We start from the raw sequence: 114,097 nt of genomic DNA on the forward strand, positions 1-114,097 counted from the left end.
GCAGCAGGTGCAGGACCACTTCGCCCGCGGCGACTGGCCGACCGGGGTGCGGGAGGGCCTGGCCGAACTGGCCAAGGAGGTGGGCACCTTCGGCAAGGAGTTCGGCAAGGACTTCGGCTTCGGCCGGCCGTCGAACGGCACCCAGTACCAGCGCCCCGAGTACTCCCAGACCCCCGAGGACTTCCCCGCCGCCTACGAACCCGCATGGGCGCACGAGGAGTTCACCGGCGACCCGGCCCGCGATCTGGACCGGCTGCTGGACCGCTTCCGGGACGACATCCGCGACGCGGCCCGCGACCACGGCGTCACCGCGGAGCAACTCCGCAAGACCCGGCACCACTTGTCCGAGGCGGCCGCCCGCATCGGGGCGCTGCTGCGCGCTCCGCAGAAGTGACGGCGGGCGCGACCGGGACGGCCGGACACGGACGTCCCGGTCGCCCGGCACCTGGCGGGCCGGGAGCCCGCCAGGTGCCCTGCCGGTCAGCCCACGGTGAAGACGATCTTGCCGAACTGCCCGCCCGACGCCATCCGTTCGAACCCCTCGCGGGCCCGGTCGAGCGGGAGGATCTCGTCGATGACGGGACGCACACCGGTGGTGTCGCAGAAGGAGAGCAGGTCCTCCAGCTCGTCCTTGGTGCCCATCGTGGACCCGACCACCTTCAGCTCCAGGAAGAAGATACGGGTCAGCTCCGCGTGGGAGGGCCGGTCGCCGCTGGTGGCACCGGAGATGACGATCGTGCCGCCGGGGCGGAGCGACTTCACCGAGTGGGACCAGGTGGCCGCGCCCACCGTCTCCAGCACCGCGTCCACCCGCTGCGGCAGCCGGGCGCCCGGCTCGACGGCCTCCACGGCGCCCAGCTCCAGGGCCCGCTTGCGCTTGGCCTCGTCGCGGCTGGTGGCGAACACCTTCAGCCCCGCGGCCTTGCCGAGCACGATCGCTGCCGTGGCGACCCCGCCGCCGGCGCCCTGCACGAGAACGGAGTCGCCGGGACGCACCCCCGCGTTGGTGAAGAGCATCCGGTACGCGGTCAGCCAGGCCGTGGGCAGGCAGGCGGCCTCCTCGAAGGAGAGGCCCTTGGGCTTGGGCAGCAGGTTCCAGGTGGGCACCGCGACCTGCTCGGCGAAGGTGCCCTGGTAACGCTCGGTCAGGATGGACCGCGGCTCCCGGGGGCCGACGCCGTGCCCGCTCTGTCCGATGACGGAGTGCAGCACGACCTCGTTGCCGTCCTCGTCGACGCCGGCGGCGTCGCAGCCGAGGATCATCGGCAGCTTGTCCTCGGACAGGCCGACGCCCTTGAGCGACCACAGGTCGTGGTGGTTCAGGGAGGCGGCCCTGACGTTGACGGTGCTCCAGCCGGGGCGGGCCTCGGGGGCCGGGCGCTCCCCCGTCTCCAGCCCGTTCAGCGGCTGGTCGCGGTCGATTCGGGCGGCGTAGACAGCGAACATGACCTTGACGATAGGGGCGCGGACCGGCCCGCGGTACCTCGCCGCCCTGTGACACACGCCCTCTTGCCAAGCCGTCCCCCGACAGGACGGCGCCGGCCCGGCCCGCCGCGCCCGACGCGCTCCCCGGCCCGCACGACGCCGCCGCAGACCGCACGACGCCCCGTGCACCGCCGACGGCCCCTGACCGTCCGGGGGCCCGTGACCGTCCGGGGGCCCGTGACCGTCCGGCGGTCCATGGGCCGCCCGGCGGTCAGCCGGGCTCGGCGCCCGGCCCCGGTTCCCCGGTCCGCTGTGTCCCGCCCGGGGACACAGCACGACCCGCCCGTGCGGGCGGGGCCGTGCGGGCCGGTCCGACGAGGCCGCGGCAGGGCGGTGAGGCCGACGGGTCGCATCGGACCCGTCGCGCGGGCCGGACGGCGCCCGGTCGCGGCGTCCGGCCCGCGGTATCGGGGTCCGGCCCGCGGCGTCCGGTCCCGTCGGGTCAGCGCCGGGCCACGCCCTCGGCGCGGGCCGCGGCCGCGACCGCCGCCGTCACGGCGGGAGCCACCCGCTCGTCGAACGGCGAGGGGATGACGTAGTCCGCGGCGAGGTCGTCCCCGACGACCCCGGCCAGTGCCTCGGCCGCCGCGAGTTTCATGCCCTCGGTGATCCGGGACGCCCGCACCTGGAGCGCGCCGGCGAAGATGCCGGGGAAGGCCAGAACGTTGTTGATCTGGTTCGGGAAGTCCGACCGCCCGGTGGCGACGACCGCCGCGTACTTGTGCGCGACGTCCGGGTGGACCTCCGGGTCCGGGTTGGCCATGGCGAACACGAAGGCGCCCTTCGCCATCGACGCCACGGCCTCCTCGGGCACCGTGCCGCCGGAGACGCCGATGAACACGTCCGCCCCGGCGAGCGCGTCCTGCAGGGACCCGCTGAGTCGGGCCCGGTTGGTGAAGGAGGCCAGCTCCCGCTTGACCGGGGTGAGGTCCTCCCGGTCCGCCGAGACGATGCCCTTGCGGTCGGCCACCGCGACATCGCCGATGCCGGCCTCGACCAGCATCCGGGCGATGGCGACCCCGGCCGCGCCCGCGCCGGAGATCACCGCCCGCAGGTCGCCGAGGGCGCGTCCGCTCAACCGGGCGGCGTTGCGCAGCGCCGCGAGGGTCACGACCGCCGTGCCGTGCTGGTCGTCGTGGAAGACCGGGATGTCCAGGCGCTCCTGGAGCCTGCGCTCGATCTCGAAGCAGCGCGGCGCGGAGATGTCCTCCAGGTTGATGCCGCCGAACGACGGCGCCAGGCGCACCACGGTGTCGACGATCTCGTCGGTGTCGGTGCAGTCCAGGGCGATCGGCACCGCGTCCACGCCGCCGAACTGCTTGAAGAGGATCGCCTTGCCCTCCATCACGGGAAGGGAGGCCCGGGGACCGATGTCTCCGAGCCCCAGCACGGCCGTGCCGTCGGTGACGACGGCCACGACGGACGACGTCCACGTGTAGTCGTGCACCAGCTCGGGCTGCTCGGCGATGGCGGTGCACACCCGCGCGACGCCGGGTGTGTACGCCAGGGACAGGTCGTCCTTGTTCCGGACCGGCACGGTGGCCTGCACGGCCATCTTGCCGCCGCGGTGCAGCGCGAAGGCCGGGTCGAAGGAATCGAGCGGCTCTGCTCCGCCGTCCTGGTCCGTGCTGTCGCTGCAAGGATTGACGATCTCCGCTGCCACGGTGTCTTTACCCCTTAACGGTCATGGATTGAGGGTGGCCACTCCTGGTGAGGGGTGGGCGGGACCGCGTACGCCCCAGTCAGTGATGCGTGCGGGCGTACGCGACGGGCGCGCCGCACACGCGCCCTGAGCCCCGGATGAGGGGTGTAAAGAACCTTCATACCGGACGGACGGCGCCGACGACAGGTCGATAACGCGAAGGTCACATGATGGCGATACGACACGTGGCCCAATAGGGGGACAAAAGACGAACAATGGCCCGACACGGCCGCAGGGTGGCGGGAAAACTCCGCTCCGACGGCCCACATTCCGAGACCTGCCGGAAATCTTCCTGTCGGAAGGAAATGTTCCCGCACAGCGTCCTGTGCGGTCCGACGGCGGCACGCGGTTGCACGGCCACCTGTTATGCGATTTTGACATCGCGACTGCCCTGTATGGCGCGGACCCGATGGCAAGATGCGTCAATCACACGAGGTCGCGACACCCGAAGGTGTGTGTTGTCGGCGACCGAACGGCAACTCCACCCACCGCCGGAGGAACCCACCATGACCGCAGGCTCCACGCGTCGTCCGACCGCCACACACCCGCGTCTGGCCGTGGTCGGTGCGATCGCGGTCGCAGGCGCCCTGACGCTCACCGGCTGCGGTGACCAGACCAAGAACGCCCAGTCGTCCGACACGGGCGCGTCCGCCTCGGCTCCGCTCGCCCACCTGCTCCCGGCGGACGTCCGCGGCGAGGGTGTCATCGACGTCGGCTCCGACATCGCCTACGCGCCGGTGGAGTTCAAGGACGACTCCGGCAAGGTCGTCGGCCTCGACCCCGACCTCGCGGCCGCTCTGGGCAGGCAGCTCGGCGTGAAGTTCCAGTTCCACAACGGCACCTTCGACGCGCTGCTGACCGGTCTGCGCTCCGGCCGCTACCGGATCGCCATGTCGGCGATGACCGACAACAAGAGCCGTCAGCAGGGTGTGGACCCCGATACCGGCAAGAAGGTCGGCGAGGGCGTGGACTTCGTCGACTACCTCAGCGCCGGCGTCTCCCTCTACACGCGCAAGGGCGACACCCGGGGCATCACGTCCTGGCCGGATCTGTGCGGCAAGAAGCTCGCGGTCGAGCGCGGCACCGTCTCGGAGGACCTCGCCAAGGCCGAGGCGAAGAAGTGTCCGAGCGGCAAGAAGCTCACCATCGAGGCCTTCGACGACAACCAGCAGGCCGAGACCCGGCTGCGCTCGGGCGGGGCGGACGCGGTGTCCGCCGACTTCCCGGTGGCGGCGTACACGGTGAAGACCTCCGGCGGCGGCAAGGACTTCCAGATCGTGGGTGAGCAGGTCCAGGCCGCCCCTTACGGCATCGCCGTCGGCAAGAAGGACACGCAGCTGCGGGACGCGCTGCAGGCCGCCATGAACGCGATCATCGACAGCGGCGAGTACCAGAAGATCCTCGAGAAGTGGGGCGCACAGGACGGCGCCGTGCAGGAATCCGTCATCAACGGCGGCAAGTGACCGGACCGAGCGGCCACCGAGAGGCACATCCGTGACTGCTGACATCGACAAGACGGCGGGTCCCCTGAACTCGCCCCCGGCCCCGCCCCAGCCCATCAAGGCCATCCCGGTCCGCCACTACGGGCGGTACGTCACCGCCCTCGTCGCCCTCGCCGTGCTGGCCGCGATCGTCTACGCGTTCAGCCAGGGCAGGATCAACTGGCAGGCCGTTCCCGACTACTTCTTCGACCACCGGATCATGACCGGCGTCGGCAAGACGCTGATGCTGACGGTGCTGTCGATGCTCATCGGCATCGCCGGCGGCATCGTGCTGGCCGTGATGCGCTTGTCGAAGAACCCGGTGACCTCGGGCATCGCCTGGTTCTACATCTGGTTCTTCCGCGGCACCCCGGTGCTGGTGCAGCTGTTCCTGTGGTTCAACCTCGGCCTGGTCTTCGAGTACATCGACCTGATGCCGATCTACAAGGACTACTGGTCGAACTTCATGACGCCGCTGCTGACGGCGCTGCTCGGCCTGGGTCTGAACGAGGCGGCGTACATGGCGGAGATCTGCCGTGCCGGTCTGCTCGCCGTGGACGAGGGCCAGACCGAGGCCGCCCACGCGCTGGGCATGAGCCACGGCAAGACCCTGCGGCGGATCATCATCCCGCAGGCCATGCGGGTGATCGTGCCGCCGACCGGCAACGAGGTCATCAACATGCTGAAGACGACCTCGCTGGTCGCGGCCGTGCAGTACCCGGAGCTGTTCCGGTACGCACAGGACATCGGCCAGGTCTCCGGTGCCCCCGTGGAGATGTACTTCCTCGCCGCGGCCTGGTACCTGATCCTGACCTCGGTGCTGAGCGTGGGGCAGTACTACCTCGAGCGGTACTACGCCCGCGGCTCCAGCCGTCAGCTGCCGCCGACGCCGTGGCAGAAGGTCAAGGCGAACGTGTTCTCCGTCGGCCGGCCCAAGGGAGGCATGGCGTGACCGGCAAGCTCAGCAAGCAGCAGGCGCCCGCGGGCCGCGGGGACGTGCCGATGGTCAAGGCGGAGGGCGTGCACAAGTCCTTCGGCCAGGTGGAGGTCCTCAAGGGCATCGACCTGGAGGTCAAGGCGGGCGAGGTGTGCTGCCTCATCGGCCCGTCCGGCTCCGGCAAGTCCACCTTCCTGCGCTGCATCAACCACCTGGAGAAGATCAACGCAGGCCGGCTGTGGGTGGACGGCGAACTGGTCGGCTACCGGCAGCAGGGCGACAAGCTCTACGAGCTGCGCGACCGCGAGGTCGCCTTGAAGCGCCGGGACATCGGCATGGTGTTCCAGCGGTTCAACCTGTTCCCGCACATGACGGCCGTGGAGAACGTCATGGAGGCGCCGGTCCAGGTCAAGCGCGCCCGGCGGGCCGACGCGCATCACCGCGCGATGAGCCTGCTGGAGCGCGTGGGTCTGGCCGACCGGGCCGGGCACTACCCGTCGCAGCTGTCCGGCGGGCAGCAGCAGCGGGTGGCGATCGCCCGGGCGCTGGCCATGGACCCCAAGCTCATGCTGTTCGACGAGCCGACCTCGGCGCTCGACCCGGAGCTGGTCGGTGACGTCCTGGACGTCATGCGGGACCTGGCCGAATCGGGCATGACGATGATCGTGGTCACCCACGAGATGGGGTTCGCCCGCGAGGTCGGCGACAGCCTGGTGTTCATGGACGGGGGCGTGGTGGTCGAGACCGGCCACCCGCGGGACGTGCTGACCGACCCGCAGCACAAGCGGACCCAGTCGTTCCTTTCGAAGGTGCTGTAGGCGGGACGCGCACACCGGGGACGAGGGGCGGTGCCGGCGCCGCGACCGCCCCTCGTCCCCGGTGTGCCGGCACCGCTACTTGAGCGCCAGCACCAGGGTGTCGGACGGCGAGCACCACACCGGCCGGACCTCCGCGAAACCCCGGGCGCGCAGCACCTTCGCGTGCCAGGCGACGGAGGGCGTGTCGCCGTCGGCGTGCTCGCCGAAGATGGCGAAACGGCGGGCCGTCGGTTCGGCCAGCACCGGGTCCTTCGCGGCCAGCTGCCACCAGTCGGCCCAGTCGAGGGCGCCCTCCTGCCGGGCCCGTTCCCTCCGTGCGTGCCGCAGGGCGCGTTCGGCCTCGTTGATCCGCGGGGTGGTCTCGTCGGTCATGTGGTCGGCGTTCAGGAAGACACCGCCCTCGCGGACCAGGTCCGCGATCTGCCCGTAGAGGGCGGCGAGGGGGTCGCGGTGCAGCCAGTGCAGGGCCGTGGCGGTCAGGACGGCGTCGTAGGAGTCGTACGGCAGCTGCGCCGGCCAGTCGGGGTCGGTCAGGTCGGCGGTGACGAAGGTGACCCGTGCGTCGCCCTCGAAGGTGCCGCGCGCGATGGTGAGCAGCGCCGGGTCGAGGTCGACGCCCGTGCTGGTGGCCCGCGGGAAACGGTCGAGGAGGCGGGCGGTGATGCTGCCGGTGCCGCAGGCCAGGTCCAGCACCCGCGGCGCGGTGCCGACCAGCGCCTCCACCATGTCGAGCATGATGCGGAAGCGCTCCTCGCGGTCGGGCATGTACCACTCCTGCTGCCGGTCCCAGCTGCGCTGCCAGGCCTGCCAGTCCGCGGCCGCCGCGGTGGTGCCGGAGTCCGTCATCGTGTCCCTCCCGAGCGCGATGCGCGTAATACCCTGTAGGCAGGAACGGCCGTTACAAGACCGCGCTCGCCACCCTAGGGCGAACCCGTAAGGACTACAAGTGGAACTGGCCTATTACTCGGATTACGCCGTGCGGCTCGTCAACAGCGAGGAGCCCGCTCGGGGCAAGGACCGGCTGACGTCGGTGGAGGCGGTCCGGGAACTGTTCGGCGACAACGCCTCGGCGGCCCGGCGCGCCACCGAGGCCGACGTGACCCGTTTCCGTTCGGTGCGCAGCCGGCTCCGCGCCGTCTTCGAGGCCGCCGACCAGGGGGACGAGACCCTGGCCGTGGCGCTGCTGAACTCGCTGCTGCTGGAGTTCCCGGTCAGCCCGCAGATCTCCGGACACGACCAGCGCGACGAGGACGGGCGCCCGCTGTGGCACATGCACCTGGCGGACCATCCCTCCAACGCCACCTCCGGCTATGCGGCGATCGCGGCGATGGGCCTGGCCTTCCACCTCACCGAGTACGGCGTGGACCGCCTCGGCCTGTGCCAGGCCCCGCCCTGCCGCAACGCCTACCTGGACACCTCCACCAACCGCTCCCGCCGCTACTGCTCCGACCGCTGCGCCACCCGTGCCAACGTCGCCGCCTACCGGGCCCGCAAGCGCCTGGAGGCCGACCGGTCGGGGAGCACGAATCTGACCGCCGACAGCGCCCAGCGCACCCGGGCCAGCGGGGAGCGCGCGGCGGACGTGCGCGGCCGGTAGCGGAACCACACCTTCGCCAGCACCAGCTCCTGAGGCACGGTGCCGAAGTCGGTGCTGTCGCTGCCCGCGTACGGGTTGTCCCCCAGCACCCACCAGCCGCTCTCGCGCCGCTCCACGGCGCGCTTGACGATGAGCAGATCCTGCTGGAAGGGGTGCCGCAGCACGACCACGTCTCCCGGCCGGATCCGGGCCCCGTACTGCACCACGAGCCGGTCGCCGTGGTGAAGCGTGGGCACCATGGACGGCCCGCTCACCTCCGCCAGGCCGAAGGGCAGCACGGCCGCCCTGCGCTCGGTCTCCTGCGACAGCTCCGGCATCACCGGCACCTCCCCGGTCCGTTCCTCCACCGCTCCCAGTCTGACCCCGGACTTTTGTCCTAAGCCCTAGGGGGCACCCGCGAAATCACGCCTTGCACGGAGTAATGTCCCACCTGAGAAGACGATCACGAGGAAGGAATGCTCCATGCTTTCCCGCCTGTTTGCCCCCACGGTCAAGGTCAGCGCCCACTGCGACCTTCCCTGCGGCGTGTACGACCCGGCCCAGGCCCGCATCGAGGCGGAGTCGGTGAAGGCCATCCAGGGGAAGATGGCCGGCAACGACGACCCGCACTTCCAGGCCCGTGCCGCGGTCATCAAGGAGCAGCGCGCCGAGCTGGCCAAGCACCACGTCTCGGTTCTGTGGAGCGACTACTTCAAGGCCCCGCACTTCGAGAAGTACCCGGAGCTGCACCAGCTGGTCAACGACACCCTGAAGGCGCTCTCCGCGGCCAAGGCCTCCACCGACCCGGCCACCGGCCAGAAGGCGCTGGACTACATCGCCCAGATCGACAAGATCTTCTGGGAGACCAAGAAGGCCTGACCCGGGCGGCTCGCCCGTGACCTGCGCCGCGCAGGTCGCCGCATCCCTCACCGCACCCGGCCCTGTGTCCGGAACGCCCCGCCGGCGCTCCGGGCGCGGGCCGGGTGCGGTCGTTCACGGCCCGGTCGGGAGCGGCGTCCGTGTCTCGCGCCGGGTCCGTGGGGAGCATGTCCCGGGGCAGCCGGCGGACGAGGTGCCCCCGCACGCCGTGGCACCCGGCGGCCGTACGGCTCGTGCCCCGTACGGCCGCCGGGTGCCGTGCGGCCGGGACGGGCCGGTCGGTGGCCGGCGGTCAGCTGGTGCGGCGGGTGACGAACTCCGCCAGGGCGAGCAGACCGCCCGCCGCCCGGGGGTCCGGGACCGCCCGGGCCAGGTCTCCGACGGCCCGTGCCATCCGGTCACCCGCCTCGGACTGCGCCCAGTCCCGGCCACCAGCGCGCTCCACCACCAGCGCCGTGCTCTCCTCCTCGCCCGGACGGTGCGGCCGGGCGTAGATCGCCGCCAGCTCGGCGGCCTCGGGCGTGCCCGAGGTCAGCGCGGCGACGACCGGCAGGGACTTCTTGCGGGCCACGAGGTCCGCCCCGGCCGGCTTGCCGGTGCGGGCGGGATCGCCCCATATGCCGATCACGTCGTCGATCAGCTGGAACGCGAGCCCGGCCTGCCGGCCGAACGTGTCCAGTGCGTCCACCTCCTCCTCGCCCGCCCCGGCGTACAGCGCGCCGAGAGCACAGGCGCACCCCAGCAGCGCGCCCGTCTTCGCCTCGGCCATGGCCAGCACCTCGGGGAGCGTGACGTCCTCGGGGGCACGTCGCTCCAGGGCCGTGTCGGCGTGCTGGCCCGCGCACAGCTCGACGACACAGGCCGCGAGCCGGGCGGCGGCCGCCGGGGAGGCGGGGTGCGGGTCCTCGGCGAGCACCCGCAGGGCCAGCGCCTGCAGGGCGTCCCCGGCGAGGATGGCGTCGGCGTCGCCGAACACCTTCCACGCGGTCGGTCGGTGACGGCGGGTGGGGTCCCGGTCCATCACGTCGTCGTGCAGCAGCGTGAAGTTGTGCACCAGTTCCACCGCCGCGGCGGCACGGGCCGCCCCGGCCCGGGCTTCGGGCCCGCCGAGCGCGGCGGCCGCGGCGAACACCAGGGCCGGGCGGATCGCCTTGCCCGCGGGGCCCGCCGCAGGGGTGCCGTCGGCCTGTTCCCAGCCGAAGTGGTAGCGCGCGATGCGGCGCATCGGCGCCGGCAACGAATCCACCGCCGCCCGCAGTTCGGGATCGACCGCGGCCCTGGCCCGCTCCATGATCAGCGCGGCGTCGTGCCCGCCGGTGCCGCCGCCGGCCGCGACGGGGGCACCGGCGCCGTCCGCGGACTGCCGGGGGTGCGGCTCGCCCCGGGCCGCGTCAGGGGGCGGTGCACCGTCACCGGCGGGCGGTGCGCCGGGTGGGCGCCGTGTCGACTCCGTCATGAACTCGGCCATCCGCTCCCCCTCGGAGATTCGGCGAACCAGGGTGCGCCGCCGGCCGGGACCGGGCGTGCACCCCGAGGGCCTACCCGGCCCGGCAAATGCGGACACCGTGGTCCGGCCGCGGGCGGTGTCAGCGCCACCGGCCGACCTCGACGTTCTCCAGGACGCCGAGTGCGTCGGGCACCAGGACCGCGGCCGAGTAGTACGCGGTCACCAGGTACTTGATGATCGCCTGCTCGTTGATGCCCATGAACCGCACCGACAGGCTGGGCTCGATCTCGTCCGGGATGCCCTGGGCGCGCAGGCCGATGACGCCCTGGTCCTCCTCGCCCGTGCGCATCGCGATGATCGAGCTGGTGCGGGCCTCGGTCACCGGGATCTTGTTGCACGGGAAGATCGGCACCCCGCGCCAGGTGGGGATGCGGTTGCCGGCGATGTCGAGGGTCTCGGGGACGAGTCCGCGTTTGTTCAGTTCGCGGCCGAACGCGGCGATGGCGCGCGGATGGGCGAGGAACAGCTTGGTGCCGCGGCGGCGGCTGAGCAGCTCGTCCATGTCGTCGGGGCCGGGCACCCCGTCGTGCGGCTGGATCCGCTGGTCGTACTCGCAGTTGTGGAGCAGTCCGAACTCCGGGTTGTTGATCAGTTCGTGCTCCTGGCGCTCCTTCAACGCCTCGATGGTCAGCCGCAGCTGCTGCTCGGTCTGGTTCATCGGGTGGTTGTAGAGGTCGGCCACGCGCGTGTGGATGCGCAGCACGGTCTGAGCGATGCTCAGCTCGTACTCCCGGGGTCCGGGTTCGTAGTCGACGAAGGTGTGCGGGATGTCCGGTTCACCGCTGTGGCCCGCGGACAGCTCGACCGCCTTCTCACCGTAGGGGTTGGTGCGCTGCCCCGGGATGGAGCGCCGCCGTCTCAGGTGCTCGCGCAGCGACTCGGCGCGCTCGGCGATCTGCTCGACGTCCTGCCGGGACAGGACGAGAACGATGCACGCGGTGTCCGCGCGGACCGTGTACTCCCAGATGGCGTCCGGGTCGAGCAGCGCCTGCTCGCCGAAGTGCGCACCGTCGGCGAGGACGCCGAGGACCTGGTCGTCGCCGTAGGGTCCGGTGCCGACCTTCTCGACCCTGCCGTGCGCCAGCAGATACACCTCGTCGCACGGGTTGCCGAAGGAGGCGATCACCCGGCCGGCCCCGATCTCGCGCTGCCGGCAGCGCTGGGCGAGTTCCGAGAGCACGTCGTGGTCCTCGTAGTCCCGCAGCACGGGCAGCTCACCGAGTTCCGCCGGGATCACCTCGACGCGGTCGCCGGTCTTCACGAACGTGATCCGGCCGTCGCCCACGGCGTAGGTCAGACGCCGGTTCACCCGGTACGTGCCGCCCTGGACGTCGACCCACGGCAGCATGCGCAGCAGCCAGCGCGAGCTGATCTCCTGCATCTGAGGCGCGGACTTGGTCGTGGTGGCCAGATTCCGTGCGGCCGCCGTGCCCAGGCTCTGCTGTGGCCGGCTCTGTTCCGTACGGATCTCTTCGCCTACCGACATAGACATGTGCCTTCCGCTCGTACCGGGCGCGTCCAGCGCCGACACCGATGTGCGAGCGCCAGCCTTTCATCACGTTCCGTATCGGTGCTATGACACGAAAGAGCGGGATTGGATCATCGTGACGTCGGGCAGACATGCGGCCCGCAACCGGGACGACCGCCGCCGCACGGCCGCCCGGGAGGCGGTGACAATGGCGGGGTGACCAGCCTCGACGACCCCGCCCTCGCCGCACTCGGCCCCCGGCTCCCCTCCCCCGTCCAGGAGGTGGCCGACGAGCGCTTCACCCGGCGCGGACTGCGTCTGCTGCTCAAACGGGACGACCTGATCCACCCCGAGCTGATCGGCAACAAGTGGCGCAAACTCGCCCCCAATCTGCGGGCGGCGCGCGGTCGGCGGATCGTCACGTTCGGCGGTGCGTACTCCAACCATCTGCGCGCCACCGCTGCCGCGGGCCGCCTGCTCGGCCTGGAGACGATCGGCGTGGTCCGCGGCGAGGAACTGGCCGGCCGCCCGCTCAACCCGTCCCTGGCCCGGTGCGTGGCCGACGGGATGCGCCTGCACTTCGTGGACCGCGCGACCTACCGCCGCAAGGCGGAGCCGGACACCCTGGCGGCCGTGCTGCGCGCGGCGGGTGCCGAGGACGCCCATGTGGTGCCGGAGGGCGGCAGCAACGCACTCGCCGTCCGCGGCTGCCAGGAGCTGGGTGCGGAACTCGGCGAGCAGGCGGACATCGTGGCCGTCGCCTGCGGCACCGGGGGCACCCTGGCCGGGCTGGCCGCCGGACTGCCCGCGGGCCGCCGTGCGCTGGGCATCCCGGTCCTCAAGGGCGGTTTCCTGACCACCGCCGTCGAGGCGCTGCAGAAAGAGGCCTTCGGCGCCCGGCGCGGCGACTGGTGGCTCGACGACCGCTTCCACTTCGGCGGCTACGCCCGCACCACCCCCGCACTGCACACCTTCGCCGAGGACTTCACCGCACGGCACGGGGTGCCCGTCGAGCGTCTGTACGTCGCCAAGCTGCTGTACGCCCTGGTCGCGCTCGCGGAGGAGGGCGCCTTCCCGCGGGGCACGACCGTCGCCGCCGTCGTCACCGGCCGGCCCTTCCCGGACCACACCTGAACCGCTTCCCGGGGGCGCTCGGCGCCGCACCCGAACCGCACCCCGGGGTACTCGGCGCCGCACCCGAACCGCACCCCGGGGTACTCGGCGCCACACCCGAACCGCACCCGCCTGACCACGCCCTGCACGGCGCCGCCCGGCACACACCTGCCGTGCGGACGGCTCCCCCACGCTGCGGCGCCCACCGGTGTCAGGCCGCCTCCCGGTAGGCCGCCGCCTCCTCCAGGTCCAGGCGGCGCAGCAGGATGCGCAGCATCTCGTCGTCGATGAGCCGGCTGTCGCGCAGGCGCACGAACACGGCGCGTTCGGCGCCGATCATCTCCCGCGACAGCCGCCGGTAGGTGTCGTCCACCGACTCGCCGGTGACCGGGTTGGTCTGTCCCAGGCGCTCCCAGACGGAGTTGCGGCGGCGTTCCAGGACCCCGCGCAGCCGGTCGGCGAGCGGCGGCGGCAGGGCGTTGCGCTCGTCGGCGAGGAGTTCCTCCAGCCGCCGTTCGGCGGCCAGGGAGGCCTGTGCCTGGGCGTTGGCCTCGGCGAGGGTGTCGGCCTGCGGGTCGCGGCCGGGGATCCTCAGCGCGCGGATCAGCGGCGGCAGGGTGAGGCCCTGCACCACGAGGGTGCCGATGACCGTGGTGAAGGTGAGAAAAAGGATCATGCTGCGCCCGGGGAAAGGTGTTCCGTCGTGCAGCACCGGCGGGACGGAGAAGGCGATCGCCAGCGACACCACGCCCCGCATCCCGGCCCACGCGGTGACCATGGCACCGCGCCAGGTGGGGTTGTCCTCCCGTTCCCGGACCCGGCGCAGCAGCCGGGGCAGAAAGGTCACCGGGTACACCCAGGCGAAGCGGGTCACGACGATCACGAGGAAGACGACGACGGCGTACCAGACGGCATCGGTGACCCGGTAGGACCCGAGTCCTCGCAGCACGACGGGCAGCTGCAGGCCGATCAGCGCGAACACCGAGGACTCCAGCACGAAGGCGGCCATCCTGCGCACCGCCTCCTCCTGCAGCCGGGTGGCGAAGTCGACCTCCCAGGCGCGGTGCCCGAGGTAGAGGGCGACGGTGACGACCGCGAGCACCCCGGAGGCGTGCACCTGCTCGGCGATGCCGTAGGCGGCGAACGGGATCAGCAGCGAGAGGGTGTTCTGCGTCAGCGCCTCCTTCAGACGGATGCGCAGCCAGTGCAGCGGCGCCATCAGCACCAGGCCGACACCCACCCCGCCGATCGCCGCGACGAGGAACTCCCGCACTCCTCCGGCCCAGGTCGCGCCCTCGCCGACGGCCGCGGCCAGCGCGACCTTGTAGGCGGTGATCGCGGTGGCGTCGTTGAGCAGCGACTCGCCCTGCAGGACGGTGGTGATGCGCGCGGGCAGCCCCACCCGGCGGGCCACCGCGGTCGCCGCGACCGCGTCCGGCGGTGCCACCACGGCACCCAGCACCAGCGCCGCGGTCAGCGGCAGCCCCGGCACGATCAGGTAGGCGACCCAGCCGACCACCAGGGCCGCGAACAGCACGTATCCGACGGACAGCAGGGCCACGGTGCGCACCTGGGCGCGCAGGTCCAGGTAGGAGCTGTCGACGGCCGCGGTGTACAGCAGCGGGGGCAGCAGCAGCGGCAGGACCACGTCGGGGTCGAGGGTGTAGTCGGGGATCCCGGGCACGAAGGACACCGCCAGGGCCGGCGGCGACCAGCAGCAGCGGTGCCGGCACCGGGGTGCGCCGGGCCGCCCCGGCCACCGCGGCGCTTCCCGCCACCAGCAACAGCAGCGGCATCACGTCCATCGCTCTCGCCCGCCCATCGTCGCTTCCGGCCCGGGTCTCCCGGCGCATTCCGCCGGGGGCGCTTCTCCGCGCGCGCGTCGTAACCTGGCCATCATGAGACAGTGCACGCACACCGGCACGCTGCCGCGCCCGGAGCCCGAGCCGCGCAGCCGCACGTGCCCGGAGTGCCTGGCGGAGGGCACCCATCCGGTGCACCTGCGGCTCTGCCTGACCTGTGGCAACGTGGGGTGCTGCGACTCCTCCCCGGGACGGCACGCGACCCGGCATCATGAACGGACCGGGCATCCGGTGATGCGGAGTTACGAACCCGGCGAGGACTGGCGCTGGTGTTTCGTCGACCACGTCCTGGTGTGAGACCCGGACGGTTCGACCCGTTGACGTCCGGGTACGTCAACCCGGCACGCGCCGTTCCCATTTGGGCCCGCCGGGCCCCTAGCCACGCAGCGTGTTCATGTGTTTACCTTGAGTGACAAGGCGGGTTGGGGTCCCGGGACAACAGGGCCGGGAGCGCGGTAGCGTCACCTGAACCACGTATCGCGTGACCCGGGGGGTGACCCTCGGCCCCGAGAATGCTTGTACCACCTTGGAGGTGAGGGTGTCCCAGATCGACGGCGAACCCGCGGCGGACCAGGACTTCGTGGAGGTCCGGCTGCCTGCTGCGGGGGCCTACCTGTCGGTGCTGCGGACGGCCACGGCCGGCCTCGCGGCCCGTTTGGACTTCACCCTCGACGAGATCGAGGACCTGCGCATCGCGGTCGACGAGGCCTGCGCGATCCTGCTGCAGCAGGCCGTGCCCGGCTCGGTGCTCAGTTGTGTCTTCCGGCTGGTCGACGACTCGCTCGAGGTCACCGTCTCGGCTCCGACCACGGACGGTCACGCTCCCTCGCGGGACACCTTCGCGTGGACCGTCCTGTCCGCTCTGGCGGGCAAGGTCTCCTCCGCCGTGGACGACGACAAGACCGTGTCGATCAGCCTCTACAAACAGCGCGGCGCCGGACCCGGTCCGGCGTGAGGAACGGGGACGGGCCGGTGCGGGACGAAGAACACGGCACACGGGAACTGCCGCCGACGGGCGGGATCACGCCCCGTGCGGACGGGGCCGGGAGCCGGGGCCAGGACGGCCCGACCGGTCCGGACGGCACCCGGGGCAGGGGCGCCGCAGCCCGCCGCGGCGGTACGACGAACCACGGTGGCGCGGCCGGCCGCGCCGGTGTCACCGGTGCCGCCGCACCCGGGGGCGCGGGGCGCGGCCGTCAGGGCGGTCCGGCACACCCGGCGGGCGGCATCGAGGGCATTCCCGAGCAGGCCAGGCCGCATCCGGACGACGACCCGCTCAAGCTCGCCCTGCAGGGCGAGGGGCGGCCGGAACGCGACGAGGCCGCGCGGGAGGCGGCACCGCCGGTGCGGGGCGGTGTCCGCAGCGGTCTCGGGGTGCCTCCCCCCGCACAGGGGTCCGGGAAGGAGGCGAGGGCTCGGCGAAGGGCGACGGGCGGGACGATGAGCGAGCACGAGCGACACTCCGAGGACACCGCGCAGAGCGTGCCGAGCGTGCCCGCGGCGCGGCACGACGTGCAGGACCGCAGCGGCGCACGCGCGCTCTTCGTCCGGCTGCGCGCCCTGCCGCAGGGCAGCCCGGAGTACGCCGAGCTGCGCAACCAGCTGGTCCGGATGCACCTGCCGCTCGTCGAGCACCTCGCCCGCCGCTTCCGCAACCGGGGGGAGCCGCTGGACGACCTCACCCAGGTGGCCACCATCGGACTGATCAAGTCCGTGGACCGCTTCGACCCCGATCGCGGCGTGGAGTTCTCCACGTATGCGACACCGACGGTGGTCGGGGAGATCAAGCGGCACTTCCGGGACAAGGGCTGGGCGGTACGGGTGCCGCGCCGGCTGCAGGAGCTGCGGCTGTCGCTCACCACGGCGACGGCGGAGCTGTCCCAGCTGCACGGCCGCTCCCCCACGGTGCACGAGCTGGCGGAGAAGCTGTCGATCTCCGAGGAGGAGGTCCTGGAGGGCCTGGAGTCGGCCAACGCCTACTCCACGCTGTCCCTGGACGTCCCGGACACCGACGACGAGTCCCCGGCGGTCGCCGACACCCTCGGCGCGGAGGACGAGGCGCTGGAGGGCGTCGAGTACCGCGAGTCGCTCAAGCCGCTGCTGGAGGACCTGCCGCCACGGGAGAAGCGCATCCTGCTGCTGCGCTTCTTCGGCAACATGACCCAGTCGCAGATCGCCCAGGAGGTCGGCATCTCGCAGATGCACGTCTCGCGTCTGCTCGCCCGCACGCTGGCCCAGCTGCGGGAGAAGCTGCTGGTGGAGGAGTAGGCGGCCCGACGGCCAGCGGGGTCACGCGGTCGCGGCGCCGGTGCGGGTGCGCCGCGGCCGCCCGGCGCTGCGGCCGCCTTGCGTCCACGGGGAACGGCGGCCGGGTCCGTCAGCGCTGCTCGCCCTCGCTCGCGCGGCCCGGGCCACGGATGCCCAGCGCCCGGGTCGTGGCCGGGTTCACCAGCAGGACCAGGGCGCCCACCGCCACCACCGCGAGCGCGATGCCCGCCGGGACGGCCACGCCGTCCGCGTGCAGCAGGCTGTAGGCCACGGGCAGGGCCATGAGCTGAGTGATCACCGCCGGACCGCGGCTCCAGCTGCGCCGGAGCAGCAGCCCCCGCGTCGCCAGCAGCGGCAGCAGCGCGAGCAGCAGCACGGTGATCCCGCCGGTGACGGCCTGCTGCCGGTCGGCGTCACCGGTGAGACCGAGGACGAGCATCCCCAGGCCGCCGGCGAGCAACGCGAGCGCCTCGAGTGCGCACAGCGCCGCCGCGTACGTCAGCCGCCGGGGCCGCGCGGTGGGGGCGTCCGTGGTCTCGGGGGTCGGGTTCCGCTCACTGCTCACCCCATGAAGGGTAGCCCGGGCGGCCCGGACGGCCGTGTGCAGGCTCAGGCCCGCGCCCTTTGGCCGTTTCCCTACCTCCCGCTGTGCCCTGTACCGCCCGGTAGGTACGCTGCACCTCATGCGTGCACTTCTCGTGGTCAACCCGGCGGCAACCACCACAAGCGCACGTACGCGCGACGTGCTGATCCACGCGTTGGCCAGCGAGATGAAACTGGACGCGGTCACCACCGAGTACCGGGGGCACGCCCGCGACCTGGCACGGCAGGCCGCCCAGGGCCGGGACGTGGATCTGGTGGTGGCACTCGGCGGCGACGGCACCGTCAACGAGGTGGTCAACGGCCTGCTGCACCAGGGCCCCGACCCCGAGCGCCTGCCCCGCCTCGCGGTGGTGCCCGGCGGGTCCACCAACGTCTTCGCCCGCGCCCTGGGCCTGCCCAACGACGCCGTGGAGGCCACCGGTGCCCTGCTGGACGCGCTGCGGGCCGGCAGCGAACGCACGGTCGGGCTGGGCCTGACCTCGGGGACGCCCGGCAGCGCCGACGCCGCGGTCCCCGCGCGCTGGTTCACCTTCAACGCCGGACTCGGCTTCGACGCCGGCGTGGTCGGCCGGGTGGAGCAGCACCGCGAGCGCGGCAAGAAGTCCACGCACGCCCTGTACGTGCGGCAGGTGGTGCGCCAGTTCCTCGGCGAGCCGAGCAAGCGCCGCGGCACGATCACGCTCACCCGGCCCGGTGAGGAGGACGTCACGGACCTGGTGGTGGCGATAGTGTCGAACACCTCGCCGTGGACCTTCCTGGGCAACCGCCCCCTGTACACCTCGCCGAAGGCCTCCTTCGACACCGGGCTCGACGTGCTGGGCCTCAGCCGACTGTCCACGGCCGCGGTCGCCCGGTACGGCACGCAGCTGCTCACGTCGTCCCCCGAGCGCGGCCCCCAGGGCCGGCATGCGGTCTCGCTGCACGATCTGAGCACGTTCACCTTGCAATCGAAGGTGCCGCTGCCCCTGCAGATGGACGGCGACCACCTGGGACTGCGTACCAGTGTGACGTTCACAGGTGTACGTCGTGCACTGCGTGTGATTGTGTGAGTGGAAGCGGCAAAAGTCCTTTCAGTCGAACGTTTAGGCCAGTCTCCACCCCATGGAAGTACGGCTGTGACCTAGTCGACACCGAAGATTCCAAAAAAACTTGCCGGAAGGGGTTGTATCCGCCGCCGAGGTTTGCGAGTCTCTACGTGGCGATCAGGACGGCGCCCGGATCGGGCCCCCGTAGATCACCAGAACCCCTCTTCAATCCACAGGACCACGCCTGGACAGCCTGGCGGTAGGCCCTTCACCTGTTGAGGGATTCGTGAAAGCGTTCACATTCACAAGCAACGAGTACGTAACACCAAGGAGAGGTAGCAGCCATGGACTGGCGTCACCGCGCCGTTTGCCGCGAGGAAGACCCCGAGCTCTTCTTCCCCATCGGCAACACCGGTCCTGCGCTGCTGCAGATCGAGGAAGCCAAGGCCGTCTGCCGTCGCTGCCCGGTTATCGAGCAGTGCCTGCAGTGGGCGCTCGAGTCCGGCCAGGACTCCGGCGTCTGGGGTGGCATGAGCGAGGACGAGCGCCGCGCCATGAAGCGCCGCGCCGCCCGCAACCGGGCCCGTCAGGCCTCCGCCTGACCACAGCCACCCCGCTGACAGCCTGAGCTTGGCGGCGCGTACGGCCAGTACGCATCTCCCGCCCCCGAGCCGCAGCGCGCAGTACCCCCGATGCTCCCCGAGCCTGAGGCAGGGGGTACACCCCATGCAGGTGGGGCAGCACGAGCGACAGCCCCGGACCGTCGAGGTCCGGGGCTCTTTGCTGTGCTCGTCACGAGGCCGAGGCCGTGCTCGTGGCAAACCGGTGCTCACCGAGGCCGTGTCCGCCACGAGCGGGCCGTGACCGAGCCGACCGCCGCCCGCCCCCGGGACGGCGACCCGCCCAGGTGTGTCAGGGGTGCACCCGACGCGTCATGCGTGTGCGCACACATGCGTCATGGGTGCACACACATGTGTCACTGGTGTGTCACTTCGGTGCGCTCACGGGCAGGTCGAGAATCACCCGGGTGCCCCGCCCGGGAGCCGGGACCATGTCGAAGGTTCCTCCCAGCTCGCCCTCGACCAGGGTGCGGACGATCTGCAGGCCGAGGTTGCCGGAGGAGTGCGGGTCGAAGTCCGGCGGCAGTCCCACACCGTCGTCCTGCACGGTGACCAGCAGCCGTGCCTCGCGCGAGGTGCCGCCGCGCACCGCGGACACCTCGACCGTGCCGGTGTCGCCCTGCCGGAAGCCGTGCTCCAGGGCGTTCTGCAGGACCTCGGTGAGCACCATCGACAAGGGGGTGGCGACCTCGGCGTCCAGGATCCCGAACCGCCCCGAGCGCCGGCCGGTCACCTTGCCCGGGGAGATCTCCGCGACCATCGCCAGCACCCGGTCGGCGATGTCGTCGAACTCCACCCGCTCGTCCAGGTTCTGCGACAGCGTCTCGTGGACGATCGCGATGGAGCCCACCCGGCGCACCGCCTCCTCCAGCGCCTCCCGGCCGCGCTGGGACTCGATGCGCCGGGCCTGGAGCCGCAGCAGGGCGGCGACCGTCTGCAGGTTGTTCTTGACCCGGTGGTGGATCTCCCGGATCGTGGCGTCCTTGGTGATCAACTCGCGTTCGCGGCGGCGCAGTTCGGTGACGTCGCGCAGCAGCACCAGCGACCCGATGCGGGTGTCCTTGGGTTTGAGCGGGATCGCCCGGAACTGGATCACCCCGTCGCTGGCCTCGATCTCGAACTCGCGCGGCGCCCAGCCGCTGGCCAGCTTCACCAGCGCCTCGTCCACCGGGGCGCGGGAGGGGGCGAGTTCGGCGGTGACCTCGCCGAGGTGCTGGCCGACCAGGTCGGCGGCCAGACCGAGGCGGTGGTAGGCGGACAGCGCGTTCGGTGAGGCGTACTGGACGATGCCGTCCGCGTCCAGCCGGATCAGCCCGTCGCCGACGCGCGGCAGGGCGTCCATGTCGACCTGCTGGTCCGGGAACGGGAAGGAGCCGGCCGCGATCATCTGCGCCAGGTCGGAGGCGCTCTGCAGATACGTCAGCTCCAGCCGGCTCGGGGTGCGCACGGTCAGCAGGTTGGTGTTGCGTGCGATGACGCCGAGCACCCGGCCCTCGCGTCGCACCGGGATGGACTCGACCCGGACGGGCACCTCCTCGCGCCACTCCGGGTCGCCCTCGCGCACGATCCGGCCCTCGTCCAGCGCGGCGTCCAGCATCGGGCGGCGGCCGCGCGGCACGAGGTGGCCGACCATGTCGTTCTGGTAGGAGGTCGGTCCGGTGTTGGGCCGCATCTGGGCGACGGAGACATAGCGCGTGCCGTCCCGGGTGGGCACCCACAGGACCAGGTCGGCGAAGGACAGGTCGGCCAGCAGCTGCCACTCCGAGACCAGCAGGTGGAGCCACTCGAGGTCGGAGTCGTCGAGCGCGGTGTGCTGGCGCACGAGTTCGTTCATGGAGGGCACGTCTGCGAGCGTACCCGCACGTTTGTACAGCCCGAAATGCCACCCGACATGCCGTGTGCCCGGGCGTGCGCCGACCGCCCGCGGCGGGTGCGCGGACACCCGCGGGCCGCGGCGCCTGGGAGGGACCCTCAACCCTCCCGGCACCGCAGCCCGGAGCATCATCGGCCTGCAGGGTGTGCGGTCCCCCGCAGCCGAGTGTCGAGGAGCCGGAGCAGTCAGGGCAGAGAGCACCGGTTCCCCGGTCCGCCCTCCTGTGCGGGGAGGACGGATGCCATGGGTTCGCCTCGTGCGGACCTCGCCGGCCGCCCCGAGGCGCGCCCCGAAGGGCTGTACCCGATTCTGGACTAGACCACTTGGCCCTGTAAATGAGGGAGACGGTCTTCGTCGAGATTTTTCCGCCGGGACCCCGGCTGTGCCTCCCCGGCCCCCGCCGTCGTCTCTCGGTCCCCGCCGCCGCCTCTCGGTCCCCGCCGTCGTCCGGCCTGTCCACCGCGCGCGGCAGGCCCGGAGGCACGGGGACCGCCCGTGCGGACACCCCTGTCCGGCGGGCGCGGTGGCGGGAACCGTCCCGGGCGCCGGACGCTGGAAGCGGCGGCCGGGCACTTGGGCCGCCGCGGCCTCAGCGTGCCCGCCCTGACGGCGGCCTTCGCGGCACGGGATCCGGGCCTGCGCAACGGGCGCCGGGAGGTCCTCCGGCGGGTCGGTCCGGCGCCGTTCGACCCCGGTGCCACAAGGGGCCGTTCTGCTAGATTGGTCTAAACCACATGGCCCTCGTTACCGGGTCCAGTCCTCTTCTCGGCTCTCCTCAGATCGGCAGGCCCAAGGTGGAAGTTGTCATCGTTCCGGACGCCAGGGCGGGCGGCGAACTCGTCGCCGAGGCCATGGCGCAGCTGCTGCGACGGAAGCCCGACGCCCTCCTGGGGGTCGCCACGGGCTCGACCCCGCTGCCCGTCTACGAGGCGCTGGCGGCCAAGGTGCGCTCCGGGGCCGTGGACACCTCGCGTGCCCGGATCGCCCAGCTCGACGAGTACGTGGGACTGCCCGCGGACCATCCCGAGTCGTACCGCTCGGTGCTGCGCCGGCAGGTGCTCGAACCCCTCGGGATCGGGATGGACGCCTTCCTGGGCCCGGACGGCACCGCCGAGGACGTGCAGGCCGCGTGCGCGGCGTACGACAGGGCGCTGGCGGAGGCCGGCGGGGTCGATCTGCAGCTGCTCGGCATCGGCACGGACGGGCACATCGGGTTCAACGAGCCGTGCTCCTCGCTCGCCTCGCGCACGCGGATCAAGACCCTGACCGAGCAGACCCGGCTGGACAACGCGCGCTTCTTCGGCGGCGACGTCGACCAGGTGCCGTACCACGTCATCACCCAGGGCATCGGGACGATCCTGGAGGCCCGCCACCTGGTGCTGCTGGCCACCGGCGAGGGCAAGGCGGACGCGGTGGCCGCGAGCGTGGAGGGGCCGGTCGCCGCCGTCTGCCCCGCCTCCGCGCTCCAGCTGCACCCGCACGCCACGGTCGTCGTCGACGAGGCGGCCGCCTCCAAGCTGAAGCTCGCCGACTACTTCCGGCACACCTACGCCCACAAGCCGTCGTGGCAGGGGCTGTGAGGGCTGCCTGTCCCACCCGGAGGCGCCGGCCACCCGCGGAGTGACCGGCGCCTTCGTCGTGCATCCGGTTCGGGATGCCGTACGCCGTTCGACACAGCCGGGCCACGGATCACGGCTCCGGCCGCCTGCGCCCGGCTCCGGCCGGCCTCACGTTCCGGCGACGACCTCCGCCGCCGCCCGGCCGCAGACCCAGGCCGCGCCGTGGGTGGCGAGGTGGAGGGCGCCGCGGGGCGGGGCCTGCGGCAGACCCATCTCGACGACGACGGTGTCGGGGCGGGCCGCGAGCAGGGTGTCCAGGGCGGCCGCCATCCACGGATGACGGTGCTCGTCGCGGACGACGGCCACCACCCGGCGCCCGCCGGCCGCCGCCAGGGCCGCACGGCCGGCGTCCTGGCCGGCGAAGCTGCCGGTGCGGGTGCCGGGCAGCAGCCGTGCCAGCTCCGCGCCCACGCCCCACGGGGTCTCGCTGCCGACCGCGATGTTCGCGGCCGGGGTGAACACGGCGACGTACGGCGGCTCGGTCAGCGGGGTGAAGGTGTCGGCGACGGTGACCCGCAGGGCACGGCGGGCCGCGCGGAGTCCGACCTCGGGGTCGGCGGTGCCGTCCGGGCCGCCCCGCGCGGCGGCGGTCCAGCGGGCCAGGGCGCGCACCCGCTCGGCGGCGTCCGCGAGCCGTTCCTCGGGCAGTTCGCCCGAGCGGACCGCGTCGACCAGGGCGTCGCGCAGGGCGCGGACCGTCTCGTCGTCGGCGAGGCCGCCGCCCACGCAGATGGCGTCGGCACCCGCGGCGATGGCGAGCACGCTGCCGCGCCGGATGCCCCAGGTGTCGGCGACGGCCCGCATCTCCATGCCGTCGGTGACGATGAGGCCGTCGTAGCCGAGTTCGCCGCGCAGCAGGTCGGTCAGCACCCGCGGGGACAGGGTGCCCGGACGGTCGGGGTCCAGGGCGGGCACGAGGATGTGCGCGCTCATCACCGCCTTGGTGCCGGCGGCGATCGCCGCCCGGAACGGGGCGAGTTCGCGGGCGTGCAGCACCTCGGCGCCCACGTCGATGCGGGGCAGGGCGTGGTGGGAGTCGACCGCGGTGTCGCCGTGCCCGGGGAAATGCTTGGCGCAGGCGGCCACGCCGGCGGACTGCAGGCCGGTGACGTAGGCGGCGGTGTGCCGGGCGACCAGCTCGGCGGTGGCGCCGAAGGAGCGGACGCCGATGACCGGGTTGTCCGGGTTGGAGTTGACGTCCGCGGAGGGCGCCCAGTTGAGGTTCACCCCGCACTCGGCCAGGCGCCGGCCGAGTTCGCGGGCCACGGCCCGGGTCAGCTCCACGTCGTCCACGGCGCCGAGCGCGTGGTTGCCGGGGAAGCTGGATCCGGTGTGCACCTCCAGGCGGGTGACGTCACCACCCTCCTCGTCGACGGCGACCAGCACGTCCTCGCGTTCGGCGCGCAGCTGGGCGGTCAGCGCCGCGAGCTGTTCGGCGGAGGCGATGTTGCGGCCGAACAGCCCCACCGCGGCCAGCCCCTCCCCCAGGCGCCGGAGCAGCCAGTCGGGGGCGGTGGTGCCGGTGAAACCCGGCTGAAGCACCGTCAGCGCGTCGCGGGTCAGGCTGTCGGTGCCCCGGGCACAGGTGGTCATGGGGTGGTGTCATCCCTTCACGGCGCCCGCGGTCAGACCCGCGGCCATCTTGCGCTGGACGAGCAGGAACAGCACGACGATCGGCACGGCCATCATGGTGGCGCCGGCCATCATCGGGGCGTATTCCGTGCCGTGCTTGGTGGTGAAGTTGCCGAGCCAGACGGTGGCGGTCTGATGCTCCTGGCTCATCAGCATCAGGGCGTACAGGTACTCGTTCCAGGCCTGGATGAAGCCGTACACGGAGGTGGCGACCATGCCGGGGGCGAGGAGCGGGAAGACGACGCGGAGGAAGGCACCGGTGCGGGAACAGCCGTCGACCATGGCGGCCTCCTCCAGTTCGCGGGGGATGTTGACGATGAAGCCGCGCAGCGTCCACACCGTGAACGGGAGGATGAAGGTCAGGTAGGTGACGATGAGGCCGGTGAGCTTGTCGTACTGACCGAGGTCGTTCAGCAGCAGGAAGATCGGGATGATCATGGCGACCAGCGGGATCATCTGCACCGCCAGGATGCCGACGATCACGGTCTTGCGGCCGCGGAAGGCGAACCGGGAGATGGCGAGCGCGGCCAGCAGTCCGATCACCATGCCGACCACCACCACCGACAGCGACACCACGAGGCTGCGCCCGACCGGCCCCCAGAAGTCCGCGACGTCCAGCGCCCGGCGGAAGTTGGCGAGGGTGATGCCGGTCGGCAGCAGGCTGGGGTCCGGATCGATGGCGTCCTTGGCCGGTTTGAACGCGGTGTCGAGCATCCAGTACAGGGGGAAGCCCAGGACGAGGAAGACGATCAGGCCGAGCAGGTTCCAGCCGGCCTTCGTGCTCCGGCGGCGCCCCTTGGGAAGGCTCGCGGCGCCCGCGCTGCTCGTGCTGCTCATGCTGCTCACTCGACGTCCCCGATCTTCAGCATCTGGCGCATGTACACGGCGACCACGCCCAGCAGCAGCACCACGGTGAGCAGGGCGATCGCCGAGCCCTGGGCGTAGTCGTTGACCTGGAAGGCGCGGTCGTAGGAGTAGGTGTTGAGGACCTGGAACTCCGCCTCGGGGTGTCCGCCGCGCATCACGAACACCTGCGGGAAGACACCCATGTCCCAGATCACCGACAGGGTCGTGAGCATCACGAGGACCGGCTTGAGCACGGGCAGGGTGACGTAGCGGAAGACGCCCCAGGCGCCCGCGCCGTCGAGCCGGGCGGCCTCCTCCAGTTCCTTGGGCACCTGGGTCAGGCCCGCGGAGAGCGTGATGACGACGAACGGCACGGCTCCCCACACCACCAGCAGCATGATCACGGCGAGGCCCTCCGGTCCGCTGGCGAACCAGTTGTGGCCGATCAGCCGCACGCCGGGCAGCTTGCTGAGCAGGGCGTTGAGGATGCCGTAGTCGGAGTCGAACAGCCACTTGAAGACGGTGGTGGCGACGATGACCGGCATGCCCCAGCTGGCCACCAGCACCACGTTGACCAGGGTCTTGACCCAGGGCGACACCCGCTGCAGCAGCAGGGCGATCGCCATGCCGAGGACCATGGTGCAGATCACCGAGCCGGCGGCGAAGACGAGGGTGCGCAGCACCACCGCCCAGAACTCGCCGTCGCCGAGCACGGCACGGAAGTTGGCGAAACCGACCCACTCGGCGTCCTGGAACCCCCACAGCTGCGGCTGGCCGAACGTCTGGAAGGACAAGGTGACCAGCCGCACAAGCGGATAGGCCATGACCAGGACCAGCACCAGCAGGCAGGGCGCGAGGAGCAGCCAGGGGGTCGCGGTGCCGCCCGTCCTGCGCGGCCGTCCGGGCTGCCGCGGGGCGGCCGGTGGCGGTGCCTGCCGCGGTGGCGGCACTGCGACAGGGGTGGTCGTGTCTGCGGCACTCATCGCGCGCTCCTCAGCGGTGTGAAGGTCGTGTGGACCCCTCCGCGCGGCCGCGGGAGATCCGGCGCCGCACGGCGCTGTGAGAAGCGGGGCCCCGCGGCGGCGGGACCCCGCACCCGGGTCACTTGGTGTTGATCACCTTGTCGATCGCCGCGTCGGCCTCCTTGGCGGCCGCCTCGACGGACTTCTTGCCGGTGGCGATGGACTGCAGCATCGTCTGCAGCACCTGGGCCTTCTCCACCTGGCCCCAGCCCGGGGCCGTCGGGACGAACCAGCTGGACTCGGCCGCGGTGGCCGGGACCGCGGTCTTCGGGTCCTTCTTCAGCGCCGCGAGGTCGGTGGTGTTGTTGGGCAGGTTGCCCTTGGCCGCCAGGACCTTTTGGCCGGAGGGACCGGTGAAGGCGTCGATCCACTCGGCGGCGAGGTCCTGCGCCGTGGACTTGACCGGGACGGCGAGGTCCGAACCGCCCAGGAACACGGGCATGTTCTTGCCGGACGGCCCCGGCATCACGAAGTTCTCGATCTTGTCGGCGAGCTTTCCGACCTTGTCGTTCTTCGGGTCTGCGGCGGTCGCACCTTCCCAGGCGGCGGCGAAGATCATGCCGGACTTGCCCTGACCGTAGACGATCGGCCGGTCGGCCTCGTCCTTGGTCTTGTCGCCGTGCATGTACCTGTCGAGGATCTCCTTGTACGCCTCGAGGCCCTCGAGGGACTCGGGCGAGGACAGGGTGGCCTTCCACCGGCCGCCCTCCTCCTCCGCGATGGCGCCGCCGGCGTCGTAGACGAAGGACATGGCCGCGTACCAGTCACGGCTGGGCTGGTACCAGGCGCTGAACGTGTCGCCCTTCGCCTTCTGCACCTTGTCCAGGTCGGACAGGAGTTCCTGGTACGTCTTCGGTGTCGTCTTCACCCCGACCGAGGCGAAGACGTCCTTGCGCCAGTTGGCGACACGGCCGCCCGCGTAGTAGGGGACTCCGTAGGTCTTGCCCTCGTAGGTCACCGACTGCTTCAGACCGTCCAGCCAGGCCGAGGAGTTGGCGAACCTCGCCGGGTCCAGGGGGGCGAAGGCGCCCTTGACCATGTAGCCGAGCATCTCGGTGTTGCCCATCTCGACGACGTCGGGGGCCTTGTCGGTGGCGAGGACGGCGTCGAGCTTGGCGTTCTTGTCGGGCCAGCCGTAGTACTCGTGTTTGATGGTCAGCCCCGGGTGCTTGGCCTTCACCGCGTCGTCGGCGGACTTGACCAGCTCGGGCCAGTTGTTCTGGGCGTCCACGGTGAGCCAGACGGTCAGTTCCTCGGCGTCGGCGCCCTTGCCCGAGCCCCCGCCGTCGCTGCCGCACGCCGCGACGGAGAACACCATGCCCGCGATGCCGATCGCGGCAATCAGCTTGCGCTTCACGCCACCCTCCTCAGGGATGCCACAGACCCCCCGCCTCCCTGCGGCCGGCGACGGTCGAGCGTCGGCGCGCACCGCCCTCGGGGCCGGGACCGGCCAAATGGTGTAGACCAGTACCGGGGGAGCTTGGCTTAGACCATATGGGCTGTCAAGAGTGCGAAGACGCGCTCAGACGGTCCGTTACGGGACCGCGATATGCAGGGACCTTTCATTGCTCTTCCGGGCAAACGGACGCCCGCGCCGGCCGGCGTCGGCACCCCCTCGCGCCGCCCCGCCGCGGCCCGTCGGCGCCCCGGTGACACCGTCCGTCCCGGCATGTGGTGGACTAGACCAGCAGAGGTCCCGACGGTATACAGAGAGATCACGCAGCGTGCGGGTGGCGGCCCGGCACGGCGGGCCGTGCCACGATGTGAACGTGGCCGATGGAGACGGGTCGCTTCGGCACCGGAGCCGGGAAGGCAGAACATGAGCACCGACGTCAGCAGTGCGGAGAACGAGGGTGGGGCGAGTGTCCGTACCGCGCGCGTGCCCAAGTACTACCACCTGAAGAAGCATCTGCTGGACATGACCCGCACCCAGGCGCCCGGGACTCCCGTCCCGCCCGAGCGGACGCTGGCGGCGGAGTTCGACACCTCGCGCACCACCGTGCGCCAGGCGCTGCAGGAGCTGGTCGTCGAGGGCCGCCTGGAGCGCATCCAGGGCAAGGGCACCTTCGTCGCCAAGCCGAAGGTCTCCCAGGCGCTGCAGCTGACCTCCTACACCGAGGACATGCGCGCCCAGGGGCTGGAGCCGGCCTCGCAACTGCTCGACATCGGCTACATCACGGCCGACGACCGCCTCGCCGGCCTGCTCGACATCGCCCCCGGCGGCCGGGTGCTGCGCATCGAGCGACTGCGCATGGCCAACGGCGAGCCGATGGCCATCGAGACCACCCATCTGTCGGCCAAGCGGTTCCCGGCGCTGCGCCGCAGCCTGGCGAAGTACACCTCGCTGTACACGGCTCTCGCCGAGGTCTACGACGTCCACCTGGCCGAGGCCGAGGAGACCATCGAGACCTCGCTGGCCACCCCGCGCGAGGCGGGTCTGCTGGGCACCGACGTGGGGCTGCCGATGCTGCTGCTCTCCCGGCACTCCCTGGACCGCACCGGCCGGCCCGTGGAGTGGGTGCGGTCGGTCTACCGCGGTGACCGCTACAAGTTCGTCGCCCGGCTGAAGCGGCCGGCCGACTGACCCGGGCCGCCCGGCCGCCGTCGCCCCGGGCCGGAGCACCCCCTCACAATCGAACACATGGTCGAGCCCGAACCGTTACCGGCTCCGGGAACCGATATGCGGACAAGGGGTTCCGTTACCTCGGCACGTGCCCTACATTGCCTGCGCATTACCCAGGTGATCGCAAGATCACGCTGCTCAGCGAGGGGACGGAGCCACACATGTCAGATGCCCCAGAAGTCCGCCGAGGGGTGGTGACCCCCGTGCGGGTGGTCATCGGCCTCTGTCTCGTCGCGCCGTTCGTGGCGATGCTCTGGGTCGGGTCCTACGCCAAGACCGACCCCACGTTCATCGGCATCCCGTTCTTCTACTGGTACCAGATGGTGTGGGTGCTGATCTCCACGGCACTGACCATGATCGCCTACCGGCTCTGGCAGCGTGACCAGCGCGCTCGCGCGTCCCACGAGGCCGGCGCGGCGGAGAAGGGCGGTGCGGCGCGATGAGAGACGGCGTCAACGGCATCGCACTCGGCGTCTTCATCTTCTTCTTCGTGCTCGTCACCGTCATGGGCTTCCTCGCCGCCCGGTGGCGCAAGGCGGAGAACGAGCACAGCCTGGACGAGTGGGGCCTGGGAGGACGGTCGTTCGGCACCTGGATCACCTGGTTCCTGCTCGGCGGCGACCTGTACACGGCGTACACCTTCGTCGCGGTGCCCGCGGCGATCTACGCGACGGGCGCGGCCGGGTTCTTCGCGGTGCCGTACACGATCCTGGTCTACCCGCTGATCTTCACCTTCCTGCCGCGTCTGTGGTCGGTCTCCCACCGGCACGGCTACGTCACCACCTCCGACTTCGTGCGCGGCCGGTTCGGTTCCAAGGGCCTGTCGCTGGCGGTGGCGCTCACCGGCATCCTCGCCACCATGCCGTACATCGCGCTCCAGCTCGTCGGCATCCAGGCGGTGCTGGACGTGATGGGCGTCGGCGGCGGCGAGAACACCAACTGGTTCATCAAGGACCTGCCGCTGCTCATCGCCTTCGGTGTGCTGGCCGCCTACACCTACTCGTCCGGTCTGCGCGCCCCGGCGCTGATCGCGTTCGTGAAGGACGCGCTCATCTACATCGTCATCGCGGTCGCGATCATCTACATCCCGATCAAACTGGGCGGGTTCGACGACATCTTCGCCAAGGCGAGCGAGAAGTTCACCACAACGGGGGCGGGTTCCATCGCGCCGCCGGAGGGGGCCCGGTGGACGTACGCCACGCTGGCCCTGGGCAGCGCGCTCGCGCTGTTCATGTACCCGCACTCGATCACCGCGACGCTGTCCTCGCGCAGCCGTGAGGTGATCCGCCGCAACACCACGATCCTGCCGCTGTACTCGCTGATGCTGGGCCTGCTGGCACTGCTGGGCTTCATGGCGATCGCGGACGGGATCACCGTGGGCAACGGCCAGCTGGCCATCCCGCAGCTGTTCGAGAACATGTTCCCGGACTGGTTCACGGGCGTGGCCTTCGCGGCCATCGGCATCGGCGCGCTGGTGCCCGCGGCCATCATGTCGATCGCGGCCGCGAACCTGTTCACCCGCAACATCTACAAGGACTTCCTCAAGCCGGACGCCACGGCGGAGCAGGAGACCCGCGTCTCCAAGCTGGTGTCCCTGCTGGTGAAGGTGGGCGCCCTGGTCTTCGTCCTGACCATGGACAAGACGGTCGCCATCAACTTCCAGCTGCTGGGCGGCATCTGGATCCTGCAGACGTTCCCGGCCCTGGTCGGCGGCCTGTTCACGCGCTGGTTCCACCGCTGGGCGCTGCTGGCCGGCTGGGCGGTCGGCATGGTCTACGGCACCGTCGCCGCCTACGGGGTGGCCTCGCCGACGCAGAAGCACTTCGGCGGCTCCTCCGCCGAGATCCCCGGCCTCGGCGAGACCGGCTACATCGGCATGACGGCCTTCGTGCTGAACGTCCTGGTCACGGTGGTCCTCACCGTCGTCCTGCGGGCGTTCAAGGCGCCCGACGGCGTCGACGAGACCCGGCCGGAGGACTACACCAAGGACGCCGGCGACCCGGACGTCCAGGTGGAACTGCCGCCCGCCACGGCGGGTTCCGCCCACTGACGAACACATCCGCACAGTGACGGGCCGCCGGGAGGAACCGGCGGCCCGTCACCGTGTGCGGCGCGGCCGAGGGGCCGCCGTGCCGGCGACACGGCCCGTCACACCGGCCATGGCCCGGGCGGGTGACGCGGCGGTGAGGCGCCGGGCCGCATCGAGGTACTCCGGCTTCGGGTTCAGTGCGGCGGCGATGCGGACGTGCATGGCGCCGCCTCGTGCCCGCCGGACAGGTGCCCGACGAACTCGTCGAGCTGTTCCGGCGCGTGGAGGCGAACGCCGTGCTGTACCGCACGATGTTCGGTCCGGGCGGCACGGCGCGTGTCGTCGACCGGTTGCGTGAGCGGCTCGCTGAAGCGGTCGCCGAGCAACTGCCCGCCTCGGGCGCCGAATCGCGCGCCGCCGCGCCACTGATGGACGTGAACGCGCACTACCTCGCGGGCGCCTTCATCGGCGTCATCACCCACTGGCTCCGCGACGACCAGGAGCGGGCGCCGGCCGAGGACATGGCACGCGCCGTGTGGCGGCTGCTGCGCGGCCCGGCCGGATGAGCCGGGTCACCGAGGAACAACGAGCCGAACGGCGTCACATTGCCGATTACCCGAGATTTTTTGACGCCGCATCAGAACAGCGGGACGGCCCGTTGTCACACCCTCCCGGCACACTCGGGCGCATGGACGTCGTGATCAGGCCGGCCGAGCCCGGCGAGTACGGCACTCTCGGAGAGATCACCGCGCAGGCCTTTCTGCGCGACGGACTGCTGGACTTCAGTGACAGCGACGCGTATCTGGACGAGCTGAGAGACGTGGGCAAGCGGGCGGCCGCCGCGGAGGTGCTGGTGGCCGTGGCGGACGGGACGGTGCTCGGCGGCGTCACCTTCGTGGCGCCGGGCGGTCCCCTGGCCGAGATCGCCGGGCCCGGGGAGGCGGAGATGCGGATGCTCGCGGTCGCCCCCGCGGCACGCCGCCGGGGCGCCGGCGAGGCCCTGGTGCGGGCGTGCGTGGAGCGGGCCCGGGCCGCCGGCTGCCTCCGTCTGGTGCTGTCCACCCAGCGCACCATGCACGCCGCTCATCGCATCTACGAGCGCCTGGGGTTCGTCCGGGTACCGGAACGCGACTGGAACCCCCTGCCGGACGCGGACGACACCGTGCTGCTCGCCTACGCGCTGACGCTCTGACCCGCGTCACCGACCATCCGGCGCCGAACACAACATCTGGGGGTGGCTCCTCGGGTCGGCACAACATGTATGCTCATGCTCGCTGTCGCCGCAGGGGAATCCGGTGCGAATCCGGAACTGTCCCGCAACGGTGTACGCGTTCCCCCGTGCCCGCTGGGCGCCGATTCCGGCTGCCCGCGTGCCGGTGGACGAGCGTCAGTCCGAGGACCTGCCGACAGTGCGCCCGGCCGTCCGGTCCGGGCGCCCGACGTCCGGGCCTCGCGGATTGGGCCGGTGGACGCGGCGCCGTCGCGCGTCCGTGACTGCCCCCTGCCCTCGACGAGGCCCCGAGCCGAGCGAGGGAGAGCACCACGTGACCATCGCGCCCGCCGATCCGGCGTCAGCCGCGGGCCTCGACCTGGACGGTCCCGGTGCCGCACTGCTGCGCACCCTGACCGAGCTGACCGCCGACCTTCCCGGCACCGACCCCGGACGGGTCGCCGCCGCCGCGCTGCGCGGCCGTTCCGCCCACGCCGACGAGGCGGAGCTGCGGGAACTGGCGACCGAGGCGGCGGCCGGGCTGATCGCCGAGGACCCCGCCCACTCGCGGCTGGCCGCCCGGCTGCTGCTGCTCTCCCTGCGGGCCGAGGCGGCCTCGCAGGATGTCACGTCCTTCAGCGAGTCCGTGGCCGTCGGCCACCGCGAGGGGCTGATCGCCGACCGGACCGCCGCGTTCGTACGGCGGCACGCCGCCCGCCTGGACGCGACGGTGGACCCGGCCGCCGACGACCGCTTCGGCTACTTCGGGCTGCGCACCTTGCACAGCCGCTATCTGCTGCGGCACCCGCACACCCGGAAGGTGATCGAGCTGCCGCAGCACTTCCTGCTGCGCGTCGCCGCCGGTCTCGCCGCGGACGACGGCGACCGCGCCGTGGACGAGGTCGCCGCGCTGTACGGACTGATGAGCCGGCTGGAGTATCTGCCGTCCTCCCCCACGCTGTTCAACTCCGGTACGCGGCACCCCCAGATGTCGTCCTGCTACCTGCTGGACTCCCCCAAGGACGAGCTGGACTCCCTCTACGAGCGCTATCACCAGGTCGCCCGTCTGTCGAAGCACGCCGGCGGCATCGGCATCGCCTACTCCCGGGTGCGCGCCCGCGGTTCGCTGATCCGCGGCACCAACGGGCACTCCAACGGCATCGTGCCGTTCCTGAAGACGCTGGACTCCTCGGTGGCGGCGGTGAACCAGGGCGGGCGGCGCAAGGGCGCGGCCGCGGTGTACCTGGAGACCTGGCACGCGGACATCGAGGAGTTCCTGGAGCTGCGCGACAACACCGGCGAGGACGCGCGCCGCACCCACAACCTCAACCTCGCGCACTGGATCCCCGACGAGTTCATGCGCCGGGTGGACGCCGACGGGCCGTGGTCGCTGTTCTGCCCCTCCGACGTGCCCGAGCTGACCGACCTGTGGGGCGAGGAGTTCGACCGGGCCTACCGGGCGGCGGAGGCCAAGGGCCTGGCGCGGAGAACTCTGCCCGCCCGGGAGCTGTACGGCCGCATGATGCGCACGCTCGCGCAGACCGGCAACGGCTGGATGGCCTTCAAGGACACCGCCAACCGCACCGCCAACCAGACCGCCGAGCCGGGCCGTGTGATCCACTCCTCCAACCTGTGCACGGAGATCCTGGAGGTCACCGACGACACCGAGACCGCGGTGTGCAACCTGGGCTCGGTCAACCTCGGCGCGTTCGTGACCGGCGGCGGCATCGACTGGGAGAGGCTGGACGCCACCGTGCGCACCGCCGTGACGTTCCTCGACCGGGTGGTCGACATCAACTACTACCCGACCGAGCAGGCGGCCCGGTCCAACGCGCGGTGGCGGCCGGTCGGCCTGGGCGTGATGGGTCTGCAGGACGTCTTCTTCCGGCTGCGGCTTCCCTTCGACTCCCCCGAGGCCAGGGCGCTGTCCACGAAGATCGCCGAGCGGATCATGCTCGCCGCCTACGAGACGTCCGCCGATCTGGCCGAGCGCAACGGCCCGCTGCCCGCCTGGGAGCACACCCGCACCGCCCGGGGCGTGCTGCACCCCGACCACTACGACGTGACTCTCGCCTGGCCCGAGCGCTGGGCGGCGCTGCGCGAGCGGATCGCCGCCGTGGGCCTGCGCAACGCCCTGCTGCTGGCCGTCGCGCCGACCGCCACCATCGCCTCCATCGCCGGCGTCTACGAGTGCATCGAGCCGCAGGTGTCCAACCTGTTCAAGCGCGAGACGCTGTCGGGCGAGTTCCTCCAGGTCAACTCCTACCTGGTGGAGGATCTGAAGAAGCTGGGCCGGTGGGACGCGCACACCCGCCGGGCGCTGCGCGAGGCCAATGGCTCGGTGCAGGGCCTGACCTGGCTTCCGGAGGACGTACGGCGGCTGTACCGCACGGCGTGGGAGCTGCCGCAGCGCGCCCTGATCGACATGGCCGCCGCCCGCACCCCGTTCCTGGACCAGGGCCAGTCGCTGAACCTGTTCATGGAGACGCCGACCATCGGCAAGCTCTCCTCGATGTACGCCTACGCCTGGAAGGCGGGCCTGAAGACGACGTACTACCTCCGCTCCCGTCCGGCGACCCGGATCGCCCCCGCGGCCCGGGCGGAGCACCCCGACACCGTTCCCGCACCGGCCGCACCGACCGCTCAGGCGGTCGCCTGCTCCCTGGAGAACCCCGAGATCTGCGAGGCCTGCCAGTGACGACGCACCCGACCCCCGCCCGACCCCAGAACCTCCTCGACCCGGGCTTCGAGCTGACCCTGCGCCCCATGCGCTATCCGCGGTTCTACGAGCGCTACCGGGACGCCATCAAGAACACCTGGACCGTGGAGGAGGTGGATCTGCAGGGCGACGTCCCCGACCTGGCCGAGCTCTCCCCGGGCGAGCGGCACCTCATCGGCCGGCTCGTCGCCTTCTTCGCCACCGGCGACTCGATCGTGGCGAACAACCTGGTGCTCACCCTGTACAAGCACATCAACTCGCCCGAGGCGCGTCTGTATCTGAGCAGGCAGCTGTTCGAGGAGGCGGTGCACGTCCAGTTCTATCTGACGCTGCTGGACACGTATCTGCCCGACCCGGACGACCGGGCGGCGGCCTTCGCGGCCGTGGAGAACATCCCGTCCATCCGTCAGAAGGCCGAGTTCTGCTTCCGGTGGATCGACTCGGTGCAGGAGCTCGACCGGCTGCGCACCAAGGACGACCGCCGGCGGTTCCTGCTGAACCTGATCTGCTTCGCCGCCTGCATCGAGGGGCTGTTCTTCTACGGGGCCTTCGCCTACGTGTACTGGTTCCGCAGCCGGGGCCTGCTGCACGGTCTGGCCACCGGCACCAACTGGGTGTTCCGTGACGAGACGATGCACATGTCGTTCGCCTTCGACGTGGTGGACACCGTCCGCGCGCAGGAGCCGGACCTGTTCGACGAGGAGCTGGGCCGGCAGGTGACGGCGATGCTCCGGGAGGCCGTCGAGGCCGAGCTGCAGTTCGCGCGCGACCTGTGCGGCGACGGCCTGGCGGGGATGAACACCGACTCCATGCGGCAGTACCTGGAGTGCGTCGCCGACCAGCGTCTGACACGGCTCGGCTTCGCCCCGGTGTACGGCTCCGAGAACCCCTTCTCCTTCATGGAGCTGCAGGGGGTTCAGGAGCTGACCAACTTCTTCGAACGACGGGTGTCGGCGTACCAGGTGGCGGTGGAGGGCTCGGTCGCCCTGGACGAGGACTTCTGATCCCGCCGCGGGCGCGTGGGCGCCGTCCGGGACTCCTGGTCCGCGTGCTTGCGCTGTGCGCACCGGATCTGCCGGTCGATGCGCCACTCCCGTACGGCGCCGATCGCCGCCGGGAGGATCATCAGGACCGGGAGTCCCCACACGGCCGACAGTCCGATCAGTCCTTGGATGCGGTCTGCGTTCATGGACAACACTGTCGCGCCGGACGCACCTGACCGTCAGTGGCAGGACTGCCTCACACCTTCAAATTCCTGCCATCGTGCGCCACACTGACGGAGTGTTGCGGAACGTGGCGGCCGTGGTGCTGGACGGGGTGCGCCCCTTCGAACTGGGCGTGGTCTGCGAGGTGTTCGGCGTCGACCGGAGCGACGACGGACTGCCGGTGTACGACTTCGCGGTGGTCTCCGCCGAGGGTCCCTCACTGGGCACCCATGCCGGGGGCCTGAGCATGGCCACCCCGTACGGGCTGGACCGGCTGGAGACGGCCGATCTGATCGCGGTGCCGGCCGGGGAGGAGTTCACCCGGCGGACGTACCCGCCGGAACTGCTCGAGGCGCTGCGTCGGGCCGTCGAGCGCGGGACGCGGGTGCTGAGCGTGTGCTCGGGCGTCTTCGTGCTCGGTGCCGCCGGACTGCTGGACGGCCGTCGCTGCGCGGTGCACTGGCACCACGCCGCCGAGCTGGCCCGCCGGTACCCGCGCGCGAAGGTGGAACCGGACGTGCTCTACATCGACGAGGACCCGGTGATCACCTCCGCCGGGACGGCCGCCGGCATCGACGCCTGCCTGCACATCGTGCGCAAGGAGCAGGGGCCGCAGGTCGCCAACAAGATCGCCCGGCGCATGGTGGTGCCGCCGCACCGGGAGGGCGGGCAGGCGCAGTACATCGAGCGGCCCCTGCCGCGCTCCCGCTCCGACACCGTGGCCGGGGTGCTGGCCTGGATGGAGGAGAACCTGCACCGGGAGATCACGGTGGACCAGCTCGCCGCCCGCGCGCACATGTCGCCGCGCACCTTCGCCCGCCGCTTCCAGCAGGAGACGGGGACCACGCCCTACCGCTGGCTGCTGCGCCAGCGGGTGCTGCTGGCGCAGGAACTGCTGGAGGCGACGGACCAGACGATGGACATGATCGCCGACCGGACCGGGTTCGGCACCGCGGCGGCGCTGCGGTACCAGTTCCAGCGGGTGCTGGGCATCACCCCGCACGCCTACCGGCGTGCGTTCGCCGGCCCGCGAGGCGGATGAGACACGACCGGAGCGCGGGCCCGGCTCCGGCGGACCGGCCGCTCACCCAGGCACCGTCGCGGCAGCCACGGCTCCCGGCCGCCGGGCCGGCGGCACTTCCGGTCCCGGTCCCGGACACGGCCACGGCGCCCGGCCGGGCATGCGGTCGGGCGCCGTGCGCAGGTGTGGGTGCCGGTCCGGGCGGTGGAGACGGGACCGCCGAAGGGCGTCAGTCGTTGGGCACCACGGGGTAGCGCGGCTCGTTCTCCTCCATCTGCCGCAGCACGTCCTTGCGTTCCCGCTTGGAGAGCCGGTCGATGTACAGCGAGCCGTAGAGGTGGTCCGTCTCGTGCTGCAGGCACCGGGCGAAGTAGCCGGTGCCGCGCACCTTGATCGGATTGCCGCGCTCGTCCTGGCCGGTCACCTCGGCGTAGTCGGGGCGGGCCAGCGGGGCGTAGGCGCCGGGCACGGACAGGCAGCCCTCGCTGCCGTCGTCCAGGCGGCGGCGCTCGGCGGGCAGCTCGACCAGCTTGGGGTTGCAGACCACGCCGACGTGCCGCACGCCCGCGTCGTCGGCGCAGTCGTAGACGAACACCTTCAGGTCCACGCCGATCTGGTTGGCGGCCAGGCCCACGCCCTCGGCGGTGCGCTGGCTGGCGAACATGTCGGCGACCAGCTGCTGCAGCTCCTCACCGAACTCGGTGACGTCCTTGCACTCCTTGTGGAGCACCGGGTTGCCGACCACCGTGATCGGCCGCGAGGTCCCGCGCTCGCGCCACGCCCGCTCGCGTTCCTCGCAGTCCTGCGTGTCGACGACGTACCCCTCGTCGTCGACGGGGAGCACGCCCGCGTGCTGCTGATCGGTGTCCTGCTGCGCCATGACCGACGTACGCCTTCCTGCAAGCCTGTGAGATGTAGCGGATACAGCCTAAAGGGGCCGGACACCGGCGCGGGCCGGGTCCGGGTACGGGCACCGGACGGCGGGCCCGGCAGATGTCGTCCAGGTGTGCGCGCCGACGGGCTCAGCAGACCTCTTCCAGGTCCCGCCAGTCGCGGGAGTCCGGGCTGTCCGCCACCCAGCCGTCCAGCAGTCCGCGCACCAGCGAGGCCGGCGCGGCCACCCCGCACTCCCGCTCCGGCACCCACAGCTGCCCGTCGGTGCGGTGCCCCAGCGGCCCGGGGTGGCCCGGCTCGCTGTGGTCGTGCGGGTCGAGGTGCACGCCGTCGCCCTCGTCGGACGGCATCCGCGACTCCGAGCAGGTCCGGCACAGCAGCCGCACGGAGGACGACCAGTCCTCGGCGGCGAACCCGGCGTCGGCGGCGAGTTGTTCCAGCGCGTCCCGGTCCGCCTCGGTGGCGGCCTCCAGCAGCACCACCCAGGTGGGCACCGGCGAGGGCGCCCACAGCTCGATCTCGTCGAAGACGGGGAAGGTGTGCCCGTCGCCGGTGGTGCGCTCCCCGTGGGGGACGCCGTCGTGCAGCACCACCTCGCCCCAGCGTCGTCCGGAGGACGGCAGCGGGATGGACAGCACCTCGATCCGGGCCGGGTCCAGGCGCCGGCCCCACACCACCTCGGCCTCGCCCTCCGGGGACAGCCGCACGGCCGCGCTGCCCAGCTCCATGCCCACCGGCTCCCCGGCCGCGGTCGCCCCGCCGGGCACCCTCAGGCCGTAGGCCTGCCAGGCCCTGCGGGCCAGCGGCCAGTCCTGCAGCGCGGTCGCGGCGATGCCGACGTTCCACCAGTCCGGCGCCCCGGTGTCCTTGTCCAGCAGGGCCACGGCGCGCAGTCCGGCCGCCCGGGCCTGCTCCCAGTCGTGGCGGAACTTGTGCAGCAGAGCCAGGTTGAACCAGGACTCCGCCAGCCAGGGCTCCAGATCGGCGGCGCGTGTCAGCAGCGCGCCCGCGTCCTCGTACCGGCCGTCGCCGATCAGGGTGAACGCGCGGTCGGTGGCCCGCCGCCACGAGGCGGAGGGCCGGTGCCGTCCCTTGCCGAAGATCCTCACGTTTCCCGCCTGCCAGTTCCGTCGAGTGGGCCGGCCTCGCCCCCGGACACCCTTTGCTTCGCATCCAACCACGGACGGCTTCCGGGGCGCTCATTACCCATGGGTTACCCCACGGCGGGCACGGTCAGACCGTCCCGCGCCAGGACCCGGGCGAGGGCGGTCAGCACTTCGGGCGCGTAGTCGCCGCCGGCCCGGCGCAGTTCCTCCAGCGCTTCCCAAGGGCCACCGGAGCCGGCGTCGCGGGCCTTTTCGTCGTAGGCGTTCACGGCCCGCACGATCCGCGCGGGCAACGGCTGCTCCGGACAGGGGTCGGCCTGCCGCTCCACCACGACCGCCACCTCGCGGCCCGCACCCGTCCGGCGCACCACCGCCCCGCCCAACAGGGCGATGCGCCGCTGCTCGGCGGCGGGCAGATCGGCCGTCGCACCGGCGGGCACCGGTTCGTCGAGGCCGAGCTGCCCGATGTCGTGCAGGAGGGCGGCGTGCTCCAGGACCGTCAGGTCCCGTTCCGTCAGGCCCAGGTCGCGGCCCACGGCCCGGCTGAGCGCGGCGACCCGGCGGGCGTGCCCGGGCGGTGTGCACCCGGCGATCTCGGTGGCCCGGGCCAGCGAGGCGATCGTCTGCCGGCACACGGCGCGCACCGCGGCGCAGCGGCGGAAGGACAGCTGGGTGAGCAGCATCGGCAGGGCGCACACCGGCAGCGCCCACAGTCCGGCGACGGCGACCCCCAGGGCCGTCACCGCGCCCGTCGCGCACACCGCCGATCCGAGTCCGAGCAGGCCGCGCAGCTCCTCGCGCAGCAGCGGGAGGAGGGGCCACCGGGTGCGGCAGTGCAGCGACACCGCGGCCACCGCCGCGCCGCACAGCGCGGCGAGCGCCGACACCACCGGCAGCGCCACCGCGTGCCCCGGCCCGCCCCAGGCGCCGGTCGCCCCCGTGGCGTGCAGCACGTGGGTGCCGGTCGCGGCGACGAAGACGGTCAGCACCCGCCGGACGAGGTGGTCCAGGGTTCCGGCGTGCCCGCGGGCGAGGTGCGGCACGCTGCCGAGCAGCCCCGCGGCGAGGACCACCGCGACCGTCTGGCAGGCGCCGTGGTGGGCGGACCGGCCCGCCTCCTCGCCGAGCAGGGCGTAGGCCAGGGCCGCGGCGGCACCGAGCGGCGCGGGTTCGCGGACCTCGGGTCCGGTGTCGGCGCCGGCCGGCGCGGACCACCGGGTCAGCTCCCCTGTCAGGACGAGGGCGCCGAAGGCCAGCGCGGCGCCGGGCCGGACCGGACCGGTGTGCAGCGTGACGGCGAGCGAGGCCAGGGCGACGAGGACGGCGGTGCCGCGGACGAGGGCGAGCAGCAGCGGTCGGGTCATCGGCGGGTGTGCTCCCGTGGTCCGGCCGTCTTTCGGAGGTCCGCCCGGGCGCGTTCCGGCGTGCCGTCCGTCCCGGGCGCGGGGGCCGGCGTGCCCGGTGGCCGTGGCGTCCGGTCGTCGTCCGAGGTGACCGCCGGGTGCCAGCCGTGGCGGGCGAGGGCGCGCACCAGGGCGGTGACCATGCGCGGGTCGAACTGGGCGCCGGCGCAGCGGCGCAGCTCCCGCAGGGCGGCCGGCACGGGGCGGGCCGGCCGGTAGGAGCGGGTGGACGTCATCGCGTCGAAGGCGTCGGCGACGGCGACCACCCGCGCGCACTCGGGAATCCGGTCACCGCTCAGCCCGTAGGGGTAGCCGCTGCCGTCCAGCCGTTCGTGGTGGTGCAGGATCGCCGCGCGGGCCTCGTCGAGGAAGGAGATGCCGCGGACCATCTCGTGGCCGTACTCGGGGTGCAGCTCGATGATCCGCCGTTCCTCGGCGGTCAGCGGGCCCTCCTTGCGCAGCAGCCGGGTGGGCACGCCCAGTTTGCCCACGTCGTGCAGGAGACCGGCGAAGCGCAGCACCTCGACGCGCTCGTCGTCCATGCCCAGCTCGCGGGCGATCATCGCGGAGGCCCGGCCGACGCGTTCGCTGTGCCCGCGGGTGTAGCCGTCCTTGAGGTCGACGGCCTGCACCAGGGCGCGGATCGTCGCCCGGTGGGCGGCCCGCTCGCGGTCGTACTGGGCCCACGCCCACCAGGACGCCCCGGTCGGCAGCAGCATCAGCAGGGCGGCGACCGGGCCGTAGGGGCTGCGCCACAGCACGGCCGTCATCAGGCCGGCCAGCCCGTGGACCGTGACGGGTCCCAGGGTCCGGGACATCAGCTCGCGCCAGGCCCGGATCGGGGACACGGGGCCGCAGGCGGCGCGGATCAGGGCATCCAGCGCGGTCAGCACCAGGCAGTACGCCACCGCGGCGGCCGCGGCGCAGCCGAGCGCGGCGGCGAAGCGGCAGTCGGCGACGACGGTCCTGCCGCCCAGGGCCGCAGACACATGGGCGGCCGTCCACACGGCGAGCACCTGCTGGGCCGCGTGCCAGGCACGGCGCAGCACGTCGTCGGGCCGCTCGCCCGGCGCGAGCAGTGCGCCCGGCAGGGCGACGAGGGCGGCGGCGGACGGCGGCAGCAGGAGGACGGCGGCCAGCAGGACGGGGCAGCCGGTGCCGGTGAAACGGCGCCCGCCGAGCCGTTCGCAGCCCGCGTACAGCGCGACGAGCGGCAGCACCGTCGCCCAGGGCGTGTGCGGGACCTGCGCGTGCGTGGCGGGGAGCACCGGAAGCAGGCAGGGCAGCGCGCCCAGCACCGCGCAGGCCACGGTCGCACGGGCCCGCGGCGGCACCGCCTCCATGTCGCCCCTCCCGCTCCGGCCGGACCAACTCGTCAGGGCCGCGAGCCTAGGGCGGGGCGGTGGACAGCGGGCCCGGGGCACCTCGGTTCACCCGGACGGGTGGGCGCGTTCGAGGGAAAGCGCGCACCCTGACGCACCAAGCGGACGCAACGGGGCGCTCCGGGTGGCGGCCCGGCACCACCGCGCGCTCCCGGGCGACGCGATGCCTTCCGTCAGGAGCCCTGGACGGGTTCCGGTCAGGAGCCCTGGGGCAGGTCCCCGTCAGGACTCCTGGGACGTCATCCGAGTCGTGCTCACGTCATCCCGGGGGCGGACGGTGACGTCGCCCTCGGGCAGGACCTGCCCGGAGCGGATCAGCTCGATGCGTCCCATCACCTTGGCGCGCAGGTCCGACGGCACCTCGTCATGTCCGCAGCACCGCTTGACCAGCTTCTTCACGGCCTGCTCCAGGCCGTACTTCTCCAGGCACGGCGCGCACTCCTCGAAGTGCTGCTCGAACTTGGTGCGATCGACGTCCGGCATCTCACGGTCGAGGAACTCGTAGAGGTGGCCGAGGACCTCACTGCAGTCCGTCTCGTGCGGCTTGCCGCAGCTCATGAGCCCGAGCCTTTCGCTTCGTTCGACTCTCCGGCGCCGGCCGGGACGAGCCCGCGTTCACGGGCGTAGTCCTCCAGCATGCCGCGCAGCTGACGACGGCCCCGGTGCAGGCGGGACATCACCGTTCCGATGGGTGTCCCCATGATGTCCGCGATCTCCTTGTAGGCAAACCCCTCGACGTCCGCGAGATACACCGCGATGCGGAATTCCTCGGGGATCGCCTGGAGAGCCTCCTTCACGTCCGAGTCGGGCAGGTGGTCGAGCGCCTGCGACTCGGCGGAGCGCAGGCCGGTCGACATGTGCGACTCGGCGCGGGCGAGCTGCCAGTCCTCGATCTCCTCCGCGGCGCTGCGCTGCGGTTCGCGCTGCTTCTTGCGGTAGGAGTTGATGAAAGTGTTGGTGAGGATCCGGTACAGCCACGCCTTGAGGTTCGTGCCCTCACGGAACTGGTGGAAGGACGCGTACGCCTTGGCGTAGGTCTCCTGCACCAGGTCTTCGGCGTCGGCAGGGTTGCGCGTCATGCGCAGCGCGGCCGAGTACATCTGGTCGAGGAACTCGAGCGCGTCGCGCTCGAAGCGCGCACTGCGCTCCGCGGACGACTCCGCGGACGCGGTCACGCCCGTGCCCTGGCCTTCGGGCAGCTCCGCCTGGCCGTTGTCGGTCCCTGCGACCGGACCCACCTCCTCGCGTTCCCGGGCGGGACCGAGACCGGCCCCACTCGACTCGGAGGATAGAACACGACCCGCCCCGGCCGCCCCTCGAAAAGGAACGGTCTTCGGCGCGTGCAGCACCGCCCACTCCAGGGCCGTGTCACGCTCACGGGTCGCGTCGGATCCGGCCGGGCGCAGCCCGTCCACTGGGTGAGGGCTGGAGGCGGGCGGGCAGATGGTGGAACCCATGCGGCGGACTTCCTTCCCACAACGGCGGTGCCGAGGCCTCAGCACGTCTGTCAGGCGTCAACAGCGACCCGCCGCGGGGCATTCCCGGGCCTCACACGAGTGGCGCAGCCCACTGCGCCACCGCGTCCGTGAGGATCTCCAGCGCCCGCTCCTGGGTGATCTGCGACCGCTTGGGGACGGCGAACCCGTGATCGCCGTCCGGGACCTCCACCAGCCGGAAGTCGCCGGCCGGGAACTCCTCCGGCCGGCCGAAGGGGTCCCTGCCGCCTTGGACGACGAGCGTGGGCACCCCGGTGTTGAGCAGTTCCGCGGCGCGGGACCGCTCCGGCCGGCCCGGCGGATGCAGCGGGAAGCTCAGCGCGAGCACGGCGTGCGCGCCCAGCTCCCGCGCCGTGCGGCAGGCGACCCGCGCCCCGGCGCTGCGCCCGGCGGCGATCACCGGCAGCCCGGGGGCGGTCAGCGCGGGCCAGATCCCGCGCCACGCGGCGTCCAGGGTCTTCGGCGCGGGTGCCACCTTCTTGCCGGCCACCCGCCAGGGCTGCTCCACGAGCGCCACGCTCACCCCGTGCGCCGGCAGCACGCGGGCCAGGGCCTGCAGGTCGCGGGCCTCGATGCCGCCGCCGGCTCCGTGCCCGGCGGCCAGCACCAGCCGTGCCGTCGCCGCCGGGTGCCAGGTCACGCGGGCGGTTCCCGCCTCGGTCTCGATCGTCTCGGTCGCGCTGGAGATCACGTCAGAAGAGTGTGCCCTCTTCCGGTGCCGGCAGCTCCTTCAGCAGCTCCGGGCCGTTGTTGCGGACGTTGCTGACGGCGGTGGAGACCGGGTAGGCGCGCATCAGACCGGGCGGCGGCGGATCCAGCAGGCCGCGCAGGTCGGCCGGGTCGGTGCGGTTCGGGTCCAGCCAGGCGTCCCAGCGGTCGGGGGTGAGCATCAGCGGCATCCGCGGATGGATGTCGGCCAGCGAGCGCGGGCCCTCGGCGGGCGCGACCGCGAGCGGGGTGCGCTCCGCCTCCGTGGTGATCACCGCGCAGGTCACCCACCAGGCCCGCGGATGGTCGTCGGGCAGCGTGCGGTCCCGCCAGAACTCGTACAGTCCGGCCATCACCAGCACCGACCCGTCGGCCGGGGTGACGAAGTACGGCTGCTTGCGGGGCCGCTTGCGCCGGCCCTCGACCTCCAGTTCCCGCTCCTGGGCGCCGGTCACCCACTCGTAGTAGCCGTCGGCGGGCACGATGCAGCGGCGAGAGGCGAAGGCCCGGCGGTAGGACGGCTTCTCGTGCACGGTCTCCGCCCGCGCGTTGATCATCCGGGCGGCGCCCTCCGGCGACTTCGCCCAGGACGGGACGAGGCCCCAGGTCAGCTTGCGCAGCTGGCGAACCGGACGGCGGTCCTCGGCGTCTTTCAGGGGGCGGTCGAGGACGACGTGCACCTCCTTGGTGGGGGCCACGTTGTAGTCGGGCGCCAGGGTCTCGTCCGGCTCCCACTTCTCGACACCGAAGATCTTCACCAGGTCCTCGGCCCCGCGACTCGCTGCATACCGTCCGCACATGCATGCCACACTGCCAGCCCCTCCCACCTCCCGGCCACCGCCCCCACCGACGACGCTTCCGCACCCCCTGTCCCGACCGCACCACCCGAGGAGCCCTCCGCGACCATGGCCAGCACCGCCGCCTCCGCGCTGCCCGACGTCTGGGACCGGCTGACCGGCACCCAGCCCGACCCCGAGCTGTGGATGGTGGTCGCCACCGGGCTCGCCGCGCTCGCCGTCGTGGTCCCGCACGCCTCGTGGCGGGTGGCACGCAACGCCGTCACCATCGCCCACGAGGGCGGGCACGCGCTGGTGGCCCTGCTCACCGGCCGCACGCTCACCGGCATACGCCTGCACTCCGACACCAGCGGCCTGACCGTCAGCCGCGGCAAGCCCTACGGCCTGGGCATGATCCTCACCGCGGCCGCCGGGTACACCGCTCCCCCGCTGCTGGGCCTGGGCGGCGCCGCGCTGCTCGCCGCCGGACGCATCACGCTGCTGCTGTGGGCGGCCACCGCGCTGCTGCTGGCGATGCTGGTGATGATCCGCAACGTCTACGGGGTGCTGACGGTGGTCCTCACCGCCGCCGCGTTCCTGCTGGTGTCGTGGCTGGCCGACCCCCAGGTGCAGGCGGCGTTCGCGTACGCCGTGGTGTGGTTCCTGCTGCTGGGCGGGGTGCGGCCGGCCTTCGAGCTGCAGGCCCAGCGGTCCCGGGGCGGGGCCGCGGACTCCGACGCGGACCAGCTGGCGCGGCTGACGCATGTGCCGGCCGGGCTGTGGCTGTTCCTCTTCCACGTGGTGTCGCTGTGCTCGCTGCTGGGCGGGGGCCGGTGGCTGCTCGGCGGATGAGCGGCGCGCACGTCCCCCCGACGCCTCGCAGCGCCGTCGGGGGCCGCGGACACCCTCGGTGAACGGGCCGCCGCACCGTGCGGCCGTCGGACGATCGCGTCCCTTATAGAGTGGGCCCCATGGCCCCGAACGACACGTCCACCGCCCTCTGGCCCGCCCCGCACGCGAGCGGAGCCGTCGACGCGACGGTCCACGTGCCCGGGTCCAAGTCGGTCACCAACCGGGCGCTGGTGCTGGCCGCGCTGGCCTCCGAGCCGGGCTGGCTGCGCCGCCCGCTGCGCTCCCGCGACACGCTGCTGATGGCCGAAGCGCTGCGGGCCATGGGTGTCGGGATCGAGGAGACGGTGTCCTCGTCCTCCGGCGCGGGTGCCTCCGGTGAGGCCTGGCGGGTGATCCCGGCGGGGCTGCACGGCCCGGCCACGGTCGACGTGGGCAACGCCGGCACGGTGATGCGGTTCCTGCCGCCGGTGGCCACGCTGGCCGACGGCCCCGTCCGCTTCGACGGCGACCCGCGCTCCTACGAGCGCCCCCTGCACGGCGTGATCGACGCGCTGCGCGCGCTCGGCGCCCGGATCGACGACGACGGCCGCGGCGCCCTGCCGCTCACGGTGCACGGCGGCGGCGCCCTGGACGGCGGCACGGTCGAGATCGACGCCTCCTCGTCCTCCCAGTTCGTCTCCGCGCTGCTGCTGTCCGGCCCGCGCTTCAACCAGGGCGTGGAGGTGCGGCACGTCGGGGCGACACTGCCGTCGATGCCGCACATCCGGATGACGGTGGACATGCTGCGCGCGGCCGGCGCCCAGGTGGACGCCCCCGAGTCGGGCGGCGAGCCCCATGTGTGGCGGGTGACGCCGGGTGCCCTGCTCGGCCGGGACCTGACCATCGAGCCGGACCTGTCGAACGCGCAGCCGTTCCTCGCGGCGGCCCTGGTCACCGGCGGCAGGGTCGTCATCCCCGACTGGCCGCGGCACACCACCCAGCCGGGCGACCGGCTGCGGGAGATCTTCACCGAGATGGGCGGCTCCTGCGAGCTGACCGACTACGGCCTGGTCCTCACCGGCTCCGGCTCCGTGCACGGCATCGACGCGGACCTGAGCGAGGTCGGCGAGCTGACCCCGGGCATCGCCGCGGTGGCCGCGCTCGCGGACTCTCCCTCGACCCTGCGGGGCGTGGCCCATCTGCGGCTGCACGAGACGGACCGGCTGGCGGCGCTCACCAAGGAGATCAACGCGCTCGGAGGCGACGTCACCGAAACGGCCGACGGCCTGCACATCCGGCCGCGTCCGCTGCACGGCGGGGTCTTCCACACCTACGACGACCACCGCATGGCCACGGCCGGCGCCATCATCGGCCTGGTGGTCGAGGGTGTGCAGATCGAGAACGTGGCGACGACCGCGAAGACCCTGCCGGACTTCCCCGACCTGTGGACCGGGATGCTCGGGGCGTAGGACGCGGGGATCAGCTCATGCGCCGTTACGGCAAGCACACCGACGAGGACGACATCCGCACCCGCCCCGGCCGCCGGGGCACCCGGCCGCGGACGAACATCCGCCCCAAGCACGAGAACGCGGCCCAGGGCATGGTGCTCACCGTGGACCGCGGCCGGCTGACCTGCCTGGTGGACGGCCGCACCGTCGTGGCCATGAAGGCCCGGGAGCTGGGCCGCAAGGCGGCCGTCGTCGGCGACCGGGTGGCCCTGGTGGGCGATCTGTCCGGCAAGAAGGACACCCTGGCGCGCATCGTGCGCATCGAGGAGCGCACCTCGGTGCTGCGCCGCACGGCCGACGACGACGATCCCTTCGAGCGGGTCGTGGTGGCCAACGCCGACCAGCTGGCCATCGTCACCGCGCTCGCCGACCCCGAGCCGCGCCCGCGCCTGATCGACCGCTGCCTGGTGGCGGCCTACGACGGCGGCCTGGAGCCGCTGCTGGTGCTGACCAAGTCGGACCTGGCCCCGCCGGACGAGCTGCTCAAGCTGTACGGGGCGCTGGACATCCCGTATGTGGTCACCAGCCGGGAGGAGTTGGAGAGCGGTGAGGCCGTGCGGCGGGTGTGCGCGCATCTGGAGGGCAAGGTCACCGCGTTCGTCGGACACTCCGGCGTGGGCAAGACGACCCTGGTGAACGCGCTGGTCGCGGAGGACCGGCGGCGGCTGACCGGCCAGGTCAACAAGGTGACGGGCCGGGGCCGGCACACCACCACCTCGGCGCTGGCACTGCCGTTGAAGGACGCCTCCGGCTGGGTGATCGACACCCCCGGGGTCCGGTCCTTCGGGCTGGCCCACATCGACCCCTCCCGGGTCATCCACGCCTTCCCCGACCTGGAGCCCGGTACTCAGGACTGCCCGCGCGCCTGCAGTCACGACGAGCCCGACTGCGCGCTGGACGCATGGGTGGCCGAGGGCCACGCGGACCCGGCCCGGCTCGCCTCGCTGCGCCGGCTGCTGGCCACCCGGGAACGCCAGGAGGGCGACTGACGGAGGCTCACCTTCCGGACCCCGCCCTACCTCAGCTTCGCCGTCCCGGCTAAGGTCGGGTAAAGACATCTTCAAGCACAACATCACACCGAGCCCAGGCGGCCACGGAGACGGACAACGGGAGGACAGCACATGGCGTGGCTGCTGGTCATCGTCGCGGGACTGCTCGAGACCGGCTTCGCGGTATGCCTGAAACTCTCCCACGGCTTCACACGCCTGTGGCCGACCATCGCCTTCGCGAGTTTCGCGCTCGGCAGCTTCGGGCTGCTGACGCTGTCTCTGCGGCGGCTCGACGTGGGGCCGGCGTACGCGGTGTGGACCGGCATCGGGGCGACGGGCACCGCGATCTACGGCATGGTGTTCCTCGGGGACGTGGTGTCCACCCTGAAGATCGTGTCGATCACGCTCGTCATCGTCGGGGTCATCGGACTGCAGTTGTCCGGCTCCGCGCACTGACGGCCTCTGCGCCGCACCGACGATCTCCGCGCACCGACGACGCCCGGCGTCCGCACGGATGCCGGGCGTTCCCCTTCCCGCGCTCCGTGCGCCCCGGTCAGTCCTGCGCCCCGGTCAGTCGGGCGCCCCGTTCAGCCCCTGTGCCCCGCTCGGTCCGGGCGGCACCGGCGCAGCACCGCGCGCACCAGGTCGCCCGCGCCGTGCTCGCCGGGCGGCGCCGCCACGCAGGACAGGCCGAGGCGCACCACCAGCTCGCAGGTGCCGGCCAGGTCCACGACGTCGGGCTCCGCAGTGCCCGGGGCGGACAGGGCGGCCACGGCTCGGTCGCGGACCTGCGCCAGCACGCCGGCCGGCGACAGCGACCGGCCGTCGCCCCGGTCGCCCGCGGCGTCAGGCTGGGCTGCGGCCTGCTCCACTCGGGGCAGCCACGCGTCCCAGCAGCCGGTGAGCAGCGCCTTGACCAGGGCGTTGTCCCGCGCGGCCGCGGCGATCCACTCGACGAGGGCGGTGAGCCGAGGGTGGGGGTCGGACCCACCGGCCAGGGCACGGTCCACCCCGGCGAGGAAGGCGGCGGCCTCCCGCTCGACCAGCGCCCGCGCCAGCCCGTCCTTGGTGCCGAACTCGTTGTGGAGCGTCTGCCGCGACACCCCGGCCGCAGCGGCCACGTCCACCATCCGCACCGCGTACCACGGCCGGCGGGTCAGCGCCGCGTAGGCGGCGTCCAGCAGCAGATCCCGCGCTGCAGGCATCATCGCCTCCCGGGGGCGAGCCACTACGCCGGACAGGTTCGAGGCGCCCCACGACAGTGTCAAGGGCGCTCGAAGCAGCTTTGGAGGCATGGCCCGGGAGCGGCACGGCGCATCCCGGAGCCGCGTGCTCCGGGCGGCACGGCGCACGGCCGGACTGCGCACTCCGGGTGGTGCGGCGCATGCGGGGACTGCGCGCTCCGGGTGCTCGCCGCCGACGCACCCGGCCCCCTGTGGCCCGGGGCGTCCCGGGGCGGTTACCGTTCACTGCATGCCGGACTACCTCGACGATTTGCGCCTGGCCCACGTTCTCGCGGACGCGGCCGATGCCGCGACGATGGACCGCTTCAAGGCCCTCGACCTCAGGGTGGAGACCAAACCGGACATGACACCGGTGAGCGAGGCGGACAAGGCGGCGGAGGAGCTGATCCGCGGCCAGCTGCAGCGCGCCCGCCCGCGTGACGCGATCCTGGGCGAGGAGTACGGCGTCGAGGGCAGCGGCCCGCGCCGCTGGGTGATCGACCCGATCGACGGCACCAAGAACTATGTGCGCGGGGTGCCGGTGTGGGCCACGCTGATCTCGCTGATGGTGGCGGGCGAGGGCGGCTACCAGCCGGTCGTGGGCGTGGTCTCGGCGCCCGCGCTGGGCCGCCGCTGGTGGGCGGCGAAGGGCCACGGGGCGTTCACCGGACGCAGCCTGTCCCAGGCCTCCCGGCTGCAGGTCTCGCGCGTGGCCAAGCTGGAGGACGCCTCCTTCGCGTACTCCTCGCTCAGCGGCTGGGAGGAGCAGGGGCGCCTGGACGGCTTCCTGGACCTGACCCGCCAGGTGTGGCGCACCCGCGCCTACGGCGACTTCTGGCCGTACATGATGGTCGCCGAGGGATCGGTGGACCTGTGCGCCGAACCGGAGCTGTCGCTGTGGGACATGGCGGCCAACGCGATCGTGGTGACCGAGGCGGGCGGCACCTTCACCGGTCTGGACGGGCGTCCCGGGCCGCACAGCGGCAACGCCGCCGCCTCCAACGGGCTGCTCCACGACGAGCTGCTGGAGTACCTCGACCGGCGCCGGTGAGCCGGGAGGAACGACGACGGGCCGGGTCCCCGAAGGGAGCCCGGCCCGTCGGCCGCGACAAGCGGTCCCGTGCTGGGATCAGCCGCGCAGGGCCTGGACCGCGGCTTCCAGCCGCTTGCCGAAGTCGGCGTCGGCCTGACGGAAGTTGTTGATCGCGCGCTCGATGATCTCCTCGCGGGAGACCTGCGAGATCGAGCCCGCCAGGTTGCCGATCAGGCGCTCCTTCTCCTCCTCCGACATCAGCCGGTAGAGGTTGCCGGCCTGGACGAAGTCGTTGTCCTCGGCGTGCAGCGGGGCCGGCTGGTCACCGGTGACACCGGAGACCGGGAGCGGCTGCCACAGCGGACGGTCCGTCTGGGCCGGGCCGCCGAAGCTGTTCGGCTCGTAGTTCTTCGCGCCCTTGTGGCGGCCGTCGTACAGGAAGCCGTCCCGGTTGTAGGTGCGGGCCTCCACGGCGTGCGGGCGGTTCACCGGCAGCTGGTCGGCGTTGATGCCGACGCGGTAGCGGTGGGCGTCGCCGTAGGCGAACAGGCGGCCCTGGAGCATCTTGTCCGGGGACGGGCCGATGCCGGGCACGAAGTGCGCCGGGGAGAAGATCGACTGCTCGACCTCGGCGAAGATGTTCTCCGGGTTGCGGTTCAGCTCCAGCTTGCCGATCTCGACCAGCGGGTAGTCGGCGTGCGGCCACACCTTGGTCACGTCGAACGGGTTGAAGCGGTAACCGGCCGCCTCGGCCGCGGGCATGATCTGGACGTAGACGGTCCAGGTCGGGTAGTCGCCGCGCTCGATCGCCTCGCGCAGGTCCCGCTGGTGGGAGTCGGGGTCCTCACCGGCGAGCTTGTTGGCCTCCTCCTGGGTGAGGCACTTGATGCCCTGGTCGGTCTTGAAGTGGTACTTGACCCAGAAGACCTCGCCGGCCTCGTTGTTCCACTGGAAGGTGTGCGAGCCGAAGCCGTCCATGTGGCGGTAGGACGCGGGGATGCCGCGGTCGCCGAACAGCCAGGTCACCTGGTGCGTGGACTCCGGCGACAGGCTCCAGAAGTCCCAGACGTTGTCCGGCTCCTGGCTGCCCGTGTAGGGGTCGCGCTTCTGGGTGTGGATGAAGTCGGGGAACTTGATCGCGTCCCGGATGAAGAACACCGGGGTGTTGTTGCCGACGAGGTCGTAGTTGCCCTCCTCGGTGTAGAACTTCACCGCGAAGCCGCGCGGGTCGCGGACGGCGTCCGCGGCACCGAGGTTGCCGGCCACGGTGGAGAAGCGGAGGAAGACCTCGGTCTGCTTGCCGACCTCGGAGAGGAACTTCGCCCGGGTGTACTGGGTGACGTCGGCGGTCACGGTGAAGGTGCCGTAGGCGCCGGCGCCACGGGCGTGCACCACGCGCTCGGGGATGCGCTCCCGGTTGAAGTGGGCGAGCTTCTCCAGCAGCAGCTGGTCCTGGACCAGAATCGGGCCGCCGGCGCCGGCGGTCTCGCTGTTCTGGTTGTCGGCCACCGGTGCACCGGCCTCCGTAGTAAGCGGTCCCTGCGTCACGTCGCCTCCTGCGGCAATGTCTGATCCTGTTGCTAGGCCAAAGCCGCCATCGATCCTACAATGGACAATGTCTAAGTCAAGCGACTCTCCAAAGTCACACTGGTTCGGGATCTATTCCCCTGCTGCTAGGCTGGTGCCATGAGCGACCTTCTGGAACGGCTGCGCGGACGCGGATGGCGGATGACCGCGCAGCGGCGCGTCGTGGCCGAGGTGCTGGACGGCGAGCACGTCCATCTCACGGCCGACGAGGTCCATGCGCGGGCGGTCGCCAAGCTGCCCGAGATCTCCCGCGCCACCGTCTACAACACGCTGGGCGAGCTGGTCTCCCTCGGCGAGGTTCTCGAGGTCACCACCGACAAGCGCGCCAAGCGGTACGACCCGAACGCCCACCGGCCCCATCACCACCTGGTGTGCGCCCGGTGCGGCGCGATCCGCGACGTGCGTCCCAAGGGCAACCCGCTGGCCGACCTGCCCGACTCGGAGCGCTTCGGCTTCACCGTCTCCGACGTCGAGGTCACCTACCGCGGCCTCTGCCCCGATTGCACCGCCGGCTGACCGCCCCGGCGCCGCACAACGCCTGACCGCCCCGGCCCTGCGACACAGCGCCGGGGCTGAGTGGTACCCGCAGCCGGACCGTGTGGTGCCCGCACACCGACCGGCACCCCGACCGGCACCGCTGGGCCGCGCGGCCGAGGTCGCCCACAGCGTGCGGAACGCAGAAAACACCGAGGGCCGGAACCCTGATCGGATTCCGGCCCTCGGCCTTCAGTAGCGGGGACAGGATTTGAACCTGCGACCTCTGGGTTATGAGCCCAGCGAGCTACCGAGCTGCTCCACCCCGCGTCGACGAACAGAACACTACGTGAAGGACGGGCCGGGAAGCAAATCGCCTCCGCCGAAGGTCGTGCCGGGACCGCCGAGGCATGCCAGGACCGCCCGCGGCCCGGAACCGCCGGGGGCATGCCCTGCCCCCCGCGGTCCGGAACCACCGGGGGTCATGCCGACAGCTCCTCCCGCAGCGCGTCCCGCAGCCGCGCCGCCCGCTGGGCGACCTCCGAGGGGCCCAGCTCCGAGGCCCGGTCCGCCCACCACTGGCCCTCGGCCAGCTCGCCGCGGCGCGCGTAGACCAGGGCCAGCCGCAGCGCCGCCCGCCCGTGGCCGGCGTTGGCGGCCCGTTTCCACCACATCACCGCCTCCGGCTCGCTTCCCTCGCGGGCCAGCAGCAGCCCCAGGTTGAACGCGCCGTTGCGGGAACCGGCCTCCGCCGCGGCCCGGTACCAGCGGGCCGCCTCGACCACGTCGCCGCGCGCGGCGGCCAGCATGCCCACCCGCACCTGGGCCCGCCGGTGCCCCTGGTCGGCGGCCCGCTCGTACCACTCCTCGCACTCGGTCTTCTCCAGCACCGGCGCGCCCAGCTCGTGCGCCGGGCCCGGCGGCCGCCGGGCGTCGAGCAGGGTGGCCAGCCGGTAGGCACCCTCCGCGCTGCCGCCGCCGGCCGCGCACCGCAGATACCGCTCGGCCGCGTGCTCGTCGCCCGCCCGCAGCCGGGCGATGCCCGCCTGCAGGGCGGCCTCGGTGTGCCCGGCGGAGGCGGCCCGCTCGTACCAGAGCAGGGCCTCTTCGTCCCGGCCCTGCCCGGAGTAGAGGATCCCCAGATTGAACGCGGCGTCCACGCTGCCGCCCTCCGCGGCCTTGGAGAACCACGGTTCGGCGCCGCCGGTGTCCCCGCCCTGCAGCAGCAGCACCGCCAGCGCGTTGGCCGCCTCCCGGTGTCCGGCGTAGGCGGCGCGCCGGTACCACTGCTCGGCCTGGGCGGTCCGGCCCTGCTCGGCGCAGAGCAGGCCCAGGTTGTAGGCGCCGTTGACGTCGCCGGCGTTGAGCGCCTTGCGGTACCAGCGCTCGGCGGTCTGTGTCTCGCCGCGCTCGGCGTGCAGCGCGCCCAGGGCGTTCGCCGCGTTGCCGTCGCCGTCCTGCGCGGCCCGCAGCCACCACACGGCGGCGGCCTCGGTGTCCCCGGCATCGCGGAGCAGGAAGCCCAGCGCGCAGGCGGCGCGGGCCTCGCCGTCCTTGGCGGCGGTCAGGTACCAGCGGCCGGCCTCGCGCACCTCGCCGCGCTTCTCCAGGATCGCGCCCAGGTACAACGCGGCCCGCCGGTGGCCGCGCGCGGCCGCCTGCCGGTACCACTGCTCGGCCTCGGCCTGCAGCCGGGCGCCGTCCGGGGCGGGCTCGCGCGGCGCGCGCTGGTCCAGGGCGCGCGCCAGCCGGTACGCCGCCTCGCGGTGCCCGCGCTCGGCGGCGACGCGCATCCAGCGTTCGGCACCGGCGTCCCCGCGGTGCTCCAGCAGGTCGGCGAGGGCGTAGGCGCCGAGGACGTGGCCCTGTTCGGCGGACTGGCGCAGCCAGTACTCGGCGGCGGGTTCGTCGCCGCGCTCGCGGTGGTACCGGCCGAGCGCGTGGGCCGCCGCGGCCGAGCCGGCGACGGCGGCGATCCGCCACCAGCCGGCCGCCTCGTCGGCGTAGCCGCGCTGGTGGAGCAGGACACCCAGGTTGTTGGCGGCGGCCCGGTCGCCGGCCGCGGTGGCGGCGCGCAGATGGGGTTCGGCTCCGTCCAGGTCGCCGCGGCGCAGCAGCATCGCGCCGAGGACGCTCATCGCCTCCACGTCGCCGGCCTCGGCCGCCAGGCGGCGGCGTGCCAGTTCGGCGACCTCGTCGGCGGCGGCACCGCTCTCGTCCGGGGTGGAGCCTACGGTGTCGTCCAGTGCCGTGGACGTCGCGGTGGCCGTGGCCGCGGCGGCCCCGTCGTCCTGACCCGGATCGGTGGCGTGCGCAAATCGCCCTGTCGTGCCCAGAGTTACCTTGTCCCCCATAACGTCCATCGTCGCACCACCTGCAACCCGGGTACACCTGGTATACCGCAGCCAGTGAGGTCACTACAGCGTTTTGTCGACATGCCCACAGAGAGATAAGTCAAACACAGACCGGGCAACTCGCCACGGCGGCGCGACGGTGGGCGGGGACGGCACATTCGTTCGCACGTCACCATGCGCACACGGCGAAGGCCCGGGTCCCGTCGGGACCCGGGCCTCGGTGCGGCCCGCGGCGGTCAGCCGCCGCTCTTCTCGCCGCCGGCGCCGCTGCTGCCCTGCTGCTGCGCGCGGGCCTGGGCCTGTTGGGCCCGTTGCAGCGCGCTCTGCAGGTCCTTCTGCGCCTTGCCGTACGCCTCCCAGTCGATCGGCGACTTCCGCAGTGCGGCCTGTCCGTCGTCGAACGCCTTCTGAGCGTCCTTCAGTGCCTGCTGGACCTCAGGATCACCCGATCCGGTGGCTGTGTCGGGCGGTGTGGTGGTGCCGGTGTCGGGCGGCGGGGTGGAGCCGGTGGCGCCGAACACCTTGTCCAGTGCCTCGTCGAGGCTGTTCTCGAAGGCGGTGGCGCCGCCGTAGGTCACCAGGACCTTGCGCATCAGCGGGTACTTGAGCTGACCGCCGCGGACGTAGACCGGCTCGACGTAGAGCAGTCCGCCGTCGAGCGGGATGGTCAGCAGGTTGCCGTACTCGATCTCCGAGTCGCCGTTCCTGACCTGGCGGATGAAGTCGGTGATGTTCGCCTGGGAGTTGGAGTTGAACTGGCTCTGGACCTGCTTGGGTCCGTCGGCCGTCGTGCTCGTCCGCAGCTTCAGGATGCGGATCTGCCCGTAGCCGGGGGTGCCCGCCTCCGAGTCGACCGCCATGAAGGCACTGAGGTTGTCCCGGCCGTTCGGGGTGAAGGTCGTGGTCAGCGAGAACGCCTGCGCCTTCTGGTCGGGCATCTTCATGGTCAGGTAGTACGGCGGCACCGCGTTGCCCGACTTGTTGGTCGGGTCGTCCGGCACCTGCCACACCTCGCTGCCGCTGAGGAAGGTCTGCGCGTCCTGCACGTGGTAGCGGGTGAGCAGCTCACGCTGGACCTTGAACAGGTCCTGCGGGTACCGCAGATGGGACATCAGCTCCGGCGAGATCGCCGACTTGGGCTGCACCGTGCCGGGGAACGCCTTCATCCAGGTCTTCAGCACCGGGTCCTCGGTGTCCCACTGGTACAGCTTGACCTCGCCGGTGTAGGCGTCCACGGTCGCCTTCACCGAGTTGCGGATGTAGTTGACCTGGCTCTGCTGGGCCACCACCGAGCGGGAGTTGTTGGCCGCGGTCAGCGAGTCGGCCGTGGTGTCGCCGAGGGTCGTCCGGGAGGCGTACGGGTAGCCGTCGGTGGTGGTGTAGGCGTCGACGATCCACTGGATGCGGTGGTCGACCACGGCCGGGTAGGCGTCCCCGTCGATGGTGAGCCAGGGCGCGACCGCCTCGACCCGCTCCTTGGGGGTGCGGTTGTACAGGATCCGCGAGCCGTCGCCGATCGCCCCGGAGTAGAGGATCTGCGGCTCGCCGAACGCCACCGCGTAGGCGGCCCGGTTGAGCGGGTTGGACAGGCCGACCCCGCTCTTGCCCTGGTAACTCGTCGTCTTCTCGCCCTCGTTGTCGGAGTAGTCGATCTCCTTCTGAGGGCCGCCGACGATCGAATAGGTGGTGGTCTTCTCGCCGTAGTAGATGCGCTGCTGGTACGTGCCGAGGTCGCCGGTGGGGGGCAGGTCGGACTCGGTGAACACCGGCTCGCCGTTCTCGGCCGCGGTGCCCTTGGCCGCGACGACGCCGAAGCCGTGGGTGTACCGGAAGTGGTTGTTGATCCAGTTCTTCTTCGGGATGCCGGCCAGGTTCAGCTCCCGCAGGCCGATGACCGTGTCCTGGACCTTGCCGTTCTTGTCGCGGTAGCGGTCGACGTCCAGGGTGTCGGGGAACGCGTAGTAGTTCCGCACCTGCTGCAGCTGCTGGAACGTCGGCGAGACGATGTTCGGGTCGAGGATGCGGATGCTGGCGGTCTTGGCGACGTCGTCGCGCAGGGTCGCCTTGTCCTTGGTGGTGCTGGTGCCGGCGTAGTCCGTCACCTTGACGTCGTCGATGCCGTACGCCTCACGCGTGGCCTTGATGTTCCTGGCGACGTACGGGGCCTCCTTGGCCTGCTCGTTGGGCTGGACCTGGAACTTCTGCACGATCGCCGGGTACAGGCCGCCGATGAGGATGGCGGAGAGCACCATCAGACCGAAGCCGATGACCGGCAGCTGCCAGGTGCGCCGCCACAGCGTGGCGAAGAACAGCAGGGCGCAGATGACCGCGATGCAGAACAGGATGGTCTTCGCCGGCAGGTAGGCGTTGGCGTCGACGTACCGCAGGCCGGTCCACTTGTCGGTGGCCTTGAAGTCGCTGGACTTGACCGCCAGTCCGTACCGGTCGAGCCAGTAGGCGACGGCCTTGAGGGAGACGAACACGCCCAGCAGCACCGACAGATGCCCGGTCGCCGCGGCGGTGGCGCGGGTGCCGGGCGAGGTGAGGCGCAGCCCGCCGTACAGGTAGTGGGTGAGCACGGCGGCGATCAGGGACAGCACCGTCGCGGCGAAGCCGAAGCCCAGCAGGAACCGGTACCAGGGCAGGTCGAAGGCGTAGAAGGAGACGTCCAGGTGGAACTGCGGGTCCTTCGTGTGGAACGGGACGGCGTTGACCCAGGTCAGCCAGGTGCGCCACTGGCCGGCCGCGGAGGCGCCCGCGATCAGGCCCACCAGGGCGGTGATCCCGCACAGCAGCCACTTCTTGTACGGCGCGACGCCCATCCGGTAGCGGTCGAGGTTCTGCTGCTCGGCGGACATCGCGCTCATCGGGGGCCGCAGCCGGTGGGCGAGCCAGATGTTGAAGCCGACGACCAGCGCCATGAGCAGGCCGAAGACGAAGAACAGCGCGATCTTGGTCCACAGCGTGGTGGTGAACACCGACGAGTAGTGGACCGACCGGTACCACAGCCAGTCCGTCCAGAAGCCGGCGAACATGGTGAACACCATGCCGAGCACGGCCAGCGCGCCCAGCGTCATCAGCAGGGCCCGGGCAGGCCGGGACGGGCGGCCGACTCTCATCCGCGGCCCGGACGGGCCCGACCCGCGGTCCGGCATCTGGAAAGCCAAGGGTGCACCTCGATAGTTCGCTGTCGATAAGCCGAGTGGTTCCGTGTCATCGCGCTCGGGGCCGCCTCAAGCCCTCGGGCCCGCGGACCGTGCGGTGGACCCGGACGTGCCGGGCCCACACCTATGCAACTTACTCACGGCTTACGCGGTTCCCGCCCGAGCCCGAGAACGAGGCAGGATTGTGACCATGTCCAACACACCCATGGCAGCGAGCCCCCTCACCCGGGCCGTGCTCGAGATCGACGAGTACGCCTCCACCCTCGGGTGGGACCAGCCCGCTCGCCTCTTCGCCCTCGTAGACACCGCACAGCTGCGGGCCCAGGAACCCGGTCTCGCCGACCGGCTCGGCCTGGACGACGAGCAGCACACCTCCGGTCTCACCCCGATCGAGCAGGACGAGATCCCGGCCGACCGGCCGCTCGACGAGTTCCTCGCCACCATCGCCTGGCCCGACGCGGTGACCGGCTGCGCACTGACCGTGGAGCGCCTGATGCTGCCGCCGTCCGCGGAGGCCGAGGTCCCGCAGGACCTCGACGAGGCCGAGCTGACCCGGTGGGTGGCGGAGCATCCCGAGCGCCAGGAGGTGCGGATGACGGTGGCCGTCCTGCGGGACGGCGCCCGGGAGTCGGCCCTGCGGCTGCGGGAGAAGGACTCCCCGACGGAGGTCCTCACCGGCTCCGACCTGGTGCCGAACCTGGCCGAGGCGCTGGCGGCCACCTTCGAGGACTGAGCGGCTCCGCGCACGGGCCCGGGGCGCCCCGGCCGGCGGGGCGCGGCCGGGAGGGCGGGCCTCGGGGCCCCGGCCGACGAGGCGGCTACCGCGTGCACGTCGGCAGGGCGCGGGTGTTCCCGCTGCGGATGTCCTTCAGGGCGTCGAGGGCGTCCTTCATCGTGCGGACCTCGACGAGGGTGAGCCCGTCGGGGGCGTCCTTGGCGGCGGCCGCGCAGTTGTCGGCGGGGGTCAGGAAGTACTGGGCGCCCTGGCTGCGGGCGCCGATGGTCTTCATCTCCACGCCGCCGATCGGGCCGACCTTTCCGTCGTCGTCGATCGTCCCGGTGCCGGCCACGAACTTCCCGCCGGTCAGGCTGCCCGGGGTGAGCTTGTCGTAGATGCCGAGCGCGAACATCAGTCCGGCGCTGGGCCCGCCGACGTCGGCGAGCTTGATGTCGATGTTGAACGGGAAGGTGTGGTCGGTCCCGGCGGAGATCCCGACGACGGCGCGTTCGGCGCCGGAGTCGTGGGACCGGGCGGTGGTGAGGGTGACGTCCTCGGTGGTGGTCGCCGTACGGTGCTGCTTCTCGGCGGCGGCCTGGTCCTTGGCGGGCACGATGGTGAAGACGACGTCCTCGCCGGGCTTGTGCCGGGTGACGAGCTTCGCGACGTCGGAGGGCTGTGTGACCTCGGTGCCGTCCACGGCCTTGATCACGTCACCGGCGTGCAGCACCCCCTGGGCGGGGCTGCCCTTGACCACGCTGGAGACGATCACCCAGGTCTCCACCGGGATGCCGAGTTCCTTCAGGGCCGCGACCTTGGCGCTCTCCTGGGACTGGCTGAACTCCTCGGCGTTCTCCTGGTTGGACTGCTCCTCGGTCTGGCCGTCGGGGTAGAGCGTGTCGTGCGGGACGACCTTGTCGTCGTGCGCCAGCCAGCCGTAGATCGCCTCGACCAGGTTCATCTTGTAGTCGGCGCTGGTGACCCGGACCGTGGTCATGTTCAGGTGACCGTCGGTCGGGTAGGTCGGGTGCCCGGAGATCTGCAGGACCGGTTCACCGTCGTGTTCGCCCAGCGTGTTGACCGTCGGCCCCGGGGACATCTCCGCGTACGGCACGGGAAGGAACACCCCTGCGCACAGGAGCGCGATCAGCATCAGGGTCGAGGCGAGCATCGTCGCGGTGCGGCGTGGCATGCCTCGACAGTACGGGACCGTCCTGTGGGCCCACTGCCTGGGCCGCCCGTCCTCGCCCGGCCTCACGTGCGGGACGTGGAGCGCTCCATGGCCTCGCGGAAGCGCGCGTATCCGTCGAGTTCGGGGCCGTCGCCGCGCACGGTGCGGGTGCGGTTGGCCCACACGCCCCACAGTCCGGCGCCTATCGCAGTCAGCAACGGAATCAGCAACCAGGCGAGCACCGCCATGCCGTCCTCCCAGCCCCGTTCGAGCGACTGCAACCGAGTGATCAGCAGATTAACCGTCTGCAGTGACAACGGTCACGTCAGGGGGGCGGTTACGCAACCGGATACCGGGGTAGCCCGGCCCGCCGGGCCCCGGCGAGGCGGTGCGTGGCGCGCGACGGACCGGGCCGGACGGCCCGCTGCGGGCGCGGACGGCGGATTCGGCCGGGCGGGTGAGGAGCCAGGCGGCGACGGACCCCTCGAGGCCGAGGACGGACCGCCCTCGGCTCAGCAGGCGCCCACCCACTCCTCCGTGCCGTCGGAGAACCGCTGGTGCTTCCAGATCGGCACCTGGTGCTTGATGTCGTCGATCAGCTGCCGGCAGGCCGCGAAGGCCTCCGCGCGGTGCGGGCAGGACACCGCCACGACGACGGCCAGGTCCCCGACGCGCAGGTCGCCCACCCGGTGGACGGCGGCGAGCGCCCGTACCGGGTACGCGGCGGCCACCTTCTCGGCGACCCGCCGCATCACGTCCTCGGCGGTGGGATGGCAGGAGTAGCCGAGGGAGTCGACGTCGGCGCCGCCGTCGTGGTTCCGCACGGTGCCCACGAAGAGCGCGGTGCCGCCGGCGGCGTCGTCCCCGACGGCCCGGAAGACCTCGTCCAGCGACAGCGCCGTGTCCCGGACGGCGATCAGCCGGACGGGATCGCCGGAAGCCTGCTCGCCGGGGTGATCGTCGATGGATGCCATGCCCCCATCCTGCCCCACCCTCCGCGGAGCGCGGAACGGCCGGTCGCGCCGCCTTCCGCGCCGTGCGCGCCCCGATGCCTCGGCGTATCCCGCGCCGTGCGCGCCCCGGAAACCGGGCGTATCGGGCGTCGTGTGCGCCCCGGAAACCAGGCGTGTGCGGGCGTCGTGTGCGCCGCCACGGGCCGGCGTGTGCCTCGTCGAACACGCCGGTCCGCCCGGCTCCGGTCAGACGCGCCGACGTGCCTTGCGAGCCCGCCGCACCACGGCCGCGGCGCCCAGCAGCGCCACCGTCGCCCCGGCCGCCCCCGCCGCCGTCGCGTCCTTGCGGCCCAGCCGCCGGCCGGCCACCGTGTGCCGCCCGGCGACCTCCTCCAGCAGCTGGGCCAGCACCTCCTCGTTGGTCCACTTCGGCCGCCAGCCCGCGTCGTGCAGCCGGCTGCCGCTGACCACCCACGGGTACATCGTGTAGGCAAGGTCGCCGGCCGGGGACGGGGTGAGGCCGATGCGGTGCAGGCGGGCCGCCGCACCCAGCGCGACCGCCGACGGCAGCTCCATCCGGCGGATCCCGCTGAGCGCCTCCACCTCCTCCTGCTCCAGCCAGCCGTCGCAGCCGACGGCCAGCTCGCCCTCGACCTTCTCCAGCACGGCGTACTCCAGCGCGCTGCACAGGTCCTCGACGTGGCAGAACTGCCAGGCGGGCCGCGAACCGGCCACGACCAGCAGCCGCGGGGACTCGAAGTACCTGGTCAGCGCCGTGTCCGTGCCGCCGACCAGCACGGCGGGACGCACCACGGTGACGTTCAGGCCGGGGTGCGCCCGCGGCGCCCGCCTGGCCAGCCGCTCGATCTCCAGCAGGTCGCCCACCCCGGTGGCCTCGGCGGTGGCCCGCAGCTCGGCGTCCTCCGCGAGCGGCAGCTCGTTGTCGGGCAACGCGCCGTAGACCATCGCGGAGGTGCACAGCACCACGCGGCGCACCCCGGCCGCGGCCGCGGCGGTCAGCACGGTCTGGGTCCCCCGGACGTTGTACGCGCTGCGCGCGGCGGGGTCGGTCTCCAGGTTCAGGTCGATCGCCAGGTGGACGACGACGTCGCAGCCGCGCAGCTTGTCGGCGATCGCGGGGTCCCGCACGTCCAGGACGTGCCAGCGCGCCGCCGCGCACTCCCCGCGTCGCTCGTCGATGGCGACGACCTGCCCGATCTCCTCGCTCGCGGCCAGCCGCTCGGTGAGCAGCGCGCCGACGCCGCTCGCGGCTCCGGTGACCGCGACGACGGGCCCGCGCACGGCGGAGGTGCTTTCATGGTTTCGCGCTGCGCGAACCTGCGGATCTGGGGAACTCACCGGGCGTCTCCAGCGGTTGTCTTCCATACGGGCGCGAATGACGCGTACGTACCAGGTGGCATCCATCCTGCCGCAGGCGCTGTGTCGGCGAAGCACCCAGGCCCCGACCGGCCGGGGTGTCTACGCTGGGTGGTGTTGTCGGGCAGCCGCGCCGCCGGAGAGAACCGGTGGCCTTACCAGCCGAGGAATCCCGTGAGTGACACCCCATTCGGATTCGGCCTTCCGCCGGAGGAGCCGGAGAACGGCGACGAGGGCAAGAAGAAGGACCAGCAGAGCGGTGGTGGGCAGGGACCGGCCAACCCGTTCGGTTTCGGGCTGCCCGGAGCCGGAGGCCTTGGCGGGTCCGGCGCCGACAATCCGTTCGCAGCCATGTTCGGGTCGATCAGCCCCACCGATCTGGGAGCCGCCTTCCAGCAGCTCGGCCAGATGCTCTCCTACGAGGGCGGCCCGGTGAACTGGGACATGGCCAAGCAGATCGCCCGCCAGACGGTCTCCCAGGGCACCCCGGACGGCACCAAGGACGCCAGCGTCGGTGCCGCCGAGCGCAACGCGGTCCAGGACGCCGTCCGCCTGGCCGACCTGTGGCTGGACGACGTGACCTCCCTGCCCTCGGGGTCGGCCACGGCCGTGGCCTGGTCCCGGGCGGAGTGGGTCGAGGCGACGCTGCCCGCCTGGCAGGAGCTGGTGGACCCGGTCGCCGAGCGGGTCGGCACCGCCATGGGCGAGGTGCTGCCCGAGGAGATGCGGGCCATGGCCGGACCGCTGATCGGCATGATGCGCTCCATGGGCGGCGCCATGTTCGGCACGCAGATCGGCCAGGCCGTCGGCGTACTGGCCGGCGAGGTCGTCGGCTCCACGGACATCGGGCTGCCGCTCGGCCCGGCCGGCAAGGCCGCGCTGCTGCCGGTGAACATCGCGGCGTTCGGCAAGGACCTGGGCGTGCCGCCGGAGGAGGTGCGGCTGTACCTCGCCCTGCGGGAGGCCGCCCACCAGCGGCTGTTCGCGCATGTGCCGTGGCTGCGCTCCCACCTGTTCGGCGCGGTGGAGGGGTACGCCCGCGGGATCAAGGTGGACACCGCCAAGCTGGAGGACGTGGTCGGTCAGTTCGACCCGCAGAACCCCGAGCAGCTGCAGGACGCGCTGCAGCAGGGCATGTTCCAGCCGCAGGACACCCCGGAGCAGAAGGCGGCGCTGGCCCGTCTGGAGACCGCTCTGGCGCTCGTCGAGGGCTGGGTGGACGCGGTGGTGCACGCCGCGGCCAAGCCGCGCCTGGCGTCCGCGGACGCCCTGCGGGAGACGCTGCGCCGACGCCGCGCCTCCGGCGGTCCGGCCGAGCAGACCTTCGCCACGCTGATCGGCCTGGAGCTGCGGCCGCGCCGCCTGCGCGACGCCTCCCGGCTGTGGGCCTCCCTCACCGACGCCCGCGGTGTCGACGGCCGCGACGCGCTGTGGGCGCACCCGGACATGCTGCCGACGGCCGCGGACATGGACGACCCGGACGGCTTCGTCCACCGCGAGCAGCTGGACTTCTCCGAGCTGGACAAGATGCTGGGCGAGGCGGCCGGCGGCTCCGTCCCCAAGCCGGACCTGCGCAAGCACGACAAGGGCGGCACGCAGGACGACGGCGGCGAGGGCGAGGGCGACGGCACGAAGTGAGCCTCCACGACGACGCGGTCCTCGTCCTCCAGGGGTACGAGGACCAGCCCGAGCTGCGCCGGGCCTACCTGGACCACCTGGCCGCGCACCCGGACGGCATGTGGCGGGCCTGCACCGACGGGCACATCACCGCCAGCGCCCTGGTGGTGGACCCGGACGGCGGACGGGTGCTGCTGACCCTGCACCGCAAGCTGCGCATGTGGCTGCAGATGGGCGGCCACTGCGAGCCGCAGGACTCCACACTGGCTGGCGCCGCGCTGCGCGAGGCCACCGAGGAGTCGGGCATCGTCGGCCTGTCCCTGCTGCCGGGCGGCCCGGTGCGGCTGGACCGGCACCGCACGCCGTGTGCCTGGCACCTGGACGTGCAGTACGCGGCCGTCGCCCCGCCCGGGGCGGTGGAGGCCCTCAGCGACGAGTCGCTGGAGCTGCGCTGGTTCCCCTATGCGCAGGTGCCGGACGTGGCCGACAAGTCGGTGGTGCGGCTGGTGGAGGCCACCCGCGCCAGGCTCCGGGCGGCGGGCGCCCGCTGACCCGGGGCGTCCGCCCGGCTGATGACTCAGCACGTGCGGCCGGGTGAGGGGCGACCGCTCGTGCGGCCTCCCCTCACCCGCCGGCCGCCCTTCGTCCGTCGGCCGCTTCTCGTCCGCCGACCGGCCCCGGACGTCGCCCGGGTCAGCTCCAGACGTTGCCCTGGTTCTGCCCCCGCGCCCCGTGCGCGCCCAGGCCGTACTGCGCGGCCAGGCCGTGGCCGATCACGGCGTTCTGCGGCGGCAGCAGCTCGCTGGGCTGGACGAGGACGAAGCCGCTGCCCATGAAGTTCAGCTCCCAGCCCTCGCCGGTGTTGCCGCGGCGCCGCCACACCCCGGCGGATTGGGTCTGCGCCTGCATCTGCACCCTCAGCCCGGTGGACCAGGCGACGATCGCGTCCGCGTCGCAGCTGATGTACCGGTCCGGGGTGACCTGCATGAGCAGCGGTGCGCCGGAGGTCATCAGGGCGACCTTGCCGCGCCCGGTGATGTTCAGCTGGTACTTCCCGGAACCGGAGATGCCGTACATGCTGTCGACCGCGATGACCTCGTGGTGCAGCGAGGAGTCCAGCGCGAGCACATAGGCGCTGTCGACCGTCAGGCCCTCCTGCTCCACGTCCATGATGTGGACGTACTGCGCGAGGTTGGCGAGGTAGACGGTGCCCTGCCCGTGGCACCGCATCAGGTCCAGGCCCTCACCGGTACGGGCCCGCGCGTAGGCCTGGTCGGTGCTCTGGTACTCGGCGTCGAACTCGATCAGACCCTGGTAGGCGACCATGGTGCCCTTGCGGGCGAGGACGTCGTCGTGGCCCTCCAGGGTGATGCGGAGCATCTGCTGGTTCTGCAGGCTCCAGCGGTCCTGGGTCTGGACGTCGTTGTGGGCGAAAAGCGGGCTCTGCATGCTGTCCTTCCCCCCTCAGCCCCGGATCCGGAGCCGGTCGGAGCTGTCCTCGCTGGGCTGCACGACGACGATGCCCTGGCCGGAGAAGGCCAGTTGGAAGGCCTCGCCGCTGCCCCGGCCGATCAGGGACTGCGCCTTGAAGCTGCGCTTGCCCTTGACCTTCAGGCCGGGCGACCAGGCGACGAGCGCGTCCGGGTCGACGTACGTCTCGTCCTCGCCGCTGCCGCAGTCGACCACGATCGGTGTGCCGCGCGAGGTGAGGGCGACCCAGCCGTGGCCGGAGATCGTCGTGTTCCACAGGCCCTGCCCGGCGAACTTGGCCAGTCCCTTCACCCTCTCCACGCCCCACTCCAGGTGGGCGTCGAAGGCGAGGAGGTTGGTGGCGTTGACCGAGATGCCGTCGCCGCCGAGGTCGATGACGACGACGTCCGCGCCGTAGTCGGCGAGGTAGAGCAGGCCGTCGCCGGAGCACTTCATCAAGGGTGCGCCCTCGCCGGTCATCCAGTCGCGGGCGATCTGGCGGACGGCCGGAGGGTTCGCCTCGTACTGGATGAAGCCCTCGTAGGCGACCATGGAGCCGGCGCGCGCGAACAGGTCGTTGCCGGTCTGCAGGGCCACCTTCACCATGTGGCTGCCGTGGTTCTCCATGCGGGCCGTGACGGGTGCGGGGGCGTGGCCCGCGGGCGGCTGGTTCATGACGGGCTCCATCAGACCTCGTAGGGCTGGACGACGACGAAGTTCCCGGGCGCCGCCCGGAACTGCAGGTTGACGCCTTCTCCGGTGTGGCCGGGGTAGGCGTTGCGGCGCATGTGCACCTGGCTGGACACGATGACCTGGGCGGCCGCCGACCAGGCGACGACGGCGTTGGAGTCCACGAACGTCGTCGGGGTCACGGGCAGCACGACGGGCGTGCCGTGCGTCTTGACGACGACGGTTCCGGTGCCCTGGAACTGGAGGGTGAACAGGGCACCGCCGGGGATGCCGTGCCCCTCGATGCGGCGCACCTCGTGGTGCAGGCTCTCGTCGAAGGCCAGCACATTGTCCGCGGAGACGCAGATCGCGTCGCCCTGCAGCTCGACCGGGTGCAGATGGGTGGCGTCATCGGCGAGGAAGACCTGGCCCTGGCCGGTGCAGCGCATCAGCTGCATCTCCTGGCCGGTGACGTTGCCCACGATGCGGCCCATGACGCCGGCGCCCTTGTAGGCGAAGTCGACCTTGCCCTGGTAGAGCACCATGCTGCCCTGCTTCGCCAGCACCGGCTGGCCGTCGGTGCCGAGGTCGACCCGGACCAGCTTGCTGTTCTGCAGGGTCCAGCGCTGCCCGGTGGGCGTCTCCTTGTACTTCTGCAGCGTGACGGTCACCCCGGCGCCCTGCGGGGTGCTGTCCGGGACGCCCTGCGCAGTGCCCTGCGGCACGCCCTGGGGAACGGCCGCCTGCGGGGCGCCGGGGCCGCCGGCGACAGGGACCTGCCCGAACGGCGGCTGCAGGCCGGGACCGGGCGGAGGCGTGGGCTGCCCGTAGCCGGGGGGCGGCGGTGCGCTCGGGGCGGGCGCCGGGGCGTGGGGCGCCCCGCCGAACGACGGCTGCGGGTGCGCCTGCGGGTCGTGCACCGCCGGGGCCGGTGCGGGCGAGGGCGGGGTGGCGGTGTCGCCGGCCGGAGGCACGGGTGCCGCGACGGTCGGCGCGGCGTACATGGAGGGAGCGGGGGCCGCCGGTGCGGGTGCCGCGGCCGGCGCCGGGCTCGGGGCCACCGGGGACGCCGGGTTCGGCGGCGCGGGCGGAGTCTCCTGCGGCGCGGCGGGCTGGAAGCCGCCCACCGGAGCCGCGCCCGTGGTGGCCGGGGTGGCCTGTGCCGGGCCCGCCGCGGCGGCGGGGGCGGGCGCGGACGGCGCGGCGGGCGTGGACGGGCCGGACGGTATCGCGAAGGGCGGCGGCGCGTCGTCCTCGGCGGGCGGGGCGAAGCCGGGCACACCGTCGGTCGGCGAGCCGGAGTCCTCTTCCTCCAGCACCTCGCCGCCGAAGTTCTTCAGCAGCGCCTCCAGCCCGCCGTCGAAACCCTGGCCGACCGCGGCGAACCGCCAGCCGTCCTTGTAGTAGATGTCGCCCAGCATCACGGCCCGTTCGGTGGAGAACTCCGAGCCGGTGAAGGAGTAGCGGGCCACCTCCTGACCACCCGCCGCGATCCGCAGGTACCCGGGGCCGATCTGCGCCATCTGCCCGGCGCCGTCGATGGTCGCCGTGAACGTCAGCTTCCGGATGTGCGGCGGGATCCGGTCCAGGGTGACCCGGAAGGACTCGGTGTCGCCCGCCTGCGGCCCCAGCAGCTGGATGGCCTCCTCGGGGGACTTCGGTTGGTTGTAGAAGACGAAGTACCGGTCGTCCGACAGCCGTTCGTCGGCGTCCAGGCCGAAGCAGCTGATGTCGAAGGTGAGCCCGGGGCCGGCGATCTGCACTCCCACGTACAGATCCGTGCCCCGCGTCAGATCACTGATCCGGGCCTTGTGGCCGCGCTGGAATTCCCTGGTCATGCGTAACGACCGTCCCCCATCCCGTATACGACTGCGTCGCGTCAGGCTAACGTCACCGCAGGACAACGGGCCAAGCCGGTGCGACCCCGGTACGCAGCGCCCGCACGCCGGTGGGCTCCGGCGTGCCCCCGGGACGCCGCATGCCGTCGTCCGTGACGGTTGATCACTCTTGCTGTATGTGCGGCGTGTTGGGGATGTACTGTGCGGCGGCCACCCCCTCGAGATAGCCCCGGGCGCGCTCGGTGCGCGGATACGCCGTCAGCAGCTCCCAGAACGCGGGGCCGTGGCCGGGCACCAGCAGATGGGCCAGCTCGTGCAGCAGGACGTAGTCGACGACGTAGTCGGGCATGCCCCGCAGCCGGTGCGAGAGGCGGATGCTGCCCTCCGCCGGGGTGCACGAGCCCCAGCGCGTGTTCTGGTTGGTGACCCAGCGGACCGAGTCGGGCCGGGCCCGGCCGCCCAGGTACTGCGCCGACAGCCGCTCGGCGCGCTCGGCCAGCTCGGCGTCGCCGCCTCGGGCACGCCGGCTCTCCTTGGCGGCCAGCTTGTCGAGCACGGCCTCCACCCAGCGCTGCTCCTCCGCCTCGGACATGCGGGCCGGGACGAGCACGATCGTGCGGTCGCCCTCTCGGTAGGCGGAGACCGTCTTGCGGCGGCGGGCGCTTCGGCGCACCTCGACCTCGTGCGCCGCGGGACGGCTCGGCGGCGGGCTGCTGGTGCCGCGCTGCGGTGCTCCGGCGCGGCTCGTTGGTTCGACGGACACGCCTCGACGGTACCCGGCACGCGGAACGGCCGTCCCGGCCTGTGGATGACCGGGCACGCACGGTGAGCGGCCGGGCTCGCCTCCGTGCCCGCCCCGTGTGCGATCCCGGTCCGGTCCCGTCCCCGGATCGCTGCGTGCCTGGTCGGCGGGGGGTTCGTGCCGCGGGGCGGGCGCACCGCGGCCGCCGGCACCGAACGGCGCGCACGCCCTGGGACCATGCGGATCAGGCACCCGACACCGCGACCGCGACGCACATGACGGTCAGCACATATGACTGTCAGTCCCTACCTGTGGACAACTTTCGGCACAGGCCGGGCGGAACCGGCATGCTGACTATCGCCGACGGGGCGACGGCGGCGCGAGCCGACGTCGACGCTTCGTGCGGCGTTCCGCACCGTCCATCGGACTACGGGGGACCACGCATGCATCCGATGCTGAAACCCGCGCTCCGGCGCGGCTGGCGCGATCTCGACACCGTGCAGTTCGGGGTGACGCCCGCGCACGCGCTGACCCTGGGGCCGGTCGACCGCGCGACCGGCGGCTTCCTGGACCTGCTCGACGGCACGCGCGGACCGGCCCTGCTGCGGGAGGAGGGCCGACGCCTGGGGTTGCCGGAAGGACAGGTGGACCGTCTGCTGACCCGTCTGGCCGATGCCGGGCTGCTGGACGACGCTCGCGGCGGAGGACCGGCCGCGGCCGCGCTGCGGGAGAAGAAGGAGGTCATGGACCGGCTGCGCCCCGACCTGGCCTCGCTGTCCCTGGTGGCGCGCCGGCCGGGCGAGGACGCGGGCCGGCTGGCCGCCCGCCGTGATCTGCGCGTGCGGGTGCACGGCGCCGGACGTGTGGGGACGATGCTGGCCGCGCTGCTGTCCGGGGCCGGGATCGGCGAGGTGGACGTACGTGACAAGGGCTGCGTCGAGCCGTGGGACGTCGCACCGGGCGGGCTGCAGGCCGGGGCGGTCGGCGAGCGCAGGGAGACGGCCGCGCGGCGGGTGGTGCGCGGGGCGGCCCCGGACCGGCCACCGCGCCCGGCTCGCCGCGCCGGCTCCGCGGCGGGCGAGCCGGGACACGCCCTGGTGATCCTCGCCCCGCGGGACGACATCGCCGTGCACGCGCCCGACCCGGCCGATGTCGCCGAGCTGATGGCGGCGGGCACACCGCACCTGTACGCCGGGGTCGTGGAGGCCGTCGGTGTGGTGGGACCGCTCGTCCTGCCCGGACAGACCGGCTGCGCCGGGTGCCTGCACCGGTTCCGCACCGACCGGGACGGTGCCTGGCCCCGCCTGGTCGCCCAGTGGCGGTCCCGTGCACCGCGTCACGTCCGCGCCTGCGACCTGACGCTGGCCGCGACCGTCGCCGGGCTCGCAGCGGCCCATGCGCTGGCCTTCCTGGACGGCGCGACGCCGTCCTCCGCCGATGCCCGCTGGGAGGTGTCCGCGCCGGGCCTGAACTGGCACGCACGGCCGGTGCCGCCGCATCCGCACTGTCCGTGCGGGGCGGCGCGCGAACCCGTGTCCGACGACACCTCCGTACGGGACGGGCCAGGCGCGACAATGGCTGGGCAACGGCCGTCATCGGCGTCCTGCCCGCCGGCGGACGCGGCACGGCTCGCTGGGACTTGGAGGGCGCATGTCTGATCTTCCGCGGAAGGCGGTCACCCGGACCGCCAAGCTCGCCGCGCTTCCGATCGGCTTCGCCGGGAGAGCGACCTGGGGACTCGGCAAGCGGATCGTCGGCGAGTCCGCAGAGCTCGTGGGCCGCGAGCTGCAGCAGCGCACCGCCGAGCAGCTGTTCAAGGTCCTGGGCGAGCTGAAGGGCGGCGCGATGAAGTTCGGGCAGGCCCTGTCCGTCTTCGAGTCGGCGCTCCCCGAGGAGGTCGCCGGCCCCTACCGGGCCGCGCTGACCAAGCTGCAGGAGGCCGCACCGCCGATGCCGACGCGCACCGTGCACGCCGTGCTGGAGGAGCGGCTCGGCCCCGACTGGCACGAGCTGTTCGAGGAGTTCGACGACAAGCCCTCGGCGGCGGCCTCGATCGGACAGGTGCACCGGGCTGTGTGGCACGACGGCCGCGAGGTGGCGGTGAAGGTGCAGTACCCCGGTGCCGGGGACGCCCTGCTGTCCGACCTCGGGCAGCTGAGCCGGTTCGCCCGCCTGCTGGGACCGCTGGTCCCCGGCATGGACGTCAAGCCGCTGATCGCCGAGCTGCGCGACCGTGTCTCCGAGGAACTGGACTACGGCCTGGAGGCCGAGGCCCAGCAGGCGCACGCCGAGGAGTTCGCGGGCGACCCGGACGTGGTCGTGCCCGCGGTGGTCCATCAGCGCGAGCAGGTGCTGGTCACCGAGTGGATCGACGGCATCCCGCTGTCGGAGGTGATCGCGGACGGCACGCAGGAGCAGCGCGACCGCGCCGGCCAGCTGCTCGCGCGCTTCCTGTTCTCCGGCCCGGCCCGCACCGGGCTGCTGCACGCCGATCCCCATCCGGGCAACTTCCGTCTGCTGCCCGGCGGCCCGGGCGGCGAGGACGACTGGCGGCTGGGTGTGCTGGACTTCGGCACCGTCGACCGGCTGCCCGGCGGACTGCCGGAGCCGATCGGCGTCTCCCTGCGGATGACGCTGGACGGGCGGGCCGAGGAGGTCTACCGGATGCTCTGCGCGGAGGGCTTCGTCAAGGAGTCCGTCGAGCTGGACCCCGACGCCGTCCTCGACTACCTGCTGCCGATCATCGAACCGGCCCGTGTGGAGGCTTTCACCTTCACCCGGGGCTGGATGCGCGGCCAGGCGGCCCGTGTCGCCGACCCCCGCTCCCCCGCCTACCAGCTGGGCAAGCGGCTCAACCTGCCGCCCGCCTACCTGCTGATACACCGGGTGACGCTCAGCACCATCGGGGTGCTGTGCCAGCTGGGCTGCACGGTCCGGCTGAGGGAGGAACTGCGGGAGTGGCTGCCGGGCTTCGTGCCGGACGCGGAGGCCGACGAGGAGGACGCGGACGCGCTGGAGGCCTGAGCGGCCCGCCCCGGCCGGACTGCGGGCACGGGTCGACCCGCGCGCATCGTCCTTCGGCGCCCGGGAAGGTGAGGCATGTCGGCTCCGGACACGGCGCGGGGGCCGGTCCGTGCGGTCGGACCGGCCCCGAGGGAAGGGGTCGCTCGCCGTGCCTCCCGGCCGGGAGACGGGCCCTGCGCGGTTCAGGCGGTCACTGCATCACCGCCATCGCCAGCGCCCGACGGGCGCGCAGCGAGGCGCGCTCGGCGCGGCGCTGCATACGGCGGGCGGCGGCCAGGCGCGCGGCCCGGCGTTCCTGCTCCGCCTCTCGCAGTCGCTCGTTCATATGGGCACGGGCCAGGGCTTCTGGGATGAGTTGCATCGCTCGAGTCCTGTTCTGGCGCGAGGCGTTCGCGCCGGTGGTGGTGACGTCTTCGGTCGCGGAGCCTGCGGGCTCGCTGGTGGACGGCTTCATCGGGGCCTGCTTCTGGGGGTCGTGCGTGAGGGGACGGTCGATCGTTCCGGTGGCGTTCATGCGGTGACCGGGTTCTTGCGCGGGCGGCCACGCGGCCGCTTCCGGGGGACGACGACGCCCTGGACGAACAGCTCGCCACCCCAGACGCCCCAGGGCTCGCGCCGCTCCTTGGCTCCGGCGAGGCATGCCTCGATCAGCGGGCAGGTGCGGCACAGGGACTTCGCGTACTCCACGTCGGCCGGCGACTCGGCGAAGAAGACCTCCGGGTCGTAGGAGCGGCAGGGGACGGTCGCACCGAGGTTCTCGATGGCGTCGTCCAGCGCGGTCAGCGTGGTGAGAGGAGTCAAAGCAGGGTCCTCCGTGGAACCGGGCTTGGGGATCGTGTCGGAAGGCGGTACGGACGGGGCGTGCGCTTCGAGTTGCACGGGTGTCTTCCTCGTCTGGTCGTTCCGGCCGGTCGGCCGGGTGTCGGCTGGGTACCGGGTTCTGTTGTCGTCCCGAGGCCCCTTCCTCCGTCGTCCCGCATGAGGGAAAACAGAAGGGCCGCGGATCCCGGATGGGGTTCCGCGGCCCTGAAGGCGCCGGCCTGATCGTCGATCAGGCTGGATCACTCCAGGGTTGTGGCCCACGGAAAGCCCACATCAGGCTGTGCTGCTGCGTCGTCTGCATCCGGGTGACGGCACCGGTAGCCGTGAGGGCATAGGCCTGCGCCTGTACCGCTACTGCTGCCAGTGCCGTGGTCGGTCGCTCGATGCGCTCACGGGTGGCGAAGCCCGCGAACGGCAGGGAGGAGCCCGGGCGCATGCCGAGAACACCGGACAGACCGGTGCCCCGGTCCGAGGCGTCGAGCAGGCACAGGGAGGCGACCGCGTGATCGGTCGCTTTGGCGGTGCCGAAGAAGCTGTTCTTCGTCGTGATCACTGGAATCGCCTCCCTTCCGGTGTCCGGAACCGGGATGAGCCGGTTCGCAACGGATACGCAAGTACAACACGGAATCAAGGCCTCAGGAAGGCCGTTGTTTCCGTGACCAAGAACCTATGGGGCCTTCCCGGGCGCGCGCAAACTATTTTTTCGACGAGTTGGCATCAGTTCTCCGCACCGCTGCCGCCGGGCTCGCGGCCTGCGCAGATGGCGAGGACGTCGGCGCCGTGCCGGCGCAGCTTGCGGGCGAGCACTCCGGGGATGCGGGCCAGCTCCCGCTCGTCGCCCGGGACCGCCTCGGCGATCGCCATCAGCGTCCGGTCGGTGAACACGCAGAACTCCGGCTGCCCGCTGCGCCGCGCCTGCTCCTGCCGCCAGGCGCGCAGCCGCTCGTACAGGCCCTCGTCCATGTCGGAGGGGCAGTCGTCGCAGCGCAGCAGTTTGATCTCGCCGGCGTCGGTCAGGGTGCGCCCGCACACCCGACAGCGGGCCGGGGTGCGCCGGGTGCGCCGCGGCGGGGCGGCGTACGGGTCGTCGTAGGGGTCGGTGCCCGCCGGCATGGAGCCGTGGCCGCGATCGATGCCGCCGGCGGCGGGCGCGGTGCCGCGGGCGGCGAGGGCGGGCGAGCCGGGGCGCAGCCCGTCGAGGAAGCGGCTGGGGCGGCGGTTCGGGCGCCCGCCGGGCGAGCGGCTCAGCGACCAGGAGACGTACAGCCGCTCGCGGGCACGGGTGATCCCGACGTACAGCAGGCGGCGTTCCTCCTCGATCTGCTGCTCCGTCCGGGCGTAGCTGATCGGGATCATGCCCTCGGCGACGCCGACCAGGAAGACCGCGTCCCACTCCAGGCCCTTGGCCGCGTGCAGGGAGGCGAGGGTGACGCCCTGGACGGTGGGGGCGTGCTGGGTGTTCATCCGCTCGTCCAGCTCGGTCATCAGGTCGCCGAGGCCGGCGCCCGGGTGGGCGGCGGCGAAGTCGCGGGCGAGGTTCACCAGGGCGGCCAGGGACTCCCAGCGGTCGCGGACGGCGCCCGAGCGGGCGGGGGGCTCCGGGGTCCAGCCCTCGCCGGACAGCACGGCCCGGACCTGGGAGGGCAGGTCGTCGGCGTCGTCCAGGAGAGCGTCGTTGCCGCCGAAGCGGGCGGCGGCGCGCAGGGAGACCAGCGCCTTGCGCACCTCGGGACGTTCGAAGAACCGTTCGGCGCCGCGCAGCTGGTAGGGGACGCCCGCGTCGGCGAGGGCCTGTTCGTAGGTCTCGGACTGGGCGTTGGTGCGGAACAGCACGGCGATCTCGCTCGCGGGGACACCGGAGGCGATGAGGTCGCGGATGCGGCGGGCCGCGTCCTCGGCCTCGGCGACCTCGTCGGGATGCTCGGTGAACACCGGCTCCGGCCCGGCCGGGCGCTGGGAGACCAGTGCCAGCCGGTGGTCGGCGGCCCGGCCGCGGGCCTGGGCGAGCAGGGCGTTGGCGAGGTGGACGACCTGCGGGGTGGAGCGGTAGTCGCGGACCAGCCGGACGACCGTGGCACCGGGGTGGCGGAGGCGGAAGTCGAGGAGATGGTCGGGGGTGGCGCCGGTGAACGAGTAGATGGTCTGGCCGGCGTCGCCGACGACGCACAGGTTGTCCCGATCGCCGAGCCACAGCTCCAGCAGGCGCTGCTGCAGCGGGCTGACGTCCTGGTATTCGTCCACCACGAAGTGCTGGTACTGGGCGCGCACCTGTTCGGCGATGTCGCGGCGGTCCTGCAGGATGCCCACGGTGAGCAGCAGGACGTCCTCGAAGTCGATGATCCCGCGCTCCCGCTTGAGGTCCTCGTAGACGGAGTACAGCCGGGCGATCTCGGCGGGGTCGCGGGGGGCCTCGCGGCCGGCCTTGTCGGCCGCGAGCGCGTAGTCGGCCGGGACGGTCTGGGTGACCTTGGCCCACTCGATCTCCGCGGTGACGTCCCGCAACTCGGTCCGGTCCAGGCGCAGGCCGCAGGCGGCGGCCGCGTCCGCGACCACGGGGACCTTGCGGTCGATCAGCCGGGGCATGGCACCGCCGACCGCCTTCGGCCAGAAGTACTGCAGCTGGCGCAGGGCGGCCGAGTGGAAGGTGCGGGCCTGCACGCCGTGCGCGCCGAGCCGGCGCAGCCGGCCGCGCATCTCCCCGGCGGCACGGTTGGTGAAGGTGACGGCCAGCACGCTGGTCGGCTGGAGGATCCCGGCGCGCACCCCGTAGGCGATGCGGTGGGTGATGGCGCGGGTCTTGCCCGTGCCGGCGCCGGCCAGCACGCACACCGGTCCGTGCAGCGCGGTCGCCACCTCGCGCTGCTCGGGGTCCAGCCCGTCGAGCACCGCGTCGGCAGAGTCCGGTACCTGCGGGAAGAGGGTGGAATGCGTTGCTGCTGTCACAGGGCCATGCTGCCAGGTCGCGAGGGAAGGCCGAGCCGGTTGTCCACAGGGGAGCCACTGCGGTCGTACTGATACGACTGATACAGCTGGTGTGATCGGCCCGTGCTGTGCCCGCGTGCGAGAGGCACCACGGCACCGCGTGCGACAGGCGTCACAGCGCCGTGTGCGACAGGCGTCACAGCGCCGTGTGCGACAGGCGTCACAGCGCCGTGTGCGACAGGCGTCACAGCGCCGTGTGCGACAGGCGTCACAGCGCCGTGTGCGAGAGGTGTCACAGCGCCGTGACCGCCGCGCCGGGGCGCCTGTGCCCGGGGCGGGCGGATACCCCCCGTGGGAATGCGGTGCCGTCGCCGGACGTTCCCTCTCTGCGACCATGAACGTCCCCGACCCGCCGAAGGAGCGCGAGAGACATGCCGGGCACCGTGACGATGTACAGCACGACGTGGTGCGGCTACTGCCGCCGGCTCAAGAGCCAGCTGGACCGTGAGGGCATCGCGTACACCGAGATCAACATCGAGCAGGACCCGGAGTCCGCGGCCTTCGTCGAGAAGGCGAACGGCGGGAACCAGACCGTGCCGACCGTGCTGTTCGAGGACGGCACCACGCTGACGAACCCGTCGCTGGCCCAGGTCAAGGCGAAGATCGGCGTCGCCTGACGCCACCGGCGCGCCAGAACGGAAGGGCGCACTCCGGCCGTCCCGCCCGGAGTGCGCCCTTCCCGTGTCACCGGCTGCGTCCGCGCCCTCGCGCCGCGCCGTTCACACCGCGCTGCGCGTCGGCAGCGGCTCGCCGTACCACAGTTCGATGAGCCGGGCCGCGATGGAGATGCCGTACGGCGGCAGGACCTCGCCGGACTCGAAGGCGGCCCGCAGCTCCTCCCGGGAGAACCAGCGGGCGTCCTGGATCTCGTCGCCGTCGACCCGGATGTCGGTGGTGGTGGCACGGGCCATGAAGCCCAGCATCAGACTGGAGGGGAACGGCCAGGGCTGGCTGGCGACGTACTCCACCTCGCCGACGGCGATGCCGACCTCCTCCTGCACCTCGCGGCGCACCGACTGCTCGATGGACTCGCCCGGCTCGACGAAACCGGCGAGGGTCGAGAAGCGGCCCTCGGGCCAGTGCACCTGGCGGCCCAGCAGGAGGCGGTCCTCCTGGTCGGTGACCGCCATGATCACCGCCGGGTCGGTCCGCGGGTAGTGCTCGGCACCGCAGGCCGGGCAGCGGCGGATGTGCCCGGCGGCGGCGATGACGGTGCGCTCGCCGCAGCGGGAGCAGAAGCGGTGCAGCCGCTGCCAGTTCTCCAGGGCGACCGCGTGCACCATCAGGCCGGCGTCGCGGTCGGAGAGCAGCAGGCCGGCCTCGCGCAGGCCCGCCGGGCGCGCGGACTGGTCCATGCGGCCGGGCAGGGAGTCCTTCTGCAGCGCGAAGTAGCTGACGCCGTCGGCGTCGGTGCCGAGGAAGTAGCGGTGCGACTCGGTGAGCGGCGCCTCGAAGGACGGGGTCATCACCAGCTCGGTGCGGCCGTCGGGCGTCTCGTCGATGAGCACCTGTCCGCCGGAGACCACGAAGCAGCGGGTCGAGGGGTGGCTCCAGGCGGCGGCGAGCCACGCCTCGTCGAGGCGGTGGTGGGCGGCACGGTCGATGCCGCTGGGCGCGGTCAGCGAGATGGGGCGGTCGGCGGTGCGGTCGGTCCAGGTGGTCACGTGTGCTTCCAACTTCCGCGGTGCGGGCGGTGGTGGGTTCGGCGGCGGTTCGACGGGACGTGCGGCGGGCGGCGATCGGGTCCGGCGGGGCCGTGAGGCGGTGCGGGGCGGCCCTACCAGTGTGCCCGGGCCGCGGAGGCGGCCCGGGCGGGGACGGAGTCAGGGGACATCGCGCCAGTGGGCGGCGAGATCGCCCCACAGGTACGCGCTGGTCTCGACGCCCTTGAGCAGCAGATCCAGCTCGACCTTCTCGTTCGGCGCGTGCCAGCCGTCGGAGGGGACGGAGATGCCCAGGAAGAGCACGGGCGCCCCGAGGACCTCCTGCAGATCGGCGGCCGGCCCGGAGCCGCCCTCGCGGGTGAAACGGACCGGGCTGGCGAAGGCCCGGCTCATGGACCGGGCCAGGGACTGGAGCGCCGGGTGGTCCAGCGGGGTCAGACAGGGGCGGGTGGCCGAGCCGAAGACGATCTCGTGCCGGATGCCGGCGGGCACCTGGTCGGCGGCCCAGGCGCGGACGGCCTTCTCGATGTGGTCCGGGTCCTGTCCGGCGACCAGCCGGAAGGAGAGCTTCACCATCGCCGTGGACGGGATGATCGTCTTGCTGCCGGGCCCCTGGTAGCCGCCGCCGATGCCGTTGACCTCGGCGGTGGGGCGGGCCCAGATGCGCTCCAGGGTGGTGTAGCCGGCCTCGCCGTGCAGGGCGTGGGAGCGGGCGGTCCGCAGCCACTGCTGCTCGTCGAAGGGCAGCTCGGCGAAAAGTTCCCGCTCACGGTCGGTGAGCTCCACGACACCGTCGTAGAAGCCGGGGACCGCCACGCGTCCCTGCTCGTCGTGCAGGGCCGCCACCAGCCGGGCGGCGGCGGTCGCCGGGTTGGGCACGGCGCCGCCGAAGGAGCCGGAGTGGATGTCCTGGTCGGGGCCGTACAGCCGGATCTCGCACTCGGCCAGGCCGCGCATGCCGGTGCACACCGTGGGGGTGTCCTCGGACCACATGCCGGTGTCGGAGACGATCACCGCGTCGGCGGCGAGCCGGTCCGCGTGCTCCTCGACGAGCTGCCGGAAGTGCGGGGAGCCGGACTCCTCCTCGCCCTCGATCAGCAGCTTGAGGTGGACCGCCGGGCTGGTGCGGCCGGTGGCGGCGAGGTGGGCGCGCACACCGAGGGTGTGGAAGAACACCTGGCCCTTGTCGTCGGCGGCCCCGCGGGCGTGGAGCCGGCCGTCGCGCACGACCGGCTCGAAGGGCTCGGTGTCCCAGCCGTCCTCGCGGGCCGCGGGCTGCACGTCGTGGTGGCCGTAGACCAGGACCGTGGGGGCGCCGGGGTCGTCGCTGGGCCACTCGGCGTAGACGGCCGGGGCGCCCGCGGTCTCCCAGACCTCGGCGACGGAAAAGCCGGTCTCTTGCAGCTTGGCGGCGAGCCAGTCGGCGCTGCGGCGTACGTCGGGCGCGTGGTCGGGCTGCGCCGACACGGAGGGGATGCGCAGCCACTCGGCGAGGTCGTCGAGGAAGGCGGCACGGTGCTGCTCGATGTACGTACGGACGGCCTTGTCCGGGGTCTGGCTCATGCATACGAGCCTATCGGCCCGCAAGGGCATCCCCTTCGGGCGGTTCGTCACACTGCGGTTCGTCACGCTGTGGCTCGTCCGCCGGCTCCCCGAGGATCAGGCGCTCCAGCGCGGCCCGGTCGGGCAGGTCGCCCGGCCGCACCACCTCGCCGGTGCGCACGTACACGAACGCGGCGCCGACCCGTTCCAGCGGAACGCCCTGCTGCTCCGCCCAGGCCAGCCGGTAGACGGCGAGCTGGAGCGGGTCGGCGGTGGGCGAGCGGTTCGTCTTCCAGTCGACGATCTCGTAGCGCGCCTCGTCGCCGTCGCCCTCCTTGTAGACGGCGTCGATCCGGCCGCGCACGACACGGCCCGCGATCTCCGTCTGGAAGGGCGCCTCCACCCGGTAGGGCGTGCGGTGCGCGTACGCGGTGCGCTCGAAGCCCTCCTTCAGGGCCTCCAGGTCACGTTCGTCGGCGATCTCCGCGTCCGCGCCGGGCAGCTCCTCGGGCTCCAGCAGGGGCAGCGGCAGCTCCTCGAAGCGGCTTTCCACCCAGGCGTGGAAACGGGTGCCCCGGCGCGCGGCGGGTTGCGGGGGGCGCGGCATGGGCCGCGCGAGTTCCCGTGCGAACCCGTCGGGGTCGCGGGCCAGGTGCAGCACCTGGGACGCGGTCAGGCTGCTGGGCAGGGGGACCTCGGTGACGGCCTGCCGGGCGCGGCGCAGCTCCCCGGTGAGCGCCTCCAGGTCGCGGTCCCAGGAGGCGACCAACCGGGCCTCCTCGGGCGTGAGGGGCTCCTCCTCAGGCCCGGGGCCGGTTCCGGGTGCGAGCGGCTGCCCGTCCCGTGGTGACGCCTGGCGGGGCACGGTGGGCAGGGCGGGGTTCCGGGCAGGGTCGCGGGCCTCGCGGCCGGGCGGGGCGCCGGGAGCACCGGGGGCGGCCGGGGTGTCCGGAACCTCCAGGCCGTCCAGTACGTCGAGGTCGGCGGGCACGCCGGAGGCGTCGAGGTCCTCGAGGTCCTCGGGCAGATCAGGACCGTCGGGTCCCTCGGGGTCCTCGGGGTCCTCGGGCAGGCTTGCACCACCCGGGTCTCCAGGGAGTTCGTCGTACGGCGGCTCGTCGTACAGCAGCTCCTCGTCCGGCAGCTCGTCGTACGGCGGCTCGTCGTACTCGTCGTACGGCGGCTCCTCGTCCTCCGGTGGCGGCGGGGGCCAGTCCGGGTCGTCGTAGGTGGAGGCGGCCGGCTCGGGGGCGGGCGCGCCGGAGGGGGCAGGTACCCGGGCTTGCCCGGGTCCGGCGTCCGTGCGGCCGGCGAGCTCGTCCAGGTGGGCGAGGACGGTCGCGGCGGCCGCGCGGCGGCGGGCCAGCGCGGTCTCGTCCAGGGGCAGCGGCCAGACGTGCTCGGCGGCGGCCCGGCCGAGGGCCGGGTTCTCCTCGCCCTCGGCCGGCGGGTCCGCCCACACCTCGATCTCCCCGCCTCCGGCGGCGCAGTGCTGGTACAGGGCGAGCAGGAAGTCGGACGGCCCGCGGGGCTTCTTCTGGCTGGGGCCCCACCAGTGGCCGGAGCCGAGCAGCAGGGAGCGGGGGCGGGTGAAGGTGACGTAGCCCAGGCGCAGCTCCTCGGTGAGCTGGTGTTCCTTCATCGCCTCGTGGAAGGCCTTCAGGCCGCGCGCGTCCCAGTCGGTGACGTCGGGGAGGGTGTCGGCGTCGCCGCGCAGCGCGTGCGGGAGGACTCTGCTCTGCGCGGTCCACTTCTCGCGGCCCTGGCTGCTGGGGAAGGTGCCTTCGACCAGGCCGGGGACGGCGACGACGTCCCACTCCAGGCCCTTGGCGCGGTGGGCGGTGAGCACCTTGACGGTGTTCTCTCCGCCGGGCAGGGGGTTGTCCAGGCCCTTGTCGTACTGGGCGGCGGTGCGCAGGAAGCCGAGGAAGGACAGCAGGGTGGCCTCGTTGTCGTCGGCGGCGAAGGAGGCGGCGACGTCCAGGAAGTTCGACAGGGTCTCGCGACGGCGGGCGGCCAGGGCGTGCGGGGAGGCCGCCAGCTCCACCTCCAGGCCGGTGACGGCCAGGATGCGGTGCAGGACGTCCATGAGCGGGTCGGACAGGGAGCGTCGCAGGTCGCGCAGTTCCGCGGCGAGGCGGGCGAACCGGACCCGGGCCTGCGGGGAGAACGGCAGCCCGTCGTCGTCGCCGCGGCCGTCCAGGGGGGTCTCCAGGAAGGTGTCGAGCGCGTCCGCCAACGAGATCACCTCGGCGGGGTCGACGCCCTGGACGGCTTCGGCGAGCCGCCGGTCGGGGTCGTCGTCGTCCGCGCGCGACCGGGCGACGAGCAGCCGGGCCCGCCGGCCGAGCAGGGCCAGGTCGCGTGGGCCGATGCGCCAGCGCGGGCCGGTGAGCAACCGCACCAAGGCGGCGTTGGCCCCGGGGTCCTGCAGCACCTCGCAGACGGCGACGAGATCGGCGACCTCGGGCAGGTGCAGCAGGCCGGACAGGCCCACCACCTCCACCGGCACGTCCCGGGCGACCAGGGCGCCCTGGATCTCGGCGAAGTCGCCCGCCGTGCGGCACAGCACCGCGATCTCGCCGGGTGCGGTGCCGGTGCGCACCAGGTGGGCGATGGAGTCGGCGATCCAGTCGATCTCCTCGGCGTGGGTGGGCAGCAGGGCGCAGCGCACCAGGCCGTCGCGTTCGGCGCCGGGCGCGGGGCGCAGCGCCTGGACGCCCTCGTGCATCGCGCGCAACGGTGCGGCGAGCCCGTTGGCGAGGTGGAGGAGGCGGCCGCCGCTGCGGCGGTTCTCGCTGAGCGCCTGCCGGGTGGCGGGGCGGCCGTCGGCGTGCGGGAAGTGCTCGGGGAAGTCGTCGAGGTTGGCCACGGAGGCGCCGCGCCAGCCGTAGATCGCCTGGCAGGGGTCGCCGACGGCGGTGACGGGGTGGCCGGTGCCGCCGCCGAAGAGGCCGGCCAGCAGCACACGCTGGGCGACGGAGGTGTCCTGGTACTCGTCGAGGAGGACCACCCGGAACTCCTCTCGCAGGATGCGGCCGACCTCCGGGAGCCGGGCGACGCGGGCCGCGAGGGCGATCTGGTCGCCGAAGTCGAGCAGATCCCGTTCGCGTTTGGCGGCGCGGTAGCGCAGCACCAGCTCGGCCAGCTCACGGCGGGCGGCGGCCGTCTCGGGGACCTTGCGCAGGTCGGCGTTGGAGAGCTTGACGCCCTCCAGGGTGCGCAGCAGGCCGGCGTCCCAGTCGCGCAGCTCCTCGGGGTCCACCAGGTGTTCGGACAGCTCGGCGTCCAGGGCCAGCAGGTCGCCGACCAGGTCGGGGAAGGAGCGGGTGAGCGCCGGGTACGGGCCGGGTGCCTCGCGCAGGACGCGGGCGGCGAGCTGGTAGCGGGTGGCGTCGGCCAGCAGCCGGGTGGTGGGCTCCAGGCCGATGCGCAGGCCGTGGTCGGTGAGCAGGCGGCCGGCGAAGGCGTGGTAGGTGGAGACGACCGGCTCGCCGGGCGGGTCGTCCGGGCCGACGGCGTCGGGGTGGGTGACGCCCGCCTTGACCAGGGCCGTGCGGACACGTTCGGCCAGCTCGCCGGCTGCCTTGTTGGTGAAGGTCAGGCCGAGGACCTGGTCGGGGGCGACCTGCCCGGTGCCGACCAGCCACACCACGCGGGCCGCCATGACCGTGGTCTTGCCGGACCCGGCGCCGGCCACGATCACCTGCGGGGCGGGCGGCGCGGTGATGCAGGCCGTCTGCTCCGGGGTGAACGGAATCCCGAGCAGCTCCTTGAGCTGTTCGGGATCGGTGATTCGGGCGGGCACGGTGAAGAGGCTAACGGCGGGCACCGACAGCCGGGTCCCGCGCACCCCTCAGCGGGCACGAACGTGCTGGTCATGGGGTGTGGTGGGGTGCGTCACGCGCCCTGCTTCCGCCCTCCGCGGCCGGCCGCCGGCGCTCACCCCACGGACACTCACTCCACGACGTGGCGGCCCTCCGGCCGGGCGCTGCACGAGGCGCGGAACGCGCAGTGGGTGCAGTGCTGCCCGGTCGCCGGGGTGAACCGCTCGTCGAGTACCTTGCCGGCGGCGGTGGCCAGCAGCTCGCCGACCCACTGCCCGTCCTCGTCGAGCGACTGCTGCGCCTGCACCTTGGGCAGCGTCTCGCCGCCGTCCTTCCGGGCCGCGCCGAGACGCAGATGGACCAGTTCGGCGCCGCCCGGCTCGGGCCGCCGGCCGTCGAAGAGACCGTCGACGGCGCCCTCGCGGACGGCGAGCTGGTAGACGGCGAGCTGCGGATGACGGGTCACCTCGGCCGAGGTGGGCGCCTGCTTGCCGGTCTTGAAGTCGACGACGTAGGCGCGGCCCTCGCCGTCGGCCTCCACCCGGTCCATGGAGCCGCGCACCCGCACCTCGTAGTCGCCCGCCTTCAGGGTCACGTCGAACTCGTGCTCGCTGCCGACGGGCGTGCGGCCGCCGCGTTCCAGGACGTGCCAGCGCAGGAAGCGTTCCAGGGCCGCGCGGGCCTGCTCCTTCTCCTGCGCCGACTTCCACGGCGCGTCGAAGGCGAGCGCGTTCCACACCGTCTCCAGGCGTTCCATGAGGACGGCCAGGTCGGCAGGGGTGCGGCCGGAGGCGACCTCGTCGGCGAGGACGTGCACCACGTTGCCGAAGCCCTGGGCGGCGCTCGCGGGAGTGTCGGCCTTCACCTCGCGGCCGAGGAACCACTGCAGGGCGCAGGTGTTGGCGAGCTGGTCCAGGGCGCTCGCGGACAGGGCGACGGGCCGGTCGCGGTCGCGCAGCGGCACCGCGTTCGCGGTCTGCTCGGCCAGCCCCCACCAGCGGTCGGGGTGGGCGGCGGGGACCAGCGGGCGGCCCTCGTCGTCGGTGAGGGCGGCGAGCCGGGCCAGACGGCGCGCGGCGGCCCGGCGCAGTGCGTCCGAGGCGTCGGGGTCGACGGTGAAGGCGCGCAGCTCGGCGACGAGCGCGGCCACGGACAACGGGCGGCGGGGACGTCCGGTGACGTCCTTGGGGGTGACGCCCAGCTCGGTCAGGAAGCGGGAGGGCTGGTCGCCGTCGTCCGCGGCGGACTTCACCGCGGTGACGACGAGCCGCTCCCGGGCGCGGGTGGCGGCCACGTAGAACAGCCGGCGTTCCTCCGCCAGCAGCGCGCCGGGGCTGAGCGGTTCGGCGAGCCCGTCGCGGCCGATGCGGTCGGCCTCCAGCAGGGAGCCGCGGCGCCGCAGGTCCGGCCACAGCCCTTCCTGCACGCCGGCGACGACGACCAGCCGCCACTGCAGGCCCTTGGCGCGGTGCGCCGTCATCAGCCGCACCGCGTCGGGGCGCACGGCGCGCCGGGTGAGCGTGTCGGCGGCGATGTCCTGCGCCTCGATCTCCTCCAGGAAGTTCAGCGCGCCCCGGCCGCCGGTGCGCTCCTCGGCGCGCGCGGCGGTGGCGAACAGCGCGCACACGGCGTCCAGGTCCCGATCGGCGTTGCGCCCGGCGGCGCCGCCGCGCCGGGCCGCGCGTTCCAGGCGCGCCGGCCACGGCGTGCCCTGCCACAGCTCCCACAGCACCTCCTCGGCGCCGGCGCCGGCGGCCAGGCGCTCCCGGGCCGTGCGCAGCAGCGCGCCGAGCCGCTGGGCGCCGCGCGCATACGTCGGGTCGTGCGCGACGAGGCGTTCGGGCTCGGCCAGGGCCCGGGCGAGCAGCTGGTCCGAGGGCGGCGGCAGGGGGTTGCCCGCGGCCCGCTCCTCCTCGCGCAGGGCGCGGCCCAGGCGGCGCAGATCCGCGGTGTCCATGCCGGCCAGGGGCGAGGTGAGCAGGGTGAGCGCGGTGTCGGTGTCCAGCCAGCAGTCGTCCGGGCCGGGAACGGGTTCCGCAACGGCGGAAGTCCTGTCGCTGCCGGGCGCGGCTGCCGGCTCACCGCCGGGCCGGGCGCCGTCCACCGCCTCGCCGTCCGCGGCCTCGGTCGCCTCGCCGTCCGCGGCCTCGGTGTGTGTCCGGTGCCGTACCTCCGCCGTGGCCACGGCACGCAGCGCGGTCAGCAGCGGCGCCACCGCCGGTTCGTGGCGCAGGGGCACGTCGTCGCCGTCGACGTCCACCGGCACCCCGGCCGTGGTCAGCGCCCGGCGCAGGGTGGGCAGGCTGCGCGCGCCGGCGCGCACCAGGACGGCCATCTCGCCCCACGGCACGCCGTCCTCCAGGTGGGCGCGGCGCAGCAGGTCGGCGATGTTGTCCACCTCGGCGCCCGCCGTCGGATACGTGTACACCTCGACACGGCCGCCGTCCCGGGCCGGGATCAGCTCCCGGTGGGCGCGGACCTGGGCGGCCGGGAGCCGGGTCAGCGGCATGCGCCGGGCCAGCTCCCGGGTCGCGGCGAGCAGGGCGGCGCCGGAGCGCCGGGAGGTGCGCAGCACGGCGACGGGCGCCGGGCTGCCGTCCGCGCACCGGAAGGTCTGCGGGAACTGCAGGATGCCGTTCACGTCCGCGCCCCGGAAGGCGTAGATCGACTGGTCGGGGTCGCCGAAGGCGACCAGGGTGCGGCCGTCCCCGGCCAGGGCCCGCAGCAGCCGCACCTGCGCCGGGTCGGTGTCCTGGTACTCGTCGACGTAGACCGCGTCGTACTGCTCGACGAGCCGGCGCGCGACCTCGGGCCGCCGGGCCAGCAGCACGGCGCGGTGGACCAGCTCGGCGTAGTCGATCACGCCCTGCAGGTCGAGGACGTCCAGGTACTCCGCGAGGAAGGCGGCCGCGGCGTGCCAGTCGGGGCGGCCGATACGGCGGGCGAAGGCCGCGAGCTCCCCGGGGCCGAGTCCCAGCTCGCGGCTGCGGGCGAGCACCGCGCGGACCTCGTCGGCGAAGCCGCGGGTGGTCAGGCAGGCGCGCAGCTCGTCCGGCCAGCGCACATGGGCCAGGCCGAGCCGTTCCAGGTCGACCTGGCCGGCCAGCAGCTCGCGCACGGTGACGTCCTGCTCGGGACCGGACAGCAGCCGCAGCGGCTCCACGAACAGTCCGCTGTCCTGGTGGGCGCGGACCAGGGCGTAGCAGAAGGAATGGAAGGTGGTGGCGCGGGGAGCACGGGCGGCCCCGGTGCGCTGGGCCATGCGGTCGCGCAGCTCGACGGCCGCCTTGCGGCTGAAGGTGAGCACCAGGATCCGCTCCGGGTCCTGTCCCCGGGCGATCCGTGCGGCCACGGACTCGACGAGCGTGGTGGTCTTGCCGGTGCCGGGGCCTGCCAGGACGAGCAGCGGTCCGCTCGCATGGTCAACCACGGCGCGCTGGGCGGCGTCCAGACGAGGGGGCTCGGGCCTGCTCGGCGGGGTGCGGACCAGCCGGTAGGCGCCACGGTCCCGCTGCCGCGCCGACGGGGGCGGCAGCTGCCTGGTGGTGGGGGAGGAACTGCTCACGTGGGTCGCCGGTCCTGGTGGGTGTGCGGGGGTGTGCCGACTGCGGGCGCCGCGGCCGGCGGGCCGGGCCGTCGGCCGGCCGGGGCGGTGGACGCGGGCCGAGGGAAGCGGGTGCGGAGGACCGTGGGCCGGTGTCCGTGCCCGGTGCGGAAGCGGGGCCTGCCCGCCCTCACCGCTGCCGGCGCTGTCACCGTGGTGACGTTCGTCTCCCGCGGCACAGCGGTCACCTTCTCTCCGGTCCCACACGACGGCCGCACGGCCGGGGCGGCCGGGACGGGCGCCGCTCACGGCGGTCTCCCGCGTCCCGCGCCGCGCACGGATCCCCCGGCGCACGGGCCGCACACGGATCCCTCGGCCTACGAACCTACGGCATGGCGCGGGCGTGCCCGCACGCGCCCGTGCCCGGCAGGGGCTCCCCTCGGCCCGGGCGGACGGCGAAGAATGTCAGGTGTGACCCCGCGCACGTCCGCCGTCGCGGCCGTCCCAGCGGGCGCGCCGCATGTCGAGGCGCGGCAGGTGGCCTTCGGCTCTGTCGCCCGCCTCCTTCAGGGGGGTGCCCTCGTCCCGGTAGTGGGCGAGGGCGCGCAGTTCGTGGCCGGGCAGCAGCACCCCGTCCGCGCGGACGACCCGCCACCAGGGCACCGCCCCGCCGTAGAGGGCCATGACACGGCCGACCTGCCGGGGGCCCTGCTCCCCCAGCCATTCGGCTATGTCCCCGTAGGTCAGGACGCGACCCGGCGGGATGCGCTCGGCCACCTCCAGGACCCGCTCGGCGAACTCGGGCAGCGCCGGGGCGGGCCCGGCCCGGCTGCCGTCGTCGTCCGAAAGGCTCACGTCGCTCATCCGTCCCATCCTGCCCGATGCCACCGACAGCGGGGGCTGGCCGTGCCACCGTGCGCCCCTCGCACCGGTCGGGCGTGTCGGGCAGACTGTCGGATCCCGCAAATGCACCCGATGTCCCCGTGTGTCGGTGCGGCATGCCACCATCGTGCGGGCGGTGACCGGTGATACGAGACCGAGAAGAGACCATGAAGCAGCAGGGCGCGCACCCCGACGACGGCGCGGAGGGCAGCTCCGGCGCGTCGGCACGCCCGGACACCGGCCGGCCGCACGACGCCCGCGAGGCCGCCCAGCGCACGACGCCGCTGGAGCCGACGGCACAGCAGCAGGCGGTCGCCCCGGAGAAGAAGACGACCGCGAAGCCGACCGCGCAGAAGGTCCCCCGGACGGCGGCGACGGAACGGACCACAGCCGCCGTCCGGACCGGCCCGGCCGCTCAGGGGCCGGACGACGACGCCGACGTCGCGCACGTCGACGGGCTGGAGGGCGACGAGCCGCTGCTGCCCGCCCGGGTGCACCGTCCCTCGGACCTGATGCGGCTGGTGGTGGGCGTGCTCGCCATCGCGCTGCTGCTGGCGGTCGCCGCGTTCGCCCACGGCACCACCTCCGGCCTGGAACAGGACATCACCAAGGGCACCGGGCGGGCGCCCGACCTGCTGATCAAGTTCGCCGGGCTGGCGTCCAGCATCGCGATCCTCCTGGTCCCGGTCGCCTTCGCGATCGAACGGCTGATCAAACGGGACGGGCTGCGGATCGCCGACGGTGTGCTGGCGGCGGTGCTCGCCCACGGGGTGACGCTCACCACGGACCTGTGGGTGGCCAGAGCCGCACCGGACTCGATCCAGGAGGCGCTCACCCAGCCCTCCCCCGCCGACGTCCACGCCCTGACCGACCCCGTGCACGGCTACCTCGCCCCGGTCATCGCATACATGACCGCGGTCGGGATGTCCCGCAGACCCCGCTGGCGCTCGGTGCTGTGGATCGTGCTGCTGCTCGACGCCTTCTCGATGCTGGTCACCGGCTACACCACGGCGTTCTCGATCGTGCTGACGGTGCTCATCGGCTGGTCCGTCGCCTACGGCACCCTGTACGCGGTCGGCTCGCCGAACGTGCGGCCGACCGGACGGACACTGATCGCCGGACTGCGCACGGTCGGTTTCCACCCGGTGAGCGCGGCCCGGGTGGGCGCGGCGGAGACCGCGGACAACGGCGACCGCGGCCGGCGTTACTTCGTCACCCTGGAGGACGGGCCGCCGCTGGACGTCACGGTCGTCGACCGCGAGCAGCAGGCCCAGGGCTTCTTCTACCGGCTGTGGCGCAACCTCACCCTGCGCGGCTTCGCCACCCGCTCCAGCCTGCAGTCGCTGCGGCAGGCCCTGGAGCAGGAGGCGCTGCTCGCCTACGCCGCGATCGCGGCCGGGGCCAACGCGCCGAAGCTGATCGCGACCTCCGAGCTGGGACCGGACGCGGTGATGCTCGTCTACGAGCATGTCGGCGGACGCACCCTGGACTCGCTGGCGGACGAGGAGATCACCGACGAGCTGCTGCACCACGCCTGGGAACAGGTGCGGGCGCTGCAGTCCCGGCGGATCGCGCACCGCAGGCTGACGGGTGACGCGATCCTGGTGGATCGTTCCGGCGCGGTGATCCTCACGGATCTGCGCGGCGGCGAGATCGCCGCCGGTGATCTGCTGCTGCGGATGGACGTCGCCCAGCTGCTGACCACGCTGGGCCTGCGGGTGGGCGCCGAGCGAGCCGTGGCCTCCGCGGTCGCCGTCCTCGGCCCTGACGCCGTGGCCGACTGCCTGCCCATGCTGCAGCCCATCGCGCTGTCCCGCTCCACCCGCGCCACGCTGCGCCGGCTGGCCCGGGAGCGGGCGCAGCGGGAACGCGAGGCGGTGCTGGAGGCGTCGCGGCAGGCGAAGCTGGCCCGGCTGGAACAGGCGGCACGCGACGCCGGCCCGGACCCGTCCACCGGTTCGAGCACGGACATCCCCACGAACCCCGACAAAGCGGCCAAGCTGGCCAAGAAGGCCGAGCGGGCCGAGGCACGGGCGGAGAAACGGGCCATCGACGAGGCCCTGGAGGAGGCCCGCGAGGAGGACCTGCTCTCCCAGATCCGCCGCCAGGTGCTGCGGATCAGGCCGCAGGCGCCGGTGGAGCCGGCCCGGCTGGAGCGGGTGCGGCCGCGCACGCTGATCAGTTTCATCGCGGGCGCCATCGGCGCGTACTACCTGCTGTCCCAGCTGACGCACATCAAGTTCGGCACCCTCTTCGCCCACGCCGAGTGGGGCTGGCTGGCGGCGGCGGTGGCGTTCTCGGCCCTGAGCTATGTGGCGGCGGCGATGGGCCTGCTCGGCTTCGTGCCGGAGCGGGTGCCGTTCCCGCGCACCGTGGCCGCGCAGGTCGCCGGGTCGTTCGTGAAGATCGTGGCACCGGCGGCGGTCGGCGGCGTGGCCCTGAACACGCGGTTTCTGCAACGGGCGGGCGTGCGGCCGGGCCTGGCGGTGGCGAGCGTGGGCGCCTCGCAGCTGGTCGGGCTGGGCTGCCACATCCTGATGCTGCTGTCCTTCGGCTACCTCACGGGCACCGAGAAGACGCCGTCGCTCACCCCGTCCCGGACCGTGATCGCGGGCCTGCTGACGGTCGCGGTCCTGGTGCTGGTGGTCACCTCGGTGCCGTTCCTGCGCAAGTTCGTCGTCACCCGCGTCCGGTCGCTGTTCGCGGGGGTGGTGCCGCGCATGCTGGACGTGCTGCAGCGGCCCCAGAAGCTGATCACCGGCATCGGCGGCACCCTGCTGCTGACCGGCTGCTTCGTGATGTGCCTGGACGCCTCCATCCGGGCGTTCGGCGACGAGACGACCTCACTGAGCATCGCCAGTGTCGCCGTGGTCTTCCTCGCCGGCAACGCCCTGGGCTCCGCCGCGCCGACGCCGGGCGGTGTGGGTGCCGTCGAGGCGACCCTGACGGTCGGTCTGATCGCCGTGGGCCTGCCGAAGGAGGTCGCCGCGCCCGCGGTGCTGATGTTCCGCCTGCTCACCCTGTGGCTGCCGGTGCTGCCGGGCTGGCTGGCCTTCAACCACCTCACCCGCAAGGGAGCCCTGTAGTCATCCGGGTGCCCTGCAGGCTTCGGGCGTTCCACAGCCGTCCCCCGGACGGATCGTGTCCCGCGCGGCCGTCCACGTGCGGGGCGACGATGGGGGCATGCAGAAGCCGCACGGGCTGCGCGCAGCCGCTGTGACGACGACCGCCGTGCTGCTGTCCGCCCTGTTGGCGGGGTGCGGCGGCGACAACCGAGACGCCGGAGTTCCGGTCACCGCGGTCCGCGGTGGCACCGGGACGAACCTGGCGGCCCAGAAGCTGGACTGGAAGGACTGCCCCGCCCCGTCCGAGGCGGAGGGCGGCGGCACCGCGCCGAGCCCGCTGCCGGGCGGCACCCGGTGGCAGTGCGCCACCCTGCGGGCCCCGCTCGACTGGAACGAGCCCCACGGCGAGACCATCGACATCGCCCTGATCAGGGCGAAGGCCGCCGGCCCCGGCAAGCGCATCGGCTCCCTCATCTTCAACTTCGGCGGCCCCGGCGGCTCCGGCGTCACCTCGCTGCCCGCCTTCGCGTCCGACTACGAACCCCTGCGCGCCCGCTTCGACCTGGTCAGCTTCGACCCGCGCGGGGTCGGCCGCAGCGCACCCGTGAAGTGCCTGAGCGACGCGGAACTCGACCGGTACTTCCAGCAGGACGCCACCCCCGACGACGCCGCCGAGACCGCCACGTATCTGCGGAACACCGAGACGTTCAACAAGGCGTGCGCGAAGAACTCCGCCCGCATCCTGCCCCACGTCCGCACCACCGACGTGGCCCGCGACCTGGACCTGATGCGCCAGGTCCTCGGCGACGACAAGCTGTACTACTTCGGCATCTCCTACGGCACCGAGCTGGGCGGCGTCTACGCCCACCTGTTCCCGCGCACCGTGGGCCGGGCCGTCTTCGACGCCGTGGTCGACCCCACCAAGGACCCCAAGCAGAGCGCGCTCGGCCAGGCCAAGGGCTTCGAGCGGGCCCTGGAGAACTTCGCGAACGACTGCGCCGCCCACCTCGACGACTGCCCCATCGGCACCTCCGCCCAGGACGTCAAGGACCGGATCGCCCGTTTCCTGAAGGACCTCGACAGCAAGCCGATCCCAGGAGTCCCCCCGCGGAAACTGACCCAGACGGCGGCGACCAACGGCATCGCCCAGTCCCTGTACTCCGAGGCCTTCTGGCCGTACCTCACCGAGGGACTCGAACAGGCCTACGACGGCGACGGCAGGATCCTCCTGCTGCTGTCCGACGCGATGAACGGACGCGACGAGGACGGCCACTACAGCAACGTCATCCCGGCCAACGGCGCCGTCAACTGCGCCGACGACAAGCCCCGCTACACCGTCGCCGACGTCGAGCGCAGTCTGCCCGAGTTCCGGGCGGCCTCCCCGGTGTTCGGCGACTTCCTGGCCTGGGGCATGCTCAGCTGCACCGCCTGGCCCGTCCCGGGCGCCGCCGACCGACCCGACGTCAGTGCCCCGGGTTCGGCCCCCATCCTGGTCGTGGGCAACACCGGCGACCCGGCCACCCCCTACGAAGGCGCCAGGAACATGGCGCGCGCTCTCGGCGAGGGCGTCGGCGTCGAACTCACCTACCACGGCCAGGGCCACGGCGCCTACGACAGCGGCAACCAGTGCGTGCAGCGCACGGTGAACGCTTATCTGCTGGAGGGGAAGGTGCCGAAGGACGGGGCGGTGTGCACCTGAGAGCGGGACGGCGCCGAAAAGGTCCGTTCCAGCTCGCCCGCCCCCATCGCAGAAGCCCACGGCCCCGCCACCGCGGAACCGTGGGCTTCCTCCGCCTCACCGGAAAGCGAGCCTCGCCCCGCAGCGAACCCCTCCGGTCAGTACACCGGCTTGTCCGGCTCGATCTGGTTGACCCAGCCGATGACGCCGCCGCCGACGTGGACGGCGTCGGAGAAGCCGGCGGACTTCAGGACGGCGAGGACTTCCGCACTGCGGACACCCGTCTTGCAGTGCAAGACGATCTTCTTGTCCTGCGGGAGGGTCTCCAGGGCGTTGCCCATGAGGAACTCGTTCTTCGGGATCAGCCGGGCGCCCGGGATGGAGACGATCTCGTACTCGTTCGGCTCACGGACGTCGATGATCTCGATGTTCTCGCCGTCGTCGATCCACTGCTTCAGCTGCTTCGGCGTGATCGTGGAGTCGGCGGCCGCCGCCTGAGCCTCGTCGGAGACGACGCCGCAGAAGGCCTCGTAGTCGATGAGCTCGGTGACGGTCGGGTTCGTGCCGCAGACCGCGCAGTCGGGGTCCTTGCGGACCTTGACCTGGCGGTACTGCATCTCCAGGGCGTCGTAGATCATCAGGCGGCCGACCAGCGGCTCGCCGGTGCCGGTGAGCAGCTTGATGGCCTCGGTGACCTGGATGGAGCCGATGGAGGAGCACAGCACGCCGAGCACGCCGCCCTCGGCGCAGGAGGGAACCATGCCGGGGGGCGGGGGCTCCGGGTAGAGGCACCGGTAGCAGGGGCCGTGCTCGGACCAGAAGACGGACGCCTGGCCGTCGAAGCGGTAGATCGAACCCCAGATGTACGGCTTGTTGAGCAGCACGCACGCGTCGTTGACCAGGTAACGGGTCGCGAAGTTGTCCGTGCCGTCGATGATCAGGTCGTACTGGCTGAAGATGCCCATCACGTTGTCGGCCTCGAGCCGCTCTTCGTGAAGGACGACGTTCACGTACGGGTTGATGCCCTTGATGGTGTCGCGCGCGGACTCGGCCTTGGAGCGCCCGACATCCGACTGGCTGTGGATGATCTGGCGCTGCAGGTTCGACTCGTCGACCTCGTCGAACTCCACGATGCCGAGCGTGCCGACGCCGGCCGCGGCCAGGTACATCAGGGCGGGCGAGCCCAGGCCACCGGCGCCCACACAGAGCACCTTGGCGTTCTTCAGCCGCTTCTGCCCGGCCATCCCGACATCCGGGATGATCAGGTGGCGGGAGTACCTGCGGACCTCGTCTACGGTGAGCTCATCAGCTGGCTCGACCAGGGGTGGCAGCGACACGGGGACTCCGTTGGTCGGTCATTCACTACGGTTGTCTCTCCGTAACACTGCCACGCGCCTTTTCATTCCGAGACAGCCGTTTCGCTCCCCGAGACGGATCTGTCCCGAAGGGCGGTCGTGGCCGCCCGGCGGGTGGGCGCCCTCGGCGTGGGTCACCGGGGCACGCCCGCCGTCGTCGCCGCTGCCGTGCGGGTCACATACGGCACGCGGCCTCCATCCAGATGTCGGCGAGGGACTCCTCCAGGCTGATCCGGGGGCGCCAGCCGAGCCGGTCCCGTGCGGTCCGCACGTCGGCCTGCTGCCAGGCGCCGCAGCCGTCCGGGTAGGGGTAGGCGACCGGGAGCGGGTGGTCGGGGTCGCCGCTGCGCGGGTGGCCGATGGCGGGACGGTGGTGGGGTCCGGGCGGGGCGTCGAGTTCGTGGAGCACACCGCTGTAGCCGGCGACGCGGGCGAGCACGGCGGCGGCGTCGCGCAGCCGGACGGCACGGCCGGAGCCGATGTTGATGATGCCCTGGGCGGCCGACAGGGAGGCGGCGTGCACGGCGCGGGCGACGTCGCGGACGTCCACGAAGTCCCGCTGGACGCCGAGTCCGCCGAGTTTGAGATCGCCGTCGCCGGACTGCATGGCGCGGCGCAGGGCCTCGGCGAGCCGGCCGAGCGGTGAGGCGGCCGGGGTGCCGGGGCCGGCCGGCGAGAACACGCGCAGCACGACGGCGTCCAGTCCGGAGCCGAGGACCAGTTCGGTGGCGGCGAGTTTGCTGACCCCGTACGGTCCGCCGGGCCGGGGAACGGCGTCCTCGGCGGTGGAGGAGCCGGGCTGGCTGGGCCCGTACTCGGCGCTGCACCCGACCTGCACCAGGCGGGCGCCGCAGCCGCTGCGGCGCAGCGCCTCGCAGACGGTGGCGACGGCGACGGTGTTGTGCCGGGTCAGGTCGCGGGCGTTGCCCCGGGTGGTACCGGCGCAGTTGATGACGACGCCGGGCTGGATGGCGTCGAGGAACCGGGTGAGCGCGCCGGGGCTGCCGGTGGACAGGTCGAAGCGGACGTCGGCGTCGTCGCCCCGGCCGAGCGCGGTCAGCTGGACGGCGGGATCGGCGAGCAGGCGTTCGGCGACGAACCGGCCGAGGTGTCCGTTGGCTCCGATCAGCAGGACCCTCATCGGACGGCTCCCGGGGTGTGCGCCGCGGCGGCGTCGGTTGCTCCGGGTCGGATGGTGGTCATCTGGTCTTCTCCTTCATGTGCGTCACGTTCCTGTGCGTCACGCCTTCGCGCAGGTGGTGGTGGGGCGGCCCGTCCCGGGCCGGCGGGCACCGGCGGCTGCCCGGCGGCCGCAGTGCGCGGGTCACTCCGGCGCCTCCGGTGCGGCGTGGGCCGAGGCCCGGCCGAGCGTGCACAGGGCGTGCACCAGCAGGGCGAGGGCGCAGCTTCCGCAGGCGAGGGCCGGGACGCTGCCCGGTCCCCAGGCGGCGACCAGCCGGTCCACGGGGACGCCGAGCCCGTCGCAGCCGGGCAGGCGGGCGGTGAAGACGCTGGCCTGGGCCAGGGCCTCGGCCCAGGCCGCGGTGGCGAGGGCGACGGCCGCGGCACGGGCGAAGCCGTGGACCGTCAGCAGCCGGGCGAGCAGCAGCAGGGCGCCGAGGGTGAGGCCCTGCGCGTAGGCGGCGGGTTCGTGGAGGACCGCGCCGCCGGCGGCGAGCAGGGCGGCCAGGGTGCCCAGGCAGGCGGCGAGCGTGGTCAGGAGCAGGGGCCGTACGGTCGCGCCGAACTCCTTCAGGTCGCGGGCTGCCGTGAGCCGGTGCCGGGCCCGGACGGTGAAGCGGTGCGTGAGCCAGGCGGCCGGAGCGCAGGCCAGGGCGAGGGCCGGCAGCGGGACGGTGGCCAGGGGCCAGGGTCCGGCGGGGGTGCCGTCGGGCCATCCGTCGGGGCCGCCGTGGAGGGCGACGGTGAGCAGGCTGTCGCCGAGGGCGGCGTAGGCCAGGAGCCAGCAGGTCCGGCCGAGCAGGCGGGGCCGGCGGGTTCCGGCGTGCGGGTGTGCGGGCCGGCGGGGGATGCCGTGGCGCAGCAGGGCGCGCACGGCCAGGGCGGCGGCGAGCACTGCGGCGACCGCCGTGGCCGGGCGGGCGGGGCCCTGGGTCAGGCGCAGGCCGGCGACCGCGGCCGCGCACAGCAGGCCGGGCAGCAGGGCGAGGACGGCCGTGCGGAGGGAGGGCCGGGTGGACGGCGCGGCGGGTTCGAGGAGTGCGGGTTCGTCGGTCTCGCGGGGGACGCGGGCGTACATCTCCTCGGCGAGCGAGAAGACGTCGCGGTGGCGGAAGCGGGCGGCGGTGCGGGCGGTGACACCGTGCGCCTCCAGATGCGCGGCGATCTCCAGCGGGTCGACGGCTCGTGCGCACAGGTCGCGGTGGTGGTGCAGCAGCGCCTTGACGGGGTCGGCGGCGCCCCGCCGGGGTGCGGGGGTGTGCGGCCGGCCGAGGGCGGTGGCGGTCCGGTCGGGGCCGGTGGCGGCCCCGTCGGGGGCGGCCGCGGGCTGCCGGTCCGGTGCGGTGGGGCCGGCGGGCGGGCGGCCGTGCGAGGCGGGGAAGGTCATCGGGCGGCCTCCGTGCCGGGTGCGGGGGCCGGGACGCGGGCCGGGGAGGAGCGCCGGGCCCAGGCGGGGCCGCTGCGGGCAGCGGGGGCGCCGACGGGACGGGCGTCCGCGTCGGTCCAGTGGCCGGGGACCCGGGCCTCGGCGGGGGCGGCGAAGGGCAGCGGTGCGCCGGCCTCGTCGAGCCGGCCGCGGCGGATCGGGCTGTGGGCCACGATGTCGAGGTAGAGGCCGTGGAACGCGGCGATGTTCTGCTCGACGGTGAACAGCTCCAGGGCGCGTGCGCGGGCGGCCGCGCCCAGGCGTGCACGGCGCTCGGGGTCGCGCAGCAGTGTGGTGCAGGCCTCGGCGAGCGCCCGCGGGTTGCGCGGCGGGACGATCAGTCCGGTGCCGCCGATGACCTCGACGACCGCGCCCACGTCGGTGGAGACGGTCGCGCAGCCGCAGAGCATGGCCTCCACCAGGCCCAGCGGGAAGCCCTCGACGGCGCTCGACAGGACGACCACGGCGCCGGCCGCGTACGCCTCGGCGAGGGTCGGTGCCTCCGGCCCGCCGATCTCCTCGAAGGAGACGGGGTTGTCGCCGGCGGTGTGCGGGCTGTCGGCCTCGTCGGGGAAGAGCTGGGCGGCCAGGGCCCGGCAGTGGGACAGATAGGCGGCCGCGTCGGGACCGTGGCCCGTGCCGATGATCCGCAGCCGGGCCCGCGGGCGCTCGCGGTGCACCTCGGCGAAGGCGTGCAGCAGGGACACCAGGTCCTTGGCGGGCTCCACCCGGCCGACCCACACCAGGGTGTCCGGGTCGGCGGTCTGCGGTGCCTCGCCGGCCTCGGCGAACGGGGCGGCGTCCAGGCCGGGGTGGACGGTGCGCAGCCGGGCACGGTCCGCGCCGCAGCGTTCCTGCCAGCGGCGGGTGTGGGCGTTGCCGTGGGTGACGACGGCCGCCTGCCGGTAGATCTCGCGGGCGAGGGCGCGGTGGAAGGCTCCGATCAGGGCGCGGACGGCCGGGGCGGTGCCGTCGGTGCTCGTGGCCAGGTAGTGCGTGCGCAGGGGGACGGCGTACTCGGTGACGAGGAGGGGGACCCCGCAGGAGCGGTGGGCGAGGAGGCCGGGCAGGGCGGCGGCGCCGCCGGCCGTCGCGTGGGTGAGGTCGGCGGCGCCGAGGCCGTCGGCCTCGTGCCAGTCGAGCGCGAGGGGGCGCAGGGCGCGTTCCAGGTGTGCGGCGACCGCGAGCAGATCGGGCACGCGCGCCGTTCGCGCTGCTCGCAGGGCGCCGGGCGCGCGGCAGGCGCGTTCCAGTGTGCGCACCGCGTCCTCCGAGCGGAGCGCCGCCGCGAGGCCGCCTCCCTGGTCGCGGGCGAGGTCCGCGAGGCCGTACAGAGCGGTGGCGAAACGGTCCGCCTGGCCATCCGTCCCGCTCGCGTCCGGTCCGGCGGTGCGGTCGTGGTGGGGCTCCTGGTCCGCCGGCCGGTCCGGGTGGTCCGCCCCGGACAGCGCGGCCGCCAGCTCCCCGTAGTGCTCGGTGAAGCGCCGGCGGGCGCGCCGTCCGTACCGCGCGCCGTCGTCGTCGGCCGTCCACAGGGGTGCCGTGCGGACCCGGGCGACCTGGTCCGGCAGCGGCAGCCAGCCCTCGTCCTCCTGCTGTCTGCTGCGACTGAGGGCGTAGAGGTCGAACTCGTGCTGACCGAGCCCGCGCACGAGCCGTTCGCACCAGAGTCCGGCGTCACCGCCCGCATACGGGTAGCCGCCGTCCGTCACCAGCCCGATGCGCACGTGTGCACCTCCGCTCCCCTGCTCGTCCGCGTCCGGTGGCCGGCCGTCGGTGCACCGACGGCTCACAGCGGGACGAACGTATGCGGACGAAGCGGTGGCGCGACGGACGGTTGTCCATCGCGCCACCGGAAGGGGTGAACGGTCGTAACTTTCCCGTGCAACGCGCGTTTCGGCGCGCTATGGGCGGCCACGGTCCGGCTCCCGCGGCGGGGGCCGGTGCGCGCCGCAGGTCATCCTTCTTACGTCACCCTTCGGACGTCCCTTCGGGATACGGCCAGGGGTTGGCCAGGCAGTGGATGCCGTCGTGGTCGAGGAACTTGGTCTGCTGCTGCATCACCGGGGCGAGAGCGCCGTCCTTCCGGCACAGCTCGTGGTTGTGGCCGAGCCGGTGGCCCACCTCGTGGTTGATGAGCATCTGCCGGTAGGCGTAGATGTGGTCGCCGTAGGTCGTCGAGCCCTGCGCCCACCGGTAGGCGTTGATCATCACGCGCGGGGTGGCCGCCGAGTCGCAGGAGACGTTGTCCTCGGTGGTGTCCAGGCCCGATTTGGCGCACCAGTCCGCGGTGGTGCCCGGACTGGCGAGCGTGATCACGAAGTCGGGCGTGCCGGTGGAGATGCGCTCGAAGGTGCGGGCCCCGTCGTGCGCCCAGCTGCGGTCGTCGTTGAGGGTCTTCTGCACGGCGTCGGCGAAGAGCTTCCCGTCCAGGCCGAGGCCCTGCTCGACGTCGACGCGGTAGCGGTAGACGTGCCCGCCGCCGGGTGCCTTCGCGGAGCCGGGGACCGTGTCGAACGTGCCCGAGCCCTTGAACGTGGGGCTCATCTCGTACGTCCGGTTCATCTTCTGGGCGTACGTCAGCACCGGTGCGGCGGACGGCGACGAGGGTGCGCTCCGGGTCTGCCGTGCCTGCTCCGAGCCCGATTGGGCGTGCGCGCCGGAGTGTTCGTCGGTGACCTGCCCGGCGACGACGACGGCGAGCACGGTGGTGACGGCGGCGGCCGCGATGCCGGTGAAGGTGCGCCCCTTGCCGCCCTTGCCCGCGTCCCGCGCCCCGGCGTCGTCCGGCGGTGCGCCGTCGTCGGCGTCCTGTCCGGTGCCCCGTCCGGCGTCCGTGCCGGCGCCGCTGCCGTGCCGGCCGTCCGAGGAGGCCTCCGGGTGCGCGGCCGCGGCGGGCCGGGGCGCGAAGACGCTGTTCTCTCCGTCGAAGGCGTCGAGGTAGTCCTGCCGTGGGCCGGCCGGCTGCTGCCGCTGCTGGGGAACGGGCGGCGTCGCGGGCCCGGGGCCGGCGGCGGGGGCGCCGGCCGGGGCGGCGGGCCCGGCGCCCGCGGCGCCCGCCGGGCCGGGGACCGGCCTGCCCCAGCCGCCACCCGGTTCGTGCTGCTCGGGATGCCCGCCCCGGATCTGCGGGACACCGCCGGCGGGGGTGCCGTCGGGGGGACGCGGGACGCCGTGCGCGGGCGTGCCGTCCGGGAAACGCGGAACACCATGCGCGGGCGTGCCATCCGGGAAACGCGGAACACCGTGCGCGGGCGTGCCATCCGGGAAGCGTGGTGCCGTCGGTGCCGGGCCCGCGCCGGGATGCTGCGGGGCTGACGGCGGGACAGGTTCCGGGCGGTACGGGCCTGGTGGCGCGGTGCCGGGCGGAACAGCACCTGGGTGCCGTGGTCCTGACATTCCGTCCGGTCCGGGCCTGGGTCCGGGTGGTGGACCCGCGTGGAGTCCCGGCGCCGGTCCGGTCACCCGGGGGATGCCGCCGGGGGGTGTCGCGGCCGGTGCCGGCCCGGCCGGGGGCGTACGGAGCGGCCCGGGTGCGGCGCCCGGCGGTCGGTTGCCGGGCCACGGCCCGGCCGGCCCCTGACCGCCCGTTCCCCGACCGCCCGGCCGTGCGCCGGACGGTCCTGTGCCGTGGTTCTCTCCGTGGCCTGCCCGGCCCCGGCTGTCGTCTTCGGCTGCTGTCTCAGCTGTCTCCGCGGTCTCGCCCTTCGGGGCGGGTCCGCGGCGGCTGTGGCGTCCCACGCGCCTTCTCAGCCCCCCATGCTCTCGTCCATGCTCTCGTCCGATCCCCCGTCCTCGGCCCGCGGGCCCACCGTCTCGGCCAGCAGCTCCCGGAAGGCGGTGGCCACCGTCTCCGGGTACTCCATCATCGCCACGTGTCCCGCGTCCGGCAGGGTCAGCAGGCGCGCGTCACGGAAGGCACGGGCCGCGCGCTGCGCCATGCGGAAGCCCACGAGCTGGTCACGGCCACCGTAGACCAGCAGCGTGGGCGCGAGGACCCGTTCGGCCTGGCGCCACAGTCCGTGCTGCCCGCCCAGCGTGTACGCGTCCACGATCCCGCGCGCCGAGCGCGCCATCGCGTCCCAGAAGTATGGCAGTCGGAGCCGCCGCTCCATCTCCTGAACGGCGGCACGGAACCCCTCGGGCGTGACCCGCGACGGGTCTCCGTAACACAGCGCCAGCATGCCGCGCACCCGCTGCTCGGCCGTCCACTCACGGGTGAGCCGGGTGAACAGGGCCGCCACGCCGGGCACGGCGAGCAGCGCGGTCGGCACCGCGGTGCGCTGCACCCGCAGCTCGGGCAGCGCGGGCGACACCAGGGTCAGGGTCCGCACCAGGTCGGGGCGGAGGGCGGCGACCCGGGTGGAGATCGCGCCGCCCATGGAGTTGCCGACCAGATGAACCGGGTCGCCGCCACGGGCGTCCAGGTAGCGGATCACCGCGCGCGCGTGCGCGGTGACCGAGTAGTTGCCGTCGTCCGGCGGCGGCGAGTCGCCGAAGCCCGGCAGGTCGACCGCCTCGCTGTCGACGGTGTCGTCCAGCAGCGCCATCAGCGCGGACCAGTTCTGCGAGGAGCCGCCGAGCCCGTGCACGTACAGGGCGCGGGGCAGGCCCTCGCGCCGGGCGGGCCGGGAGCGCACCGCCAGGGTCATCCCCGGCAGCCGGACCGAGCGCAGCCGCTCCCCCTCCTCGACCCCGACGGGTGCCACCGTGGGAAGAACGTTGGCGGACGACACGGAGGGCAGCTCGGTCGAAGACATGCGGCAATGTTACGAGACGATCACGCACTGGTTCCTGTGTCCGCCGTCACAGGCCGCGTCCCCGGGAGTGTCGCCGGGACGGGGCGCCGGCCGCGGGGTTGTGGCGTCCGTATCGGGTGTCTCCTACGCTCGTACAGAGGGCACCCGGGGTAGCCCCCGCTGTTCGAGGGAGACCACGAGGACGTGCGCGGCGACGTGCACGGGAAGGGAGCCCGGCATGGCCTACGACCCCACCGATCCCGAGACGTTCGACGCCGAGACGCCTGCGGAGGAGGACGCCGCGGAGATCGACGTCGAGGCCCCGGAGGGCGACGCCGCCGAGCAGCAGGCCGATGTCGCACCGGACCACGACGACCCCCTGACCGACGTGGATCCCGCCCGCGGCAACGAGGCCGATCTGATCGAACAGGCGCGCGTGGTGTCCCTCGACGAGGACGACTACCGCTGAGCCGCGGACTCACGCACCGTGACCGGGCGGCTCACGGGCGTCTTCACCTGCCCGTCCGGGTTGCATGCGAAACCCCGACCAATGGTTTCATCACCGTCCGGTACGTGAAATTCTGCGCTCGCACCGCGCACAGTACGGTTACCGAAAAGTACGATGGCGGCGCGGCGCACAGCGCACAAGGACGACTTTGGGAGGCGGCGTGACAGCCATCGAGCAGACTGAGGCGGCACGCCCGCGAGGCACACGCCTGCCGCGCCGCGCCCGGCGGAACCAGCTGCTGGGCGCCGCTCAGGAGGTCTTCGTGGCGCAGGGGTACCACGCGGCCGCGATGGACGACATCGCCGAGCGCGCCGGCGTCAGCAAGCCCGTGCTCTACCAGCACTTCCCGGGCAAGCTCGACCTCTACCTCGCCCTGCTCGACCAGCACTGCGAGTCGCTCATCCAGTCCGTGCGCACCGCGCTGGCGTCGACCACCGACAACAAGCAGCGCGTGCGGGCGACGATGGACGCCTACTTCGCGTACGTCGAGGACGACGGCGGAGCCTTCCGGCTGGTCTTCGAGTCGGACCTGACGAACGAGCCGGCGGTGCGCGAGCGCGTCGACAAGGTCACCACGGAGTGCGCCGAGGCGATCTGCGACGTGATCGCCGAGGACACGGGCCTGTCGCGCGAGGAGTCCATGCTGCTCGCCTCCGGCCTGGGCGGGCTGGCCCAGGTGGTGGCCCGGTCCTGGCTGCACAGCGACCGCAAGGTCCCGCGCGACCAGGCGGTGCAGCTGCTGACGTCGCTGGCCTGGCGCGGCATCGCCGGCTTCCCGCTGCACGGCAGCGAGCAGCAGCACCGCTGAACCGGAACGCCGGGCCTCGTGGTGCTCCGACCGTCGGCCGCCGCCTTCGGGTCTCCCCCGGCGTATTCCCCCCGGCTGTTCGCTCGTGGCGTGGGACGGCAGCACCGTGCGCTTCCCCTCACCGGGCTAATGTGTGCTGGGTACGGCGCGGAAGGCCGCGCACTTCACTGACCGTCGGAGGGACATAGCCGTGGAGGTCAAGATCGGCGTGCAGCACGCGCCCCGCGAGATCGTTCTGGAGAGCGGTCAGAAGCCCGAGGAGGTCGAGCGGGCGGTGTCCGACGCGCTGACGGGCGCGGTCAAGCTGCTGACCCTCGAGGACGAGCACGGGCGCAAGGTGATGGTCCCGGCCGACCGTCTGGCGTACGTCGAGCTGGGCGAGCGGACGCCGCGCCGGGTGGGCTTCGGCGCGCTGTAGGTCCGCGCCGCGCCGGGCGGGCCGCATGTGCTCCAGGGCGGGGTGTCCTCGGCGGTGGCCGGGGGCACCCCGCCGTCGTGTTCCCGCGCTGCCGCCCCGCGCCGCATCGCCGGCTGCCCGAACAGCCCACAGGGAGGGTTGGATTCCGCAGGTCAGGGGTAAGACGGGTACGACCGTCCGGCACCGGCCGACCGCCTGGGGAGGCACTCGATGATTCTGGAAACGTCCGGCTCCGCCGTGCTCGGTCTGCTGCTCGGCTGGGCCGCGTTCCACCGCCTGTCCCACCGGCTGCCCTCGCGCCTGCTGGTGTTGTCGACGGCCGTGGCCGGTGCCCTGTTCGGCGCCTTCGTCACGCACGGCGCCCTGGACCCCGCCGGGGTCCTGCCGAGCCTGCTGGGTGCGGTGGTCGTCTCGGTCGCGTCCCTGTCGCTGCTGCTCCGCCCGGCGGCACGGCTGCGGCGGCGCTCCGCGCCGGCCTGATCCCCGGCGGCCGCGACCGCGTCGGGCCGGTCGTACGACCGATCGTCACCGGCCCCGACGCCGTCGCCGCCTCGCGGCCAGGTGCGCCGTCCCGGGACGGCACGCCTAGGCCGCCAGGCCCAGCGCCGCCATCCGCTTGGTGTGCGCCTCGGTGATCCGGGAGAACATCTTGCCGACCTCGGCCAGGTCGAAGCCGTCGGCCACTCCGCCGACCAGCATCGTCGACAGCGCGTCCCGTTCGGCCACCACCCGCTGCGACTGCGACAGCGCCTCGCCCATCAGCCGCCGCGCCCACAGCGCGAGCCGGCCGCCCACCCGCGGGTCGGCCTCGATCGCGGCGCGCACCTTCTCCACCGCGAACTCGGCGTGCCCGGTGTCCGCGAGGACGGCGAGGACCAGCTCACGGGTGTCGGAGTCCAGGCGGACGGCGACCTCCCGGTAGAAGTCGCTGGCGATCGAGTCGCCGACGTACGCCTTGACGAGCCCTTCCAGCCAGTCGGAGGGCGCCGTCTGCTTGTGGAAGCCGTCGAGCGCGGCGACGAACGGGTCCATCGCCTCCGTCGGCTCCACCCCGATCTCGGCGAGCCGGTCGCGCAGCTGCTCGAAGTGGTGGAACTCCGCCGACGCCATCTTCGCCAGCTCGGCCTTGTCCGCGAGGGTGGGCGCCAGCTTGGCGTCCTCCGCGAGCCGCTCGAACGCCGCCAGCTCGCCGTACGCGAGGGCTCCGAGCAGGTCCACGACCGCGGCACGGTACTGGGGGTCCGCGGCGGCCTCCGCCCAGTTCATGGCGGCGATCCCGGTGCGTGCGGGGGCGTCGGTGGCGTTCTCAGGCGTGTCAGGGCTGGTCATGCAGCGCACAATAGTCCGCGGCCCCGGCACCTCACCTGATCGTCCGGTGTGACGACGACTACGTGACCAAATCGGCCATCGCGTGTGCACGGATCCGGGGTATGGTGGTATTGCGCCTGATGGGTACGCCGACGCTCGACGTCTCCCGCAGGCGTACGTATGAGGATGCCCGGTCGGTGGCCCGATCGGCTCCGACCCGACAGACCTCCGCGGCCGTACGTCAGTGTACGTGCGACGACCGGAGGGACACCCTCAGCGGTACGAGCGCTAGAGCGTCGGCAGTGGTCCCGTGCCACAGGCCCGCCCGCGTGGGCGGCCTCCGTCCCCGGCACGGTCACGCGACACGACCCCCGCGCTCGCCTCGCACCGCGTACACAGAAGAGGCATGACGCTGACTACCACGTTCCGAGACCTGGGAATCCTCCCCGAAACCGCCGAGGCGCTGGAAGCCGTCGGCATCACCACCCCCTTCCCCATCCAGGAGATGACGCTGCCCGTGGCCCTGTCGGGCTCGGACGTCATCGGCCAGGCCAAGACCGGCACCGGCAAGACGCTCGGCTTCGGCCTTCCGCTTCTCGAGCGCGTCGTGGTCCCCGCCGACGTGCAGGCCGGGCGCGCCGCCCCCGAGGATCTCAGCGACGCCCCGCAGGCGCTGGTCGTCGTGCCCACGCGTGAGCTGTGCGTGCAGGTCACCAACGATCTGCTGACGGCCGGCAAGGTGCGCAACGTGCGGGTCGCCGCGATCTACGGCGGCCGTGCCTACGAGCCTCAGGTGGAGGCGCTGCAGAAGGGCGTCGACGTGGTCGTCGGCACCCCGGGCCGGCTGCTGGACCTGGCCGGGCAGAAGAAGCTCGACCTGCGGCACGTCAAGTGCCTGGTCCTGGACGAGGCCGACGAGATGCTCGACCTCGGCTTCCTGCCCGACATCGAGAAGATCATGGACATGCTGCCGGCCGAGCGGCAGACCATGCTGTTCTCGGCGACCATGCCGGGCGCGGTGATCGGTCTGGCCCGCCGCTACATGTCCCAGCCCACGCACATCCGCGCCACCGCGCCGGACGACGAGGGCGTGACGGTCGCCAACATCAAGCAGTTCGTGTACCGCGCGCACTCGCTGGACAAGCCGGAGATGATCGCCCGGATACTGCAGGCCGAGGGCCGCGGCCTGGCGATGATCTTCTGCCGGACCAAGCGCACCGCGGCCGACATCGCCGAGCAGCTCCAGCGTCGCGGCTTCGCCGCCGGCGCGGTCCACGGCGACCTCGGCCAGGGCGCCCGCGAGCAGGCGCTGCGCGCCTTCCGCAACGGCAAGGTCGACGTCCTGGTCTGCACCGACGTCGCCGCCCGCGGCATCGACGTCGAGGGCGTCACCCACGTCATCAACTACCAGTGCCCCGAGGACGAGAAGACCTACCTGCACCGCATCGGCCGTACCGGACGCGCCGGCGCGAAGGGTACGGCGATCACGCTCGTCGACTGGGACGACGTCCCGCGCTGGCAGCTGATCAACAAGACGCTGGAGCTGGACTTCCACGAGCCGGTGGAGACCTACTCCACCTCCCCGCACCTGTTCAGCGACCTGGGCATCCCCGAGGGCACCAAGGGCATCCTGCCCCGCTCGCAGCGCACCCGGGCCGGACTGGACGCGGAGGAGCTGGAGGACCTGGGCGAGACCGGCGGCCGCGGACGCGGCGGCCGGGGCGGACGCGACAGGAGCCGTTCGGCCGGCCGTGACCGCGAGCGCCCGGCGCGCACCCCGCGCCGCCGCCGGCGTACGCGCGGTGGCGCACCGGTGGACGCCGCCCCGGCCGCGGGCACGGCCGGCGAGGCCGCTTCGGCCGAGGCGACGGGCACGGACGAGCAGCCGCGGACCCGTACGCCGCGCCGCCGACGCCGTATGCGCGGTGGCGTCCCGGTTGAGGCGGCCGCTCCCGCACCGGCGGCTTCCGCACCGGCGCCGGAGGCGTCCCAGGAGGTGCCCGCGCCCCAGCCGGAGCCCGCGGAGCCCGCCGCGCCGTCCACGGCGTCCGCGACCGCGGTGGCGGAGGCGCCGGCCGCCGAGGCCGCGCCGGAGGCCCCCGCGAAGCCGCGCCGCCGCACCCGCAGGACGGCCGAGGCCGCCACCCCCGAGACGACGGCACCGGAAGCCGAGCAGGCACCCAAGCAGGAGACGGGCGCACCGGTCGCCGCCGACACGGCCGACGCCGTGGGGGCCGAGCCCAAGCGCACCCGCACGCGGAAGAAGGCAGCCGCCGCCCCCGCCACGGACACGGCCACGCCCGCCACCGAAGAGGCGGAGGCCAAGCCCAAGCGCACCCGCAAGAAGGCCGCCACCACCGCGCCCGCGGACACGGCGACCACGAAGGCCGCACCCGAGGCACCGGCAACCACCGACACCACCGACGCCACGGAAGCCAAGCCCAAGCGCACCCGCACCCGGAAGAAGGCAGCCGCCGCCCCCACCACGGACACGGCCACGCCCGCCACCGAGGAAGCGGAGGCCAAGCCCAAGCGCACCCGCAAGAAGGCCGCCACCACCGCGCCCGCGGACACGGCGACCACGAAGGCCGCACCCGAGGCACCGGCAACCACCGACACCACCGACGCCACGGAAGCCAAGCCCAAGCGCACCCGCACCCGGAAGAAGGCAGCCGCCGCCCCCACCACGGACACGGCCACGCCCGCCACCGAGGAAGCGGAGGCCAAGCCCAAGCGCACCCGCAAGAAGGCCACCACCACCGCGCCCGAGGCCGTGGACGCGGCGGACGGGGCGGAGGCGCCGACGGCGGAGGCCAAGCCGCGTCGCCGTACGCGCAAGGCCGCCGCCTCGGCCGCGGGAGCGGAGATTCCCGCGCAGGCCACCGGTGAGGCGGAGGACGGGACGAAGCCGAGGACGCGTCGTACCCGGAAGACGGCGGCCGCGGTGGAGTCCGCGGACGCCTGACCGACGCCCCGCGTAACGCCGCCGGCCCGGTGTCCCCCGTGGGACCGGGCCGGCGGCGTTTCAAAAGGGTGTTTCAAAAGGGTGCCGTGCGCCCTGCCGGCCGTACCCCCGGGCGTCTCGGCGTGTACCGGTCACGCTCGATAGCCTCGCGGTATGAGCCAGCCCCCGACCTTCGTCCCGCCCCCCGGAGCCCGTGCCTGTCGACTGCGCACCGCGCGCGGGGAGTTCGCCGTCGTGGACGCCCCCGCCGCGGCCGGCACCGTACCGCGTGGCATCGCACTGCTGCTGCCCGGCTACACCGGCAGCAAGGAGGACTTCAACCCGCTGCACGCCCCGCTGGCGGCCCGCGGTTACCGGACCGTCGCGGTGGACGGACGCGGACAGTTCGAGTCGGACGGACCGGCGGACGACGAGTCGGCGTACGCACAGGAGGAACTCGCCCGGGACGTTCTCGCGCAGGCCGAGGCGTTGGGCACCCGCGTCCATCTGGTGGGCCACAGTCTCGGCGGGCACATCGCGCGTGCGGCCGTGCTCCTGGACCGCTCCCCGTTCCGCTCGCTCACCCTGATGGCCTCCGGGCCTGCGGAGATCTCCGAGGCGCAGCAGGAGCGGGTGAAGCTGCTGCGGGACGCCCTCACGCTGATGACCATGGACCAGGTGTGGCAGGTCATGCAGGGCGCCGAGGCGCCGGAGGGGGCCGTCACCGGCGCCGGGCCGGGCGCGAGCGCCCCGGCGGTGGCCCGCCCGGAGGATCTGCGCCGCCGCTGGCTGGCCACCAAGCCCGCGCAGCTGCTGGCCACCGGACGCCAGTTGTGCGAGGAACCGGACCGGGTCGCGGACCTGGCCACCGTCCCGCTGCCGTTCCATGTGCTGTCGGGGGTGCGGGACGACATCTGGCCCGTACCACTGCTGGACGACATGGCCGTACGGCTCGGGGCCCGGCGCACGGTGATCGACGGCGCGGAGCACTCCCCCAACTGCGACCAGCCGCTCGCGACGGCCCGCGCCCTGGCCGACTTCTGGGACACCGTTCCCGCCGAGGACGACGGCGGAGCCTGAGGTGCCGGGCGGAGTGACCCGGTGTCGCCACCGCCCGCCACCGCCCGCCACCGCCCCGCGCCGGCCGCCGACGGCTCGCCCCGCACCGACCGCTGGTCGCGGCCCGGGGACCCCGGCTAGAGGTCGGCGCAGATGTGGCGGGCCTTCTCCAGAGCCTTCTTGCTCTCGGGACCGGAGTCGAACCGTGTGACGTAACCGTTGTAGGCCTGGATGAGGGACTGCTCGAGCGGCTTGTACGAGGCGTCGGTCGCCGCGGCGGCCTGGGCCAGGCTGACGGCGCCCTGGAAGCGGTGCAGCGCCTGCATGCGCTGGTCGTCGGACACACCGTCCCGGGCGGTGAGCAGTGATTCGTCCATGACGTCCAGTGCGCTGCACGCGCCGTGGGCGTCCGCTGCGGAGCTGCCCGTTCGCGGGCTGTCACCGGTCACTGCCCAGGCGGCGCCCACGCCTGCCGCGCCCACCAGCAGTCCGATCAGGAGGGCGATCGCCAGCGGGCCCCGGCTGCGGGCCGGCGCGGTGGGCGATGGGGTCGGAGGCGGTGGGACAGGAGCCCGGTACGGTTGCTGATCTTGCATGTGCACGACCGTATCGACGGTTCGGCCCCCGGGAAGAACCTCTCGGGCGGACCTTTCCGGCGGATCCCGTGGTCGGAGTGCGCACCTGCTCCGCCTCCTGACGGCCCGGTACGGCGACCGGAGGCCGCTCGCCGTGACCGTGTCGCGGGCGGCGGGCCCGAAGGCGTCGTCACCGACGAGCCAGGTGCACCCGCCCGGAGCTCGGCCGGTACGGGCCTGTGGCCTAGTACTGGGTCTGCAGATGCTCCCAGAAGCCGTCGCGCAGGGCGCGGCGCAGGTCGGCCTGGCCGCGCAGGGAGTACTGCAGCAGGGTCTCGGCCTCGACCAGCAGGTCCTGGTCCACGGAACCGGGCAGGTAGGGGTGGCCGGGGAGGAGTTCGATCAGGGTGTCCCGGCCGCGTTCGACGAGCCACTTGGCGGCTATCTGGGCCCCCACGAAGCGGACGTCGTCGCGGGTCGGCCGGGCACCGCCGGCCGCCGGCAGGGTCGCCGTGGTGCGGCGGGAGACGTAGGGCTTGAAGAAGTCCAGGTCCAGGGTGCGCTGGCTGTCGACCTCCCACAGCAGCGGCTCGGCCTGGTTGCGGCCCTCGGGGGACTCGATGCCCCACAGGTGGACCCGGGCGCCGTAGCCCTGGGCGGCCTCGACCGCCGACACCAGGTCCTCGTCGCCGCCCAGCAGGGCCGCGTCGCTGATCGCGCGGTGCCGGGCCAGCGACTCCAGGTCGCTGCGGATCAGCGAGTCCACGCCCTTCTGCTGGTTGTTGGCGTTGAGATTGCCCAGCCGGACCTTGACGTCGGGCAGCTCGGCGATGCCCTGCTGCTCGGCGGTGTGGATGCGGCGGCGGGCGCCGTCGTACCAGTACACGCGCAGCAGCCGGCTGTCGGCGAAGATCGTGCGGGCACGCTCGATGAGCGCCTCGATCAAGCCGCCGGCGTCCAGGTCGAAGGCGCGGCGGTCCTCCGTCCCGGCGACGAGCCGGCCCACGGCGGCGTACAGGTACCCGGCGTCGACGAAGATCGCGTGCGTCGAGGGGGTCTTGGCCACCTCGACGAGCATGCGCTCCAGCAGCTCGTTGGTGCGGTCGATGCGGGCGGCCAGCGCCGCGTGCTCCTCGTGCATGCCCTCGTTCATCGCCCTCCATTGTCCCGGCGGTCACGCTGTGAACACAACCGGTGCCGAACAGTCGATCGAGTCGCTCAGCCCCACCTGATTAGCTGGTCGAAAAATTTCCTTAGCGTAGGGAATGTTTCAGGTCGACACTGCGTTGAGGACTGTGGAACGCGGGACACCGACGCTCCCGCGCCTTCCTCGCCAGCAATTCTCCTCAGGAGGATGACCAGACGAAGGGAGCAGCCTGTGCGCTTCGAGATCACGCGCCTCGACCACGTGAACGGCACCACCGTCGACAGCACGGTCGTGGACGCCGCCTCCGTCGATCAGATCGTCCGGCAAGCCGCCGAGATCGGCCAGCGACTGTGGATCCGCCCGGCCGAGACCCCCGCTTCATGAGCCTCCGTCCGACCTCATAGCCCGCACCACGCCTCCGACACCGCCGGTCATCCACGGCATCCGGCGCCCGGTACCGCCGGGCACTCCGGCGCCCGCAGCATCCGGCGCGTCGCAGCGGCACGCACGACGCATGCACCAAGCCCCCGCACGGCTCTGTGCCGTACGGGGGCTTGCTGCATGGCTGCGGGGCGGGTCTCCGCGGCGCGCGCGGGAGAAGCGACGCGGAGGTGCTCAGGCCCCCTGGATCACCTGGGTGACGCCGTTGATGATCTGCTGCACGGCGATCGCGGAGAGCATCATGCCCGCCAGCCGGGTCACCAGCACCACGCCGCCGTCCTTGATCACCCGAATGATCAGCAGCGAGTAGCGCATCACCAGCCACAGCACCACATGGATGGCGAGGATCGCCGACCACACCGATATCTGCGCGGTGACGCTGTGGGCCTTCTGCACGGCGAGGATCACCGACACGATGGCACCCGGGCCGGCCAGCAGCGGCATGCCGAGCGGCACCAGCGCCACATTGACGTCCTTGGTGGCCTTGGGCTCCTCGTTCTTGCCGGTGAGCAGGTCGAGCGCGATGAGGAGCAGGAGCAGTCCACCGGCGATCATCAGCGCCGGGACGGAGACGTGCAGATAGTCGAGGATCTGGTGGCCGAGGACACCGAAGACGGCGATGACCCCGCCGGCCACGCAGACCGCCTGGACGGCCATGCGCCGCTGCACCTTCACGGGGCGCCCCGCGGTGAGCGCCAGGAAGATCGGCGTGATCCCCGGGGGATCCATGATGACAAAAAGGGTGACGAACAGAGAGCCGAAGACAGCGATGTCGAACATGCGTGTGGTACAGCCTTGCGAGAACGTGCGGATGGGAGGGTGAGGAAGGGTGTGAGCGTCCGCGGCGCGCCGTCCGGCCGTACAGGCCGACCCGGACCGTCCTGGCGTCGTCCGAGCCGTCCGGCCGCCCCTGGCCGGACTCCCGTCCTGACCGTCAGGCGCGGCGCGCACCGGCCGGGACGCGAGGCACGGCCGGTGGCGTCCGTCCCTGCCCGGACGGAGGACGCGGGCGTCCCGGGCGCGGTCAGGTCGTCAGGTCATCCGGAGGTCGTCAGGCCGTCCGGCCGGCCGGGTCTGCGGTGACCTGCGGGTGCACGGACGGGCACCGGACCACGGGTGGAGCGTGCGGGCCGCGGGCGAGCGGTCAGACGCCGCCGGTGCCGGGGACCGGGAACGCGCCGGTCGCCCGGCGGGTGATCTCCCCGTAGACCTCGGGGTCGGTGGTGCAGCCGCCGAGCGCGACGGTCTTGCGGCTGCCGTGGTAGTCGCTGGAGCCGGTGACCAGCAGCCCCAGGTCCTTGGCCAGGCCGCGCAGTCGCGCGCGGGTGTCGGCGTCGTGGTCCATGTGGTCGACCTCGATGCCGTCGAGGCCGGCGGCGGCCATCTCGGCGATCGCCGACTCGGGGACGGTGCGGCCGCGCTTGGCGGCGGCCGGGTGGGCGAAGACACAGACCCCGCCGGCGTTCTTGACCAGCTGGATGGCCTTGAAGGGGTCGGTCTCGTGCTTCTCGACGTACGCCCGGCCCCCGTCGGCGAGCCACTGGTCGGTGAAGGCGTCGCTCACGGTCTCGACGACGCCCAGTTCCACCAGGGCCGAGGCGATGTGCGGGCGGCCGACCGAGCCGTCGCCGGCGATCCGGGCGACCTGCTCCCAGGTGACCGGGACGCCCAGGTCGTTGAGCTTGGCGACGATGGCCTTGGCGCGCGGCACCCGGTCGTCACGCGTCAGTTCCCGCTCGGCGAGCAGGGCGGGCTCCTCCGGGTCGAAGAGGTAGGCCAGCAGGTGCATGCTGACGCCGCCGAGGCGGCAGGACAGCTCCGCACCGGGGACCAGGGTGAGCCCGGCGGGCAGCGCGGCGCGGGCCTCCGCGTGGCCGCGGGTGGTGTCGTGGTCGGTCAGCGCGACCACGTCGAGTCCGGCAGCGGCGGCCTTGCGCACCAGTTCGGCCGGGGTGTCCGTGCCGTCGGAGGCGGTGGAGTGGGTGTGCAGATCGATGCGCACGCGCAGCCTCCTTCAGTGACGGTCGGACGAGACACCCTGAAGGATAACGGCTGGTGGCGGCACCCTTGTCACAGACGGTCCCCGGCTGCGCCCTTTACACGGCCCGTGCGGCGCCCACCGCGACCCCGGCGGTCGCTCAGGGGTGCAGCAGACGCGGGGAGAGCGCGCCGTAGGGCACCAGTTCCAGCTCGGCGCCCGCCTCCCGCAGGTCGGCGAGGACCAGCTCGTCGTAGAGCAGCAGTCCGGACTGCTCGGGCCAGACCACGGCCCACAGCCACAGCCCGAGGGCCTCGCCGGCGAAGACGGCGCGGTCGGCCGGGGTGCCGGAGACGAGCCACAGCGGGGTCGGGCGGCCGCCGGCGAGCACCTTGGCGTCCGGCGGTTTCTCCACGTCCAGCCGGGGTCCGGGGTCGGGGCCCCCGATGCCGGCGTAGCGGGCACCGAGCCCCACGCCGAGTTCCTCGGCGACCAGGATCAGCTCGCCCATGCCGCCGAGCGGTCCCGGGCCGGAGCAGGCCACCGCGGTGGCCCGGCCGCCGCTGCGGTCGTCGCCGGCGCAGGCCACGCCCGTGAACAGCCAGCCCACCGGCAGCGGCCAGGGCATCCACACGGGGACCTGTGCGCGCTGTACGACGACGTTGAGGGCCTCGACGCTGGGCGGGATCACGGGCTGCAGCGGATACACCGTGCCATGCGCATCGCACTGCCAGGAGTCGTTGAAGAGTCCGGGAGCCCTGACCCGGCCACCGCACTTCGGGCAACTGGGTTCGCCCCTCATAGGGCTCCACGGTCCTACCCGTTCCGCGCCGCGTCAAGGACGATCACCCGTCCGGTGGCGACGGGCGGCGGGGCACCCGCCCACCCGAACTAGATGCGTGTTGCATTTATTAGCCGATCTAACTTAGTGTGTGTATAAGCCAACTATTTCTCCGGTGCATCGCCGGTGCATCGCACGCGGATTGGAGCACAGCATGGGCGCCGACCCTCTCGACGCGGGAGCGGGCAGCATCCTGCGGCAACCCAAGGCGGTCTGGGCGACGGCGGGAGCGTCCGTCGTCGCCTTCATGGGCATCGGTCTCGTCGACCCGATCCTGCCGTCCATCGCCACGGGACTGCACGCCACCCCCAGCCAGGTCTCCCTGCTGTTCACCTCCTACTTCCTGATCACCGCGATCGCGATGCTGGTGACCGGGTTCGTCTCCAGCCGCATCGGCGGCCGCAAGACCCTGCTGCTCGGCCTCGCCTTCGTCGTGGTCTTCGCGGCCCTGTCCGGCACCTCCGGCTCGGTCGGCGAGCTGGTCGGCTTCCGGGCCGGCTGGGGTCTGGGCAACGCCCTGTTCGTCTCCACCGCGCTCGCGGTCATCGTCGGCGCGGCGGCCGGCGGCAGCGCGGCGGCCATCCTGCTGTACGAGTCCGCGCTGGGCCTGGGCATGGCCTGCGGCCCGCTGCTGGGCGCCCTGCTGGGCAACGCCAGCTGGCGCTACCCGTTCTTCGGCACGGCGTTCCTGATGGCCGTCGGCTTCCTGTGCATCGCGGCGTTCCTGAAGGAGCAGCCCAAGCCCGCCCGCAAGACCTCACTGCTGGACCCGCTCAAGGCCCTCGGCCACAGCGGCCTGGCCTCCGCGGCGGTCTCGGCGTTCTTCTACAACTACACGTTCTTCACGGTGCTGGCCTTCACCCCGTTCGTGCTGGACATGACGCCGTACAAGTCCGGTGCGGTGTTCTTCGCCTGGGGTGTGCTGCTCGCCGTGTTCTCGGTGCTCGTCGCCCCGCGCATGCAGGAGCGCTTCGGCTCGCTGAAGGTGCTCGGCGGCTCGCTGGTGCTGCTCGCCGCGGACGTGGTGATCCTCGGCTACGGCAACCACACCACGGCGATCGTCTGCACCATCCTGTCCGGCGCGTTCATCGGCGTGAACAACACCGTCTACACCGAGCTGGCCCTCGGCGTCTCCGACGCGCCGCGCCCGGTGGCCAGCGCCGGCTACAACTTCGTCCGCTGGTTCGCGGCGGCCGCCGCGCCCTGGCTGGCGCCGAAGATCGAGGAGTGGACCGACATCCACATGCCCTTCGTGGTCGCGGGCATCACCGCGGTGGTCGGCGCCCTGGTGATCGCGGCCCGGCGGCGGGTGCTGCGGCACGAGGCCCACGCGGCCCCGGCCCCGCACGCCGCCCAGAAGGGCGCCGCCGCCCTCGCCGACTGACCGCACCGTCGCCCACCGCCCGCACCCTCGCCGGCCGGCCGTGAGATCCGTCACGACCGGCCGGCGGGAACGATGCGGGCCCTCAGTCCAACGGCACGGACCTGCGCAGCGGATCCCGCAGGTCCGTGCCGTGCGTCAGCCAGCGTTCCTGCAGGGCCTGCGCCCCGTGCACGCGCTTGTACGCCGCCTCGTTCGGCGTCATGGGCAGCAGCGGCAGGAACCGCACCGGATCCAGCGGCTCGTCCAGCTCCAGGTCCTCCACCAGCCCGCCCGGCTCGGCCACCAGCACCGAGGTGAAGCCGGCCCCCGGCCACAGCGGCTCCCCCAG

Annotated in this window: 97 protein-coding genes, 1 tRNA gene, 1 pseudogene and 1 riboswitch (2 of these 100 cut by a window edge); of the genes and pseudogenes, 43 read left to right on the forward strand and 56 right to left on the reverse strand. The window is 73.0% G+C overall.

Features of this window, described 5'->3' with window-relative positions:
• Positions 1 to 394 carry the 3' end of a PadR family transcriptional regulator gene (locus tag OG899_RS08035; protein ID WP_189428040.1) on the forward strand. Its footprint begins 632 nt before the window's first position, so the window shows 394 of its 1,026 coding nt (coding positions 633–1,026); the start codon falls outside the window, past its left edge; the stop codon is at positions 392 to 394.
• A gap of 86 nt (positions 395 to 480) precedes the next feature.
• On the opposite strand, the gene OG899_RS08040 is transcribed toward OG899_RS08035, so the two are convergent.
• Together OG899_RS08040 and OG899_RS08045 are read right to left on the reverse strand one after the other, a co-directional pair.
• Positions 481 to 1,446 (reverse strand): zinc-binding dehydrogenase, encoded by a 966-nt coding sequence (locus OG899_RS08040; RefSeq protein ID WP_125499496.1) that lies wholly within the window; start codon positions 1,444 to 1,446, stop codon positions 481 to 483.
• Between the two features lie 481 nt (positions 1,447 to 1,927).
• On the reverse strand, positions 1,928 to 3,148 hold the full coding sequence (locus tag OG899_RS08045; RefSeq protein ID WP_125499495.1) for an NADP-dependent malic enzyme: 1,221 nt from the start codon (positions 3,146 to 3,148) through the stop codon (positions 1,928 to 1,930).
• Positions 3,149 to 3,693: 545 nt separating this feature from the next.
• Here OG899_RS08045 and OG899_RS08050 point away from each other — a divergent pair.
• The 3 genes from OG899_RS08050 to OG899_RS08060 are packed head-to-tail and all read left to right on the forward strand — an operon-like array spanning position 3,694 to position 6,423.
• Positions 3,694 to 4,650: an ABC transporter substrate-binding protein gene (locus tag OG899_RS08050; RefSeq protein WP_125499494.1), complete on the forward strand. Its 957-nt coding sequence runs from the start codon at positions 3,694 to 3,696 to the stop codon at positions 4,648 to 4,650.
• 31 nt (positions 4,651 to 4,681) lie between these two features.
• Entirely contained in the window at positions 4,682 to 5,620 is a 939-nt protein-coding gene (locus OG899_RS08055; protein ID WP_125499493.1) for an amino acid ABC transporter permease, read from the forward strand.
• A 50-nt stretch (positions 5,621 to 5,670) separates the two neighbouring features.
• Positions 5,671 to 6,423 (forward strand): amino acid ABC transporter ATP-binding protein, encoded by a 753-nt coding sequence (locus OG899_RS08060; protein ID WP_125499518.1) that lies wholly within the window; start codon positions 5,671 to 5,673, stop codon positions 6,421 to 6,423.
• Between the two features lie 75 nt (positions 6,424 to 6,498).
• Here the strand turns inward: OG899_RS08060 and OG899_RS08065 are convergent, their stop codons facing one another.
• Entirely contained in the window at positions 6,499 to 7,269 is a 771-nt protein-coding gene (locus tag OG899_RS08065; RefSeq protein WP_125499492.1) for a trans-aconitate 2-methyltransferase, read from the reverse strand.
• Between the two features lie 100 nt (positions 7,270 to 7,369).
• On the opposite strand from OG899_RS08065, the gene OG899_RS08070 reads away from it, so the two are divergent.
• Positions 7,370 to 8,020 carry an ABATE domain-containing protein gene (locus OG899_RS08070; RefSeq protein WP_125499491.1) on the forward strand — a complete coding sequence of 217 codons (651 nt, stop codon included), beginning with the start codon at positions 7,370 to 7,372 and terminating at the stop codon, positions 8,018 to 8,020.
• On the opposite strand, the gene sodX is transcribed toward OG899_RS08070, so the two are convergent.
• Positions 7,903 to 8,337: a nickel-type superoxide dismutase maturation protease gene (sodX, locus tag OG899_RS08075; RefSeq protein WP_125499516.1), complete on the reverse strand. Its 435-nt coding sequence runs from the start codon at positions 8,335 to 8,337 to the stop codon at positions 7,903 to 7,905. The genes OG899_RS08070 and sodX overlap by 118 nt on opposite strands.
• A 145-nt stretch (positions 8,338 to 8,482) precedes the next feature.
• On the opposite strand from sodX, the gene sodN reads away from it, so the two are divergent.
• A complete protein-coding gene (sodN, locus tag OG899_RS08080) occupies positions 8,483 to 8,878 on the forward strand; it encodes a superoxide dismutase, Ni (protein ID WP_125497814.1) in 396 nt (131 codons plus the stop codon).
• Between the two features lie 292 nt (positions 8,879 to 9,170).
• On the opposite strand, the gene OG899_RS08085 is transcribed toward sodN, so the two are convergent.
• Both OG899_RS08085 and OG899_RS08090 read right to left on the reverse strand, forming a co-directional pair.
• A complete protein-coding gene (locus OG899_RS08085; RefSeq protein ID WP_189428039.1) occupies positions 9,171 to 10,346 on the reverse strand; it encodes a family 2 encapsulin nanocompartment cargo protein polyprenyl transferase in 1,176 nt (391 codons plus the stop codon).
• 118 nt (positions 10,347 to 10,464) lie between these two features.
• Positions 10,465 to 11,871 carry a family 2B encapsulin nanocompartment shell protein gene (locus OG899_RS08090; protein WP_251503957.1) on the reverse strand — a complete coding sequence of 469 codons (1,407 nt, stop codon included), beginning with the start codon at positions 11,869 to 11,871 and terminating at the stop codon, positions 10,465 to 10,467.
• Between the two features lie 198 nt (positions 11,872 to 12,069).
• On the opposite strand from OG899_RS08090, the gene OG899_RS08095 reads away from it, so the two are divergent.
• Entirely contained in the window at positions 12,070 to 12,987 is a 918-nt protein-coding gene (locus tag OG899_RS08095; RefSeq protein ID WP_189428038.1) for a 1-aminocyclopropane-1-carboxylate deaminase/D-cysteine desulfhydrase, read from the forward strand.
• Between the two features lie 190 nt (positions 12,988 to 13,177).
• Here the strand turns inward: OG899_RS08095 and OG899_RS08100 are convergent.
• Positions 13,178 to 14,771, reverse strand: a pseudogene (locus OG899_RS08100) (Na+/H+ antiporter).
• Positions 14,772 to 14,864: 93 nt separating this feature from the next.
• Here OG899_RS08100 and OG899_RS08105 point away from each other — a divergent pair.
• The 3 genes from OG899_RS08105 to OG899_RS08115 all read left to right on the forward strand — a co-directional run bounded on the left by OG899_RS08105 (position 14,865) and on the right by OG899_RS08115 (position 17,096).
• Positions 14,865 to 15,125 (forward strand): UBP-type zinc finger domain-containing protein, encoded by a 261-nt coding sequence (locus tag OG899_RS08105; RefSeq protein ID WP_125497818.1) that lies wholly within the window; start codon positions 14,865 to 14,867, stop codon positions 15,123 to 15,125.
• 241 nt (positions 15,126 to 15,366) lie between these two features.
• The gene (locus OG899_RS08110; protein WP_125497868.1) at positions 15,367 to 15,783 is read left to right on the forward strand and encodes an anti-sigma regulatory factor; all 417 of its coding nucleotides are present in this window, start codon (positions 15,367 to 15,369) and stop codon (positions 15,781 to 15,783) included.
• Positions 15,780 to 17,096 (forward strand): RNA polymerase sigma factor SigF, encoded by a 1,317-nt coding sequence (locus tag OG899_RS08115; protein WP_229814105.1) that lies wholly within the window; start codon positions 15,780 to 15,782, stop codon positions 17,094 to 17,096. The genes OG899_RS08110 and OG899_RS08115 overlap by 4 nt, the downstream gene beginning before the upstream one ends.
• Positions 17,097 to 17,205: 109 nt before the next feature.
• Here OG899_RS08115 and OG899_RS08120 read toward each other — a convergent pair whose 3' ends face one another.
• Positions 17,206 to 17,661: a hypothetical protein gene (locus OG899_RS08120; protein WP_125497819.1), complete on the reverse strand. Its 456-nt coding sequence runs from the start codon at positions 17,659 to 17,661 to the stop codon at positions 17,206 to 17,208.
• Positions 17,662 to 17,779: 118 nt separating this feature from the next.
• Here OG899_RS08120 and OG899_RS08125 point away from each other — a divergent pair, with 118 nt between their 5' ends.
• Positions 17,780 to 18,748 carry a diacylglycerol kinase family protein gene (locus OG899_RS08125; RefSeq protein WP_125497820.1) on the forward strand — a complete coding sequence of 323 codons (969 nt, stop codon included), beginning with the start codon at positions 17,780 to 17,782 and terminating at the stop codon, positions 18,746 to 18,748.
• A 320-nt stretch (positions 18,749 to 19,068) separates the two neighbouring features.
• Positions 19,069 to 19,326, forward strand: a complete 258-nt coding sequence (locus tag OG899_RS08130; RefSeq protein ID WP_125497821.1) for a WhiB family transcriptional regulator — start codon at positions 19,069 to 19,071, stop codon at positions 19,324 to 19,326.
• Between the two features lie 385 nt (positions 19,327 to 19,711).
• Here the strand turns inward: OG899_RS08130 and OG899_RS08135 are convergent, their stop codons facing one another.
• Positions 19,712 to 21,178 (reverse strand): sensor histidine kinase, encoded by a 1,467-nt coding sequence (locus tag OG899_RS08135; protein WP_125497870.1) that lies wholly within the window; start codon positions 21,176 to 21,178, stop codon positions 19,712 to 19,714.
• 833 nt (positions 21,179 to 22,011) lie between these two features.
• Here OG899_RS08135 and nagB point away from each other — a divergent pair.
• Positions 22,012 to 22,797 carry a glucosamine-6-phosphate deaminase gene (gene nagB, locus OG899_RS08140; RefSeq protein ID WP_125497871.1) on the forward strand — a complete coding sequence of 262 codons (786 nt, stop codon included), beginning with the start codon at positions 22,012 to 22,014 and terminating at the stop codon, positions 22,795 to 22,797.
• A 147-nt stretch (positions 22,798 to 22,944) separates the two neighbouring features.
• On the opposite strand, the gene OG899_RS08145 is transcribed toward nagB, so the two are convergent.
• The 4 genes from OG899_RS08145 to OG899_RS08160 form a co-directional block, all read right to left on the reverse strand.
• On the reverse strand, positions 22,945 to 24,429 hold the full coding sequence (locus OG899_RS08145) for a glycoside hydrolase family 3 protein (protein WP_406310962.1): 1,485 nt from the start codon (positions 24,427 to 24,429) through the stop codon (positions 22,945 to 22,947).
• Positions 24,430 to 24,438: 9 nt separating this feature from the next.
• Entirely contained in the window at positions 24,439 to 25,305 is an 867-nt protein-coding gene (locus tag OG899_RS08150; RefSeq protein WP_125497823.1) for a carbohydrate ABC transporter permease, read from the reverse strand.
• Between the two features lie 5 nt (positions 25,306 to 25,310).
• Positions 25,311 to 26,297 carry a carbohydrate ABC transporter permease gene (locus tag OG899_RS08155; protein ID WP_406310963.1) on the reverse strand — a complete coding sequence of 329 codons (987 nt, stop codon included), beginning with the start codon at positions 26,295 to 26,297 and terminating at the stop codon, positions 25,311 to 25,313.
• 118 nt (positions 26,298 to 26,415) lie between these two features.
• A complete protein-coding gene (locus OG899_RS08160; RefSeq protein WP_168131576.1) occupies positions 26,416 to 27,693 on the reverse strand; it encodes an extracellular solute-binding protein in 1,278 nt (425 codons plus the stop codon).
• Positions 27,694 to 28,155: 462 nt separating this feature from the next.
• On the opposite strand from OG899_RS08160, the gene OG899_RS08165 reads away from it, so the two are divergent.
• From OG899_RS08165 to OG899_RS08200, 8 genes are all read left to right on the forward strand, one after another.
• On the forward strand, positions 28,156 to 28,920 hold the full coding sequence (locus tag OG899_RS08165) for a GntR family transcriptional regulator (RefSeq protein ID WP_125497826.1): 765 nt from the start codon (positions 28,156 to 28,158) through the stop codon (positions 28,918 to 28,920).
• A gap of 200 nt (positions 28,921 to 29,120) precedes the next feature.
• Positions 29,121 to 29,402 (forward strand): DUF3311 domain-containing protein, encoded by a 282-nt coding sequence (locus OG899_RS08170; RefSeq protein ID WP_185867839.1) that lies wholly within the window; start codon positions 29,121 to 29,123, stop codon positions 29,400 to 29,402.
• Positions 29,399 to 31,009: a monocarboxylate uptake permease MctP gene (gene mctP, locus OG899_RS08175; RefSeq protein ID WP_125497827.1), complete on the forward strand. Its 1,611-nt coding sequence runs from the start codon at positions 29,399 to 29,401 to the stop codon at positions 31,007 to 31,009. Before OG899_RS08170 ends, mctP begins: the two co-directional genes overlap by 4 nt.
• Before the next feature lie 212 nt (positions 31,010 to 31,221).
• A complete protein-coding gene (locus tag OG899_RS08180) occupies positions 31,222 to 31,554 on the forward strand; it encodes a TetR-like C-terminal domain-containing protein (protein WP_168131578.1) in 333 nt (110 codons plus the stop codon).
• Between the two features lie 122 nt (positions 31,555 to 31,676).
• Positions 31,677 to 32,180 carry a GNAT family N-acetyltransferase gene (locus OG899_RS08185; RefSeq protein WP_168131579.1) on the forward strand — a complete coding sequence of 168 codons (504 nt, stop codon included), beginning with the start codon at positions 31,677 to 31,679 and terminating at the stop codon, positions 32,178 to 32,180.
• Positions 32,181 to 32,234: 54 nt separating this feature from the next.
• Positions 32,235 to 32,399, forward strand: a riboswitch (cobalamin riboswitch).
• Between the two features lie 133 nt (positions 32,400 to 32,532).
• A complete protein-coding gene (locus tag OG899_RS08190; RefSeq protein WP_189428036.1) occupies positions 32,533 to 34,896 on the forward strand; it encodes a ribonucleoside-diphosphate reductase subunit alpha in 2,364 nt (787 codons plus the stop codon).
• Between the two features lie 68 nt (positions 34,897 to 34,964).
• Positions 34,965 to 35,921: a ribonucleotide-diphosphate reductase subunit beta gene (locus OG899_RS08195; protein ID WP_229814114.1), complete on the forward strand. Its 957-nt coding sequence runs from the start codon at positions 34,965 to 34,967 to the stop codon at positions 35,919 to 35,921.
• Between the two features lie 277 nt (positions 35,922 to 36,198).
• A complete protein-coding gene (locus OG899_RS08200) occupies positions 36,199 to 37,164 on the forward strand; it encodes a helix-turn-helix domain-containing protein (RefSeq protein WP_168131581.1) in 966 nt (321 codons plus the stop codon).
• Between the two features lie 208 nt (positions 37,165 to 37,372).
• On the opposite strand, the gene def is transcribed toward OG899_RS08200, so the two are convergent.
• The 8 genes from def to OG899_RS08240 all read right to left on the reverse strand — a co-directional run bounded on the left by def (position 37,373) and on the right by OG899_RS08240 (position 44,932).
• Positions 37,373 to 38,023, reverse strand: a complete 651-nt coding sequence (def, locus tag OG899_RS08205; RefSeq protein ID WP_125497832.1) for a peptide deformylase — start codon at positions 38,021 to 38,023, stop codon at positions 37,373 to 37,375.
• A gap of 142 nt (positions 38,024 to 38,165) precedes the next feature.
• Complete coding sequence (locus OG899_RS08210) at positions 38,166 to 39,146, reverse strand: hypothetical protein (protein WP_125497833.1); 981 nt, start codon at positions 39,144 to 39,146, stop codon at positions 38,166 to 38,168.
• Between the two features lie 104 nt (positions 39,147 to 39,250).
• Positions 39,251 to 40,507 carry an HD-GYP domain-containing protein gene (locus OG899_RS08215; protein ID WP_125497834.1) on the reverse strand — a complete coding sequence of 419 codons (1,257 nt, stop codon included), beginning with the start codon at positions 40,505 to 40,507 and terminating at the stop codon, positions 39,251 to 39,253.
• Positions 40,504 to 41,889, reverse strand: coding sequence for an HD-GYP domain-containing protein (locus tag OG899_RS08220; RefSeq protein ID WP_125497835.1), 1,386 nt, complete (start codon positions 41,887 to 41,889; stop codon positions 40,504 to 40,506). Before OG899_RS08220 ends, OG899_RS08215 begins: the two co-directional genes overlap by 4 nt.
• A gap of 261 nt (positions 41,890 to 42,150) precedes the next feature.
• A complete protein-coding gene (gene rsrA / locus OG899_RS08225) occupies positions 42,151 to 42,486 on the reverse strand; it encodes a mycothiol system anti-sigma-R factor (protein WP_125497836.1) in 336 nt (111 codons plus the stop codon).
• Positions 42,483 to 43,166, reverse strand: coding sequence for a sigma-70 family RNA polymerase sigma factor (locus OG899_RS08230; protein WP_125497873.1), 684 nt, complete (start codon positions 43,164 to 43,166; stop codon positions 42,483 to 42,485). The genes rsrA and OG899_RS08230 overlap by 4 nt, the downstream gene beginning before the upstream one ends.
• A 310-nt stretch (positions 43,167 to 43,476) precedes the next feature.
• Entirely contained in the window at positions 43,477 to 44,115 is a 639-nt protein-coding gene (locus OG899_RS08235) for an alpha/beta family hydrolase (protein WP_125497837.1), read from the reverse strand.
• A 1-nt stretch (position 44,116) separates the two neighbouring features.
• A complete protein-coding gene (locus tag OG899_RS08240) occupies positions 44,117 to 44,932 on the reverse strand; it encodes an SOS response-associated peptidase (RefSeq protein ID WP_406310964.1) in 816 nt (271 codons plus the stop codon).
• Between the two features lie 105 nt (positions 44,933 to 45,037).
• Here OG899_RS08240 and OG899_RS08245 point away from each other — a divergent pair, with 105 nt between their 5' ends.
• The 4 genes from OG899_RS08245 (at position 45,038) to OG899_RS08260 (ending at position 48,692) form a co-directional block, all read left to right on the forward strand.
• Positions 45,038 to 45,760 carry a M50 family metallopeptidase gene (locus OG899_RS08245; RefSeq protein ID WP_125497839.1) on the forward strand — a complete coding sequence of 241 codons (723 nt, stop codon included), beginning with the start codon at positions 45,038 to 45,040 and terminating at the stop codon, positions 45,758 to 45,760.
• Between the two features lie 119 nt (positions 45,761 to 45,879).
• Positions 45,880 to 47,208 (forward strand): 3-phosphoshikimate 1-carboxyvinyltransferase, encoded by a 1,329-nt coding sequence (gene aroA / locus OG899_RS08250; protein ID WP_125497840.1) that lies wholly within the window; start codon positions 45,880 to 45,882, stop codon positions 47,206 to 47,208.
• A 17-nt stretch (positions 47,209 to 47,225) separates the two neighbouring features.
• The gene (rsgA, locus tag OG899_RS08255) at positions 47,226 to 48,236 is read left to right on the forward strand and encodes a ribosome small subunit-dependent GTPase A (protein ID WP_406310965.1); all 1,011 of its coding nucleotides are present in this window, start codon (positions 47,226 to 47,228) and stop codon (positions 48,234 to 48,236) included.
• Between the two features lie 132 nt (positions 48,237 to 48,368).
• The gene (locus tag OG899_RS08260) at positions 48,369 to 48,692 is read left to right on the forward strand and encodes a multidrug efflux SMR transporter (RefSeq protein WP_125497842.1); all 324 of its coding nucleotides are present in this window, start codon (positions 48,369 to 48,371) and stop codon (positions 48,690 to 48,692) included.
• A 131-nt stretch (positions 48,693 to 48,823) separates the two neighbouring features.
• Here the strand turns inward: OG899_RS08260 and OG899_RS08265 are convergent, their stop codons facing one another.
• Entirely contained in the window at positions 48,824 to 49,444 is a 621-nt protein-coding gene (locus OG899_RS08265) for a TetR/AcrR family transcriptional regulator (RefSeq protein WP_125497843.1), read from the reverse strand.
• 265 nt (positions 49,445 to 49,709) lie between these two features.
• Here OG899_RS08265 and hisN point away from each other — a divergent pair, with 265 nt between their 5' ends.
• Complete coding sequence (hisN, locus tag OG899_RS08270; protein WP_125497844.1) at positions 49,710 to 50,510, forward strand: histidinol-phosphatase; 801 nt, start codon at positions 49,710 to 49,712, stop codon at positions 50,508 to 50,510.
• A gap of 78 nt (positions 50,511 to 50,588) precedes the next feature.
• Here the strand turns inward: hisN and OG899_RS08275 are convergent, their stop codons facing one another.
• A complete protein-coding gene (locus OG899_RS08275; RefSeq protein ID WP_125497845.1) occupies positions 50,589 to 52,040 on the reverse strand; it encodes a catalase in 1,452 nt (483 codons plus the stop codon).
• 138 nt (positions 52,041 to 52,178) lie between these two features.
• On the opposite strand from OG899_RS08275, the gene OG899_RS08280 reads away from it, so the two are divergent.
• On the forward strand, positions 52,179 to 52,595 hold the full coding sequence (locus OG899_RS08280; RefSeq protein WP_125497846.1) for a Fur family transcriptional regulator: 417 nt from the start codon (positions 52,179 to 52,181) through the stop codon (positions 52,593 to 52,595).
• A gap of 214 nt (positions 52,596 to 52,809) precedes the next feature.
• Here OG899_RS08280 and OG899_RS08285 read toward each other — a convergent pair.
• The 3 genes from OG899_RS08285 to OG899_RS08295 form a co-directional block, all read right to left on the reverse strand.
• Positions 52,810 to 52,883 (reverse strand) — tRNA-Met (locus tag OG899_RS08285).
• Positions 52,884 to 53,035: 152 nt separating this feature from the next.
• Complete coding sequence (locus tag OG899_RS08290; protein WP_125497847.1) at positions 53,036 to 54,916, reverse strand: tetratricopeptide repeat protein; 1,881 nt, start codon at positions 54,914 to 54,916, stop codon at positions 53,036 to 53,038.
• Positions 54,917 to 55,143: 227 nt separating this feature from the next.
• Complete coding sequence (locus OG899_RS08295; RefSeq protein WP_168131605.1) at positions 55,144 to 58,062, reverse strand: UPF0182 family protein; 2,919 nt, start codon at positions 58,060 to 58,062, stop codon at positions 55,144 to 55,146.
• Positions 58,063 to 58,261: 199 nt separating this feature from the next.
• Here OG899_RS08295 and OG899_RS08300 point away from each other — a divergent pair, with 199 nt between their 5' ends.
• On the forward strand, positions 58,262 to 58,804 hold the full coding sequence (locus OG899_RS08300; protein ID WP_168131583.1) for a PPA1309 family protein: 543 nt from the start codon (positions 58,262 to 58,264) through the stop codon (positions 58,802 to 58,804).
• A gap of 85 nt (positions 58,805 to 58,889) precedes the next feature.
• On the opposite strand, the gene OG899_RS08305 is transcribed toward OG899_RS08300, so the two are convergent.
• From OG899_RS08305 to OG899_RS08320, 4 genes are all read right to left on the reverse strand, one after another.
• Positions 58,890 to 59,981 carry a PDZ domain-containing protein gene (locus tag OG899_RS08305; RefSeq protein ID WP_125497849.1) on the reverse strand — a complete coding sequence of 364 codons (1,092 nt, stop codon included), beginning with the start codon at positions 59,979 to 59,981 and terminating at the stop codon, positions 58,890 to 58,892.
• Positions 59,982 to 60,043: 62 nt separating this feature from the next.
• Positions 60,044 to 60,241, reverse strand: a complete 198-nt coding sequence (locus OG899_RS08310) for a hypothetical protein (RefSeq protein ID WP_125497850.1) — start codon at positions 60,239 to 60,241, stop codon at positions 60,044 to 60,046.
• A gap of 231 nt (positions 60,242 to 60,472) precedes the next feature.
• On the reverse strand, positions 60,473 to 60,934 hold the full coding sequence (locus OG899_RS08315; protein ID WP_125497851.1) for a molybdenum cofactor biosynthesis protein MoaE: 462 nt from the start codon (positions 60,932 to 60,934) through the stop codon (positions 60,473 to 60,475).
• 225 nt (positions 60,935 to 61,159) lie between these two features.
• Entirely contained in the window at positions 61,160 to 62,272 is a 1,113-nt protein-coding gene (locus OG899_RS08320) for an SDR family oxidoreductase (RefSeq protein ID WP_125497852.1), read from the reverse strand.
• 192 nt (positions 62,273 to 62,464) lie between these two features.
• On the opposite strand from OG899_RS08320, the gene OG899_RS08325 reads away from it, so the two are divergent.
• Positions 62,465 to 63,928: a zinc-dependent metalloprotease gene (locus OG899_RS08325; protein ID WP_168131584.1), complete on the forward strand. Its 1,464-nt coding sequence runs from the start codon at positions 62,465 to 62,467 to the stop codon at positions 63,926 to 63,928.
• On the forward strand, positions 63,925 to 64,458 hold the full coding sequence (locus OG899_RS08330) for an NUDIX hydrolase (RefSeq protein ID WP_125497854.1): 534 nt from the start codon (positions 63,925 to 63,927) through the stop codon (positions 64,456 to 64,458). Before OG899_RS08325 ends, OG899_RS08330 begins: the two co-directional genes overlap by 4 nt.
• A 142-nt stretch (positions 64,459 to 64,600) precedes the next feature.
• On the opposite strand, the gene OG899_RS08335 is transcribed toward OG899_RS08330, so the two are convergent.
• The 4 genes from OG899_RS08335 to OG899_RS08350 form a co-directional block, all read right to left on the reverse strand.
• Positions 64,601 to 65,356 (reverse strand): AIM24 family protein, encoded by a 756-nt coding sequence (locus tag OG899_RS08335; RefSeq protein ID WP_125497855.1) that lies wholly within the window; start codon positions 65,354 to 65,356, stop codon positions 64,601 to 64,603.
• A 15-nt stretch (positions 65,357 to 65,371) separates the two neighbouring features.
• Positions 65,372 to 66,052, reverse strand: a complete 681-nt coding sequence (locus OG899_RS08340; protein WP_125497856.1) for an AIM24 family protein — start codon at positions 66,050 to 66,052, stop codon at positions 65,372 to 65,374.
• Positions 66,053 to 66,063: 11 nt separating this feature from the next.
• The gene (locus OG899_RS08345) at positions 66,064 to 67,884 is read right to left on the reverse strand and encodes a TerD family protein (RefSeq protein ID WP_125497857.1); all 1,821 of its coding nucleotides are present in this window, start codon (positions 67,882 to 67,884) and stop codon (positions 66,064 to 66,066) included.
• A gap of 163 nt (positions 67,885 to 68,047) precedes the next feature.
• On the reverse strand, positions 68,048 to 68,647 hold the full coding sequence (locus OG899_RS08350; protein ID WP_125497858.1) for a M48 family metallopeptidase: 600 nt from the start codon (positions 68,645 to 68,647) through the stop codon (positions 68,048 to 68,050).
• A 422-nt stretch (positions 68,648 to 69,069) separates the two neighbouring features.
• Between OG899_RS08350 and OG899_RS08355 the strand changes: the two genes are divergently transcribed.
• Together OG899_RS08355 and OG899_RS08360 are read left to right on the forward strand one after the other, a co-directional pair.
• Positions 69,070 to 70,284, forward strand: a complete 1,215-nt coding sequence (locus tag OG899_RS08355) for a TOMM precursor leader peptide-binding protein (RefSeq protein WP_189428034.1) — start codon at positions 69,070 to 69,072, stop codon at positions 70,282 to 70,284.
• Complete coding sequence (locus OG899_RS08360; RefSeq protein ID WP_125497860.1) at positions 70,277 to 71,650, forward strand: AarF/ABC1/UbiB kinase family protein; 1,374 nt, start codon at positions 70,277 to 70,279, stop codon at positions 71,648 to 71,650. The genes OG899_RS08355 and OG899_RS08360 overlap by 8 nt, the downstream gene beginning before the upstream one ends.
• 190 nt (positions 71,651 to 71,840) lie before the next feature.
• Here the strand turns inward: OG899_RS08360 and OG899_RS08365 are convergent, their stop codons facing one another.
• From OG899_RS08365 to OG899_RS08380, 4 genes are all read right to left on the reverse strand, one after another.
• Entirely contained in the window at positions 71,841 to 72,164 is a 324-nt protein-coding gene (locus tag OG899_RS08365; RefSeq protein ID WP_125497861.1) for a hypothetical protein, read from the reverse strand.
• Positions 72,161 to 72,529, reverse strand: coding sequence for a WhiB family transcriptional regulator (locus tag OG899_RS08370; protein WP_125497862.1), 369 nt, complete (start codon positions 72,527 to 72,529; stop codon positions 72,161 to 72,163). The genes OG899_RS08365 and OG899_RS08370 overlap by 4 nt, the downstream gene beginning before the upstream one ends.
• A 172-nt stretch (positions 72,530 to 72,701) precedes the next feature.
• Complete coding sequence (locus tag OG899_RS08375; RefSeq protein ID WP_125497863.1) at positions 72,702 to 73,025, reverse strand: hypothetical protein; 324 nt, start codon at positions 73,023 to 73,025, stop codon at positions 72,702 to 72,704.
• Positions 73,026 to 73,189: 164 nt separating this feature from the next.
• Positions 73,190 to 75,415, reverse strand: a complete 2,226-nt coding sequence (locus OG899_RS08380; RefSeq protein ID WP_229814102.1) for an ATP-dependent DNA helicase UvrD2 — start codon at positions 75,413 to 75,415, stop codon at positions 73,190 to 73,192.
• Between the two features lie 410 nt (positions 75,416 to 75,825).
• Here OG899_RS08380 and OG899_RS08385 point away from each other — a divergent pair, with 410 nt between their 5' ends.
• Positions 75,826 to 76,071, forward strand: coding sequence for a mycoredoxin (locus OG899_RS08385; RefSeq protein ID WP_125497864.1), 246 nt, complete (start codon positions 75,826 to 75,828; stop codon positions 76,069 to 76,071).
• A 102-nt stretch (positions 76,072 to 76,173) separates the two neighbouring features.
• On the opposite strand, the gene nudC is transcribed toward OG899_RS08385, so the two are convergent.
• The 5 genes from nudC to OG899_RS08410 all read right to left on the reverse strand — a co-directional run bounded on the left by nudC (position 76,174) and on the right by OG899_RS08410 (position 86,895).
• Positions 76,174 to 77,118 (reverse strand): NAD(+) diphosphatase, encoded by a 945-nt coding sequence (gene nudC / locus OG899_RS08390; protein ID WP_125497865.1) that lies wholly within the window; start codon positions 77,116 to 77,118, stop codon positions 76,174 to 76,176.
• A 159-nt stretch (positions 77,119 to 77,277) separates the two neighbouring features.
• Positions 77,278 to 78,681 carry a dipeptidase gene (locus tag OG899_RS08395; protein WP_125497866.1) on the reverse strand — a complete coding sequence of 468 codons (1,404 nt, stop codon included), beginning with the start codon at positions 78,679 to 78,681 and terminating at the stop codon, positions 77,278 to 77,280.
• A gap of 10 nt (positions 78,682 to 78,691) precedes the next feature.
• Positions 78,692 to 82,468, reverse strand: a complete 3,777-nt coding sequence (locus OG899_RS08400; protein ID WP_406310966.1) for a UvrD-helicase domain-containing protein — start codon at positions 82,466 to 82,468, stop codon at positions 78,692 to 78,694.
• 149 nt (positions 82,469 to 82,617) lie between these two features.
• The gene (locus tag OG899_RS08405) at positions 82,618 to 86,052 is read right to left on the reverse strand and encodes an ATP-dependent helicase (protein ID WP_406310967.1); all 3,435 of its coding nucleotides are present in this window, start codon (positions 86,050 to 86,052) and stop codon (positions 82,618 to 82,620) included.
• A 444-nt stretch (positions 86,053 to 86,496) separates the two neighbouring features.
• Positions 86,497 to 86,895 carry an MGMT family protein gene (locus OG899_RS08410; RefSeq protein WP_168131588.1) on the reverse strand — a complete coding sequence of 133 codons (399 nt, stop codon included), beginning with the start codon at positions 86,893 to 86,895 and terminating at the stop codon, positions 86,497 to 86,499.
• 185 nt (positions 86,896 to 87,080) lie between these two features.
• On the opposite strand from OG899_RS08410, the gene OG899_RS08415 reads away from it, so the two are divergent.
• Positions 87,081 to 89,999, forward strand: a complete 2,919-nt coding sequence (locus tag OG899_RS08415; protein WP_406310968.1) for a lysylphosphatidylglycerol synthase domain-containing protein — start codon at positions 87,081 to 87,083, stop codon at positions 89,997 to 89,999.
• Between the two features lie 97 nt (positions 90,000 to 90,096).
• A complete protein-coding gene (locus tag OG899_RS08420; RefSeq protein WP_125500433.1) occupies positions 90,097 to 91,677 on the forward strand; it encodes an alpha/beta hydrolase in 1,581 nt (526 codons plus the stop codon).
• Positions 91,678 to 91,814: 137 nt separating this feature from the next.
• Here OG899_RS08420 and moeZ read toward each other — a convergent pair whose 3' ends face one another.
• From moeZ to OG899_RS08450, 6 genes are all read right to left on the reverse strand, one after another.
• Entirely contained in the window at positions 91,815 to 92,993 is a 1,179-nt protein-coding gene (gene moeZ / locus OG899_RS08425) for an adenylyltransferase/sulfurtransferase MoeZ (RefSeq protein ID WP_125500434.1), read from the reverse strand.
• Between the two features lie 193 nt (positions 92,994 to 93,186).
• The gene (locus tag OG899_RS08430; protein WP_125500435.1) at positions 93,187 to 94,152 is read right to left on the reverse strand and encodes an NAD(P)-dependent oxidoreductase; all 966 of its coding nucleotides are present in this window, start codon (positions 94,150 to 94,152) and stop codon (positions 93,187 to 93,189) included.
• A 183-nt stretch (positions 94,153 to 94,335) separates the two neighbouring features.
• Positions 94,336 to 95,580, reverse strand: a complete 1,245-nt coding sequence (locus tag OG899_RS08435; protein WP_406310969.1) for a hypothetical protein — start codon at positions 95,578 to 95,580, stop codon at positions 94,336 to 94,338.
• Positions 95,577 to 97,346 carry a DUF3492 domain-containing protein gene (locus OG899_RS08440; protein WP_406310970.1) on the reverse strand — a complete coding sequence of 590 codons (1,770 nt, stop codon included), beginning with the start codon at positions 97,344 to 97,346 and terminating at the stop codon, positions 95,577 to 95,579. The genes OG899_RS08435 and OG899_RS08440 overlap by 4 nt, the downstream gene beginning before the upstream one ends.
• 244 nt (positions 97,347 to 97,590) lie before the next feature.
• Positions 97,591 to 99,018, reverse strand: coding sequence for a DUF3152 domain-containing protein (locus OG899_RS08445; protein ID WP_406310971.1), 1,428 nt, complete (start codon positions 99,016 to 99,018; stop codon positions 97,591 to 97,593).
• Positions 99,019 to 99,368: 350 nt separating this feature from the next.
• Complete coding sequence (locus OG899_RS08450; protein WP_125500765.1) at positions 99,369 to 100,379, reverse strand: alpha/beta fold hydrolase; 1,011 nt, start codon at positions 100,377 to 100,379, stop codon at positions 99,369 to 99,371.
• A 217-nt stretch (positions 100,380 to 100,596) separates the two neighbouring features.
• Between OG899_RS08450 and OG899_RS08455 the strand changes: the two genes are divergently transcribed.
• The 4 genes from OG899_RS08455 (at position 100,597) to OG899_RS08470 (ending at position 102,572) form a co-directional block, all read left to right on the forward strand.
• Entirely contained in the window at positions 100,597 to 100,827 is a 231-nt protein-coding gene (locus OG899_RS08455) for a hypothetical protein (RefSeq protein ID WP_125500766.1), read from the forward strand.
• 199 nt (positions 100,828 to 101,026) lie between these two features.
• Complete coding sequence (locus OG899_RS08460; protein WP_125500767.1) at positions 101,027 to 101,674, forward strand: TetR/AcrR family transcriptional regulator; 648 nt, start codon at positions 101,027 to 101,029, stop codon at positions 101,672 to 101,674.
• A gap of 190 nt (positions 101,675 to 101,864) precedes the next feature.
• A complete protein-coding gene (locus OG899_RS08465; RefSeq protein WP_185868009.1) occupies positions 101,865 to 102,092 on the forward strand; it encodes a DUF3107 domain-containing protein in 228 nt (75 codons plus the stop codon).
• Positions 102,093 to 102,302: 210 nt separating this feature from the next.
• The gene (locus OG899_RS08470; RefSeq protein ID WP_125500769.1) at positions 102,303 to 102,572 is read left to right on the forward strand and encodes a hypothetical protein; all 270 of its coding nucleotides are present in this window, start codon (positions 102,303 to 102,305) and stop codon (positions 102,570 to 102,572) included.
• 105 nt (positions 102,573 to 102,677) lie between these two features.
• Here OG899_RS08470 and OG899_RS08475 read toward each other — a convergent pair whose 3' ends face one another.
• Positions 102,678 to 103,421, reverse strand: a complete 744-nt coding sequence (locus OG899_RS08475) for a ferritin-like fold-containing protein (protein WP_185867792.1) — start codon at positions 103,419 to 103,421, stop codon at positions 102,678 to 102,680.
• Positions 103,422 to 103,806: 385 nt separating this feature from the next.
• Between OG899_RS08475 and OG899_RS08480 the strand changes: the two genes are divergently transcribed.
• Together OG899_RS08480 and OG899_RS08485 are read left to right on the forward strand one after the other, a co-directional pair.
• Entirely contained in the window at positions 103,807 to 106,365 is a 2,559-nt protein-coding gene (locus tag OG899_RS08480) for a DEAD/DEAH box helicase (protein ID WP_406310972.1), read from the forward strand.
• A 153-nt stretch (positions 106,366 to 106,518) separates the two neighbouring features.
• On the forward strand, positions 106,519 to 107,424 hold the full coding sequence (locus tag OG899_RS08485; RefSeq protein ID WP_125496658.1) for an alpha/beta fold hydrolase: 906 nt from the start codon (positions 106,519 to 106,521) through the stop codon (positions 107,422 to 107,424).
• A 116-nt stretch (positions 107,425 to 107,540) separates the two neighbouring features.
• Here the strand turns inward: OG899_RS08485 and OG899_RS08490 are convergent, their stop codons facing one another.
• Both OG899_RS08490 and OG899_RS08495 read right to left on the reverse strand, forming a co-directional pair.
• Positions 107,541 to 107,780 carry a hypothetical protein gene (locus OG899_RS08490; protein ID WP_125496657.1) on the reverse strand — a complete coding sequence of 80 codons (240 nt, stop codon included), beginning with the start codon at positions 107,778 to 107,780 and terminating at the stop codon, positions 107,541 to 107,543.
• 442 nt (positions 107,781 to 108,222) lie between these two features.
• Complete coding sequence (locus OG899_RS08495; protein ID WP_406311190.1) at positions 108,223 to 109,119, reverse strand: NYN domain-containing protein; 897 nt, start codon at positions 109,117 to 109,119, stop codon at positions 108,223 to 108,225.
• A 213-nt stretch (positions 109,120 to 109,332) separates the two neighbouring features.
• On the opposite strand from OG899_RS08495, the gene OG899_RS08500 reads away from it, so the two are divergent.
• The gene (locus OG899_RS08500) at positions 109,333 to 109,509 is read left to right on the forward strand and encodes a hypothetical protein (protein WP_185867794.1); all 177 of its coding nucleotides are present in this window, start codon (positions 109,333 to 109,335) and stop codon (positions 109,507 to 109,509) included.
• A 231-nt stretch (positions 109,510 to 109,740) separates the two neighbouring features.
• Here OG899_RS08500 and OG899_RS08505 read toward each other — a convergent pair whose 3' ends face one another.
• The 3 genes from OG899_RS08505 to OG899_RS08515 form a co-directional block, all read right to left on the reverse strand.
• Positions 109,741 to 110,346, reverse strand: a complete 606-nt coding sequence (locus tag OG899_RS08505) for a MarC family protein (RefSeq protein ID WP_125496656.1) — start codon at positions 110,344 to 110,346, stop codon at positions 109,741 to 109,743.
• Positions 110,347 to 110,710: 364 nt separating this feature from the next.
• Entirely contained in the window at positions 110,711 to 111,568 is an 858-nt protein-coding gene (locus OG899_RS08510; RefSeq protein ID WP_125496655.1) for a PHP domain-containing protein, read from the reverse strand.
• A gap of 136 nt (positions 111,569 to 111,704) precedes the next feature.
• Positions 111,705 to 112,346: a DUF6758 family protein gene (locus OG899_RS08515; RefSeq protein WP_125496654.1), complete on the reverse strand. Its 642-nt coding sequence runs from the start codon at positions 112,344 to 112,346 to the stop codon at positions 111,705 to 111,707.
• A gap of 193 nt (positions 112,347 to 112,539) precedes the next feature.
• Between OG899_RS08515 and OG899_RS08520 the strand changes: the two genes are divergently transcribed.
• Positions 112,540 to 113,769 carry an MFS transporter gene (locus OG899_RS08520; RefSeq protein WP_125496653.1) on the forward strand — a complete coding sequence of 410 codons (1,230 nt, stop codon included), beginning with the start codon at positions 112,540 to 112,542 and terminating at the stop codon, positions 113,767 to 113,769.
• Between the two features lie 82 nt (positions 113,770 to 113,851).
• Here the strand turns inward: OG899_RS08520 and OG899_RS08525 are convergent, their stop codons facing one another.
• Positions 113,852 to 114,097: the final stretch of a suppressor of fused domain protein gene (locus OG899_RS08525; protein WP_406310973.1), read on the reverse strand. Its footprint extends 351 nt past the window's final position; only the last 246 of its 597 coding nucleotides appear in the window; its start codon lies beyond the right edge, outside the window — the gene reads right to left on this strand; the stop codon is at positions 113,852 to 113,854.

Source organism: Streptomyces thermoviolaceus (assembly GCF_045209695.1).
GTDB classification, from domain to species: Bacteria; Actinomycetota; Actinomycetes; order Streptomycetales; family Streptomycetaceae; genus Streptomyces; species Streptomyces thermoviolaceus.

Bases quoted from the DNA above. Each gene is read 5' to 3' on its own strand.
- OG899_RS08520 (WP_125496653.1), top strand. From the start codon at position 112,540: ATGGGCGCCGACCCTCTCGACGCGGGAGCGGGCAGCATCCTGCGGCAA.
- OG899_RS08300 (WP_168131583.1), top strand. From the start codon at position 58,262: ATGTCCAACACACCCATGGCAGCGAGCCCCCTCACCCGGGCCGTGCTC.
- OG899_RS08395 (WP_125497866.1), bottom strand. From the start codon at position 78,681: ATGAGCCAGACCCCGGACAAGGCCGTCCGTACGTACATCGAGCAGCAC.
- aroA (WP_125497840.1), top strand. From the start codon at position 45,880: ATGGCCCCGAACGACACGTCCACCGCCCTCTGGCCCGCCCCGCACGCG.
- OG899_RS08125 (WP_125497820.1), top strand. From the start codon at position 17,780: ATGCGTGCACTTCTCGTGGTCAACCCGGCGGCAACCACCACAAGCGCA.
- sodX (WP_125499516.1), bottom strand. From the start codon at position 8,337: ATGCCGGAGCTGTCGCAGGAGACCGAGCGCAGGGCGGCCGTGCTGCCC.
- OG899_RS08470 (WP_125500769.1), top strand. From the start codon at position 102,303: ATGATTCTGGAAACGTCCGGCTCCGCCGTGCTCGGTCTGCTGCTCGGC.
- OG899_RS08280 (WP_125497846.1), top strand. From the start codon at position 52,179: ATGAGCGACCTTCTGGAACGGCTGCGCGGACGCGGATGGCGGATGACC.
- OG899_RS08245 (WP_125497839.1), top strand. From the start codon at position 45,038: ATGGCCAGCACCGCCGCCTCCGCGCTGCCCGACGTCTGGGACCGGCTG.
- OG899_RS08335 (WP_125497855.1), bottom strand. From the start codon at position 65,356: ATGCAGAGCCCGCTTTTCGCCCACAACGACGTCCAGACCCAGGACCGC.
- OG899_RS08480 (WP_406310972.1), top strand. From the start codon at position 103,807: ATGACGCTGACTACCACGTTCCGAGACCTGGGAATCCTCCCCGAAACC.
- OG899_RS08450 (WP_125500765.1), bottom strand. From the start codon at position 100,379: ATGTCTTCGACCGAGCTGCCCTCCGTGTCGTCCGCCAACGTTCTTCCC.
- OG899_RS08215 (WP_125497834.1), bottom strand. From the start codon at position 40,507: ATGACCCGACCGCTGCTGCTCGCCCTCGTCCGCGGCACCGCCGTCCTC.
- OG899_RS08410 (WP_168131588.1), bottom strand. From the start codon at position 86,895: ATGAGCGACGTGAGCCTTTCGGACGACGACGGCAGCCGGGCCGGGCCC.
- OG899_RS08495 (WP_406311190.1), bottom strand. From the start codon at position 109,119: ATGCACGAGGAGCACGCGGCGCTGGCCGCCCGCATCGACCGCACCAAC.
- OG899_RS08360 (WP_125497860.1), top strand. From the start codon at position 70,277: ATGTCTGATCTTCCGCGGAAGGCGGTCACCCGGACCGCCAAGCTCGCC.
- hisN (WP_125497844.1), top strand. From the start codon at position 49,710: ATGCCGGACTACCTCGACGATTTGCGCCTGGCCCACGTTCTCGCGGAC.
- OG899_RS08355 (WP_189428034.1), top strand. From the start codon at position 69,070: ATGCATCCGATGCTGAAACCCGCGCTCCGGCGCGGCTGGCGCGATCTC.
- mctP (WP_125497827.1), top strand. From the start codon at position 29,399: ATGAGAGACGGCGTCAACGGCATCGCACTCGGCGTCTTCATCTTCTTC.
- OG899_RS08385 (WP_125497864.1), top strand. From the start codon at position 75,826: ATGCCGGGCACCGTGACGATGTACAGCACGACGTGGTGCGGCTACTGC.
- OG899_RS08135 (WP_125497870.1), bottom strand. From the start codon at position 21,178: ATGAACGAACTCGTGCGCCAGCACACCGCGCTCGACGACTCCGACCTC.
- OG899_RS08105 (WP_125497818.1), top strand. From the start codon at position 14,865: ATGAGACAGTGCACGCACACCGGCACGCTGCCGCGCCCGGAGCCCGAG.
- OG899_RS08185 (WP_168131579.1), top strand. From the start codon at position 31,677: ATGGACGTCGTGATCAGGCCGGCCGAGCCCGGCGAGTACGGCACTCTC.
- OG899_RS08050 (WP_125499494.1), top strand. From the start codon at position 3,694: ATGACCGCAGGCTCCACGCGTCGTCCGACCGCCACACACCCGCGTCTG.
- OG899_RS08240 (WP_406310964.1), bottom strand. From the start codon at position 44,932: ATGTGCGGACGGTATGCAGCGAGTCGCGGGGCCGAGGACCTGGTGAAG.
- OG899_RS08170 (WP_185867839.1), top strand. From the start codon at position 29,121: ATGTCAGATGCCCCAGAAGTCCGCCGAGGGGTGGTGACCCCCGTGCGG.
- OG899_RS08195 (WP_229814114.1), top strand. From the start codon at position 34,965: ATGCGCTATCCGCGGTTCTACGAGCGCTACCGGGACGCCATCAAGAAC.
- OG899_RS08315 (WP_125497851.1), bottom strand. From the start codon at position 60,934: ATGGCATCCATCGACGATCACCCCGGCGAGCAGGCTTCCGGCGATCCC.
- OG899_RS08260 (WP_125497842.1), top strand. From the start codon at position 48,369: ATGGCGTGGCTGCTGGTCATCGTCGCGGGACTGCTCGAGACCGGCTTC.
- OG899_RS08515 (WP_125496654.1), bottom strand. From the start codon at position 112,346: ATGAGGGGCGAACCCAGTTGCCCGAAGTGCGGTGGCCGGGTCAGGGCT.
- OG899_RS08065 (WP_125499492.1), bottom strand. From the start codon at position 7,269: ATGACGGACTCCGGCACCACCGCGGCGGCCGCGGACTGGCAGGCCTGG.
- OG899_RS08365 (WP_125497861.1), bottom strand. From the start codon at position 72,164: ATGAACGCCACCGGAACGATCGACCGTCCCCTCACGCACGACCCCCAG.
- OG899_RS08150 (WP_125497823.1), bottom strand. From the start codon at position 25,305: ATGAGCAGCACGAGCAGCGCGGGCGCCGCGAGCCTTCCCAAGGGGCGC.
- OG899_RS08085 (WP_189428039.1), bottom strand. From the start codon at position 10,346: ATGGCCGAGTTCATGACGGAGTCGACACGGCGCCCACCCGGCGCACCG.
- OG899_RS08485 (WP_125496658.1), top strand. From the start codon at position 106,519: ATGAGCCAGCCCCCGACCTTCGTCCCGCCCCCCGGAGCCCGTGCCTGT.
- OG899_RS08490 (WP_125496657.1), bottom strand. From the start codon at position 107,780: ATGGACGAATCACTGCTCACCGCCCGGGACGGTGTGTCCGACGACCAG.
- OG899_RS08430 (WP_125500435.1), bottom strand. From the start codon at position 94,152: ATGAGGGTCCTGCTGATCGGAGCCAACGGACACCTCGGCCGGTTCGTC.
- OG899_RS08345 (WP_125497857.1), bottom strand. From the start codon at position 67,884: ATGACCAGGGAATTCCAGCGCGGCCACAAGGCCCGGATCAGTGATCTG.
- rsrA (WP_125497836.1), bottom strand. From the start codon at position 42,486: ATGAGCTGCGGCAAGCCGCACGAGACGGACTGCAGTGAGGTCCTCGGC.
- OG899_RS08090 (WP_251503957.1), bottom strand. From the start codon at position 11,871: ATGTCGGTAGGCGAAGAGATCCGTACGGAACAGAGCCGGCCACAGCAG.
- OG899_RS08165 (WP_125497826.1), top strand. From the start codon at position 28,156: ATGAGCACCGACGTCAGCAGTGCGGAGAACGAGGGTGGGGCGAGTGTC.
- OG899_RS08145 (WP_406310962.1), bottom strand. From the start codon at position 24,429: ATGACCACCTGTGCCCGGGGCACCGACAGCCTGACCCGCGACGCGCTG.
- def (WP_125497832.1), bottom strand. From the start codon at position 38,023: ATGGCGCAGCAGGACACCGATCAGCAGCACGCGGGCGTGCTCCCCGTC.
- OG899_RS08060 (WP_125499518.1), top strand. From the start codon at position 5,671: ATGGTCAAGGCGGAGGGCGTGCACAAGTCCTTCGGCCAGGTGGAGGTC.
- OG899_RS08305 (WP_125497849.1), bottom strand. From the start codon at position 59,981: ATGCCACGCCGCACCGCGACGATGCTCGCCTCGACCCTGATGCTGATC.
- OG899_RS08040 (WP_125499496.1), bottom strand. From the start codon at position 1,446: ATGTTCGCTGTCTACGCCGCCCGAATCGACCGCGACCAGCCGCTGAAC.
- OG899_RS08500 (WP_185867794.1), top strand. From the start codon at position 109,333: ATGACCAGACGAAGGGAGCAGCCTGTGCGCTTCGAGATCACGCGCCTC.
- OG899_RS08295 (WP_168131605.1), bottom strand. From the start codon at position 58,062: ATGCCGGACCGCGGGTCGGGCCCGTCCGGGCCGCGGATGAGAGTCGGC.
- OG899_RS08505 (WP_125496656.1), bottom strand. From the start codon at position 110,346: ATGTTCGACATCGCTGTCTTCGGCTCTCTGTTCGTCACCCTTTTTGTC.
- OG899_RS08290 (WP_125497847.1), bottom strand. From the start codon at position 54,916: ATGGACGTTATGGGGGACAAGGTAACTCTGGGCACGACAGGGCGATTT.
- OG899_RS08475 (WP_185867792.1), bottom strand. From the start codon at position 103,421: ATGACCAGCCCTGACACGCCTGAGAACGCCACCGACGCCCCCGCACGC.
- OG899_RS08445 (WP_406310971.1), bottom strand. From the start codon at position 99,018: ATGTCAGGACCACGGCACCCAGGTGCTGTTCCGCCCGGCACCGCGCCA.
- OG899_RS08220 (WP_125497835.1), bottom strand. From the start codon at position 41,889: ATGGAGGCGGTGCCGCCGCGGGCCCGTGCGACCGTGGCCTGCGCGGTG.
- OG899_RS08420 (WP_125500433.1), top strand. From the start codon at position 90,097: ATGCAGAAGCCGCACGGGCTGCGCGCAGCCGCTGTGACGACGACCGCC.
- OG899_RS08155 (WP_406310963.1), bottom strand. From the start codon at position 26,297: ATGAGTGCCGCAGACACGACCACCCCTGTCGCAGTGCCGCCACCGCGG.
- OG899_RS08130 (WP_125497821.1), top strand. From the start codon at position 19,069: ATGGACTGGCGTCACCGCGCCGTTTGCCGCGAGGAAGACCCCGAGCTC.
- OG899_RS08455 (WP_125500766.1), top strand. From the start codon at position 100,597: ATGGCCTACGACCCCACCGATCCCGAGACGTTCGACGCCGAGACGCCT.
- rsgA (WP_406310965.1), top strand. From the start codon at position 47,226: ATGCGCCGTTACGGCAAGCACACCGACGAGGACGACATCCGCACCCGC.
- OG899_RS08265 (WP_125497843.1), bottom strand. From the start codon at position 49,444: ATGATGCCTGCAGCGCGGGATCTGCTGCTGGACGCCGCCTACGCGGCG.
- sodN (WP_125497814.1), top strand. From the start codon at position 8,483: ATGCTTTCCCGCCTGTTTGCCCCCACGGTCAAGGTCAGCGCCCACTGC.
- OG899_RS08435 (WP_406310969.1), bottom strand. From the start codon at position 95,580: ATGACCTTCCCCGCCTCGCACGGCCGCCCGCCCGCCGGCCCCACCGCA.
- OG899_RS08340 (WP_125497856.1), bottom strand. From the start codon at position 66,052: ATGAACCAGCCGCCCGCGGGCCACGCCCCCGCACCCGTCACGGCCCGC.
- OG899_RS08415 (WP_406310968.1), top strand. From the start codon at position 87,081: ATGAAGCAGCAGGGCGCGCACCCCGACGACGGCGCGGAGGGCAGCTCC.